The organism is Streptomyces sp. NPDC001904, from assembly GCF_040297005.1.
Lineage (GTDB): Bacteria > Actinomycetota > Actinomycetes > Streptomycetales > Streptomycetaceae > Streptomyces.
In genome coordinates this window covers 56011-171353 of sequence record NZ_JBEOYI010000008.1, presented here as the reverse complement: position 1 = coordinate 171353, position 115343 = coordinate 56011, and the positions used below count along the sequence as shown (strand labels likewise).

Below are 115343 nucleotides of genomic sequence, written 5' to 3'. Positions count from 1 at the left end.
GGCGCGGCCCAGGCGCGGGCCGTCGTAGTGGCGGTAGCCGATGTTGTGGATCTGCGTGCTCAAGGGCTCAACGCTCATCGCGTGCGCCTCCCGTCTGCTGTGCGGCGGCGGTGGCGGCCCAGGCCGCGGCGCGCTCGGTGACCGGCTCCCCGGCGGTGTCCTCGGCCGCGGGCCGGAAGACCTCCGCGATGTGGTGCCGGCGCTGCTCCATGCGGACGAGCCCGAGGCCGAGGTCGGCGACGACGTCCCGCACGATGTCGTACGTCTCGTCTCCCTGCGCGGTGATGAGCACGGTGTGGCCGGCGCCGGGCAGCTGGCCGCCGGTGGTCGTCTCGATGCCGCGCCGGGCGAACGCCTCGCGCAGCGCGGCGGTGCCGTCCGGGTGTTCGTCGCTGTCGGTGACCTCGATGGCGAGCGTCGCCGTGGACTGGGTGAAGTCGGTGGTGGAGCTGGAGCGCAGCAGCTTGCCGCCGTCGATGACCACGACGTGGTCGCAGGTGCGCTCCAGCTCGCCGAGCAGGTGCGAGGTGACGAGCACCGAGATGCCGAAGTCGCTGTGCACCCGGCGGATCAGGTCGAGCATGTCGTCGCGGCCGACCGGGTCCAGGCCGTTCGTCGGCTCGTCCAGGAAGACCAGCTGCGGGTCGTGGACGAGGGCCTGGGCCAGCTTCACGCGCTGCTTCATGCCCGTCGAGTAGCCGCCGATGGGGCGGTAGCGCTCCTCGTAGAGGCCGACGTGGCGCAGGGTGTCCGCCGTGCGCTCGCGTGCCGCGGTCGGCGGCAGGCCGGACATGCGTGCCATGTGGACGACGAACTCGGTGGCCGAGACGTCGGGCGGCAGGCAGTCGTGCTCGGGCATGTACCCGACCCGCTCACGGATCTCGGCACCCTTGGTGGCGACGTCGAGCCCGAGCACCTCGGCACGGCCCTCCGTCGCCGGAGACAGACCCAGCAGGATCTTGATCATGGTGGACTTGCCGGCTCCATTGGCACCCACGAGTCCGGTCACTCCGGGCCCGATGTCCATGGTCAGCCGGTCAAGCGCGGTCACCCGTGGGAACCGCTTGCTCAGGCTTTCGGTCGCGATCACAGTCACGTCATCGAAGGTAGTGGCGCACGCCACACAAGACGTCAGACCAGGGGGTCGACCTCGTATGAGACCTGAGTATTACGGGTCCGTAGGGGTCATCCCCGAGTAGCCCCTCGGGCCGGGGGCGTTCCCCGGTACCGGGGACGGCACTGTCCACAACCGGCAGGTCGTCCACAGATCTGCGCAGGCCCCTTGACGTCGCCGTCAGGCATTGTCACATTCATCAGTGTCAAGTTACGAGCGCGTACGGCGACGGCCCCGTCACCGGGTCCGGGCGGCCGTGACACGGACGGACGGTGGCATGACCTCAGCAGTGGTACTGCCTGAACTCTCCGCGGAGCTGCGGGGATTCAGGGAAGTGCAGACGCTCGCGTACGAGTGCGCGGAAGCGGTCGCGGCGCAGCTGAAGCCCGGGGTGACCGAGCGCGAGGCGGCGCGGATGCAGCGGGAGTGGCTGCGCGAGCGCGGGGTGCGGGACTGGTTCCATCTGCCCTTCGCCTGGTTCGGGGACCGCACGGCGTTCGCGAACTTCCGGGTACCGCTGCAGTTCTTCCCCACGAACCGCAGGCTGGAGGCGGGGATGCCGTTCATCCTCGACATGGCCCCGGTCTTCAAGGGATACACGGCGGACATCGGCTATTCGGGCTGTCTCGGCCTCAACCCCCTGCACGACAGGCTGCTCGCCGACCTGGAGGCGCATCGCGGGCTGATCCTGCGCGAGGTGCGCGAGCGGCGCCCGCTGCGCGAGATCTACGAGAGCGTCGACCGGCTGATGGTGCGCCAGGGCTATGCGAACCGGCACCGGGCCTATCCGTTCGGCGTGATCGCGCACAAGGTGGACCGGGTCAGGGAGCGGCGGCTGAATCCGACGCTCTTCGGCTTCGGCACCCAGTCGCTGAAGGGGCTCGCGAGCGACGCGCTGCACGGACACCGGGACGGCTGGTCGCCGCTGTGGTCGCCGTACCGGTTCTCGGACCACCCGCCGCAGCCCGGCCTGTGGGCGGTGGAACCCCACCTCGGGTTCCGGGGCACGGGCGCCAAGTTCGAGGAGATCCTCGTGGTCACGGACTCCGCGGACCCCGAGGAGAGCGCTTTTTGGCTGGACGACGATCTGCCGCACGTGCGGCGCTGGGCGGAGGGCATCTGATGACGGACCTGACGACGATCCACGGGGCGCGCGAGCGCGTCGTGCACACGGGCGGCGTCGAGCTGTGCGTCGTGGAGCTCGGCGACACGGCACGGCCGACCGTCGTGCTCGTGCACGGCTACCCGGACTCCAAGGAGGTCTGGTCGGAGGTCGCCGCGCGCCTCGCGGACCGCTTCCACGTGGTGCTCTACGACGTCCGGGGCCACGGGCGCTCCACCGCGCCGAAGCCGTTGCGCGGCGGGTTCACCCTGGAGAAGCTGACCGACGACTTCGTGGCGGTCATCGACGCGGTGAGCCCGGACCGGCCGGTCCACGTGGTGGGCCACGACTGGGGGTCGGTGCAGTCCTGGGAGTTCGTCACGGTGCGGCGCACCGAGGGCCGGATCGCGTCCTTCACCTCGATGTCGGGCCCGTCCCTCGACCACTTCGGACACTGGATCAAGCAGCGGATGAAGCGGCCCACGCCGCGCAAGGTGGGCCAGTTGCTCGGGCAGGGCGCCAAGTCCTGGTACGTGTACATGCTGCACACGCCGGTCCTGCCGGAGCTGGCCTGGCGCGGGCCGCTCGGCAAGCGCTGGCCGAAGATCCTGGAGCGCGTGGAGCGGATCCCGGCCGGTGACTATCCGACGGCGTCGCTGCCCTCGGACGCCGCGCACGGCGCCTGGCTCTACCGGGACAACGTCCGGGCACGGCTCGCCCACCCGCGCGAGGACGCGTACGCGCACGCGCCCGTGCAGCTCATCACGCCGCTCGGCGACGCCTTCCTGTCGCCGAAGCTGTACGACCAGCTGGAGCTGTGGGCACCGCGGCTGACGCGCCGCACCCTGCCGGCCAAGCACTGGGTTCCGCGCACCCGGCCCGACCAGCTCACCGCCTGGATCGGCGAGTTCGTCACCGCGACCGAGGAGCTGGAGGACGGGGTGCCTCCGCAGCAGAAGGCGGCCGACGGCAAGTACGCGGAGCGGTTCGGCGGTCAACTGGTGCTCGTCACCGGGGCGGGCAGCGGTATCGGGCGTGCCACCGCGTTCGCGTTCGCCGAGGCCGGCGCCCGTCTGATCGCCGTCGACCGGGATGCCGAGAGTGCCGCGCGCACCGCCGAGATGGCGCAGCTCATCGGCGCCCCCGAGGCCTGGGCGGAGGCCGTCGACGTCTCCGACGAGCAGGCGATGGAGAAGCTGGCCGAGAAGGTCGCCGCGGAGTACGGGGTGGTCGACGTCCTGGTGAACAACGCGGGGATCGGCCTGTCCGGCTCCTTCTTCGACACCACACCCGAGGACTGGAAGAAGGTCCTCGACGTGAATCTGTGGGGGGTCATCCACGGCTGTCGGCTGTTCGGCAGGCAGATGGCCGAGCGCGGACAGGGCGGCCACATCGTGAACACCGCCTCCGCGGCCGCGTTCCAGCCCTCGAAGGCGCTGCCCGCCTACTCCACCTCCAAGGCCGCGGTCCTGATGCTCAGCGAGTGCCTGCGCGCGGAGCTGGCCGGGCAGGGCATCGGCGTCTCCGCGATCTGCCCGGGCCTGGTGAACACGAACATCACGTCGACCGCCCGGTTCGTCGGTGCCGACAGCGCGGAGGAGGAGCGGCGGCAGAAGAAGTCCTCGCGCCTGTACGGTCTGCGCAACTACCCGCCGGAGAAGGTGGCCGACGCGATCCTCGCCGCCGTCGTGCGCAACAAGGCGGTCGTTCCCGTCACCCCTGAGGCACGCGGCGCCCATCTCATGTCGCGCTTCACCCCCAGGGCCCTGCGCGCCGTCGCCCGGCTGGAGCCCCCGCTGTGAGCACGGCGGCGGAGCACCCGGGGCACCACCCGATCACCCCGCGCCGCGTCTCCTTCGACTGGGAGGCGACGCCCCTGCACTGGATACCGGACGAGCCGACCGCCACCCACGTCATCAACGTGCTGCATCTGTTGCTGCCCGCGGGTGAGCGCTGGTTCGTGAAGGTCTTCAAGGAGGGCCTGCCCCTGGTCCGGGACCCCGCACTCCTCCAGGACGTAAAGGGGTTCATGGGCCAGGAGGCGACCCACAGCGTCCAGCACGCGCACGTACTGGAGCACTTGGCGGCGCAGAACCTGGAGACGGCCGACTACACCAAGTACGTCGACTTCCTCTTCGAGCGGCTGCTGGGCGAGCGGCCGCCGCTGGGGCTGCCGATACCGGCGCCGGAGTGGCTGCGCCACCGGCTGGCGGTGGTCGCGGCGATCGAGCAGTTCACGGCGGTCCTGGGCGACTGGGTGCTGCACGCCGACGCCCTCGACCGCGCGGGCAGCGACGCGATCATGCTCGACCTGCTGCGCTGGCACGGCGCGGAGGAGGTCGAGCACCGCTCGGTCGCCTTCGACATGTACCAGCACTGCGGCGGCACGGGCCTGCCGCGCTATGCCCGCCGGGTCGCCGCCATGGCCGTCACCGCGCCGGTGATGCTCTACCTGTGGGCCTGGGGGGCCGCCTATCTGATCCGTCACGACCCGCAGCTCGCCGGCCGGCTGCGCTACTCGCCGGCGGAGCACAACCGGGCGGCGCGCAAGGGCCTGCTGCCCGCCTGGCGCGACCTGGGTGCGGCCATACCCCGCTATCTGCGCCGGTCGTACCATCCCTCGCAGGAGGGTTCGCTGCGCAAGGCCGTCGAGTATCTGGCCGCCTCGCCCGCGGCCAGGGCCGCGGCCGGAGCGATCGGCCGCTCGGCGATCGCGTGAGCGGACCGGGGCCTTCCGCCGAGTGACCGGGTACGACCGAGGGACGTGGGGTGTGACGGAGCGAGCGGGGCAGTCGGCCGCCGAGTACCGGATCGAGGACCTGGCCCACCACAGCGGTGCCACGGTCCGCACGATCCGCGCCTACCAGGACCGCGGACTGCTGCCGCGCCCGGAGCGCCGCGGCCGGGCCAATGTGTACACGGACACGCATCTGGCGCGGCTGCGCCAGATCGCCGATCTCCTCGACCGGGGCTACACGCTGGCCTCCATCAAGGAGCTCCTGGAGGCGTGGGACGCGGGCCGTGGCCTGGGCGGTGTGCTCGGCCTGGTCGCCGAGGTCGACAAGCCGTGGACGGACGAGCGGGCGGGCCGCATCTCCCGGGCCGAGCTCGACGAGCGGTTCGGCGGCGACCCCGACGAGGCCGCCGTGCGGGACGCGATCGACCTCGGGGTGCTGGAGCGCGTACCGGACAAGGACGACGAGTTCCTCGTCCCGAGCCCTCAAGAGCTGGCGGTGGCGGTCGAGTTGTACGCGGCCGGCGTGCCGCTCTCCGCGATCTCGAACCATCTGCGGGAGTTGAGGGGGCAGGTCGAACATATAGCGGCGCGTTTCCTGGAGTTCACCACCGAACACGTCTTCGCGCGCTACCTCGGCCCACAGCCGCCGACCGACACCGAAGCCGCCGAGGCCGCCGCACTGGTGCGTCGGCTCCGGCCGCTCGCGCAGCAGTCCGTCGATGCCGAACTGGCCCGGGCCATGCGGTTGTTCGCGACCCGCCATCTGCACCGTCACCTGTCCGCGGGGCCGGTCGCCCCACCCGCCGAAGAGCCGCAATCCGTCGCCGTACCCGCGGAGACAATGCGGGCCGTGAGCGCGCTGGTTGGGGCGGAGAACGTGTCGGCGTTCGTCGCGGCTGCCGCTCAACGAGAGGTACAAGCAAGGACATTGGACGCATTGGCGGCAACTCACGACAAATAACGCTCTATTGATCAAAGGTGTTGTATCGCGCGCTAGTTGTCCACAGTTTTGTCAATTTCCCTGTGGATAACTGGACTTGCTTGTGGATCAAACATGCGAGCCAGAAAATCCGGAAGAGTTTTCACGGACCGTCCGGCACCCTGACGCCATGGACGAACAACGCACGGTGAAGGTGTCGAAGTACCTCTCGAAGCACCTGCGCCACCAGCCGGAGCGCCTGGGGCTCGCCCCCGACGAGGCGGGCTGGGTGGAGATCGACGACCTGCTCGCCGCCGCCGCGGCGCACCGGTTCCGGATCAGCCGCGCCGAGCTGGACCACGTCGTGACCACGAACGACAAGCAGCGCTTCACGATCGACGGCACCCGGATCCGCGCCAACCAGGGCCACACCATCGACGTCGACCTGGGACTCGCCCCGGCCGAGCCGCCCGCGTACCTGTACCACGGCACCGTCGCCCGCTTCCTCGACGCGATCCGTGCCGAGGGCCTGCGCCCCATGGACCGCCACGACGTGCACCTGTCGGCGGACCGCGAGACCGCCACCCGGGTCGGCGCCAGGCGCGGCCGCCCGATCGTGCTGCCGGTGGACGCGGGCGCGATGCACCGCGACGGCCATGTCTTCCGGCTGAGCGCCAACGGCGTCTGGCTCACCGCCGCCGTACCCCCGCGCTACCTGCGCTTCTCCTGACGCAAGGCCGCACGCCAGAACCTGCTGAGGCATCATCAACAGGTATGGACCACTCGAATGACCACGCGCATCCCCACCTGCCCTCCACGGAGACGGCCGTCACCGCCCTGCGCGAGATCGCCGGTGAGTTCAACCTGGAGATCGAGGTCACGCACGACATCGGCGCCGACCAGACCTCCCGCCGCAGCCTCGCCGGCCCGGGCGTCACCACCGACCCCGACGGCTCGCTGCCCCACGAGGCCCATGTGGAACTCGGCGGCACACCCCGTATCGACGTGCGGCTCTTCCCCGAGGACGACGCGCTGATCACGGTCGAGGGCGTGCAGTTCCACGACATCCCGCGCGACGAGGTACCGGCGTTCCTGCGCTCCTGCTACACCGGCCTCGCCCATGTCCGGGGCAAGCGCTTCCCGCCCGGCTACCGCCTCGTCGTGCCGCTCCCCGGCGACCGCACGTACAAGGAGTACCTGCCGATGATCGGGCTCACCCGGTGGCTCAGCGGGCAGGTGCGCTGAGCGGGCGCGGCACCGGCAGAACGCCCCCGCACGGACCTGCCGCCCGCACACCGCCCGAGCAGGTCCTCGTCCCTCCGCATACGCTCACGGTCATGACCGACAAGGCCCCCACCACCCAGCCTCCGCTCCGCCTGAGCACCGTGATCCTGCCCCATCGCCGCTGGCACGAGGGCGCCCGTGAGACATGGGTGCGCGCGGAGGAGCTCGGCTTCGACACCGCCTACACGTACGACCACCTGTCCTGGCGCGTGCCGTTCCGCGACGGGCCGTGGTTCGGCGCGATCCCCACCCTGACCGCCGCCGCCACGGCCACCGAGCGGCTGCGCCTGGGCACCCTCGTGACCTCCCCGAACTTCCGCCACCCGGTCACCCTCGCCAAGGAACTGATCTCCCTCGACGACATCTCCGGCGGCCGGGTCACCCTGGGCATCGGCGCGGGCGGCACCGGCTTCGACGCGACCGCACTCGCCCCCAGCACGCAGGAACCCTGGTCCCCGCGCGCGCGTGCGGACCGGTTCGCCGAGTTCGTACCGCTCCTGGACAGGCTGCTGACCGAGGACACGGTCTCGTACGACGGCGCGTTCTACTCGGCGGGCGCCGCCCAGAACATCCCGGGCTGCGTCCAGCGCCCCCGGCTGCCCTTCGCGGTGGCCGCCACCGGGCCGCGGGGCCTCAAGCTGGCCGCCCGCCACGGGCAGGCCTGGGTGACCACCGGCGACCCGAAGCTGTTCGAGACGGGCACGCCCGAGGAGTCGATTCAGGCCATTCGCGGGCAGGTCGACAAGCTCGGTGCGGCCTGCGCCGCCATCGGCCGGGACGTGGCCGAACTCGGCAAGGTGCTGCTCACCGGGTTCACCCCGGACCGGGCCCGGCCGCTGGAGTCCGTCGAGGCCTTCGTGGACTTCGCCGGACGCCACCGTGAGCTGGGCTTCACCGAGATCGTCGTGCACTGGCCGATCCCCGAAACGCCCTTCGCCACCGACCAGAAGACGTTCGAGAGGATCGCCACCGAGGCGCTCGCCCGGCTCGGCTGAAACCGGTGCCGTGACGCCGTGGGTCCGGCGGGGTCCATGGGCCGGCAGGGTACTCATCTGCGCGACCCGCCGCACGGCCGTGCGCGCATATGCGCGACGATGGGTCGGTGACCTCATCGACTCCAGGGCCCCGGATCCCGGCCCCCTCCGCGCCCCGGCTGATCGCCACGGACCTCGACGGCACGCTGCTGCGCGACGACAAGACCGTCTCCCCGCGGACGGTCGCCGCGCTCGCCGCCGCCGAGAAGGCCGGGATCGAGGTCTTCTTCGTGACCGGCCGTCCGGCCCGGTGGATGGACGTCGTCAGCGACCACGTCCACGGACACGGCCTGGCGATCTGCGGCAACGGCGCGGCCGTCGTGGACCTGCACGGCGGCCCCGGGCAGCATCGTTTCGTCAAGATCCGCGAGCTGGCCGTCCCGGACGCCCTGGCGGTCGTACGGATCCTGCGCGCGGCGGCGCCGGGCACCTCGTTCGCGGTCGAGCGGACCGGCGGCCTGCACCACGAGCCGACGTATCCGCCGCTGCACGTGGAGCCGGGGGAGAGCGTCGCGCCCGCGGAGAAGCTGCTCGGCGAGGAGGCGGCGGACCCGAACGCCGCCGACGTGACCGACCAGCCGGTGCTCAAGGTTCTCGCGTACCACCCCGAGCTCGGCCCGGACGCGTTCCTGGCGCTGGCCCGGACCGCGATCGGCGACCTGGCGGCCGTCACCCGCTCCAGCCCGAGCGCGCTGCTGGAGATCAGCGCCCGCACCGTCTCGAAGGCGAGCACGCTCGAACTGTGCTGCCGGGAGCGCGGGATCTCACCGGCGGAGGTCGTCGCGTTCGGCGACATGCCCAACGACATGGAGATGCTGGCCTGGGCGGGCACCTCCTACGCGATGGGCAACGCGCACCCCGACGTGCTCACCGCCGCCACTGGCGTCACGGGCACGAACAACGAGGACGGCGTCGCCCGCGTCATCGAGCAGCTGCTGGCCGCCCGCGCTACAGCCTGACGCCCCGCTCCGCGAACCACTTCACGGGGTCGATCCCCGACCCCAGATACGGCGTGAGCCGCACCTCGAAGTGCAGGTGCGGCCCCGTCGAGTTGCCCGTGGTCCCGGCCTGCCCGAGCCACTGGCCCACCGCGACCTTCTCGCCCTGGTCGACGGCGGCCGCCGCCAGATGCGCGTACTGCGTGTAGTAGCCGCCGGGATGGCGCACGACGACCTCGATGCCGAAGCCGCCGCCGCAGGACACACTGACCACCTTCCCGGCCCCGGCCGCCCGCACCGGCGTGCCGATGCCGACCGCGAAGTCCTGCCCGGTGTGCCGGTGCGCCCAGTGCGCGCCCGCGCTGTCGAAGCCCGCGGACAGCTGGTACGACGCCACCGGAGGCAGCCACGCGCGCGTGGTGCGAAATTTCGGCTGCCGCAGGCGTACGGCACCGCGGCACCGACCCGCCGCGGCCGACACGTCGGCCTCGCTCTGCAACTGCGCCCGGGCCGACTCCAGCTTGGCCCCGATGCTCTCCTTGAGGCGCGCGAGCCGGACGGTGCGCGCGCGGAGGGAGTGCCACGCGGCCGTCGCCGTGCGCTGCCCCGCCGCAAGCCGCCGCTCGGCACGCTGGCTCCTCTCCACGGCGTTGTTCACCGCCAGATCTGCCTGCAGCACCGCGCGTTGACCGTGCATCAGTTCCTCGGGGCGGTCGCTGAGCAGCATCTGTGCCGTGAGCGGGATGTCGCCACCGCTGCGGTACTGGGCGCGGGCGATCCGGCCGAGGTCGTCGTGGAGCGCGGCGATCTCGCGCCGCTCCCGCGCGAGCAGCCGTTCCAGCTTCCGCGCCCGCGCCTGCTGGACGGCCGCCGCCCGGCGTCCCTCCTCGTAGTGCTGCGACGCCGCTGACGCCTGCTCAAGAAGGCGTGCCACCTCGGCACTCGGCTCCGGACCCTCCCCGTCCTCGGAGAGCGCCGGCGTGCCGCCCAGGGCGACGAGCGCGCACATCAACAGCGCAGGTACGACGAACGAGCGGCTGGAACGGCGGGGTCCTGGACGCATGTTCCGGATCGTCACCCGCCGCGCCCGCGCCCTCTCGCAGGACTGGTACGGGCGGGGCACGCCGTGCCCCGTACGGCGCAGAAACGTACCGCCAACTCAGGGACCGACGCTTGAAGACGGCAGAACGCCCGGTGGTCCTAGGGCGACACACGCCCTAGGACGGCGCCTGCCACACCACCGTCGTCCCGCCCCCGTCGTCGCCGATGCCGGGCCCGTACCAACTGTCGCCGCCCAGCGACTCCGCACGCCGCTTGAGGTTCTTCAGGCCGCTGCGCCGGCCGCCCTCGGGGATGCCCACCCCGTCGTCGGCGACCGTCAGCCGCACTCCCTGCTGCCCGTCCGGCAGGACCGTGCCGGCGTCCACGACGACGTCGATGCGGTCGGCCTGCGCATGCCGGAACGCGTTCGACAGCGCCTCCCTGAGCGCCGCGATGAGGTTCTTGCCGGTGAGTTCGCCGACGACCGTGTCGACCGGGCCGAGGAAGCGGTGCGAGGGCTTGAAGCCCAGCGGCACGGCCGCCATGTTGATCTCCCGCAGCACCCGCGTGCGCAGCCCGGACGGCGCCTCGGCGGGCCCCTGCTGCAGGGCGAAGATGGCGGTGCGGATCTCCTGGATGGTGGTGTCGAGTTCGTCGACCGACTTGCCGATCCCGGCCTGCACCTCGGGCACGACGGAGCGGCGCTGCGCGGTCTCCAGCATCATCCCGGTGGCGAAGAGCCGCTGGATGACGAGGTCGTGCAGGTCGCGCGCGATCCGGTCCCGGTCCTCGAAGACGGCGAGCCGCTCCCGGTCGCGCTGCGCCTCGGCCATCATCAGCGCGAGCGCGGCCTGCGAGGCGAACTGGGTGGCGAGCGTGCGCTCCGCCTCGGTGAACGGCCGTCCCCCGCGCGCGCGAGGCGTCACGAGCGTCCCCAGGACGCGGCCCTCGCTCTGCAGCGGCAGCATCATGGCCGGGCCGAAGACGCTCGCGAACCGGGTCACGACCCGCGGGTCGCCGGCCGCGTCGTCGATGAACACGGCCTGCCCGTCGAGGAGCTCGGCGACGATCTCGCTCTCCGGCGGCACGACCACGCCGAGCATGGCGCTCGGCTGGTCGGAGGCGACGGCCACGATCTCCATGCCGCCGTCCTCGGCCGGCAGCAGGACGATCCCGGCGGCCGAGTCGGACAGCTGGCGGGCCTGTTCGGCGACCACCTGCAGCGCGTCCTCGGCGTCGCCCCCGGAGAGCAGCGCGGTGGTCACGGCCACCGATCCGTCGATCCACCGCTCGCGCTGCCGGGCCGCCTCGTACAGCCGCGCGTTGCCGATGGCGATGCCCGCCTCCGTGGCGAGCACCCGGACCATGTTCAGGTCGTCGTCGTTGAACTCGCCGCCGCCGTGCTTCTCCGTGAGGTACAGGTTTCCGAAGATCTCCCCCTGTACGCGGATGGGGACGCCCAGGAAGGTCCGCATCGGCGGATGGTGCGCGGGGAAGCCGCACGAGCGCGGGTCGTCCGAGAGGTCCGCGAGGCGCACCGGCGCGGGGTCGCGGATGAGCGCGCCGAGCAGCCCCTTGTGCCCGTCGGGCAGGTGCCCGATGCGCGCGGCGGTCTCCTGGTCGACCCCGTGGTAGACGAAGTCGGAGAGCATGTCGCCGTCCTCGGAGACGACGCCGATCGCCGCGTAGGTGGCGTCCGCCAGCTCGGCCGCCGTCTCGCAGATCCGGTCGAGGGTGGTGTGCAGTTCCAGGCCGGTCCCCACGGACCGCATCGCTTCGAGGAGCTGCGGCACGCGCGCGGTCAGCTCGGTCGACAGTCCTTGCAGACTGCGGGTGGCCAGGGCTGCCGCCTCCGCGGAGTCCGGGTCGGACGGGGAGTCGGCGACGGCGCGGGGCGCGGGGTCCGGGGGTGCTGCCATGACCTTGAGAGTAGTTAGTCCTATTTGGCGAGGAAAGTCGGGCTCATCCGGCGGGGCTCGCCGCTGGTCCCGCGCCGACCAGCAGCTCGGTCGCGCCCTCCCGTTCCCGCATCCGTCGCAGCGGCCCCTCGACGGCGGCCAGCTCGGCGTAGGAGCCGCGCTGCACGACCCGCCCGCCGTCGAGCACGAGCACCTCGTCCACGGCGTCCAGACCGGCGAGCCGGTGCGTGATCAGCACGGTCGCCCGTCCCCGGGTCGCGTCCAGCAGGTCCGCGGTGAGCGCGTCGGCGGTCTCCAGGTCCAGGTGCTCGGCGGGCTCGTCCAGCACGAGGACCGGGAAGTCGGCGAGCAGCGCGCGGGCCAGCGCGAGCCGCTGCCGCTGCCCGCCGGACAGCCGGGCCGCGTGCTCGCCCACCAGCGTGTCGAGCCCGTCCGGCAGCGCGTCCGCCCACTCCAGGAGCCGTACGCGGCCCAGCGCGGCCCGCAGCTCGTCCTCGCCGGCGTCCTTCTTGGCGAGCAGCAGGTTCTCGCGGACCGAGCTGTCGAAGAGGTGCGCGTCCTGGGCGCAGAGCCCGACCAGGCGGCGTACGGCGTCGCCGTCGAGGGCGCCGGCGTCCGTCCCGGCCAGCGTGTACGTCCCGCTCTCCGCGTCGAGGAAGCGCAGCAGCACCTGCGCGAGGGTGGTCTTGCCGGAGCCGGAGGGGCCGACCACGGCGACCCTGCGGCCCCGCTCCAGGGTCAGGCCGACCCCCGCGAGCGCGGGCCGCGCCCCCTCCTCGTAGCGCGCTCCGAGCCCCCGCACCACGAGCGGGAAGGGGTCCTGCGGCGCCGGTGCGGGCCGCTCGGGCTCGCGTACGGGTTCAGGGGCGTCCAGGACCTCGTGGACCCGCTCGGCGCTCTTGCGGACCCGCTGGCGGTACTGCACGGCGAGCGGCAGCCCGAGCACCGACTCGAACGCGGCGAGCGGGGTCAGCACCACGACGGCGAGCGCGACCCCGTCGAGCTGTCCGGCGCGCACGCCCTGGACGCCGACGAGCGCCGCGGCGGCCACGGTGAGGCCGGTGATCAGCGCGGTGAGGCCGTCGCCGAGCGCGGTCGCGGTGGCGGCGCGCGAGGCGATCCGGGTCAGCACGGAGTCGGCCGCGCGGGCCTGCGCCGTGCGGCGCGGCAGGGCACCCGCGACGGCCAGTTCCGCGGTGCCGGTGAGCAGTTCGGCGACGCGGGTCGCGAGGACGCCCCGCGCGGGAGCCAGCTTCCGTTCGGCGCGGCGGGACACGGCCCCGGACAGCAGGGGCACACCGACCCCGGCGAGCAGCAGTCCGACGGCGAGCACGGCACCTGCGGCGGGCAGCATCCAGGCGGTGAAGGCCACCGAGCCGACGCCCACCAGGGCCGCCACCGACGCGGGCAGCAGCCAGCGCAGCCAGTAGTCCTGGAGGGCGTCCACGTCGGCGACGAGGCGGGACAGCAGGTCGCCGCGCCGCTGAGTCCGCAGTCCGGCGGGCGCGAGCCGCTCCAGGCGCCGGTAGACGGCGACCCGGGTGTCGGCCAGCATCCGCAGCACGGCGTCGTGCGAGACCAGCCGCTCCGCGTACCGGAAGCAGGCCCGGCCGATGCCGAAGGCGCGCGTGGCCGTCACCGCGACCATCAGGTACAGGACCGGCGGCTGCTCGGAGGCGCGGGAGATCAGCCATCCCGAGGTGGCCATCAGGCCGACGGAGCTGCCGAGCGCGAGGGCGCCGAGCAGCAGTGCGAGGAGCAGCCGCGAGCGGCGGGGGCGGGCGGCGGCCCGCAGCCGGGTGAGGGCGTGACCGCGCGGCGCCTGCTCGTCCCGGGACGCCCGGGCCTGCTCGGGCGCCTGCCGCACGGGTTGTGCGGGCACCGCGGTGGGCGCCGGGACCGCGGGGGCCGGGTCGGTCCGCCCCGTGCCCGGTGCCTCGGTCCGGACCACCCGGTCGGCCACCGCGAGCAGCGCCGGCCGGTGCACGACGAGGAGCACGGTCCGCCCGACGGCGAGCCGGCGCACCGCCTCGACGATGCCCGCCTCGGTCTCGCCGTCCAGCGCGGCCGTCGGCTCGTCGAGCAGCACCACGGGCCGGTCGGCGAGGAACGCGCGGGCCAGCGCGAGCCGCTGCCGCTGTCCCGCCGAGAGCCCGGCGCCGTCCTCGCCGAGCACGGTCTCCACGCCCAGGGGCAGGGCTTCCACGAACTCCAGGGCGCCCGCGTCCCGCAGGGCGCCGAACACCGCCGCGTCGTCGGCGTCGGGTCGCGCGAGCCGGACGTTGTCGGCGATCGACCCGGCGTACAGCTGCGGCCGCTGCGGCACCCACGCCACGCGCGCGTGCCACGCCTCCCGCGACACGTCCGCCAGATCGGTGCCGCCCACCAGGACCCGTCCGCCCGAAGGACGGACGAAGCCGAGCAGCGCGGCCAGCAGGGTCGACTTGCCGGCCCCGCTGGGCCCCACGAGCGCGACCGTCTCCCCTTCGGCCACCTCGAAGGAGACCTCGCGGACCGCGTCCGCGTCCCGTCCCTCGTAGCGGACCGACACCCGCTCGAAGCCGATGCCACGGCCCGCCGGAACGTCCTGCGTGCCGGACGCGGGCAGCGGGGTCTCGAGGACGGCGAAGATCTCCTCCGCGGCCGCCAGTCCCTCGGCCGCCGCGTGGAACTGAGCGCCCACCTGCCGCAGCGGCAGATACGCCTCGGGCGCCAGAACCAGGATCACCAGTCCCACGTACAGGTCCATCTCGCCGTGCACGAGCCGCATGCCGATGGTGACGGCCACGAGAGCCACGGAGAGGGTCGCGAGCAGTTCCAGCGCGAACGACGACAGGAAGGCGATCCGCAGGGTGCGCATCGTCGCCCTGCGGTACTCGCCGGTGATCTTGCGGATGGAGTCGGCCTGCGCCTTGGCGCGGCCGAACACCTTCAGGGTCGGCAGGCCCGCGACCACGTCCAGGAAGTGCCCCGACAGCCGGGACAGCAGACGCCACTGACGGTCCATCCGGGACTGGGTCGCCCAGCCGATGAGCATCATGAAGATCGGGATGAGGGGCAGGGTGCCGACGATGATCGCCGCCGACACCCAGTCCTCGGTGACGACACGGACGAGCACCGCCACCGGGACCACCACCGCGAGCCCCAACTGCGGCAGATAACGCGAGAAGTAGTCGTCCAGCGCGTCCACGCCCCGCGTCGCGAGGGCCACCAGCGAACCGGTGCGCTGTCCCGCGAGCCACCCCGGGCCGAGCTTCGCGGCATGCTCCAGGAGCCGACCCCGCAGCTCCGACTTGACCGCCGCGCTCGCCCGGTGCGCGGCCAGCTCCGTCACCCAGGCCACCAGCCCGCGCCCGGCGGCGACCACCGCGAGGAGCGCCAGCGGGGTGGCGAGCCGCCCCGCGTCGAAACCGTGCTGGAACGCCCCCACCACCACCTCGGCGATGAGCATCGCCTGAGCGATGACCAGGCCCGCCCCGACGGCGCCGAGGAGGACCACCGCGATCAGGAAGACGCGGGTGGCCCGGGCGTACCGGAACAGGCGCTGGTCGATCGGTTTCACGTGAAACACACCCTCACGTAGGCGGGTCGGAGTGCGGGGGCGAGCAGGGCTTCAGTGCGCGGCGTCGGCGATGTGGTGCGTGCCGATCCGCTTGCGGAACACCCAGTAGGTCCAGCTCTGGTACAGCAGCACGATCGGCGTCGCGATCCCCGCGCACCAGGTCATGATCTTCAGGGTGTACGGGCTCGACGAGGCGTTGGAGGCCGTCAGGCTCCAGTCCGGGTTGAGCGAGGACGGCATGACGTCCGGGAACAGCGCCAGGAAGAGCATCGCGACGGCCGCCGCGATGGTGACGCCGGACAGGGCGAACGACCAGCCCTCACGCCCCGCCTTGATGGCACCGAGCGCCCCGACGAGGGTGACCACGGCCACGATCATCGCGCCGAGCGACCAGCCGTCGCCCGTGTGGACCTGGGTCCAGATCAGGAAGGCGAGCGCGAGCACCGCGGTCAGCAGGCCGACCGTGAGCGCCAGCTTCCTGGCCCGCAACCGGATGTCGCCCACCGTCTTCAGTGCGGTGAACACCGCGCCGTGGAAGGTGAACAGCGTCAGCGTGACCAGGCCGCCCAGGATCGCGTACGGGTTGAGCAGGTCCCAGAAGTTGCCGACGTACTCGAAGTCCTTGTCGATCTTCACGCCGCGCACGATGTTGCCGAAGGCCACACCCCACAGCAGCGCCGGGATCAACGAGGTCCAGAAGATGGCGTGCTCCCAGTTCGTCTGCCACTTCTCCTCCGGCCGCTTCGCCCGGTACTCGAAGGCGACGCCCCGGACGATGAGGCAGACCAGGATGATCAGCAGCGGCAGGTAGAAGCCCGAGAAGAGCGTTGCGTACCACTCGGGGAAGGCCGCGAAGGTCGCGCCGCCGGCGGTCAGCAGCCAGACCTCGTTGCCGTCCCAGACCGGACCGATCGTGTTGATCAGGACGCGCTTCTCGGTGCGGTCACGGGCCAGCAGCTTGGTGAGGATGCCGACCCCGAAGTCGAAGCCCTCCAGGAAGAAGTACCCGATCCACAGGACCGCGATGAGGACGAACCAGACGTCGTGAAGTTCCATGACAGATGCTCCCTGGGCCTCAGTACGAGAAGGCCATCGGCTTGTCGGCGTCCCGGTCTCCGCCGATCTTCGTGGGCGGGTTGAGGTCGTCGTCGGTCAGCTCGGGAGGCCCGGCCTTGATGTACTTCACGAGCAGCTTGACCTCGATCACGGCGAGCACCGCGTACAGCAGGGTGAAGACGATCATCGAGGTGAGGACCTCGCCCTGCGAGACACCGGGGGAGACCGCGTCACGGGTCTGCAGCACGCCGTAGACGACCCACGGCTGACGGCCCATCTCGGTGAAGATCCAGCCCCAGGAGTTGGCGATCAGCGGGAAGCCGAGCGTCCACAGGGCCGCGAGCCAGTAGAGCTTGGTGAACTTCGGGCTGAGCGCCTTGTTCTTGAACAGCACCAGGTTCGGCACTTCGTCCTCACCCACCCGCATGTGCTGGGGCAGCATGAACTTCTTGCGGGTGAGCCAGAGTCCGACGATCCCGAGGGCGAAGGACGCCATCCCGAAACCGATCATCCAGCGGAAGGCCCAGAAGGTGACGGGGATGATCGGGCGGTAGTCGCCGGGCCCGTACTTCTCCTGCTCGGCCTTGTTGGTGTCGTTGATGCCGGGGACGTACGAGTTGAAGTCGTCGTCGGCGAGGAAGGACAGTATCCCGGGGATCGACAGCTCGACGGAGTTGTGGCCCTTGCTGACGTCGCCGTACGCGAACACCGAGAACGGCGCGGAGTTCTGTCCGTCCCACAGGGCCTCGGCGGCGGCCATCTTCATGGGCTGCTGCTTGAACATGACCTTGCCGAGCATGTCACCGCTGACCGCGGTGAGCAGACCGGCGATGACGACGGTGACCAGACCGAGGCGCAGCGAGGTCTTCATCGTGGTGACGTGCTTCTTGCGCGCCAGGTGGAAGGCCGCGATGCCGACCATGAACGCGCCGCCCGTGAGGAACGAGGCGGTCAGCGTGTGGAAGGCCTGCGTGAGCGCGGTGTTCTGGGTGAGCACGTGCCAGAAGTCGGTCAGCTCGGCGCGGCCCTTGGCCTTGTTGAAGCGGTAGCCGACCGGGTGCTGCATCCAGGAGTTGGCCGCCAGGATGAAGTACGCGGACAGGATCGTGCCGATCGAGACCATCCAGATGCAGGCCAGGTGGATCTTCTTGGGCAGCTTGTCCCAGCCGAAGATCCACAGACCGATGAAGGTCGACTCGAAGAAGAAGGCGATCAGCGCCTCGAAGGCGAGTGGCGCCCCGAAGATGTCACCGACGAAGCGGGAGTAGTCCGACCAGTTCATGCCGAACTGGAACTCCTGCACGATGCCGGTGACGACACCCATCGCGATGTTGATCAGGAAGAGCTTGCCCCAGAACTTGGTGGCCCTGAGGTACTTCTCGTTCTCCGTCCGCACCCAGGCGGTCTGCAGCCCGGCGGTCAGCGCCGCGAGCGAGATCGTCAGGGGGACGAACAGGAAGTGGTAGACGGTCGTAATACCGAACTGCCATCGCGCCAGGGTCTCCGGCGCCAAAGCCAGGTCCACTGCGTCTCTCCTTACATCGCTGTGGTCACAGCGGCAGTTTGCCCCTTTAATCCCACAAATCCCGGGAGGAACCGGGACACGCTTGTGAACGCGTTCACATTCACAAGCATTATGTCGTACTGGTTGTCGGGATCCGAAGGGGGGTCCCCCTACTGCGAGCAACGCCACAGCCGCGCCGCCGGACCCCGGAGACGACGAACGGCCGGCCGGAGGACGCTGTCGCCCTCCGGCCGGCCGTCGAGCCGGTCCTGTCCCGCAGGCCGTCCGCTACAGCTCCTTGCGGAACGCCTTGGCCGCCTGGAGGAAGATGTCGTTGGCCTCGGTCTCGCCGATCGTGGCCCGCATCCCCTCGCCGGCGAACGGGCGGACGACCACTCCGGCCGCCTCGCACGCCGCCGCGAACTCCATGGTCTTCTCCCCCAGCCGCAGCCACACGAAGTTGGCCTGCGTCTCGGGCACCGTCCAGCCCTGCTCCCGCAGCGCGTCGACGACCCGGGTCCGCTCGGCCACCAACGAGCCGACGCGGCCGAGCAGTTCGTCCTCCATGCGCAGCGAGGCCACCGCCGCGTCCTGCGCGAGCTGGCTCACGCCGAACGGCACCGCGGTCTGCCGCAGCGCGGCCGCCACCGGCTCGTGCGCGATGGCGAAGCCCACGCGCAGGCCCGCGAGGCCGTACGCCTTCGAGAAGGTCCGCAGCACCGCCACGTTCGGCCGGTCCCGGTAGATCTCCACGCCGTCCGGCACCTCGGGGTCGCGGATGAACTCCCGGTACGCCTCGTCGAGCACCACCAGGACGTCCGAGGGGACCCGGTCGAGGAACCGTTCCAGCTCGGCACGGCGCACCACGGTGCCGGTGGGGTTGTTGGGGTTGCAGACGAAGATGAGGCGCGTGCGGTCGGTGATGGCGTCGGCCATCGCGTCGAGGTCGTGCACCTCGTCCCCGGTCAGCGGCACCCGCACCGACGTCGCACCGCTGATCTGCGTGATGATCGGGTACGCCTCGAAGGACCGCCACGCGTAGATGACCTCGTCGCCCGGACCGCTGGTCGCCTGGAGCAGCTGCTGGGCCACACCGACCGAGCCGGTGCCGGTGGCCAGGTGCGTCACCGGCACCCCGAAGCGGTCCGCCAGCTCGTTCATGAGCCCGGTGCAGGCCATGTCCGGGTAGCGGTTGAAGGCCCCGGCCGCGGCGATCGCCTGCTCCATGACCCCGGGGAGCGGCGGATACGGGTTCTCGTTGGAGGAGAGCTTGTACGCCACCGGGCCCCCGGCGGCCGCGGGCTTGCCCGGCTTGTAGGCGGGGATCCCCGCCAGCTCCGCACGCAGCTTCGGGTTGGTCTCGCTCACCGCAGTCCTCCTTGTGGCCACCGTTCCAATACTGCTCACCTTAAGAGGATTCGCCACCCGCCCCAATGGGCCCGGGCCACCTCGCCGCATGCGGCCCGTGCGGCGTACGGCGAGGGGGGAGCGCTCTGTGCCCTGGCGCGCGCCCCTGGCTCGCGCCGTGGCGCGCATCACCCGTGAAGGTGAGTTGAGACCTGTTCGCAACATCGTCGACTTGGCAGGCTCATGCGTGCCGACAAGTGACGTACTAGTGTGATGACAGCCAACTCCCCTACATTCCAAGGTCATTGACGGTTCATCACCTTGCAGAAACGTGCCTGTCAACCCCGGCATATGCGCCCCCGCCATGCAGCCGCATGAGCCCTACTATCGGCTCGCCATGACAGCAGCAGGGAAGCACCAGGTGAGCCGGGCGGAGACGACGACCCGCAGAGGCACCCGGCCGGGCAGAGCGGGCATCAGAGATGTCGCCGCCGCCGCGGGGGTCTCGATCACTACTGTCTCCGATGCACTCAACGGCAAGGGCCGGCTCCCCGACGCCACCCGACGCCACGTCCGCGAGGTCGCCGACCGGTTGGGCTACCGCCCCTCCGCGGCGGCCCGAACGCTCCGTACCGGCAAGTCGGGCCTCATCGGCCTGACCGTGACGACCTACGGGGATGAACCTTTCACCTTCACCGAATTCGCGTACTTCGCGGAGATGGCCAGAGCCGCGACCTCGGCCGCGCTCGCCCGCGGATACGCCCTCGTCATCCTGCCCGCCACCTCACGTCACGACGTGTGGTCGAACGTCGCCCTCGACGGCACCGTCGTCATCGACCCCTCCGACCACGACCCGGTCGTCAGCGAGCTGGTCCGCCAGGGCCTGCCCGTCGTCTCGGACGGACGCCCCGGGGGCACCCTGCCGGTGACCGCCTGGGTCGACAACGACCACGAGGCCGCCGTGCTCGGCATCCTCGACCACCTCGCCGAGGCCGGCGCCCGCCGCATCGGTCTGCTCACGGGCACCACCACCGACACGTACACCCACCTCTCCACCTCCGCCTATCTGCGCTGGTGCGAGCGGATCGGGCAGGAGCCGGTCTACGAGTCGTACCCCGCGCACGATCCGTGCGCGGGCGCCGTCGCCGCCGACCGCCTGCTCGCCCGGCCCGACCGCCCCGACGCGGTGTACGGCCTCTTCGACCCCAACGGCACGGACCTGCTCGCCGCGGCCCGCCGCTACGGCCTGCGCGTCCCCGAGGACCTGCTGCTCGTCTGCTGCAGCGAGTCGAACGTGTACGCCAACACCGAGCCGCCCATCACCACCCTGTCGCTCAAGCCGCGCCGCATCGGCACGGCCGTCGTCCAACTGCTCATCGACGCCATCGAGGGCCTCGAGTCCGATCAACCGGTCGAACAGGTGATACCGACGGAACTCATCGTGCGGACGTCCTCGATGCGCCGCCCGTCCCGTACCACGGTCAGCCCACCGCGCTCCCCGAAGCAGGGCTGACCGCTCCGGGCCGCCCCACGACCGCGGGGCGGCCCGGAATCCAGCAAGGAAAAGTCCGCACCAATTCGGGAGAAATGAGGGGCGAACAGCCCCCCGTCACCGATTCACCACCCCTGGTGCATCACACAGCGCGAGCCGCATTCCTATGATGGGCGCACGACACCGCGGGCCGCTGCGACCAGGCAGTCCGATCCGGTGCACAGGCGGCGCAATGGTGGAGGGGTCGATGACTCAGGGGGCCGGTCAGGGACCCGCAGCGCGCACAGAGACGCTGCGCGACTTCCGCGTTCCCGCGTACGTCCATGACGTACCGGCGAACGTGATGACGACCGAGCCCGCCCCCGGAGCGGAGAATCCCGACGCGTATCCGGAGGGCTACACGCCGACGGAGCGCGATCTGCCGGTCATCAGCAGGACCGATCCGGCCCCGGGCGAGGCCCCGCAGTCCGCGCCGGTCCCCGCCCCCGTGGCGGGCGAAGGACCCGGTCCGCTGTTCGTCGTCGGCGACGTGCACGGCTATCTCGACGAGCTGATCGCCGCCCTCCAGGAGAAGGGCCTGATCGACGCCGCCGGGAACTGGGCGGCGGGCACCGCGCGCCTGTGGTTCCTCGGCGACTTCACCGACCGCGGGCCCGACGGGATCGGCGTCATCGACCTCGTGATGCGGCTCTCGGCGGAGGCGGCCGCGGCGGGCGGCTACTGCAAGGCGCTCATGGGCAACCACGAGCTGCTGCTCCTCGGCGCGAAGCGCTTCGGTGACACACCCGTCAATTCGGGCGCCGGCACCGCCACCTTCCAGGCCGCCTGGCTCCTCAACGGCGGACAGAAGTCCGACATGGACCGCCTCCAGGACGTCCATCTGCAGTGGATGTCCCGACTCGACGCGATCGAGATCGAGGACGACCACCTGCTGATGCACTCGGACACCACGTCGTACCTCGACTACGGCGATTCCATCGAGGCCGTCAACGACACCATCCGCGAGACGCTCACGCGCAACGACGCGGACGAGTGCTGGGACCTGTTCCGCAAGTTCACCAAGCGGTTCGCGTTCCGCGACGAGGAGTCGGGCCCCGGTACCGTCCGCGAGCTGCTCGGCGCCTTCGGCGGCAGCCGCGTGGTGCACGGCCACAGCCCGATCCCGTACCTCCTGGGCGAGGTCGGTGCCGAATCCGGCTCCGACGACGCCGAGGAGAAGACGCGCCGGCCCGCCGTCGAAGGACCGCACGTGTACGCGGGCGGACTCGCCATCGCCATGGACGGCGGTGTGACCATGGCCGGAAAGCTCCTGGTCCAGCAACTGCCGATGGATATCTGAGAGTTGATCGGGAAGCCGCGGTAGGCGGAGGATTCCTCCGGCCGCAAGGCCAATTTCCGGAAACCCCCTGTCACCGCGCGCCGTGGCAGCTCTACCATCGGCTTATCCGTAGCAGGCTCCCCTCCGTTTCTGCCCGACGGCTCGTACCCATGCGGGCCACCAAGCCCTACGGAGCATCGGGGGATGCACATGAACAGCGCTCCGCATTTGCTGAACGAGGACCGCCCCGAGTTCGAGCGGATCCTCGATGAGGCGCTGCGCACCGCACCGAACCGGCCTGATCTCGCCGCAGTGGGCCAGCGGCTCAACCCCGAACAGCTGCGCACCATGGCGCTCAACGCGGCGGCGTTGATCAGTGCCGCCGCAGCGACCGAGTACCAGCACTACATATCGGTCCGTGAGGATCTGCGTACCTCCCCGCGGCCCCAACCGCTCGACGAAGGAGGCACCTCCGGCTCGACCTCGGAAACCGGTGGCGGCAATCCCCTGGGCTTCGCCGCCACCGTGAGTGAAGTCGCGGAGACGACAGGGCCCGGCATCGCCGCAGTCGCCGTCGTCCTCTTCCCGGTGCTCGCCGGGACGGCCGCCGCGATCTTTCTGCTGGTCGGCTACTTCCTGAAGATGCTCAACCCGCCACCGGACTTCGCCGGCACCCTGCTCACGGCCGGCTGGATCTTCGGCGCGCTCGCCGCGGCGGGCATCCTCGTCGCGGCGGTGTGCCTGCTGCTCGCGGCTCTGCGCAACGGGGCGACCTCGCTCCAGGCCGGAGCCCACGGCGCGGCGAACGAGGTGGTGGAGCGGGCCAGGGAAACCTGGGCCAAGGCGCTGCTGGAGCGGGGCATCCTGCCGTTCCTGCGGGAGGCTCTCGCCGAGCCGCCCGCGGGCGGCGGCGCACTCGGCGCCGGCCGGGCCGGCGCCACGAGCCGGATGCCCCAGCTCGGCTACAACAGGCCGGGATTCAGCAGCCCGGACGGCGGCGGCACCGCCACCGGACAGCGCGCGGGCTTCTCCAGTCCGGACTTCAGCAGCCCGGACTTCGGCGGCCCCGAGCACCGGCCGGACTGACCGTCCGGCCGGAGCACGGAGGCCGTGACCTCGGCTCGGGGCACTGTGCGCGACGCCCCGAGCCGTCGTCGTGCGCGCGGGCGGGGCTCAGTCGGCGATCGGCAGGGCCGCCACGGACACGCTGTCCGATGTGGCCGACTGGAAACTGTCGCTTCCGGCGAAGACGGCGCGGTAGTAGCCCGCCCCGCTCCGGTCGACATCCGCGGCGAACTCGTTGCCGTTTCCTGCCCAGAAGGCCTCGTCCGTGGCGACGGTCGTCCACTTCGTGCCGTCGGCCGAGTACTGGATGTCGACGAGGATCGTGGCCGGCGTCCAACCGTCCGGGAAGTCGATGAGCCCCTCGGTGTGCACCTTTCCGGAGTCGTCGCGCTGGGCGCTGAAGGCCGTGAACTTCGCGGCCCTGTGCACCTTCACGGTGTCGGTCGTGCCCTTCGACGCCTGGAGGAACGGGTCGTCCTCGGTGTCCAGAGCCAACTGGAAGTAGCCGCCCTGCCAGGGCGTGTAGTCCATGGTGAACGTGCCGTCCGCGGCGGTCCTGAACTGCCCCACGCTGTCCGTCTGGGAGGTGTCGGGGCCGAAGAGAACGCCACCGGCCTGTCCTGCCAGCGGCACCCATCCGTCCGCGGTCTTCTGTTCGACCTTGCCGTGCAGCGTGACGGAACGGCCGTAGTCGATGTCCGTCTCACTGACCGACGCCGTGAAGCGCGTCGGAATCTGGTCCACGCCGATCTGAACCGGCTCGGACTCCCCGTAGATCACGAAGGGGGTGCCGGCTCCCGCCCGGAAGACGGCCTGGATCGGGGCAGCGTTGTCCAGTCGCACGGACGAGCTGAAGCGGCCACGCTCGTCGGTGGTCACGGTCGCCTGCGTCCAGTAGTCGACATCGATGTCGACCTGACGTGCCGCCAGAGGCTTCACTTCGCGCGTGGGCCATCGGCCGTACAGCGTCCCGTCAACCGTCACGTCACGGTGGTCGAGATCGATCGAGCCGCGATCGGTGCTCAACGCGCCGAACTGCGCGACAACGTTGTAGGCGAGGTCTCCGGCCGACTGCTGTCGCACCTGGTCGCCGTCGGCGTCCGTCACGTCCACGTCGATGCGGTAGCTGCCGAGCTCGGGCAGCTTCAGCGGTTTCTTCGTGCGCCATACGCCGTCCTGACGCGAACCGGAGAAGAGCCGGAAGTCCTTGAACCCGACTTCGGCCACCTCGGCCTGCGTCGTGTACGAGATCAGATGAGCCGTGATCGCCTTGACGTCGGCTCCGGATCGAGTGCTGATCTGCAGGATGCCCAGGTCGTCCGAGACACTTCCCGCATAGCGCACCTCCAGCTGATCATCGGCATGCGAGGCCGTCGCTCCGCCGAGGCCGAGCGCGGCAGCCGCCCCCGCCACCGTCGCCCATCTGCCCATTCTTCTCAGAAACACCCTTGATCCCCACCCCTGTTGATCGAGTCGGACAGCCGTCCCTGGTGGGATGGCTCCGGCGGAGATCTTTATACAGGCCGACACTCCGGGGGCGCACCGGCGTTTCGGCGCCGGGAGCAGCGCGGTCCGCAGGGGCGTGAGGAGTCGGACCGGTGCGCCACGGAGCGGGCCCGTGACGGCCCGCTCCGTGATCTCCCGCCGCCCGTCTCAGTCGGCCAGGGGCAGGTACACCCGGTTCCCGCTCGCCGCGAACTCCTTCGACTTCTGCTCCATGCCCGCCTCGATCTCGGACTTCTCCGAGAGTGCCGTGCCGTGCTCGCGGCGGATGTCCTGCGAGATCTTCATGCTGCAGAACTTCGGGCCGCACATCGAGCAGAAGTGCGCGGTCTTCGCGGGCTCGGCGGGCAGGGTCTCGTCGTGGAACTCCCGTGCCGTGTCCGGGTCGAGGGCCAGGTTGAACTGGTCCTCCCAGCGGAACTCGAAACGCGCGTCGGACAGTGCGTCGTCCCACTCCTGCGCGCCCGGGTGGCCCTTGGCGAGGTCGGCCGCGTGCGCCGCGATCTTGTAGGTGATGACGCCGGTCTTCACGTCGTCCCGGTTCGGCAGGCCCAGGTGTTCCTTGGGCGTGACGTAGCAGAGCATCGCCGTGCCCCACCAGGCGATCATCGCGGCGCCGATCCCGGACGTGATGTGGTCGTACGCCGGGGCGACGTCCGTGGTCAGCGGGCCGAGCGTGTAGAACGGCGCCTCCTCGCAGATCTCCTGCTGGAGGTCGATGTTCTCCTTGATCTTGTGCATCGGTACGTGCCCGGGGCCCTCGATCATCGTCTGCACGTTGTGGCGCTTGGCGATCGTGTTCAGCTCACCGAGGGTGCGCAGCTCCGCGAACTGCGCCTCGTCGTTGGCGTCCGCGATGGAGCCGGGGCGCAGGCCGTCGCCGAGCGAGTACGTGACGTCGTACGCCGCGAGGATCTCGCACAGCTCCTCGAAGTGTTCGTAGAGGAAGCTCTCCTTGTGGTGCGCGAGGCACCAGGCGGCCATGATCGAGCCGCCGCGCGAGACGATGCCGGTCTTGCGGTTGGCGGTCAGCGGGACGTACGGGAGGCGGACCCCGGCGTGGACCGTCATGTAGTCCACGCCCTGTTCGGCCTGCTCGACGACCGTGTCCTTGTAGATCTCCCAGGTCAGTTCCTCGGCCCTGCCGTCGACCTTTTCGAGGGCCTGGTAGAGCGGCACGGTACCGATGGGGACGGGGGAGTTGCGCAGCACCCACTCGCGCGTGGTGTGGATGTTGCGGCCGGTGGAGAGGTCCATGACCGTGTCGGCGCCCCAGCGGGTCGCCCAGGTCATCTTCTCCACCTCCTCCTCGATGGACGAGGTGACCGCGGAGTTGCCGATGTTGGCGTTGACCTTCACCAGGAACCGCTTGCCGATGATCATCGGCTCGATCTCCGGGTGGTTCACATTGGCGGGCAGCACCGCGCGGCCCGCCGCGATCTCCTCACGGACGACCTCGGGCGTGACGTTCTCCCGGAGGGCCACGAACTCCATCTCCGGGGTGATCTCGCCCCGGCGTGCGTACGCGAGTTGGGTCACCGCCTGCCCGGCGCGACCGCGGCGCGGCTGGCGCGGGCGGCCGGGGAAGACCGCGTCCAGGTTGCGCAGTCCGCCGCGCGGCGAGGTGTGCTTGATGCCGTCATCCTCGGGGCGGACGGGGCGTCCCGCGTACTCCTCGGTGTCACCGCGGGCGATGATCCAGTTCTCCCGCAGCGGGGCGAGACCCCTGCGGACATCGGTGTCGACGGTCGGATCGGTGTACGGGCCGGACGTGTCGTACAGCGTGACCGACTGCCCGTTGGTGAGATGCACCTGACGGACCGGCACCTTGAGGTCGGGACGCGAGCCCGCGGGGCCCGTCACGTATCCCTTGTGCCAGCCGATGGACTTCCCGCCTTCGTCCGGGTTCTCACCCTGGTCGGAGGCAGGCGTGCGTGCGTCCTTGATGCTCATGAGAGCGACTCCCTACGCCGGCATTACCCGGTAACAGGTTCGGCGGTCGACGCAGCCGTCTTCGTCCTGCCTGTTTCACGTGAAACAGGTTCTGCGACGAAGGTCAGCGCCCTCTCAGCCCGGTGCTCCGAGCTCCCGCGTGTGCAAAGGTGCCCCCACGCTAGCGCCCCTTCGGACGCGTTGAACAGAGGGCCCCTGTCGTTCTTGCGATGATCGGTCGGTGACCACCACCCAGCAACCGCCTCCCCCGCCTCAACCGCCCCATGGACAGGGCCCGTCCGAGGGAGGGCACGATCACTCCCACGGCCACTCCCACAGCCACGGCCCGGCCGCGCCGGTCTCCAGGCACCTGCGGAAGGTCATCGCGGCGGTCCTGATCCCGTTCTCCGTCGCCGTGGTGGTGGGCCTCGCGGTGCTGTGGCCCGGTGGCGCCCCGTCCCACGAGCGGACCGGCGTCGGCTTCGACCGGCAGACGCAGCAGGCCACGGTGGCGAAGGTCGAGAAGGTCCCCTGTGCGTCCGTGAACGCCTCGGGGGACACGCCGACCGGCGACACCTCCACGGCCGAGGGCTCCGCCGCGCAGCAACAGGCCCATGGCACCTGCGAGAACGCGACGATCCGCATCGACACCGGCAAGGACAAGGGCCGCACGTTCACGGAGGTCGTCCAGCCGGACTCGCCACGGCAGTTGCACGAGGGCCAGAAGGTGATCGTGGCCTACGCGCCGGACGCCCCGGAGAATCTGCAGTACTCGGTCACCGATGTGAACCGCAAGATCCCGATGGTGCTGCTGGCCGGAATCTTCGCCCTGGCCGTGGTGCTGGTCGGCCGCATGCGGGGCGTCATGGCGCTGGTCGCGCTCGCGGTCAGCTTCGGGGTGCTGACGCTGTTCATCCTGCCCGCGATCCTCCAGGGCTCGAATCCCCTGGTGGTGGCGGTCGTCGGGGCCAGCGCCATCATGCTGATCGCGCTCTACATGTGCCACGGTCTGTCGGCCAGAACCTCCGTCGCCGTCCTGGGCACCCTGGTCTCCCTGGTGCTCATCGGCCTGCTGGGCTCGCTGTTCATCGGCTGGGCCGCGCTGACCGGCAACACGGACGACAACACCGGCCTGATCCACGGTCTGTATCCGGACATCGACATGAGCGGCCTGCTGCTGGCGGGCGTCATCATCGGCTCGCTCGGTGTGCTCGACGACGTGACGGTCACCCAGACGTCGGCGGTCTGGGAACTGCACGAGGCCAATCCGTCGATGGGCTGGCGCGGGCTGTACCGCGCGGGCATCCGGATCGGCCGCGACCACATCGCGTCGGTCGTGAACACCCTGGTCCTGGCGTACGCGGGCGCGGCGCTGCCGCTGCTGCTGCTGTTCTCGATCGCACAGAGCAGCGTGTCGGACGTGGCCAACAGCGAGCTGGTGGCCGAGGAGATCGTCCGCACGCTGGTCGGCTCGATCGGCCTGGTGGCCTCTGTGCCGGTGACGACGGCACTGGCCGCCCTGGTCGTCTCCGCCGACCGTCCGGGCCCGCAGGCCCCTGCCGGAACCGCTCCTGCACGCGGTGGCAGAGGCCGACGACGTAAGGCATGAGCGCGGAACTGCTCGGGTGCACCGCACTGCTGAGGCGTTACGTCGAGGCCGTCGAGGCCGCCGGCGGGGGGAGTCAGCCGGCGCTCTGCTCCTCGGCCAGGATCCGGTCGAGCGCCTCGTCGAGGTCGGCCTCGAAGTCGGCGAGGGCCTGCTCGTGACCGAGCGGCACCAGCTTGTCCGTGCGGTCGAGGAAGGCGATGATCGGCGCGACCCCGGCCCGGAACAGCGCCTGATCGCTGCCGACCTGAAGCCTGATGTGGACCTCGCCGGGCAACTCGGTGGTGATCCCGCCGCCCGACAGCTCCACGGGGGAGATCCGCACATCGCCGTCGCCGGTCGCGCCGTTGACCCCGTCGACGAGGAGCTCCCGTCCGAACGCCCAGGTCACGGGCGCGTCGCCGGGGAGATGGAAGGTCAGCCGCACGGCGTACGGGTCGGTGGACTCGTACCGGAGCTCCACCGGAATGCGGAAAGCGAGCTCCTCGGAGACGAGGAAGCTCATCATGACCTCTGCTTGAACTGCTTGTACCGACTCGCGCATCGCCTACCCCGTCAACTTGCCGTCGATTGGCCAGGAATGACCTTCCTGACACTGCTGGCATCTTGCTCAACGTACACGGAGGATTACAAGGAGTGAGTTTTCAGATGCTGATAGAGAAGGCGAGTGTCCCTACGAGCCTGCCGATCTCGTTCTGCAACTGACGGGTCACGGGAAGCAGCTTCTCGAACTGATGGGAAGGGAGAGAAATGGCCAATGTCGCGGCGGCGGAACCGACGGTGATCGGGAAGGCGGCGCAGGCCGATCCGAGCGCGTACTCCTGACGCTCCACGACGGGCTCCATGCGCTCCAGCGCACGGAGTTTCCGCAGGAGAGCGCGGTCGTCGCGCGGCGAGTACGGGGTGAGGGACGAGACGGGATAGCGGTCGAGATGGTCCCTGCGCGCATCCTCGTCCAGCTGGGAGAGCAGGCACTGGCCGACGGCGTGGGCATGGCCGGTCTCACGGAAGTCGGCCCATTCCTCGACGGCCGGAGCGGCCGGAGTGTCGGCGACCGCGACGACCTCGATCTCGCCGTCGCGGTACACCGCGAAGTAGACCGGCACCCCGAGCGTGTCGCGCCAGTGCTCCAGGGCGTCGATGATCATGCTGCGACGTTTCTGCTGCGCTCCGCTGCTGCTCAGCTGCTCGGCTGCGTCGCCGAGAACGAAGACGCCCTTCTCCTTGCGGAGGTATCCCTCATGGGTGAGCGTGCGCAGCAGGTGGTACGCCGTGGGCAGGGCGAGACCCGCCTCCCTCGCGAGCTGCTTGGCGGGCGCCCCCGCGTCGTGCGAGGCGACCGCCTCGAGCAGGCGCATCGCTCTCTGGACCGAGCCGATGAGCGTCGTCTGCGAGGTGGCGGGTGCGGGATCAGCCATGGCCAAGGTGTACTCCCGGTGCGCACGGGTCCCCCCGCGTATCCGGGGCTCACGGGGGCAAAGCAGTCGGATTCTGGACTTTAGCCCTTGGCCACCGCCTGGTCGGGCCCGGAACCGAAACTTCCCCCGGTCGTGCGAACCGGCTCACCGCACCGGGACGCGCCCCGCGATCACCAGTCGCTGCCGCGCGAGGACGAGGAGCCCGTCATGAACCGCCGTACGAGATAGATCAGTCCACCGACCAGCGCGGCGAAGATCAGCACCTTGAAGAGCAGCCAGACCACGAAGCCGACGACGCTGGCGATCAGCCCGCCGAACACGACCAGGGCGATGACCGGCACCGCGACCCACTTCACCCACCACGGCATGCCCGCGAATATCTCTCGCATCGCCATCGCTCCTTCTCCGTGTCCCGCGCGGGACTCCTCCGATGCCCGTCGCCGGGACGCTTCTGTCTTCCTGCCATGAATGCTGGCACGCCGGACCCGCGAACGGGGGCCCGCGAGCCCTTGTCCTCCCCTGACCCGACCCTTAGGGATCCCCCGGGTCGGCGGTCAGCCCTCCGGAGGGGAGAAGACCACGAGGACCCGCAGATCCTCGCTGATGTGGTGGAACTTGTGGGCGACGCCGGCCGGGACGTAGACCACGCTGCCCCGGCCGACCTGCGTGGTCTCCATGCCGACGGTGATCGAGGCGCGGCCGCTGACCACCAGGTAGACCTCGTCCTGCTGGTGCGGCTGCTGCGGATCGTGCTCCCCGGCGTCCAGCGCGTAGAGCCCGACCGACATGTTCCGTTCGCGCAGGAACTGCAGGTACGCACCGTCGTTGGCGGCGCGCTCCGCCTCCAGTTCGTCCAGCCGGAATGCCTTCATCGCCCTCGTCCGCCCCACTGTCCACACTCGTCGCCGGCCGTGTCACCGGTGTCGTCTGCCACGATCAGACACATGAAGAATTTCGTAGTCAAGACGATCGCCAACGCGGGCGCCCTGGCCGTGGCGGTCTGGGTGCTAGACAAGATCACGCTGACCGGGGACAGCACTCCGAAGAAGGTCGGCACGCTGATCGTCGTCGCTCTCCTCTTCGGCCTGGTCAACTTCATCGTGAAGCCGATCGTGAAGGTGCTGACCTTCCCGCTCTTCATCCTCACGCTGGGCCTGATCACGCTGATCGTGAACGCCCTGATGCTGCTTCTGACCTCGTGGCTGGCCGGGAAGCTGGACGTCAGCTTCCACGTCGACGGGCTGTGGACCGCGATCCTCGGCGGCCTGATCATCTCGATCGTCTCCTGGGCGCTGGCCGTCGTCCTGCCCGACGAGGACTGAGCCGCCGTCATGACCACCACGCCTTTCCGCATGTGTTTCGTCTGCACCGGCAACATCTGCCGCTCGCCCATGGCCGAGCACGTCGTCCGCCGTCGCATCGAGGAGGCGGGGCTCGACGGCCTCGTCGAGGTCGACAGCGCGGGCACGGACGGCTGGCACGAGGGCGACGGCGCCGACCCGCGCACCGTCCGCGTGCTGGAGGAGGGCGGCTACACCAGTGCGCACACGGCCCGGCAGTTCCACCGCGACTGGTTCGAGCGGCTCGATCTGGTGATCGCCCTCGACTCCGGCCATCTGCGGACTCTGCGCGCGCTCGCCCCGACGCCGGAGGACGCGGAGAAGGTGCGCCTGCTGCGCTCCTACGACCCCGCGGCCGACGGCCCCGACGTGCCGGACCCGTACTACGGCTCCATGGACGGTTTCGAGGAGTGTCTGAAGATGGTCGAGGCGGCCTGCGACGGGCTCGTCGAGGCCGTGCGCGAGGGTGTGGAGGGGCGGCGGACGGCATGACGGAGACGGGGCGGCCGGGACGGCCCGGGAAGAGCGGGACCGGTGAGGGAACGCGGGCGGTCAGGGCCGGTCTGCCCGAGCCGCTGAAGAACGAACCCCCCCTCCCCGGGCCGGTGTTCGCCGCACACTTCCACCTGCCCGGCGATGTGTCAGGGCCCTACACGTACGGGCGGGACGAGAATCCGACCTGGACCCACCTCGAGCGTGCCATCGGCGAGCTGGAGGCACCGGGACGGTCCGCCGTCCCGTGTCTGACCTTCGCCTCGGGCATGGCCGCGATCTCCGCCGTCCTGTTCTCGCAGCTGCGCGCGGGCGACGCGGTGGTCCTGCCGTCCGACGGCTACCAGGTCTTCCCGCTCGTCCGCGAGCAGCTCACCGCCTACGGCATCGAGGTGCGCACCGCGCCGACCGGCGGGGACGCCCAGCTCGACGTCCTGGACGGGGCGCGGCTGCTGTGGCTGGAGACGCCGTCCAACCCCGGGCTCGACGTCTGCGACATCCGCCGGCTCACCGACGCCGCTCACGCGCGCGGGGCGCTGGTGGCCGTCGACAACACCCTCGCCACCCCGCTGGGGCAGCGCCCGCTGGAGCTCGGCGCGGACTTCTCCGTGGCCAGCGCCACCAAGCAGCTCACCGGCCACGGCGACCTGCTGCTCGGTTACGTCGCCTGCGCGGACGCCGGGACGGCCGCCGCGGTGAAGCGCTGGCGCAAGATCGTCGGGGCGATTCCGGGGCCGATGGAGGCCTGGCTCGCCCACCGGTCGCTGGCCACGCTGGAGCTGCGGGTGGCACGGCAGGACGCCAACGCGCTGGCGGTGGCGCAGGCGCTGCGCGGGCGCGTCTCGGGGCTGCGCCACCCCGGGCTGCCCGACGATCCCTCCCACGCCGTCGCCGCCCGTCAGATGCGGCGGTTCGGCTGCGTCGTCTCCTTCGAACTGCCCACGCGCGCACGGGCCGAGCGCTTCCTCGACGCCCTCGCCCTGGTCGACGAGGCGACGAGCTTCGGCGGCGTCCGGTCGACCGCCGAGCGCCGCGGCCGCTGGGGCGGCGACGCCGTCGCGGACGGCTTCATCCGCTTCTCCGCGGGCGCCGAGGATACGGAGGACCTGGTGGCGGACGTGTTGCGGGCCCTGGCGGAGGCCACGGACCGACCCTGATGGGCACGGACGGGCATCTGTCCATGCCGACGGCGCAGGCCGTCTAGTACCGGGCTACGTAGAACGGACGGTCCGAGCCTCCCCCCTCGTGGCTCGGACCGTCCTCGGTTCTGCGCGCGAAGAACCGCGCAAACCAGGCTAGTTGACTCTGTGTCAGTGTCCAATCACCCTAGCGACAGAAACCTATCGACATATTTATAGTTGAGCGCGGCTCGGGTGCCGGGAGGGAAGGGGTACCGCCATGGATCTCGCCCTGCTGCGCACCTTCGTGACGGTTCACCGAGCCGGGTCGTTCACCCGGGCCGCCGCGCTGCTCGGTCTCTCCCAGCCGGCCGTGACGTCCCAGATACGCACGCTGGAGCGGCAGTTGGGCCGGCCTCTGTTCCTGCGCAGGGCGCGCGGCGTGACGCCGACGACGATCGGCGACGAGCTGGCGCACAAGGCGGCGCCGCATCTCGACGCGCTCGTGGAGATCACGGAGACCGGGCTCGACGAGGAGTCCAGCGTCCGCACCCTGCATCTCGCGGGGCCGCCGGAGTTCACCGCGGAGCGCGCGCTTCCCGCGTTGACCGCGCTGACGAGGAACGACGGGCAGAGCATCGCGCTCCGCGCCTCGTTCGGCACGGCCGAGGAGACCCTGGAGGGACTCGCCGCCGGGCATCACGATCTGGCCATCACAACGGCCCGCCCGCGCGGCACACTGCTCACGGCGACTCCGCTCTGCGACGAGGAGCACGTGCTGGTCGCTGCTCCCCGCTGGGCCGCCCGGATCGGTTCCGGCAGGCTGCACCGCGACGCGGCGCCCTCGCTGGAGCGGCTTCCGGTGGTCGAGGTGCACGAGTCGCTGCCCCTGGTCACCCGGTACTGGACCGCGGTCTTCGACTCCCGGCCCGCCGTCTCCGGGACGGTCGTCGTCGCCGATCTGCGTGCGGTGCTGTCCTGCGTGATCGCGGGGGCCGGGCTGGCCGTCCTGCCGCGCTATCTGTGCGACCCGGCGCTCGACCGGGGCGAGATCGTCGCCCTGCTGGATCCGCCGGTGCCACCGTTGCGTACGTATTTCCTGGTCGTACGCACCGGCACATTCGCCCTGCCGCACATCGCGCGGGCGCACGATTGGCTGCTGCACGCAGCCGTCGACTGGTCGTGAGGAGGGCGGTAAGCGGTGTGGAATGTTTCACGTGGAACCAACCGGGCCACATTTCTCCCATGACCGTCCGACCCGTGGTCAAGCGCACCGCACGCGCCGTTCTGCTCGACGGCGACGACCTGATCCTGATCAAACGGACCAAGCCCGGCGTGGATCCGTACTGGCTGACCCCCGGCGGCGGGGTGGAGCCCGAGGACACGACCGTCGTGGACGCCCTGCACCGAGAGGTGCACGAGGAACTCGGCGCCAAGATCATCGATGTGGTGCCCTGTTTCGTGGACACCATCGAGCACATCGGCGAGGACGGCGGCGCCACCGGCGTGAAGGTCCAGCACTTCTTCGTCTGCCGCCTGGAGTCCATGGACCTCGACCAGCGGCACGGCCCCGAGATCGACGAACCCTGCGGCGAGTACGAGATCGTGCGGGTGCCGTTCACCCGCGTCGGCATCGCCTCGGTCCATCTGGTGCCGCTCTCGCTGCGGCACTTCCTGGACGGCAACATCGAGGGCGTACGGGCGATGCACGCGCCCGATCTGGGCTGACCCTGCCGAGGCCTCGCCGACGGCGGGCGTACGGGCGTCAGGTGGCGGCCGCTACCAGGTCCTCGATCGAGTCGTGCCGGATGCGGTCGCCGGGGACACCGACGGAGCGCAGGGCGTCGACACCGCTGCGGATCATGCCGGGCGGGCCGGAGAGATAGGCGTCGTACTCGTTCCAGGGGCCGTACTCACGGACCGCGTCCGGGAGCTGGAGGTGGGCCTGGCGATCGACGATCGGGCGGACCGAGAGCCAGTGGTGGCTCTGCTGAAGGCGCAGCATCGTGTCGATGTCGTACAGGTCGTGATCGGTGCGTGCGCCGTAGAACACCTCGACCGGGCGCCGTCTGCCGTGCTCGGCGACATCCTCCACCAGTGCCTTGATGGGGGCGATGCCGGTGCCGCCGCCCAGGCAGAGCAGGCCGCTGTCGGTGTTGTGGTCGACCGTCATCGAGCCGGCGGGCGGGCCGAGTCGCAGGACGTCACCGGGACGGGCACGGTGCACCAGCGCGTTGGAGACCCAGCCGGCCGGGACCGCCTTCACATGGAACGAGAGCAGCCCGTCGGAGCGGGGCGCCGACGCGAACGAGTAGTGCCGCCAGATCCGCGGCCACCACGGTGTCTCCAGCGTCGTGTACTGGCCGGCCAGGAAAGGATAGGGCTGGTCGGGCCGCACGGTCACGACAGCGATGTCGGGGGTGCGCAGATCGTGCGAGACGACCTCCGCCAGCCACCAGGCAGGCGCCTTCAGCTCGTCCTCGGCCGCCGCGTCGATCATCACCTGGGAGATCGTCGTGTACGTACGGACCCAGGCGGCCTCCGTCTCGGCGCTCCAGGTGGTCGTCGCGTACTGGGTGAGCGCCGCGATGAGGCATTCACCGACGGCCGGGTAGTGCTCGGCGTGGGTGCCGTACTTGCGATGGCCGCGCCCCAGGTTCTTCAGGTACGGGACCAGCACGAGCTTGTTGTCGACGTGCTCGGCGGCGGTCAGCAGCGCCCTCAGGAGCCGGTCGCGCTGGGTGTCCATCGCGACGGGGAAGAGCGGGCGCAGTTCCGGGTGGCGCACGAAGAGCAGGGCGTAGAAGTACGAGGTGACCTGGTCGGCGACGGGGCCGATCTCCTCCATCGTGCGGCGCACGAGGATGGCGTCGGGGGAGGCGTTGTCGCGGAGCGAGCGCGGGGGGCGGGGCTCCGCGGAGGGACCGGCAGAGGCGGCGGGCCCTGCGGGAGCGGTGGGCCCCGCAGGAGCGACAGGCCCGGCAGGGGCAGTGGGCCCGGCAGCGGCGGCGGGGGCCGCGCGCGGCGGCTCACGGTGGCTGCGGGGCTCGGGTATCCGGCCCTCGTCCGCCTGCCGCTCGGACCCGCCGGTCTCCGGATCCGGGGTCCTGCGCGGCGTGAACCAGCCGCCCCCGCCGTCCGAACCGGAATCGGCCGACGTAGTGGTCGGAGCGTCCATGCTGTGCCTCGCCTCGAACATCTTTCGGTCGGTCTAGGAACTTCCCTGCTCCTGGGCACTCTCCCGAGCGCTTCGTGAGCGGAAGTCTTGCGGTTTCCCCCGTGTGGTTCGACTAGTCAATGCGGCCCACATTGAACACTGCATTTCGACCTGCTACGGACAAGTAAGGCAAGAATGTGACATTGTCCGCAGTCCCCTCTTCGCAGCTTGCCACCTGAGGTCATTGCACGGAGTGCAAAGCGGAAAGCGCAGGTCTTCGATCTCTCCGTGCGGTTAGGCTGCGTCGGCCTGCGTGTGCCGCGGCCCACCGTTCCCGCCCCGGCCCGTCCGGTCCGGACAGGAACCGGAGTCGACCCTACCGGCAGCCGGCGACACCACGAGCACCTCCCGTGTCGACTACCGATTTGCCGGATCTCGCGGCCAATGCAATTCCCTCAATTCCCGGTCGCGCCACACCAATTCGTACGTCTTTCGCAGATCACGCCCCGGCGTGATGTACGCGGCACTCGACAACGCGAAGCCCGTACGCGATCTTCGTTGTGACCGGGCGCCCGGCGTCTGTTTCACGTGAAACTGCGGCCCGTTCCCGACGGCCGGACCGGAGTCGAGTGCCCCCTCGACGTGGCCTAAAGCACCACGTCACTGCGGGCAAAGTGGTGGACGGCACGGGGGCAAGTCCGACAGCCTGACCTGCGTGTCGACACCATCCCTCTCCGATTTGCCCATTCGCCGCCTCACTCGTGGCGACGTCTCCGCCTGCGCCGATCTCTCGGAGGACCGCGGCTGGCCCCGCGAAGAACACAAATGGAGCCTGCTGTTGAGCGCCGGCACCGGCTACGGCATCGACGACCCCGACGGGGGACTCGTCAGCGCCTGCGTGGTGACGTCGTACGGGCCGGGTGAGCGGCCCGAACTCGGCGCGATCGGCATGGTCCTGGTCGCCGGACGCCATGCGCGGCAGGGGGTCGGCAGGCGCCTGATGAGTTACGTCGTCGAGCAGGCGGGCACGACTCCGCTGACCCTGCACGCGACCCCGTACGGACAGCCGCTCTACGAGGAACTCGGGTTCAAGGTCACCGGCAGGGCCGAGATGGTGCGCGGCCGCTTCACTCCCGGTGGAAGTGTCCCGGGCATCGCCACGCGTCCGGCCACCGCCGAGGATCTCTCGGCCATCCTGCGCCTGGACGCCGAGGTCTTCGGCTCCGACCGTACGCATGTCCTCACGCGGCTGCCCGCCTTCTCGGACCAGCTGCGCGTGGCGGAGGAGGACGGCCGGCTCATCGGCTACGCGGCGCTCTGGCCCAACATGGACACCCATGTCGTCGGCCCGCTGATCGCCCGTGACACCGAGACCGCGAAGGCCCTCGTCACCTCGCTCGCGGCGGGCACGGACCGGCCGCTGCGCACCGACATCGACGTGCGCCACGACGAGCTGCTCGCGTGGTTGAAGGAGCGCGGCCTCGAAGGCGTCGCGTTCAACGCGGTGATGAACCACGGCGCACCGGACCTGCCCGGCGACTGGACCCGTAGGTTCGCCCCGCTGACGGTCGCGGCGGGCTGACGCCGACAAGGAGAGCCCCCGGGCGGCCGCTGTGCGGCGGCCCGGGGGCTCTCTTTGCTGCGGGAGGAGGTCAGGCGAGCGTGCCGACTGCCTCCGTGGCGAACCCGTGGTCCTGCTCGGGAGCGCCGCCGCCGACACCGACGGCGCCGATGAGACGACCGTCGCGGTGGACCGGCACACCGCCGGCGATGAACAGCAGCGGCTGGTCGAGAGCGGTGGGCAGGGTGTGGAACGGTCCGTCCGGCTTGACCAGGTCGACGAGGTCGGCGGTGGGGGCGTTCAGCTGCAGTGCGGTGTACGCCTTGCGGGTGCTGGTCTCGCCCGAGATGAGGACGGCACGGTCGTCGCGGCGGAACGCGAGGAGGTGGCCGCCCGCGTCGAGGACGGTGACGCTGACGGTGACTCCGGCCGCCTCGGCGGCCCGACGGGCGGCGGAGACGAGCGTCTCGGCGTCGTCGATGGTCAGCGGGGCGACAGCGGTGGGGGTGCTCATGAGGTGGTGCTCCTTGCGGGGTGGTGCTGATGGTGACGGGTACGGAGGAAGACGGTCCGGACGCGAGCCCTGGGCCCCAGGGGTCCGCGGCGTCAGATGTGGACCGGTTCGGCGTGCTGCTGTTCGGCGGCCGCGACGGCCGGGACCGGCGCGGGGGTGCGCCGCTCCAGGAAGGCCGACAGGACCGCGAGGACGAGGGCGCTCGCCGCGAGGACGGCACCGACCCAGTTGGGGGCGGTGTAGCCGAGCCCTGCGGAGATCACCAGACCGCCGAGCCAGGCGGAGAGGGCGTTGCCGGCGTTGAAGGCGCCGATGTTGACGGCCGAGGCCAGCGTCGGGGCGCCGGAGGCGTGGTCGAGGACCCGCTTCTGCAGCGGCGGCACCGTCGCGAAGCCGAGCGCGCCGATCAGGGCGATGGTGATCGCGGCCAGGACCTTGTGGTGCGCGGTGACCGTGAACAGGCCGAGGACGAGGGCGAGGGCGCCCAGCGAGACGTAGAGCATCGGCATCAGCGCGCGGTCGGCGAACCTGCCGCCGACGAGGTTGCCGCCGACCATGCCGAGCCCGAAGAGGACGAGCAGCCAGGTCACGGAGGACTCCGCGAATCCGGCGACGTGGGTCATCATCGGCGTGACGTAGGTGATGGCCGCGAAGACACCGCCGAAGCCGAGCACGGTCATCGCCATGGCGAGCAGGACCTGCACGTTCTTGAAGGCGGCCACCTCGTGGCGCAGCCGCACGCCTTCCGGCTTGGGCAGGTCGGGCACGAGCTTGGCGATACCGGCGAGGCCGAGGACGCCGAGCGCGGCGACGACCGCGAACGTGACGCGCCAGCCGACGGACTGCCCGATGAGGGTGCCGAGCGGGACGCCGACGACGTTGGCCACGGTCAGGCCCGTGAACATCATGGCGATCGCTCCGGCCTTCTTGGCCGGGGCCACCAGTTCGGCGGCGACGACCGAGCCGATGCCGAAGAACGCGCCGTGGGCGAGCGAGGCGACCACACGGCCGATCAGCATGACGGCGAAGACGGGCGCCACGGCCGAGAGCAGATTGCCGACGATGAAGAAGCCCATCAGCACCATCAGCATCCGCTTGCGCGGGACACGGGTGCCCAGGACGGTCATCAGCGGGGCGCCGAGCATCACGCCCAGGGCGTAGCCGGTCACCAGGAAGCCTGCCGTGGGGATGGAGACGCCGAAGTCACCCGCGACCTGTGGGAGGAGTCCCATGATCACGAATTCCGTGGTTCCGATCCCGAAGGCCCCGATCGCGAGGGCCAGAAGCGCGAGAGGCATGGGGTTCACCTTCCCAGATTGTTGCGGGTGCGCTTAACGAGACATCACAATAATTGCAGACGCTGGTTAATTGCAAACGCGGGCAATCACGATCCATCGACTACCCTGGTACGCATCCACTCCGGGACGGAGGATCCACGAGCCATGACCGCCACAGACCCCGCACTCACCGCCCTCTCCCAGGGCTGGTGCGCCCTCTCCCTGCTCCACGGAAGGATCGAGGCGCACATCGAGCGCGCCCTGCAGGCCGGACACGGCCTGAGCGTGCGCGAGTACTCACTGCTCGACGTCCTGAGCCGCCAGCACGACGGCGAGGGCGGGCATCTGCAGATGAAGCAGGTCGCCGACGCGGTCGTCCTCAGCCAGAGCGCGACGACCCGACTGGTCACCCGCCTCGAGGACCGCGGTCTGCTCCAGCGCTACCTGTGCCCCACCGACCGGCGCGGGATCTACACCAACGTCTCCGAGACCGGTCTGGCGCTCCTGGAAGAGGCTCGCCCGACCAACCAGGCCGCCCTGCGCGAGGCCCTCGACACCGCGGCCGAGGACCCGGAGCTCGCCCCGCTGGTCAGGGCGGTCGAGGAACTGCGGGTCCCGGCGTAGCCCTAGGCTGCGCGCATGGGAGATCTTGAGATACGAGCGGCCGCGGCCGAGGACGTACCGGCGATCGTCGCGATGCTGGCGGACGATCCGCTCGGCGCACAGCGGGAGACGCCGGACGACCTCGCGCCGTACCTCGCCGCGCACGCGCGTCTGGCAGCCGACCCGAACCAGCACCTGGTCGTGGCCGTCCGCGAGGGCCGGATCGTCGGCACCCTGCAGCTCACGGTCATCCCGGGGCTCTCCCGCAGGGGCACCGTCCGCTCGATCATCGAGGCGGTGCGCATCCGTGCCGACGAGCGGGGCGGCGGGCTCGGCACCCAGCTCATCACCTGGGCCGTCGACGAATCCCGGCGCCAGGGCTGCCAGTTGGTGCAGCTGACCTCCGACGCCACCCGCACCGACGCCCACCGCTTCTACGAGCGGCTCGGCTTCACGGCGTCCCACGTGGGGTTCAAGCTGCAGCTGTGAACGAGGCTGCCTCGGTGGGGGTCCGTTTCACGTGAAACGGACCCCCACCGACGGTCCTCAGACCGGGAGCCCGCGCCAGCCCTCGGGGTCCACTCCACCGGGCACCGGCGCGTCCACGTCGTACGGCTGCCGCGTGAAGACGAACGACCCCAGGTCCAGGTGGCTCACCGACCCGTCGGCACGCCGCACGGCCCGCAACAGCTCCCCCGTGTAATAGCCGTCGAGACCGGTCCAGGTGCCGTCGCCGTTGGCCCGGAACCGGGATCGTCGTCCCCCGCCGGCCACCGGCCCCAGAACGACAGCGCCGTCCGCGGCCAGCCGCAGCGCCACGACCTGCGTGCCCCAGTACCAGGGCCCCGTCAGCTCCAGCACCGCCGGATCGGCCTCCGGCAGCGGACGCCACGGCTCGGGGATGCGCGGCTCGGCGTCGGCGACGATGCCCAGCAGGTCGGCGGCCACGGTCCCCGAGGCCACCCCGGACGTGCAGTTGGCCAGGACGACGCCCGCGAGCCCTTCCTCCTCGCTCAGCCACAGGCCCGCCACGAAACCGGGCAGCGACCCGGTGTGCCCGGCCAGGATCCGTCCGTCCCTGCGCACCACCTGCATACCGAGCCCGTACGCCGTCTCCCAGTCGCCGGGCAGGGTCGGCGCGGCCGGTGTGCGCATCTCCCGCACGGATTCCGCGCTCAGCACCCGGTCGTCGCCCGTGGTCAGGAAGCCCGCGAACACCGCCAGGTCCCTTGCCGTGGACCAGAGTTGACCGGCCGGTGCCATCAGCCCGAGATCCTCGCTCGGCTCCGGCAGCAGGACATCGGCGTAGGGGTGCACGGCCCAACCACCGGCATGCGGCATCTGCGGCCGGACGCCGGTCCGGGTCAGCCCGAGCGGTTCGAGGATTTCATCGCGCAAGGCCTCCTCCCAGGTCACGCCGCGCACCGCCTCCACCAGGGAACCCAGCAGCGTGTAGCCGGGGTTGGAGTAGTGATGGCGACGCCCGACGGGATGCCGGAAGGGCCGTTCGCCGAGAACATCGGCGAGGGTCGGCCGCAGCGCGGCGGACGACCGCTCCCACCACTCGCCCGGCGTCTCGGCCGCCAACCCACCCGTGTGCGCGAGGAGTTCGGCGACGGAGACGTCCCCGGCACCGGTCCCGGGCAGATGCTTCTCCAGCGGGTCGCTCAGATCGAGCAGCCCCTCGTCACGCAGCCGCAGCACGAGCACAGCGGTGAACGTCTTCGTGATCGACCCGATCCGGTACTGCACATGCTCATCGGGACCGTGGCCGTCCACCGAGGTACGACCCCCGGCCCACACCACCTCGCCGTCCCGCGCCACCGCGGCAACGAGCGAGGGCGCACGACCCTCGCTCTGGGCGACGGCGATGCGGTGCAGGAGACCACGGCGCGTACTGGGCAACAGCTCTTCTGAGGGTGACGTCATACGCCCAGTCCACCGTGGGGGTCCGCCCACGTCGAGCCGATTTCACCAGCGGCTGATCACCGGCCGGCTCGGCATCACGTCTGCGCCATGTCCACGAAGCGCGAGTAGTGGCCCTGGAAGGCGACGGTGATCGTGGCCGTCGGGCCGTTACGGTGCTTGCCGACGATGATGTCGGCCTCGCCCGCGCGCGGGGACTCCTTCTCGTAGGCGTCCTCGCGGTGCAGCAGGATGACCATGTCGGCGTCCTGCTCGATGGAGCCGGATTCACGCAGGTCGGAGACCATCGGCTTCTTGTCGGTGCGCTGTTCGGGACCACGGTTCAGCTGCGAGAGCGCGATCACCGGCACCTCCAGCTCCTTGGCCAGCAGCTTCAGGTTTCGGGACATGTCCGAGACCTCCTGCTGACGGCTCTCGGAACGCTTGGAACCACCGGCCTGCATCAGCTGCAGATAGTCGATGATCACGAGCCGGATGTCGTTGCGCTGCTTCAGACGGCGGCACTTGGCGCGGATCTCCATCATCGACAGGTTCGGGGAGTCGTCGATGTAGAGCGGCGCGGCCGAGACCTCGGGCATCCGGCGGGCGAGCCGCGTCCAGTCCTCGTCGGTCATCGTGCCGGAGCGCATGTGGTGCAGCGCCACGCGTGCCTCGGCCGACAGCAGACGCATCGCGATCTCGTTGCGTCCCATTTCGAGGGAGAAGATGACGCTGGGCAGATTGTTCTTGATGGACGCCGCCCGAGCGAAGTCCAGCGCGAGCGTGGACTTGCCCATGGCGGGGCGGGCCGCGATGACGATCATCTGGCCCGGGTGCAGACCGTTGGTGAGCGAGTCGAAGTCGGTGAAGCCGGTCGGCACACCGGTCATCTCGCCACTGCGCGAGCCGATCGCCTCGATCTCGTCGAGGGCGCCCTCCATGATGTCGCCGAGCGGGAGGTAGTCCTCACTGGTGCGCTGCTCGGTGACGGCGTAGATCTCCGCCTGGGCCTTGTTGACGATCTCGTCGACGTCGTCGTCGGCCGCGTATCCCATCTGCGTGATCCGCGTGCCCGCCTCGACGAGCCGGCGCAGAACGGCCCGCTCGTGCACGATCTCCGCGTAGTACTCGGCGTTCGCCGCCGTCGGGACCGTCTGGACGAGGGTGTGCAGATACGATGCGCCGCCGACCTTGTTGATCTCGCCGCGCTTGGTCAGCTCGGCGGCGATGGTGATCGGGTCGGCCGGCTCGCCCTTGGCGTAGACGTCGAGGATCGCCTGAAAGATCGTTTCGTGGGCGGGCTTGTAGAAGTCGGCGCCCTTCAGGACCTCGACGACATCCGCGATCGCGTCCTTGGAGAGCAGCATGCCGCCGAGCACGGACTGCTCGGCGTCGAGATCCTGCGGCGGTACGCGCTCGAACGTGGCGGGCCCGTCGTCCCAGCCGCTGTCCTCCCGGCCCCGCTCGTGCTGGTCGCCCTGCCGACCGCCGTTGCGCCGCGGCCGGGAAGGGGGCAGGCGATCACTGGGCCCGCTGTCGGCCCAGGGGTCGTCCAACGGCTCGGAGATACTCACCGGGCCACCTCCTCCCGTCCGCCGAGCGGACCTCGCCGTGCCCTTCATTCCTACGGCACGACACTGACAAATAAAGAGGCCCAACTCCGGTTCTGACGCGTCGGATATGTGCAGGTTTCCGAGGTCGCCGGACACAGTGGGCGCCGCTCCACCGTAGGCGCGTATGCACCGTCAGCCAATCTGGTTATCCACAGGCTCTGTGGAAGACGACGCTCTCCCTGTGGAGAACTGGGGAAAACCTGTGCACGACCCGGTGGACAGGCCTGTGAACAAGCCCTCAGACAATCCCGCGCACCCCACTTGACCTGCCGATATCCCGTCCACCGGCTGTGCAGGAGAAAAACTTTCCCAGTCGGCCCAAGATCCACGCGAGAGACGTTCCACAGCGTCCGCGAACGAGCTTGAGGTAAGGGTCTCAATGCCATTGCATCTCTTACCTGTGGAAGATTAGATTGGTGCCCATGACACAGGCTCCCGAGACGCCCAAGGCTTCCAGACGCAGCCACGACCGAGAGATCGTGGCTCTGGCCGTTCCCGCCTTCGGCGCACTCGTCGCGGAGCCTCTTTTTCTCATGGCCGACAGCGCCATCGTCGGCCATCTCGGCACTTCCCAACTGGCCGGGCTCGCCGTCGCCTCGGCGCTGCTGACGACCGCGGTCAGCGTCTTCGTCTTCCTCGCCTACGCCACCACCGCGGCCGTGGCCCGCCGGGTCGGCGCGGGCGACACCCGGGCCGCGATCCAGCAGGGCATGGACGGCATCTGGCTCGCGCTGCTCCTGGGCGCCGCCGTCGTCGCGGTCGTCCTGCCCACCGCACCTGGCCTGGTCAGCCTGTTCGGCGCATCGGACACGGCCGCACCGTACGCGACCACCTATCTGCGCATCTCCACCCTCGGCATCCCCGCGATGCTCGTGGTCCTGGCCGCGACGGGTGTCCTGCGCGGCCTCCAGAACACCAAGACTCCGCTGTACGTGGCCGTGGCCGGCTTCGTCGCCAACGGCGTGCTCAACGTCGCACTGGTCTACGGCGCCGGACTCGGCATCGCGGGCTCCGCCTGGGGCACCGTCATCGCCCAGTTCGGCATGGCCGCGATCTACCTGATCGTGGTCGTCCGCGGAGCCCGCCGCCACGGCGCCTCGCTTCGTCCGGACCTGGCGGGCATCCGCGCCTGTGCCCAGGCAGGAACCCCGCTGCTCGTCCGCACTCTCGCACTCCGCGCGGTCCTGATGATCGCCACGGCGGTCGCGGCCCGACTCGGTGACGCCGATGTCGCCGCCCACCAGATCATCCTGTCCCTCTGGAGCCTGCTGGCCTTCGCCCTCGACGCCATCGCCATCGCAGGTCAGGCCATCATCGGCCGCTATCTCGGGGCGGACGACGCCGACGGGGCCCGTGATGTCTGCCGCCGCATGGTGCAGTGGGGCATCGCGGCCGGAGTCGTCCTCGGCATCCTGGTCGTCGTCACACGCCCGCTCTTCGTCCCGCTGTTCACGAGCGACAGCGTCGTTCAGGACGCCGCCCTGCCCGCTCTCATCGTGGTCGCGCTGTCCCAGCCGATCTGCGGCATCGTCTTCGTCCTCGACGGAGTCCTGATGGGCGCCGGCGACGGCCCGTACCTGGCCTGGGCCATGCTGGTCACCCTGGCGGTCTTCACCCCGGTCGCGCTCCTGGTCCCGGTCCTGGGCGGTGGGCTCACAGCGGTCTGGGGAGCCATGACCCTGATGATGGCGGTCCGCATGGCGACGCTCTGGGTTCGCTACCGCTCGGGTCGCTGGGTCGTCACCGGCGCGACGCGCTGACCGACCGCGGCACGCCGTTTCACGTGAAACGGCGACACCGGACGCGCCGACGCCACCCTCCTCCGCACCACGACATGCATGTGGGGCCGCACCCAGAAGGGTGCGGCCCCACATCTCGCCTCAGCGCTGCTCAGGGCAGTGCTCAGGCAGCGACGACCTCGACGTTGACCTTGACGGACACCTCGGGGTGCAGACGCACGGTCGCCTCGTGGGCGCCCAGCGTCTTGATCGGCGAGCCCAGCTCGACGCGGCGCTTGTCGACCTTCGGGCCACCCGCGGTCTCGATCGCCGAAGCGACGTCAGCCTGGGTGACGGAGCCGAAGAGACGACCGGCGTCGCCGGAGCGGACGGCCAGACGGACCTTGACGGCCTCGAGCTTGGCCTTGACCTCGTTGGCCTGCTCGATCGTCGCGATCTCGTGGATCTTGCGGGCGCGGCGGATCTGCGCCACGTCCTGCTCGCCACCCTTGGTCCAGCGGATCGCGAAACCACGCGGGACCAGGTAGTTGCGGGCGTACCCGTCCTTGACGTCGACGACGTCGCCGGCGGTGCCGAGGCCAGAGACCTCGTGGGTCAGGATGATCTTCATTATTCGGTCACCCTTCCCTTATCGCGCGGTGGACGTGTAGGGCAGCAGCGCCATCTCACGGCTGTTCTTGACGGCCGTGGCGACGTCACGCTGGTGCTGCGTGCAGTTGCCGGTCACACGGCGGGCACGGATCTTGCCGCGGTCGGAAATGAACTTCCGCAGCATGTTCGTGTCCTTGTAGTCCACGTACGTGACCTTGTCCTTGCAGAAAGCGCAGACCTTCTTCTTAGGCTTGCGCACAGGCGGCTTCGCCATGGTGTTTCTCCTGTGTGATCAAGAAGTGTGGGTGCGAGCCCGGCCCCGAGGGGCGCGTCCCTAGAAGGGGGGCTCGTCCGAGTAGCCGCCGCCGGAGCCGCCGGAGCTTCCGCCCCAGCCGCCACCGCCGCCGCCCTGCTGGCCGCCGCCGGAGGGCGAACCGGTCGCCCAGGGGTCGTCGGCGGGAGCACCGCCGCCACCCTGCTGCTGACCGCCGCCGGAGCTTCCGCCCCAGCCGCCTCCGCCGCCGCCCTGCTGGCCGCCGCCACCGCCGCCGCCGTAGCCGCCCTGGCCACCGCGACCGCCACCGCCACCGCCACTGGTCTTGGTGACCTTGGCCGTGGCGCTGCGCAGGCTGGCGCCGACCTCGTCGACGTCCAGCTCGTAGACCGTGCGCTTGACGCCCTCACGGTCCTCGTAGGACCGCTGCTTCAGCCGGCCCTGCACGATGACGCGCATGCCTCGCTGAAGCGACTCCGCGACGTTCTCCGCCGCCTGACGCCAGACCGAGCAGGTCAGGAACAGGCTCTCGCCGTCCTTCCACTCATTGGTCTGCCGGTCGAAGGTGCGGGGAGTGGACGCGACACGGAACTTCGCGACCGCCGCACCGGAGGGGGTGAAGCGCAGCTCGGGGTCGTCGACAAGATTGCCGACGACCGTGATGACGGTCTCGCCTGCCATGGGGTACCTCTCGGCGGGTTTGCTGCGGACTGCTTGCTGCTACTCGAATCCCGAGTGGCTGAACCGGGAGGTTCAGTGGGTCTCGGGGCGGAGGACCTTGGTCCGGAGGACCGACTCGTTCAGGTTCATCTGGCGGTCGAGCTCCTTGACGACCGCAGGCTCGGCCTGCAGGTCGATGACCGAGTAGATGCCCTCGGGCTTCTTCTTGATCTCGTACGAGAGACGACGACGGCCCCAGGTGTCGACCTTCTCGACCTTTCCGTTGCCCTCACGGACGACGGAGAGGAAGTTCTCGATCAGGGGGGCGACAGCGCGCTCCTCCAGATCGGGGTCGAGGATGACCATCACCTCGTAGTGACGCATGTGGAACCCACCTCCTTTGGACTCAGCGGCCACGGTCGTTCCGTGGCAGGAGGGTTGTTTATGCGTGAGCAACCGTATCGGCCACCACTGACAATCGGCCCTCCGAAGGAGAACCGCGCAGTTCAGCGGGTATCAGTCCCTTGTCGGGACGTGGGCAGACACTGATGCAGACGGTACAGACTACCCGCACCCCGGCTTCCGGTTGAAATCCGACAGCGATCGACCGCAGTCTGTACACATCGGGTGTGTACGGCGCTACGATGCGCCGCCTTCCGCAGGAGGTGCCCTATGGCACAAGCAATGCGACCCAACAGCACGAGCGCCGGCTCCCTCTTCGCCAGCGACGGCAAGGCCCATCCCCTCCCCGACACCCTGCTCTACGTGACCGCGGTGCTCGGCATCCTCGCCCTCATCACGTCGATCTGGAGCAACCTCCATCTCCTCAGCTCATGGGCCGGGCTCGTCGGAATCTTCACCGGGGCCTACGGCCAGTACGTCTCGGAGACGACCCGGGAGCGGTTCGGCCTGATCCTGGGCCTGGGGGCCTCGGCCGTCGGCTTCTTCATCGGTATGGCTCACGGAGGGCTGTTCGGCGGGGTCATCGGCTGAGCCGGGCCGTCCGCGGAGACTTACTCCGACACAGCCATTCGGGGCGCTCACGGGGCACAGTAGGCTTCGGCGCGAGAGCCGGAGCCCCTGTATCCATGGGGACACACCAGCCCGAGGAGCGCCCCGAATGAGCCTGACCCTGAGGACCATCAGCCGAGAGCAGCATCTGGCCTACATCCAGAGCCTGCCGTCGGCGAGCCACATGCAGGTCCCGGCATGGGCCGACGTGAAGGCTGAATGGCGCTCGGAGAGCCTGGGCTGGTTCGACGAGAAGACCAGCGAGATGGTCGGTGCGGGTCTCGTCCTGTACCGCCAGCTGCCCAAGATCAAGCGCTACCTCGCGTACCTGCCCGAGGGCCCGGTCATCAACTGGTACGCCCCGAACCTCGAGGAGTGGCTGCGCCCGATGCTGGCGCACCTCAAGCAGCAGGGCGCCTTCTCCGTGAAGATGGGCCCGCCGGTGATCATCCGGCGCTGGGAGGCCCCCTCCATCAAGAAGGGCATCCAGGACCCCGATGTGAAGCGCCTGCGCGACATCGAGGCCGACTTCATCGAGCCCCGCGCCTTCGAGGTGGCCGACAAGCTGCGCCGCATGGGCTGGCAGCAGGGCGAGGACGGCGGCGCCGGCTTCGGCGACGTGCAGCCGCGCTACGTCTACCAGGTGCCGCTCGCCAATCGCTCCCTGGAAGAGGTCCACAAGAACTTCAACCAGCTGTGGCGCCGCAACATCAAGAAGGCCGAGAAGGCCGGTGTCGAGGTCGTCCAGGGCGGCTACCAGGACCTCGCCGAGTGGCAGCGCCTGTACGAGATCACGGCCGAGCGCGACCACTTCCGGCCGCGCCCGCTGTCGTACTTCCAGCGCATGTGGACGGCCCTCAACTCCGAGGACCCCAACCGCATGCGGCTGTACTTCGCCCGGCACAACGGGGTGAACCTGTCGGCCGCGACGATGCTCGTCGTCGGCGGGCACGTCTGGTACTCCTACGGCGCCTCCGACAACATCGGCCGCGAGGTCCGGCCCTCGAACGCGATGCAGTGGCGGATGCTGCGCGACTCCTACGCGCTCGGTGCCACCGTCTACGACCTGCGCGGCATCTCCGACTCGCTCGACGAGACCGACCACCTCTTCGGCCTGATCCAGTTCAAGGTCGGCACGGGCGGCCAGGCCGCCGAGTACCTCGGCGAGTGGGACTTCCCGCTCAACAAGCTGCTCCACAAGGCGCTCGACATCTACATGTCGCGGCGCTGACCGGGGCCGGAGACGGCCCCACAGGATCCGGTACGGCACTTCGCGCTCTGTTTGCCCGGCGGACCCGGCACAATTCATGTAGCTCCAAAGTTTCTTCATACCTCTGCTACACCGCAGCCACGAGAAAGGTTCCGGGACCGGCCATGGCGCTCACGCTCTACGTCGACACCGCGCGCTGGCGGGCACACCACAAGCACGTGCTCGAGCAGTTTCCGGGGCTGGTCCCCGTCTGCAAGGGCAACGGCTACGGCTTCGGCCACGAACGACTGGCGGAGGAGGCCACGCGCCTTGGCTCCGACATCCTCGCCGTGGGGACCACCTACGAAGCCGCCCGGATAAAGGACTGGTTCAGCGGTGACCTGTTGGTCCTGACCCCGTTCCGGCGCGGCGAAGAACCGGTTCCGCTGCCCGATCGCGTCATCCGCTCCGTCTCCTCCGTCGACGGTGTGCACGGTCTGGTCGGCGCCCGCGTCGTCATCGAGGTCATGTCCTCGATGAAGCGGCACGGTGTGACCGAGCAGGATCTGCCGCAGCTCGCCCACGCCATCCAGGACGTACGCCTGGAGGGCTTCGCCATCCACCTGCCGCTGGACCGCACCGACGGCTCGGACGCCGTCGAGGAGGTCATCGGCTGGATGGACCGGCTGCGCGCGGCCCGGCTGCCGCTGCACACCATGTTCGTCAGCCACCTCAAGGCCGACGAGCTGGCGCGGCTGCAGCAGCAGTTCCCGCAGACCCGCTTCCGCGCGCGCATCGGTACGCGGCTGTGGCTGGGCGACCACGACGCCACCGAGTACCGCGGCGCGGTGCTGGACGTCACGCGCGTCTCCAAGGGCGACCGGTTCGGCTATCGCCAGCAGAAGGCGGCCTCCGACGGCTGGCTGGTGGTCGTCGCGGGCGGAACGTCGCACGGGGTGGGTCTTGAGGCCCCGAAGGCGCTGCACGGCGTCATGCCGCGCGCCAAGGGCGTCGCCCGGGCCGGCCTGGCCACGGTGAACCGGAACCTGGCGCCGTTCGTCTGGTCGGGCAAGCAGCGCTGGTTCGCCGAGCCGCCGCACATGCAGGTCTCGATCCTGTTCGTGCCGTCCGACGCGGCCGAGCCGAAGGTCGGCGAGGAACTGGTGGCCCACCTGCGGCACACCACCACGCAGTTCGACCGGATCGTCGACCGCTGAGGCGGATCGGCACACGACAGCACCAGGCGGGCCGGGCACTCACGAAGTGCCCGGCCCGCCTTGCGTCCGTCGCTCGGTCAGCGTGAACCGTCGGGGCTCTTGCCCCAGTCCACCGACGCGGGCGGCTGCTCAAGGTCGTGGGCGGCGTGCCGCGGGGGATGGGCCGCGTAACCGAGGACGAAGACGTCCTCCGCTCCGTCCAGCACCCCGCCCGAGGGGTCGTCGTCCCCGGACCGCCGCACCACGTCCCGCTCGGGCAGCCAGATGTCCCGCACGATGACGGCGCACAGGTACAGCGTGCCCAGCAGGTGCACGGCGATCGCCAGTTGGTAGCCCTCGGTGGGCAGACCCTGGTGCTTGTCGCCGCTGGTCGTGTAGGCGAGGTACAGCCAGATCCCGAGGAAGTACGCGACCTCGCAGGCCTGCCAGATCAGGAAGTCCCGCCACTTGGGCCGGGCCAGGGCCGCGAGCGGGATCAGCCACAGTACGTACTGCGGCGAGTAGACCTTGTTGGTGAGGATGAAGGCGGCGACCACCAGGAAGGCGAGCTGCGCGAAGCGCGGCCGGCGCGGGGCGGTGAGCGTCAGGGCCGCGACGCCGAGACAGGCCGCCACCATCAGGCCCGTGGCCAGCGTGTTGACCACGTCCGTGTCGAGCGGCGTGTCCATGTGCTGGGAGAGGATCAGCCAGAAGGAGCCGAAGTCGACGCCGCGTTCCTGGCTGAACGTGTAGAACTTCGACCATCCCTCGGGCGCGAGGAGCATCACCGGCAGATTCACGACCAGCCACGAGACGACCGCGCCGAGCGTCGCGATCCCGAAGTCCCGCCATTTGCCCGCCCGCCAGCACAGCACGAGCAGCGGGCCGAGCAGCAGGAAGGGATAGAGCTTGGCGGCGGTGGCGAGCCCGAGCAGGATGCCGAAGGCGAGGGCGCGGCCGCGCGCCCACATCAGCATCGCGGCCGCTGTGAGGGCCACTGCGAAGAGATCCCAGTTGATGGTGGCGGTCAGCGCGAACGCGGGTGCCAGAGCGACCAGGAGGCCGTCCCAGGGGCGCCGGCGGTGGGTCCTGGCGACGCAGACGGCGATGACCGCCGCGCAGATCATCAGCATCCCGGCGTTGACCATCCAGTACACCTGCTCCTGGTGCTGGATGGAGCCGCTGCCGGGCGTCAGCCAGGAGGCGACCTCCATGAACACACCGGTGAGGACCGGGTATTCGAGGTAGTCCATGTCGCCGGGCAGCTTGTCGAAGTACGGCACGAGGCCGTCGGCGAAGCCGCGCCCCTGGTAGAGGTGCGGGATGTCCGAGTAGCACGCGTGCGTGTACTGGGAGCTGGCGCCGTAGAACCAGGCGCCGTCGTAGCAGGGGAACTTCTGCACCATGCCGAGCGCGAACATGCCGAGCATGACGAGCGCGATGACACGGACGGGGGTCCACCAGGAGCCGCCGAGCAGCGCTCGGCGCCCGACGGGTCCGCCGATGAACTCGCTGCCGGCCGCGGCGACCTCGTCCTCTCTGGTCGGCCGTACAGGCTCCGGCTGCTGCGGGGTCACACGCGTGGTCTCTGCACTGGGCATGCCGCACATCCTGCCGTACGCGGCTGAGAACGGGGCGAGGGCCGCCGCACCCGATCGGTGCGACGGCCCTCGCCTGCCGTGGAACACGCAGCGTTTCACGTGAAACACGGTGGGTGATGACGGTGCGGGCTAGCCGTTTCCTCCGAAGAGGCCGCCGTTCTGGTTGCCTCTCGGGTCTCCCGAACTCTCGGTGGCCGAGGGCGACGACGATGCCCCGCCGTCCGCGCCACCATCGGCGCCGCCGGTCATCCCGCCGTCGTTGTTGCAGTTCCAGTCCCACTTGTTGCACGTCTCGCTGGGGGACGGCGACGGGTCGGACGAGGACTCGCTCGGCGACGGAGAAGCCGGCGCGGAGGACGTCGGAGGCGCGGTGATCGACGGCGTCGGAGTCGGGCTGGCGGTCTCGCCGACGATATGGCCGATGGGCTGCGGCGTCGGGAAGGGCTCGTACTTCTGGCCCTGCATGGCCTGGGCCATGTAGTCGTGCCAGATCTCCGCCGGGAACGACGCACCGTGGATCTTTTCCTGACCGCCCGTCCCGTACATCTCGAGGAACTTGCGGTCCTTGGACTTTTCGTTGTCGTCCATCCGGTACATGGTGACCGCGGTGGACAGCTGCTTGGTGTAGCCCACGAACCAGGCGGACTTGTTGCCGTCGGTGGTACCCGTCTTGCCGGCCACGTCGCGGCCCGGCAACTGCGCGGCGGTACCCGTGCCCTTGTCGACGACCGTCTTGAGGACGTCGGTGACGTTGTCCGCGACGTTCGCGTCGAAGGCCGCCTTGGTGTTCTTCTCGTGCCGGTAGATCCGGTCGCCCTCGTGGTAGACCTCGGTCACCGAGTACGGATCGTTCTGCTGCCCGCTGGACGCGAACGTGCCGTAGGCGCCGGCCATACGGATCGCGCTCGGGTCCGAGGTGCCGAGGGAGAACGACGGGTAGTTGGCGCTGGCGAAGCTGTTCTCCAGCAGGCCCGCGCTCAGCGCGGACTGCTTCACCTTGGACAGGCCGACATCCATGCCCAGCTGCACATAGGCGGAGTTCACGGACTCCCGCATCGCCTCACGCAGGTCGATCTGGTAGGTCGGAGGGTTCAAGGAGTCACCGCCGTCGTTGGTCTGCAGCCACTCCTTGCCCTCCTTGTCCGTCCAGACCGATCCGTCGTAGTTCTGGATCTTCAGCTTGTTCTTGCCGCTGTAGAGGCTCTTCGGCGAGACGATGGTGCGGGCGCTGTCGGGCTGGCTCTCCCCCTGGTCGGGGTCCAGCACGCCGTACTTGAAGGCGGCCGCCAGGACGAAGGGCTTGAAGGTCGAGCCGACCTGGGCACCCGTCACGTCGGCGTTGTTGGTGAAGTGCTTCGTGGCGTCGGCACCGCCGTAGATGGCCTTGATCGCGCCGTCCTCGGGATCCACCGAGGCACCGCCGAACTGGACGTACTTGTCCTTCTCCCGCTGATCCGGCTTGATGCTCTCCTTGCGGACCTTCTTCACCGCGGCCTCGAGCTGGCCCACCTTCTTCCTGTCGAAGGTGGTGTGGATCTCGTAGCCGCCTCGCTGGAGGTCGTCGGCGGTGACCCTGCCATTGCTGTTGTTGATGACGTACGCCTTGGCGAGGTCGACGAGGTAGCCGACCTGGCCGCTCAGCTGGGCGTTGGAACGAGGGCTCTTGAGCTCGGGGAAGCCCTTGTCCATGAACGCGGAGCGGCTGGCCGCGGACAGCCTTCCGTCCTTCACCTCTTCGCCGAGGATCCAGCCCCAGCGCGCCTTGGCCCGTGCCCGGTTCTTCTCGGGAGTCGCGTTGATCGGGTCGATCTCGGGGGAACCTGCGGGGTCGTAGTAGGTCGCGCCCTTGAGCACGGACGCGAGGAACGCCGTCTGGCTCGCATTCAGCTCGGAGGCGTTCTCGTCGAAGTACGCGCGCGCCGCCGCCTGGATCCCGTAGGCACCGCGCCCGTAGTACGCCGTGTTGAGATAGCCGGCCATGACCGTCTTCTTGCCGACCGTCCGGCCGACCTTGATGGAGACGAACAGCTCCTTGAGCTTTCGGGAGACCGTCTGCGACTGGTCGTTCAGCATCGCGTTCTTGACGTACTGCTGGGTGATCGTCGAGCCACCCTGCGTCTGGCCACCCTTGGCCATGTTGACCACGGCACGGGCGATACCCATCGGGTCGACGCCCTTGTCCGTCTCGAAGGTCTTGTTCTCCGCCGACATGACGGCGTAGCGCATGGACTTCGGGATGTCCTCGTACTTGATGATCTGCCGGTTGGTCTCACCACCGGTCGCGACCATCTGCTTCCCGTCGGCCCAGTAGTAGACGTTGTTCTGCGCCACGGCCGTCTTGGCGATGTCCGGGGGCTCGACCAGCGCGTAAGCGATGCCGGCGGCCGCCATCAGGCTTCCGAGGAAACCCACGCCGACACCCGTCACGAGGCGCCAGGACGGCATCCAGCGGCGCCAGCCGTCCTTGTTGGCACGGGGGTAGTCGATGATCCTCTTCTTCTCCGGACGCCCGGAGCCGCGGCCCCTGCCACGCCCAGGACCGGTCGGCCCGCCGGGGCCACCGCCGCCACGACGGCCGCCACCACCGGCCCCGCCGTGACCGCCGCCCTCGGGGGCTCTGCGCCTTCCTCCGCCACTGCGCTGGGCCGCACGCCGCGCTTCGGCGCGGCCGCCCCAGGGACGCTCCTCGGTCCCGCCCTCGGACGAACCCGATGGACTCGGGGCGTCGTAGGAACCGGACGGTGAACCGGTGGAGCCGCGCGGGGCCGCGCGGCGGCCCGACTGTGCTCCGGACGCTCCGCGACGGGCCGCGGCACGCCCGCCACCCTGCGGCGGCGGCGATTTGCGACGGTGCTCGCTCATCGAACGATTACTCCTCGGGCAGGCGCGTCTGGCGCGCCTGGACGACGGCTGGTTTCCGGTCCCCCCGACGTACGGATGCGCCTCTCCCGGCACTCACCCGTACTGCACCCAGGACGACGACGCCCTCAGGCGTCACTCGGTTCCCGGTGGTCTGCATGGCGGACAGACTACGCACCGTCAAAACCCACCTAGGGCCGAAGTTCACCCCAAATCAGGCAAGTTACTTCGTGCGAATCGGTGATGTGACGCCGTTCACCGTGATCCCTCTTGTCGGAGTCGCAGGGTCGTTCTATCGTCGAGATGTATCGAGCCGATACATCAGCACGACATAAAGAGTCGATACATGGGCCCGCGACAGTGAGGAGGCGACGATGAGCCGACGTTCCGGCATCCTCGAATTCGCCGTACTCGGACTGCTCCGCGAGTCCCCGATGCACGGCTATGAGCTGCGCAAACGACTCAATACGTCGCTGGGGGTCTTCCGTGCCTTCAGTTACGGGACGCTGTATCCCTGCCTCAAGACGCTGGTCGCCAACGGCTGGTTGATCGAGGAATCGGGACCCGGTCCCGCCGACGCCCCTGCCGCACCACTCGCAGGGCGTCGCGCCAAGATCGTCTATCGGTTGACGGCGGAAGGTAAGGAGCACTTCGAGGACCTGCTCGCGCAGACCGGCCCCGATGCATACGAGGACGAGACCTTCGCCGCGCGATTCGCCTTCTTCGGGCAGACGTCGCGCGATGTGCGGATGAGAGTCCTCGAGGGCCGTCGCAGTCGGCTGGAGGAGCGCCTCGAAAAGATGCGCCTCTCCTTCGCCCGCACGCGGGAGCGCCTGGACGACTACACGCTTGAGCTGCAGCGGCACGGCATGGAGTCCGTGGAGCGCGAAGTGCGCTGGCTGAACGAGCTCATCGAGAGCGAGCGCGCGGGACGCGACCAGCGACGGTCGGGCCCGGAGAGCGCAGCTCAGCAGGACACATCTGGAGAGACGGGCGGCCTGCCCCGGCACAGGGACAGCACCCGGCCGGATCCGTCCGATGACACCGCCATGTGAAGTCCGCTCAGGACTTCACCAGTACACACAGGGAGCAACCGGAATGGGTTCGGTTCGCGTAGCCATCGTCGGCGTGGGCAACTGCGCCGCCTCGCTGGTGCAGGGCGTCGAGTTCTACAAGGACGCTGACCCGGAGACCAAGGTCCCCGGCCTCATGCACGTCCAGTTCGGCGACTACCACGTCGGTGACGTCGAGTTCGTCGCCGCGTTCGACGTCGACGCGAAGAAGGTCGGCCTTGACCTCTCCGACGCCATCGGCGCCTCCGAGAACAACACCATCAAGATCTGCGACGTCCCGAACTCGGGCGTCCAGGTCCAGCGTGGCCACACGCTCGACGGTCTGGGCAAGTACTACCGCGAGACGATCGAGGAGTCCGCCGAGGCCCCGGTCGACGTCGTCCAGATCCTCAAGGACAAGCAGGTCGACGTTCTCGTCTGCTACCTGCCCGTCGGTTCCGAGGACGCGGCGAAGTTCTACGCCCAGTGCGCCATCGACGCCAAGGTCGCCTTCGTCAACGCTCTCCCGGTCTTCATCGCCGGCACCAAGGAGTGGGCGGACAAGTTCACCGAGGCGGGCGTCCCGATCGTCGGCGACGACATCAAGTCGCAGGTCGGCGCCACCATCACGCACCGTGTGATGGCGAAGCTGTTCGAGGACCGCGGTGTCCGTCTTGAGCGCACCATGCAGCTCAACGTCGGCGGCAACATGGACTTCAAGAACATGCTGGAGCGCGACCGCCTCGAGTCGAAGAAGATCTCGAAGACGCAGGCCGTCACCTCGCAGATCCGCGACCGTGAGCTGGGCGAGAAGAACGTCCACATCGGCCCGTCCGACTACGTCGCGTGGCTCGACGACCGCAAGTGGGCGTACGTCCGCCTCGAGGGCCGCGCCTTCGGTGAGGTCCCGCTGAACCTGGAGTACAAGCTCGAGGTCTGGGACTCCCCGAACTCCGCGGGTGTCATCATCGACGCCCTGCGCGCCGCGAAGATCGCCAAGGACCGCGGCATCGGCGGCCCGATCCTCTCCGCGTCCTCGTACTTCATGAAGTCCCCGCCGGTGCAGTACTTCGACGACGAGGCCTACAGCAACGTCGAGAAGTTCATCAAGGGCGAGGTCGAGCGCTGAGCGCCGACTTCTCCTGACGGCCGACCCGGATGTTTCACGTGAAACCGTGAAGCATTCGCCGCCCGAGGCTGGTGAGGCCCCTGGATCGCACTCGCGTGCGCCGGGGGCCTTCCTCGTATGTGAGGCTGTGCCCCATGGCTGTCGTCCGTGACCTGCGTGTCCTGCTGTGTCTGCGCGACTTCCGGGGCCTGCTCACCCTGCGGCTGCTGTCCCAGGGGGCCGACGGTGTCTACCAGGTCGCCCTCGCCACGTACGTGGTCTTCTCCCCGGAAAAGCAGACCTCCCCCGCGGCGATCGCCTCCGCCATGGCCGTCCTGTTGCTGCCCTACTCACTCGTGGGGCCGTTCGCGGGCGTCCTGCTGGACCGCTGGCGCCGTCGACAGGTCTTCCTCTACGGCAACCTCCTCCGCGTCGTGCTCGCCTCCGCGACGGCCGCCCTCATGCTGAGCCATGCGCCCGACTGGCTCTTCTACGCCTCCGCGCTCTGTGTCACCGCGGTCAACCGCTTCGTTCTGTCGGGCCTTTCGGCAGCCCTCCCGCGCGTGGTCGACGCCGACCGTCTTGTCGTCGCCAACGCGCTCTCACCGACAGCGGGGACGCTCGCCGCGACCGTGGGCGGTGGCCTGGCCTTCGTAGTGCGCATCGTTGCCTCGGACTCGGATGCGGCAGTCGTGCTGCTCGGCGCCCTCCTCTACCTCTGTGCGGCCCTCGCCTCGCTGCGCATGGACGTCCAACTGCTGGGACCGGATCCCGAACTGGTGCGGCCACGGCTCGCCTCCGCGCTGTCGGGCGCGGCGCAGGACCTCGTCTCCGGCGTACGGCATCTCGCCTCCCGCCCGGCCGCCGCGCGCGCTCTGGCCGCGATGACGGCGATGCGGTTCTGCTACGGCGCCCTGCTCGTCATGGTGCTGATGCTGTGCCGGTACGCGTGGTCGTCCACGGATGCGCAGGGTCTGGCCCTGCTCGGTATGGCGGTGGGGATCTCGGGGGCCGGGTTCTTCGTCGCCGCCGTCATCACTCCGGCGGCCGCGGGACGCTTCGGGCCGGCGGGCTGGATGGCGATCTGCGCCGGTGTCGCCGCCGTCCTGGAACTCGCCCTGGGGCTGCCCTTCGAGCCGGGCCCGACCATGGTCGTCGCCTTCGTCCTGGGACTGTCCACCCAGGGCGCCAAGATCGCCACCGACACCGTCGTGCAGTCGTCCGTCGACGACGGCTACCGGGGCCGGATCTTCTCCGTCTACGACGTCCTGTTCAATGCGTCGTTCGTCGGCGCCGCCGGAGTGGCGGCACTGATGCTGCCGCCCGACGGGCGCTCGGTTCCGTTGGTGATTCTGGTGGCGTCGGTCTACGCCTGCGTCGCGCTGACGATGCGCCGTCACCGTCACCGTTGTTTCACGTGAAACAGCGGCGTCACCTCAACGGGCTGGGGTTCTGTTTCACGTGAAACAGAACCCCAGCCGTGATCGATGAAGAGCGCGTCAGTGCTGGGCCTGATCCGCCCACCACTCCTTGAGCGCCGCGACCGCCGCCTCGTGCTCCATCGGCCCGTTCTCGAGACGCAGCTCGAGCAGGAACTTGTAGGCCTGCCCGATCACCGGCCCCGGGGACACTCCCAGGGTCTCCATGATCTGGTTGCCGTCGAGGTCCGGACGGATCGAGTCCAGCTCCTCCTGCTCCTGGAGCCGTTCGATCCGCTCCTCCAGGCCGTCGTAGGCCCGCGAGAGCGTGTTCGCCTTGCGCTTGTTGCGGGTCGTGCAGTCGGAGCGGGTCAGCTTGTGCAGCCGCCCCAGGAGCGGTCCGGCGTCGCGCACGTAGCGGCGCACGGCCGAGTCAGTCCACTCACCGGTGCCGTAGCCGTGGAAGCGCAGGTGCAGCTCGACGAGGCGCGAGACGTCCTTCACCAGCTCGTTGGAGTACTTGAGCGCGGTCATGCGCTTCTTCGTCATCTTGGCGCCGACCACCTCGTGGTGGTGGAAGGAGACCCGGCCGTCCTTCTCGAAGCGGCGCGTGCGGGGCTTGCCGATGTCGTGCAGCAGGGCGGCGAGACGCAGCGTCAGATCCGGGCCGTCGGTCTCCAGCGCCATCGCCTGCTCCAGGACGATCAGCGTGTGGTCGTAGACGTCCTTGTGCCGGTGGTGCTCGTCGCGCTCCAGACGCAGGGCGGGCAGCTCGGGCAGGACGCGCTCGGCCAGGCCGGTGTCCACGAGCAGGGTGAGGCCCTTGCGCGGGTGCGCCGAGAGGATCAGCTTGTTCAGCTCGTCCCGGACGCGCTCGGCGGAGACGATCTCGATCCGGTCGGCCATCGCCGTCATCGCGGCGACGACCTCGGGAGCCACCTCGAAGTCGAGCTGCGCGGCGAAGCGGGCGGCCCGCATCATCCGCAGCGGGTCGTCGGAGAAGGAGTCCTCGGGGGTGCCCGGCGTGCGCAGGACGCGCTCGGCCAGGTCCTCGAGGCCGCCGTGCGGGTCGATGAAGTCCTTCTCCGGGAGCGCGACGGCCATCGCGTTCACGGTGAAGTCCCGGCGGACGAGGTCCTCCTCGATCGAGTCGCCGTACGACACCTCGGGCTTGCGGGAGGTGCGGTCGTACGCCTCGGAGCGGTACGTCGTGACCTCGACCTGGAAGCTCTGGTCCACACCGTCGACCCGGGCGTCCTTCTGGCAGCCGACGGTGCCGAAGGCGATCCCGACCTCCCAGACCGCGTCGGCCCACGGCCGGACGATCTTGAGCACGTCCTCGGGGCGGGCGTCGGTGGTGAAGTCCAGGTCGTTGCCGAGCCGGCCGAGCAGTGCGTCCCGGACCGAACCGCCGACCAGGGCGAGAGAGAACCCGGCCTCCTGGAATCTGCGCGCGAGGTCGTCTGCGACAGGCGAGACGCGCAGCAATTCGCTGACCGCGCGGTGCTGCACCTGGCTCAGGGCACTGGGATTGTCTTCATTGGCGTTCGGCACAACAGGAAAGGGTACGTGGCACTCACCGCCCGGGCCGAACCGTTTGCCGGGGCCGCGGCGTCCTCGTGAATGCGGCCCCCTACCCTGGCTGCACGATCTTGCGGGGCGGACCCAGGCACTCAGGCACAGCCCTGCTCGTTACGATGCGTGGACACATCTGCGACCACTGACGACGACGAGGGACGGACGAGCGCGTGGCCGAGGCGGCAGACTACCCAGGGATGAGTCCCTCACCTGCCCGCCGACTGCTGCGGCGCACGGGAGCTCTGCTCGCCACGGCGCCGCTGCTCGCGGCGCCCGCACTGCTGGCCGGCGGCCAGCCCGCGGAGGCCGACACCCCTGCCGTCGCGAGCGCGGCGGCGACGGGCACGAGCACGGTCGACGTGGCGGTGAACGAGCTGTCTCCGAGCGCACCGGTCGGCGGCGACACCCTGACCATCAAGGGCAAGGTCACCAACAAGGGCAGGCAGCCGGTCACCGGCGCGCACATCGGCCTGCGGGTCGGCACGCCCTACGGGGGGCGCTCGGCCGTGGACGAGGCGGCGAGGAACGGGACGGGCGGCGCTCCGGACGGCAACGAGGTCCCGAGCAAGTACGCGGAGAAGTTCGCCAGGCTGGAGCCCGGTGTCACCCAGGACTTCACGCTGTCCGTGCCCGTGAAGGCGCTGAACCTGAGCGCCGACGGGGTCTACCAGATCAGCGCCGCGCTGATGGGTCAGACCGCGGCCGCCCCGTACCAGCAGACGCTCGGCATCCAGCGGACGTTCCTGCCGTGGCAGCCCGACGCCGCGGGCTCCAGGACGAAGACGACGGTCCTGTGGCCGCTGATCTCCAAGACCGGCCTCACCGCCGAGACGGGGACGAACGAGACGCAGACCGCCGTCTTCGGCAACGACGACCTCGCCCAGGAGATCGCTCCCGGCGGCCGCCTCCAGCAGATGCTGGCGCTCGGCAGCTCGCTGGACGTCACCTGGGTGATCGACCCCGATCTGCTCGCCTCGGTCGACGCCATGACGGAGGCGTACAAGGTCAAGGGAGCAAACGGGAGGCTCACCTCGGGCAGGCACCAGGCCGTCGCCAAGGAGTGGCTGAAGGACCTCCAGGCAGCGGTGCAGGACCAGAAGGTGGTCACGCTGCCGTTCGCCGACCCCGACCTGGCCTCGCTGGCCCACAACGGCACGAAGGTCACCGGCTCGCTGAGCCACCTGAAGGACGCCACGGACGCCGCTGTGAAGGCCGTGGACACGATCCTCCACGTGACGCCGGACGCGTCCTACGCGTGGCCCACCGAGGGCGCCGTCGACCGGGACATCGTCAAGGTCGCCACCTCTGCCGGGGCCAACAAGATCATCGCGCGCAGCGACAGTTTCGGTGAGTCGGAGAACCTCTCGTACACGCCGTCCGCGGCCCGGCCCATCGGCGGCGGCACCAGCGCGGTGGTCGCCGACGCGCGCCTGTCGACGGCGTTCCAGGGCGACCTGACGAGCGCCGAGCGCTCCACGCTCGCCGTGCAGGAGTTCCTCGCCCAGAGCCTGCTGCTGAACCGGCAGACGGACCGTCAGCGCACCGCCCTCGTCGCCCCGCAGCGCACGCCCACGGCCAGCCAGGCCCAGGCGATGGCCAAGGCCGTGGCGGCGCTCCAGGGCGGCACCTGGGCGCAGTCCCAGAGCCTGTCCGCGACCGCCTCCGCGAAGCCGGACCCGGGCGCGACGACCCGCGTACCGTCCGCCCGCGCGTACCCCTCGAAGCTGCGCAAGCAGGAGCTGCCGGAATCGGCCTTCGAGCAGATCCAGGCCACGCAGCGCGAACTGGAGAACTTCAAGGTCGTCCTGACCGACGAGTCCCGGGTGGTGACACCGTTCGGGCGGGCCGTGGACCGCGAGATGTCCACGTCCTGGCGCGGCAGGACCGCGGCGTCGGACGGCTTCCGCACCGGCGTCTCGGAGTACCTGTCCGGCCTCACCGACCAGGTGTCGCTGATCGACAAGTCCGAGGTGAAGCTCTCCGGGCGCAGCGCGACCATCCCGGTCTCGGTGCAGAACAACCTGTGGCAGGACGTCGACCACCTCAAGCTGCGGCTCACGTCCGATAACGGCACCCGCCTGAAGATCGGTGACGGCGCCTTCCAGGACCAGGAGGTGACGATCACCAGTGGCCACAGCCAGTCCGTGAAGTTCACCACCACGGCCAAGGCCACCGGCCCGGTCTGGGTCTACGCCCAGCTCTTCACCGAGGACAACCAGCCGTACGGCAAGCAGATCGCCTTCCAGGTCGACGTCACCGAGGTCACGCCGACCGTGATGCTCGTCATCGCCGGCGGTGTCCTGCTGCTGGTCCTGGCCGGGTTCCGCATGTACACCCAGCGCAAGCGCGCCGCGGCCGAGAAGTCCGGCGAGCCGGACGAGCCGGGTACGGGCGACACGGACGGCACGGACGACACGAAGGACGGCCCGCAGGACGACGCGGAACCGGCCGCGCCGTCGGAGTCCGAGGACGAGGCGGCATCCCCCGCACGGGCCGACGTCCCGCAGCAGCCGAGTGACCCGATGGCTGACACCGCTTCCGAAAGCACGGCCCCGTCGGGCACGGGTGAGAGAGTGGACCGTTGAGCGATGTCGTGGCCGGTGGGCCGGGGACGATGAGGTGGGGTAACCATGAACGCGCCGTACGACGGTGAGCGTGGCCAGGGCTCGGGCGGCTCTGCCTCGGGCGACGGCCGACCGTACGCCGACTCTCACGGTGCCGGCGGGCAGGTGCCGCCGCCCCAGCCGGCCCCTGACGCGTACCCGCAGGACGCGTACCTCCAGGACGCCTACGACCAGGATCCGTACCGCGGTCAGGACCTGACCGCGCAGGACCCGGTCGGCGAGGCGCTGTACGACCGTGCCGCGCACCCGCCGCCGCCCCCGGGCACGTACCAGGCGCAACAGCCGCTCTACGCGCCGCCCGCGAACCAGTACCAGCCGGACCCGCGCGTGTGGGCACAGACGCCGCCGCCGGAGCCGGAGGGCCCCACGCAGTACCTGCCGTACGGCGACGACGCGCGGACGACGCAGTTCGTGGGCGTCGACGACCTGGTGACGCAGGCGAGCGAGGAGCGGCACGAGCCGGACGCGTTCGCGCACCTCTTCCGCGACCAGCAGCCCGGCTACAGCGGTGGCCGCCCGCCGGCGCCCCAGCCTGTCGACGACCCGACCCAGGTCCTCGGCCAGGCCGTGCCGCCCGCGCCGCCGGCCGCCGCGCCCGTGCCCGCGGCCCCCAAGAAGGGCGGCCGCGCCTCCAGCCTCATGAAGTCGAGCGCGGTGATGGCGGCGGGCACGCTCGTCTCCCGCCTCACCGGCTTCGTCCGCACCATGGTGATCACCGCGGCGCTCGGCGCCGGACTGCTCGGTGACACGTGGACCGTCGCGTACACGCTGCCGACGATGATCTACATCCTGACCGTCGGCGGCGGCCTCAACTCGGTGTTCGTGCCGCAGCTGGTGCGCGCCATGAAGGACGACGACGACGGTGGCGAGGCCTTCGCCAACCGTCTGCTGACTTTGGTGATGGTCGCACTCGCCGCCATCACCGCGATCGTGGTCTTCGCGGCACCGGTGCTGATCCACCTGATGTCGAGCACGGTGGCCAACGACGCGGCCGCGGACAGCGTGGGCATCGCCTTCGCCCGCTACTGCCTGCCCACGATCTTCTTCATGGGCGTGCACGTGGTCATGGGACAGATCCTCAACGCCCGCGGGAAGTTCGGCGCGATGATGTGGACCCCGGTCCTCAACAACATCGTCATGATCTTCACGTTCGGCATGTTCCTCTGGGTCTACGGTCCCTGGTCCCAGACGAAGATGACGGTGGACGGCATCCCCGACGAGGCGGTCCGCCTCCTGGGCATCGGCACCCTGCTGGGCCTGGCCGTGCAGGCGCTGGCGATGATCCCGTACCTGCGCGAGACCGGCTTCCGCTTCCGGCTCCGGTTCGACTGGAGGGGCCACGGCCTCGGCAAGGCCGTCAAGCTCGCCAAGTGGACCGTGCTGTTCGTCCTCGCCAACCAGGCGGGCGTCCTCGTCGTCACCCAGCTCGCCACCGCGGCCGGCGAGGCGTCCCCGGTGAAGGGCACCGGCATCCTGGGCTACTCCAACGCCCAGCTGATCTGGGGCATGCCGCAGGCGATCATCACGGTCTCGGTCATGGCCGCGATGCTCCCGCGCATCTCGCGCTCCGCCCACGACGGCGACTCGGGCGCGGTCCGCGACGACATCTCCTCCGGCCTGCGCACCTCGGCCGTGGCGATCGTCCCCGTCGCGTTCATGTTCGTGGCGCTCGGCATCCCGATGTGCACCCTGCTCTTCGGCTCCAGCGGCATCGAGGCCGCCCAGTCCATCGGCTTCATCCTCATGGCGTTCGGCCTCGGACTGATCCCGTACTCCGTGCAGTACGTCGTCCTGCGCGGGTTCTACGCGTTCGAGGACACCCGCACGCCCTTCTACAACACGGTGATCGTCGCCGCGGTCAACGCCGCCGCCTCGGCCCTGTGCTACGTGATCCTGCCCGCCCGCTGGGCCGTCGTCGGCATGGCCCTCTCGTACGGTCTCGCCTACGCGATCGGCGTCGGTGTCGCGTGGCGGCGCCTGCGCAAGCGGCTCGGCGGCGACCTGGACGGTGCGAACGTCGTTCGTACGTACGCCCGACTCTGCCTGGCGTCCGTACCCGCTACGGTCATCGGCGGCGGAATCGGGTACGCGGTCACCAAGGCCCTCGGGCAGGGCGTGCTCGGCTCGATCGCGGCGCTGCTCGTGGGCTCCGTGGCGCTGCTCGGCGTCTTCTATGTAGCGGCCCGCAAGATGCGGATCGAAGAACTGAATTCACTGGTCGGAATGGTCCGTGGCCGTCTTGGTCGCTGACTCGGCCCGAAGTGCGCACAACCATCGGCGGCCACTGCGTGTCGTGCATAGCGCCGGACTGTGGGCACAATTGGCTTTGGCGTCGCAGTGAGTGCAACGGATGGGGAGGCAGGAACGACGGTGGCGGAACGGAGCACGGCTGCCGTCGACGTGGCCGACAACGGCGGGGACGAACCGCTGACCGCCAAGGCGGACAAGGCGGAGCGAGCCACGGCCGACGGTGTGGTCGACAGCGGTAAGCGGGACAGCACGGCGTCCGGGACGCCGGCGGACACCGCGGAGACGGGCACGCACGTGAGCCCCGGTAAGACATCACCTCCCGAGCTGCACAGCGGGCACAAGCTCGCGAGGCGCTATCGGCTCGAAGAGTGCGTCACACGTCTGGACGGTTTCAGCAGCTGGCGCGCGGTCGACGAGAAGCTGCGCCGCGCCGTCGGCGTGCACCTGCTGCCCGCCGACCACCCGCGGGCGCGCTCGGTTCTCGCGGCGGCCCGTTCATCGGCGCTGCTCGGCGATCCCCGCTTCGTCCAGGTCCTGGACGCGGTCGAGGAGAACGATCTCGTCTACGTCGTCCACGAGTGGCTGCCCGACGCCACCGAGCTGACCGCGCTGCTCGCGGTGGGTTCGCTCGAGGCGCACGACGCGTACGACATGGTCACGCAGGTCTCGCACGCCATGGCCGCCGCGCACCGCGAGGGTCTCGCGCACCTGCGGCTCACGCCGAGCGCCGTGCTGCGCACGTCCACGGGCCAGTGGCGCATCCGCGGCCTCGCGGTGAACGCCGCGCTGCGCGGGATCTCCTCCGACACTCCGCAGCGCACCGACGCCGAGGCGATCGGCGCGCTCCTGTACGCCGCGCTGACGCAGCGGTGGCCTTACGAGAACGACGCCTACGGCCTGGCCGGGCTGCCCAAGGACGTCGGGCTCATCGCGCCGGACCAGGTGCGGGCCGGCGTCCACCGCGGCCTCGCCGAGCTCGCCATGCGCGCCCTCGCCAACGACGGGGCCACCGCGTCCCGCCAGGAGCCCCCGTGCACCACGCCGGAGGAACTGGTGAAGGCGATCGGCGAGATGCCGAGGATCCGCCCGCCGGAGCCCGCGTTCACCGCGCCCCCGGAGTACCAGCGGACCACCTACCAGCAGGGCTCCTACGGCCGTCCTGCCGTGCCCGGCGCCACCCAGATCATCCCCACGCCGCCGCCCCCGCTGCAGAGCCGCACCGGCAAGGCCCTCAAGTGGGCCGTCTCCGCGCTGCTGATCGCCGCACTGGGGCTCGGCAGCTGGCAGCTCGCCGACGCCCTCATGGACCACGGGAACTCCAGCGGGACGGAGGACACCCACACCACGGACGACGGCGGCAAGAACGACAAGAAGATCACCAAGCCGATCGGCATCGCCGGCGCCAAGGAGTTCGTCGCCGCGGGCGACCCCCAGTCCCCGCTGGACGTCGACAAGACCTACGACAACGACAGCTCGTCGTACTGGCGCACCCACGCCTTCGTCGACGGACCCAAGATCGTCATAAAGCCGGGTGTGGGCATTGTGTACGACCTCGGTTCCGCCCAGGACGTGTCGGCCGCGTCGATAAAGTTCCGGTACGGAGGCGACCACACCACGGTCTCGCTGTACGCAGCGGATTCGCTCAGCCCCAGCCCGTCCGCCGTGGACGGCATGAAGCGGATCGGCGCCAGGACGGACACCACGAGTACGTCGGTGAGCATCAAGGCCGACAAGCCGGTCAAGACGCGGTACGTGCTCGTGTGGCTGACCGCGCTGCCCCACGCGGGCCAGGACGGGTACAGCGGCGCCGGCTACAAGCAGGGCATCACAAACGTGAAGTTCACCGGCTGACGCGACCGGGGCTCCGCGGAGCCCACACGGGGAGGGGGTTCGGCAGTGGACGACGCCTACGGCGGAGCGAGCGATCAGGACCTCCTCGCCCGGCACGTCGCGGGGGACCAGGACGCCTTCGGCGAGATAGTGCGCCGTCACCGGGACCGCTTGTGGGCGGTGGCCCTGCGGACGCTGGGGGACCGCGAGGAGGCCGCCGACGCGGTGCAGGACGCGCTCGTCTCCGCGTACCGCGCCGCGCACACCTTCCGCGGGCAGTCCGCCGTCACGACCTGGCTGCACCGCATCACCGTCAACGCGTGCCTGGACCGGGCGCGTAAGGCGGCCTCCCGCAGAACCGCACCGACGGACGACACCGAGCGCCTCGAGCAGCTTCTGGAGCCCCACGAGTCCGCGGACGCCCCCGCGGAGCGCAACGATCTGCACCGCGAGCTCCTGGACGCCCTGGAGTCCCTTCCGGCCGATCAGCGGGCGGTACTCGTTCTCGTCGACATGCAGGGCTATCCGGTGGCCGAGGCCGCCAGAATCCTCGATGTCCCCACCGGAACGGTGAAGAGCCGCTGTGCCCGCGGCCGGGCCCGGCTGCTCCCTCTGCTGGCACACCTGCGCACGGAGTCCGGCGAGGAGAACGCAGCCGGCGGTGGCGACGGTGGCAAGAACCCGTCCCCCGGAAGGAACCGTCCGCAGGGGACATCCGTCCCACCCGCAGCGGGACCTCGGGACGAGGCCGGACCACATGACTCGACTGCGGTGAAGGGCGGAGGTGGGCGAGCGTGACATCCACGACCGACACGGCAGAGCACCCCGAGGTCACCGAGATCTCCGACCTTGCCGAGGGACTGCTGCCTCCGTCCCGCAGCTCCGACGTCCGCCGACACCTCGACGGCTGTGTCCTGTGCGCCGACGTCTACGCCTCGCTGGAAGAGATCCGCGGGATGCTCGGCACACTTCCCGACGCACCCCGGATGCCCGAGGAGGTCGCCGCCCGCATCGACGCCGCCCTCGCCGCGGAAGCTCTCCTGGACGTCGTCGCGTACGAGGACGGAGAGAGCGCCGAGGACCGTGAGCGTGAAACGACGCCTGTTTCACGTGAAACATCGACCGAGCGTTCCGGTCCCGCCCCGCGCCCCGCGGACCGTCCCTCGGGACACGCCCCTTCCGGGACCGGCCCGGGCCGCAGGCCGCGCGTCACCCGGCGCCGCACCGGCGCTGCCATCGGAGCCGTCCTCACAGCCGCCGCGATCGGGACGGGCGTACTGCTCGTGCAGGGTGGAGGCGGCACCTCGACCGTGGGCAAGACGCCACCCAGCGCCAGCCGGAGCGCGTCGAGCTTCGCCAAGGCCAACCTGGAGTCGAAGGTCTCCGAGCTGCTGCACGAGGGCGACACGACATCGCTGGGAACCGAGGGCACCACGCCCGAGACTCCCAAGTCGCCACCGAAGAACCCCGAGATCCCGAAGGCCGCCATGGCTCCACCGGCCTGCGTCCAGCGCGGTACGCATCGCAATGAGGACCCCCTCGGGTTCAAGCAGGGCACGTACGAGGGGAAGGCCGTCTATCTCCTCGTCCTGCCCGACAGGAGCGATCCGGCCGCCCGCGTCACGGCGTTCATCGTCGACGCGTCCTGCGCGGCGAAGAACTCCTCCGCAGCGGGCGAGCTGCTGTACACCCACTCCTACAAGCGCGGCTGAACAGCATCCGAAGGCGGTCCGGGCGTGCGCCCGGACACGTCGGGAATGCATGCCCCGTAGGATCCGTTGGGTGGGGTGAGAGTCCTGAGAAGAGGCTCCCCCGGCAGTACGCAGCAGTCCCGTAGAGACGAGGAATCAAGCCGTGAGTGACGTCCGTAACGTGATCATCATCGGCTCTGGGCCCGCCGGCTACACGGCGGCGCTCTACACCGCGCGCGCGTCGCTGAAGCCGCTGGTGTTCGAGGGCGCCGTCACCGCCGGTGGCGCCCTGATGAACACCACCGAGGTGGAGAACTTCCCGGGCTTCCAGGACGGCATCATGGGCCCCGAGCTCATGGACAACATGCGCGGCCAGGCCGAGCGCTTCGGCGCCGAGCTCGTCCCCGACGATGTCGTGGCCGTCGACCTCACCGGCGAGATCAAGACCGTGACCGACACCTCGGGCACCGTGCACCGTGCGAAGGCCGTCATCGTCACCACCGGCTCCCAGCACCGCAAGCTGGGCCTGCCGAACGAGGACGCGCTGTCCGGCCGTGGCGTCTCCTGGTGCGCGACCTGTGACGGGTTCTTCTTCAAGGACCAGGACATCGCCGTGATCGGCGGTGGCGACACCGCGATGGAGGAGGCCACCTTCCTCTCGCGCTTCGCCAAGTCCGTGACGATCGTGCACCGCCGTGACACCCTGCGCGCCTCCAAGGCCATGCAGGAGCGCGCCTTCGCCGACCCGAAGATCAAGTTCGTGTGGGACAGCGAGGTCGCGGAGATCAAGGGCGACCCGAAGCTCGCCGGTCTGACGCTGCGCAACCTGAAGACGGGCGAGACGTCCGAGCTGCCGGTGACGGGTCTGTTCATCGCGATCGGCCACGACCCGCGCACGGAGCTCTTCAAGGGCCAGCTCGAGCTGGACGACGAGGGCTACCTGAAGGTCCAGGCGCCGTCGACGCGCACGAACCTGACCGGTGTCTTCGGCGCCGGTGACGTCGTGGACCACACCTACCGTCAGGCGATCACGGCGGCCGGCACCGGCTGCTCCGCCGCCCTCGACGCCGAGCGCTTCCTGGCCGCCCTCGCCGACGGCGAGGCCGCCGAGCCGGAGAAGACCCCGACCGCCACCGTCTGACCCCCGACCTCCCCTCTCGCACCCCCCATAGAAAAGAGGAGCCCGCTGTGGCCGGCAACCTGAAGAACGTGACGGACGCCTCCTTCGACGAGGACGTCCTCAAGAGCGACAAGCCCGTCCTGGTCGACTTCTGGGCCGCTTGGTGCGGTCCGTGCCGCCAGATCGCCCCGTCGCTCGAGGCGATCGCGGCCGAGTACGGCGACAAGATCGAGATCGTCAAGCTGAACATCGACGAGAACCCGGGCACGGCCGCCAAGTACGGCGTCATGTCCATCCCGACCCTGAACGTCTACCAGGGTGGCGAGGTCGCCAAGACCATCGTCGGCGCCAAGCCGAAGGCCGCCATCGTGCGCGACCTCGAAGACTTCATCGCCGAGTAATGCTCCGGCGACGCCGTTTCACCGACGGCGGGCGTTGTTTCACGTGAAACATGAACGGGCCGACCCGAAAGGGTCGGCCCGTTCGGCGTTCCGGTTCCTCACAGCGGACGGAGCGCAGGCTCCTTTTGTACCGCTCCGAGAAGCCGGTCCAGCGCCATCTCCACGTCCTCTTTCCACGACAGGGTGGTGCGCAGTTCAAGCCTCAGCCGCGGGTACGAGGGGTGAGGGCGGACGGTCTTGAAGCCGACGGCCAGGAGATGGTCGGCGGGCAGCAGACAGGACGGTTCCTTCCACTGTGCGTCGCCGAAGGCCTCGATCGCCTTGAAGCCTCTGCGCAGAAGATCCTTCGCGACGGTCTGCACGATGACCCGCCCGAGGCCCTGGCCCTGGTGGTTCGGGGTGATCCAGGCCGTCATCAACTGGACGGCGTCAGGGGAGACGGGGCTCGTCGGAAACGAGAGGGACCGCGGGACGTAGGCAGGCGGCGCGTAGAGCACGAAGCCGACCGGGACGTCATCGACGTAGACGACGCGACCGCATGAGCCCCACTCCAGAAGGACCGCCGAGATCCACGCTTCCTTCTCGGGCTCCGCGGTCCCCGCCTTCACCGCGGCTTGGCCACTGACCGGGTCCAGCTCCCAGAAAACACATGACCGGCACCGCTTGGGAAGGTCCGGGAGGTTGTCCAGCGTGAGCGGTACGAGCCGACGCCCCATGAAGGCAGTTCCTCGCTTTCTCCGCCGGCCGCAGCGCGGGCGGCTGTCAGAGCGCTTCGTTCCCTGAGCAGACTGCCGACGAACCCGCCGACGGCCCCCAGTCCGAGACCTGCGGTCATCAGGCCGGTACGACTCACCGATCGCATGACCCCGCCCCCTTGAGGCACTGCCGGGTGGATGCGCTCTTCCCGATCGCATCGTAACCACGATGCGATTCCCTCGATACCGTAAGAAAGCAAAGAGCGGGCCGTGTTCCGGTACACACCGGACACAGCCCGCTCTCCTGCTCAGCACAGGACGTCAGTCCTGGTCGTCGCCTTCGGGCTCCTCGGAGAGCCCGCTCTGAAGAACCGGTCCCTCGCCGGGAGCCAGCGAGCCGAGGATGCGCTCCAGGTCGTCCATCGAGGCGAACTCGACGACGATCTTGCCCTTCTTCTGGCCCAGGTCGACCTTCACCCGCGTCTCGAAGCGGTCCGAGAGCCGCGTCGCGAGATTGCTCAGCGCCGGGGAGACCCGCGCGCCGGCCCTCGGGCCCTTGGCCCGGGTCGTGCTCGTGGGCCGTGATCCCATGAGGGTCACGATCTCCTCGACGGCCCGCACGGAAAGCCCCTCGGCGACGATGCGGTGAGCGAGGCGGTCCTGCTCCTCCGAGTCCTCGACGGAGAGCAGTGCCCGGGCGTGCCCGGCGGACAGCACACCGGCCGCCACCCGCCGCTGCACGGCCGGCGAGAGCTTCAGCAGACGCAGGGTGTTGGAGACCTGCGGGCGGGAGCGACCGATACGGTCCGCCAGCTGGTCGTGCGTGCAGTTGAAGTCCTTGAGCAGCTGGTCGTAGGCGGCCGCCTCTTCCAGCGGGTTCAGCTGCGCCCGGTGCAGGTTCTCCAGGAGCGCGTCGAGGAGAAGCTTCTCGTCGTCCGTGGCCCGCACGATGGCGGGGATGCGGTCGAGCCCCGCCTCACGCGTGGCCCTCCAGCGCCGCTCGCCCATGATGAGCTCGTAGCGCGCCGGCCCCACCTGTCGTACGACGACGGGCTGCAGCAGGCCGACTTCCTTGATGGACGTGACGAGCTCGGCGAGGGCGTCCTCGTCGAACACATCACGCGGCTGACGCGGGTTGGGCGTGATCGCATCGAGCGGCAGCTCGGCGAAGTGCGCACCCGCGGGCTGATCGAGGTTGTCCGCCGCGCCGTTCACCGGCGCCTCGGTTTCCCGTGAAACATCGCTCTGCGACAGCGATGCCACCTTCGCCGCCGCCACTCCGCGCTCGGCCGTCAGAACCGGCACCGAGGCGGGTGAGGGAGAAGCTCCCCCTCGCGAAGCTGCGGGAATCGTCTTCTCAGGGGTGGGGGCAGCCGGAATCAGCGCGCCGAGACCACGGCCCAGTCCCCTCCGTCGGTCGCTCACTGAATCCCCTCCGCGGTGATCTGCTGGTCAAGTTGAGTACCCGTGTGGGCATTCTGGGCGTCGTAGTGGATGCCGACGCCGCGCAGCGCCATCTCCCGCGCTGCCTCGAGGTAGGAGAGCGCACCGCTCGACCCTGGATCGTAGGTCAGAACGGTCTGTCCGTAGCTCGGCGCCTCCGAGATGCGGACGGAGCGAGGGATGCTCGTCCGCAGCACTTCCTTGCCGAAGTGGGTACGGACCTCTTCGGCGACCTGGGAAGCCAGCCGGGTGCGTCCGTCGTACATCGTGAGCAGGATCGTCGAGACGTGCAGCGCGGGGTTGAGGTGCCCGCGGACCAGATCCACGTTCCGCAGAAGCTGGCCGAGGCCCTCCAGCGCGTAGTACTCGCACTGGATCGGGATCAGCACTTCCGCGCCGGCGACCAGCGCGTTGACCGTCAGCAGGCCGAGCGACGGCGGGCAGTCGATGAGGATGTAGTCCAGCGGCTGCTCGTACGCCTGGATCGCTCGCTGCAGTCGGCTCTCACGGGCCACCAGGGAGACCAGCTCGATCTCCGCACCCGCGAGGTCGATGGTGGCCGGAGCGCAGAAGAGCCCTTCCACGTCCGCGACCGGCTGGACCACGTCGGAGAGCGGCCTGCTGTCGACCAGCACGTCATAGATGGAGGGCACTTCGGCGTGGTGGTCGATCCCCAGTGCCGTCGAGGCGTTGCCCTGCGGGTCCAGGTCGATCACCAGGACGCGCGCGCCGTGCAGCGCGAGTGACGCGGCAAGGTTGACCGTCGTCGTGGTCTTGCCGACCCCGCCCTTCTGGTTGGCCACCACCATGACGCGGGTCTGCTCCGGACGCGGCAGGCCCTCGCCCGCGCGACCGAGAGCTTCCACTGCCAGTTGGGCAGCGCGACCGATGGGTGTGTCGTCCATCGGGGGCGGTGTTTCACGTGAAACATCCTCCCCCGCCGACTCGGTGCGGGGACCGGGGACCGGATCGGTCATCGGTCCCGCGATGTTGGCGTCGGACCGCAAGGATTCACTCTCCTCGACTTCAGGCTCGCAATGAACAGAGCCTCCCATGCCTTCGGGGTCGAGAACCAGCGAGGCCCGGTCTTCTGTGGATGAATCCCCTTCTGTGGACAACTCCGCGCCCGTCACAGGGGACGATTCAAGGGTTCCGAGGGGTTTGCGGTCGCGGGGAGCGGCCGCTGCGCGGCCGCGACTGATGATGCCATGCAGCAGTGAGCGACGTTTCACGTGAAACACGATGCACCGCGGCCCAGCACGCACCCGTGCGACACCCCGAGATGCGTACGTTTGACAGCTTTTGTGGAGTACCGCTGGTTCTCACCTTGAATCAGCGGTACTCATCACAGCGGGGTCAGAGGCTCAACGCCTGCGCCGGGCACGCCCCGTGCGGGCCGCCTTGGCCCGCTTGGCGGCGAAGCGCACACCGCCCGGGCTCTCCCCGACCTCCACCCGCACCACGGTCGAGAGCGGATCCACCACGCCCTCACCGACCTGCAGCACCGACGTCGCGACGGCGCCGAGCTTGCTCAGAGCAGCACCGGCGCCCTTGACCTCTTCCTCGGCCGTGTCGCCCTTGAGCGCGAGCATCTCTCCGTACGGCCGCAGGAGCGGAACACCCCACGCCGCGAGCCGGTCGAGCGGTGCCACGGCGCGGGCCGTGACGACGTGGACGGGCGGCAGCTTGCCGAGGACTTCCTCGGCACGGCCGCGCACCACCGTCACATGGTCGAGCCCGAGCAGCTCGACGACCTCGGTGAGGAAGTTCGTACGCCGCAGCAACGGCTCAAGAAGCGTGATCTTGAGGTCCGGACGGACCAGGGCCAGCGGGATGCCCGGCAGCCCGGCGCCCGAGCCCACGTCGCACACGGTGACGCCTTCGGGCACGACCTCGGAGAGCACCGCGCAGTTCAGAATGTGCCGCTCCCACAGGCGCGGCACTTCGCGAGGGCCGATGAGGCCACGCTGCACTCCCGCGTCAGCAAGAAGCTCCGCGTACCGGACCGCGTCCGGGAAGCGCTCGCCGAATACCTCCCGAGCAAGCTCAGGAGCCGGGGGGAGTTCTGCTGCCTCCGTCACGGGGACCGTCCTTCCGTACCTCACCGCTCCACCGCGTGGGTGGCTGATGAACAGGCTGACAAAGATCGGCCCCGCCTGCGAACAGACGGGGCCGGAGAGCGACGTGCCGCTCAGGCAGGAAGCACGACGACGAAGCGCTGCGGCTCCTCGCCCTCGGACTCGCTGCGCAGTCCGGCGGCCTTGACCGCGTCGTGCACGACCTTGCGCTCGAACGGCGTCATCGGCTGCATCTTGACCGGCTCGCCGGAGTTCTTCACATCGGCCGCGGCCTTGGCGCCCTGCTCGGTGAGCTCGGCACGCTTCTTGGCCCGGTACCCGGCGATGTCCAGCATCAGCCGGCTGCGGTCGCCGGTCTCCCGGTGCACCGCGAGGCGGGTCAGTTCCTGAAGCGCCTCGAGGACCTCACCGTCACGGCCGACCAGCTTCTGCAGGTCGCGGCTGCTCGCATCGCTGACGATGGACACCGCGGCACGGTCGGCCTCGACGTCCATGTCGATGTCACCGTCGAGGTCGGCGATGTCCAGCAGACCCTCGAGGTAGTCCGCAGCGATCTCGCCCTCCTGCTCGAGGCGGGTCAGGGTGTCGCCACCCTCAGGAGCGGAGGTGGTGCCTTCCGTCACGGGAGGACTCCTTCTTGAGTCAAGGCTTGCGCCAACGTCTTACGTCGAGGTCTTACTTCTTGGACGGGGACTTGGGCCGCTGCGGCCCGCCCTTGCGCTGCCCGGACTTGGCCTTGCTGCGCGCCTGGTTGCCACCACCGGCCGGCTTGGCCTTGGCGCCACCCTGGCCGGTCTGCGGCTGGGCGCCGGACTCGGAGTCGGTCGCGTCCTTCTTCTCCAGCGACGGCTTGTCCGAAGCCTGTGCGGTGCCGTCGGACTTGGCCGTGGTGGGGCCCGACTGGCGCTGCGACTTGGACTGGCGCTTGGGCTGCTGGCGCTTGGGACCACCCGACGCCGGCGTGCCGTCCTCGTCCAGGACCGCGGTCGCGGCCGTGCTCGCCACCACGGTGCCGTCGGCCTGCGCGGCGAGGCTGGCCTTGCTCAGACCGTTGATGAACTTGCGCTCGTACTCATTGCGGTCCCGGCCCTTGGCGACGATCGCCTTGACGATGTTCCGCTCACGCTTGGTGCGGGTCGCGGAGTGGTCGACCACGTGCTTCGTCAGACCCTCGAGCATCTTGGCCTGGGCCTTGCTGCCGGGGGTGGGGTTCCGGCTGATCACGTACATCTGCTGGCCCATGGTCCACACGTTGGTGGTCAGCCAGTAGACGAGGACACCGACGGGGAAGTTGATGCCCATGAACAGGAAGATGACGGGGAAGACGTACATCAGCATCTTCTGCTGCTGCATGAACGGCGTCTTGACCGTGAGGTCGACGTTCTTCGTCATCAGCTGGCGCTGCGTGTAGAACTGCGACGCCGACATCATGATGATCATGACCGCCGTGACGACGCGGACGTCCATCAGCGTGGCGCCCATCTTGGACACCTCTTCGGCCGTGTCCATGAACTTCGCGGCCAGCGGAGCACCGAAGATGTGGGCCTTCTGCGCGCTGTCGAGCAGCGACTGGTCGATGACGCCGATCTTCTTGTTCTCGGCGATGCCGGCCAGCGTGTGGTAGAGCGCGAAGAAGAACGGCGACTGCACGAGGATGGGAAGGCACGAGGAGAGCGGGTTGGTGCCCGTCTCCTTGTACAGCTTCATCATCTCTTCGGACTGACGCTGCTTGTCGTTCTTGTAGCGCTCCTGGATCGCCTTCATCTGCGGCTGGAGCAGCTGCATGTTCCGCGTCGACTTGATCTGCTTCACGAAGAGCGGGATCAGGCAGATGCGGATCAGCACCACCAGGGACACGATGGAGAGACCCCAGGCCCATCCAGTGTCAGGGCCGAAGATCGCCCCGAAGACCTTGTGGAACTGGACGATGACCCAGGACACCGGGGTCGTGAGAAACGCGAAGACACCAGAAATCGCGTTGACGATATCGGAAATCATGTCCCTGATCAGGCTCCTTGGGCATGGGGCGGGGTCGCTGCGGACGGGCTGTCCTGGGCAGTGGCGCTGTCGTCCTGAACGACGGGGGCCGCTTTCTTGTCCCCGCGCAAGGCGTCGCGGAGCATCTCGTGCCAGCGCGGCCGCTTACGCGGCGGAACGTAATCGACACCACCGTGGGACCACGGATTGCACCGGAGGATCCGCCAGGCGGTGAGGGCTGTTCCCTTGATCGCGCCGTGCCGGTCGATGGCCGTGAAGCCGTAGTGGGAGCACGACGGGTAGTACTTGCACACGGGACCGAGCAGCGGACTGATGGTCCACTGGTAGATCTTGATCAGCGCAAGCAGTGGGTACTTCATCGCGCGCCCCCTCCCAGCAGCCGCTGCAGGGCGGCATCCAGGTCTCGGGCCAGCTGTGCGTGGGAGGCGTCACCCGCACCGGGCAACGCACGTACGACTACCAGGCTACCTGGGGGCAACTGAGCCACCCGGTCGCGCATGAGGTGTCGAAGCCTGCGCTTCACCGTGTTCCGTACGACGGCACCGCCCACGGCCTTGCTCACGACGAAACCCGCACGTGACGGGGGAACGCTCTCCCCAGGCACGTGCGGGTCCGTTGAACCGCTGCGTAGGTGGACGACGAGAAGCGGGCGTCCAGCCCGACGGCCTCGTCGTACCGCGGTCGCGAATTCTTCGCGCCGCCTCAGCCGATGCTCGGTAGGCAGCACGTCATGACCTGTTTACGAGATCAGGCGGACAGGCTTGCGCGACCCTTGCCACGGCGGTTGGCGAGGATCGCACGACCGGCGCGGGTCCGCATGCGAAGGCGGAAACCGTGGGTCTTGGCGCGACGACGGTTGTTCGGCTGGAAGGTGCGCTTGCTCACTCGGGGGCTCCTGAAAAACGTGGGTTGGCGGGACATCGCCTGGCTGTCACCGTGCGCCCACGAGTAGCTCGCAATACGCCCGAGTGCACCGCTAGACGGACCACAGAGAAGCTGAAGAAACTCGTGGACCGTGACCTTGCCCATCGGAGGCAGGCGGCAGCAGCCATCGACAACTCGACCTGGTTACGGTACGCGCGGCTACGCCATCCGGTCAAACCAGCGTCACGCGGGAGACACTGTCCACAGGCTGGGGACAACAACTTGAACCGCAGCGGTCGCGCTGACTACCGTGGCTGAACTCCGATTCGTTCCCTTCTCACCACCCCACCCGGTTTCCTTCCCGATCCGGCTCCGGCCTCCCCACCCAACCCGTCCCAGGAATCACACGTTCGTGGGACCAGCGAGAGAGCGTGCCCTGTGGCTGACGTACCTGCCGATCTTGCCGCAGTGTGGCCACGAGTTCTGGAGCAACTCCTCGGGGAAGGCCGCGGGCAGGGCGTCGAGACGAAGGACGAGCACTGGATCAAGCGCTGCCAGCCCTTGGCCCTCGTCGCCGACACGGCCCTGCTGGCAGTGCCCAACGAATTCGCGAAGGGCGTACTCGAGGGCCGGCTCGCGCCGGTCGTCAGCGAGACCCTCAGCCGCGAGTGCGGTCGCCCCATCCGGATCGCGATCACGGTCGACGACTCCGTGGGCGAGCCGCCCTCGCCTCCGGCCCCGCCGGTCCAGCAGCAGCGCTACGAGGAGTACGAGAGCTACGAGGGCACGGAGCAGCCCGCCGCGTCCGGCCAGGGACACGAGCCGTACGAGAGCCGTGATGCGCGGGACGCCCGCGACACGTACGACAGCCGTGACACCTACGACGGCTACGACCCGTACGAGCGCCGGGGCAGGGACGACCGCGGCCAGGGCGCCGGGCGCAACGACCAGCGCGACCAGCAGCCGCAGGCCCCGCGCGAGCGCGAGGACCAGCTGCCGACCGCCCGCCCCGCCTACCCGGACTACCAGCGCCCCCAGCCCGGCGCCTGGCCCCGGCCGCAGCAGGACGACTACGGGTGGCAGCAGCAGCGCCTCGGCTTCCCCGAGCGCGACCCGTACGCGACGCCTCCGCAGCAGCCCCAGCACGACTACCGGCAGCAGGAGCGCCCGCCCTACGAGCCGCAGGGGTACGAGCCCGAGCGCGGCCGCTACGACCAGCAGCCGGAGCGCTCGCCGTACGAGCAGAAGCCGGTGGAACGCCCCTCCTACGAAGAGCGCTCCCCTTATGAGGAGCGCGGCGGCTACGACGCGGCGCCGCGCGAGAGCCGGCCGCGGCGGGACGGCGGGGAGCCCACGATGGGCGGCCGCCCCGGGCACGACGGCGGTCCGGGCCGCGGCGTGCCGTCGGGTGCCCCGGGTCCGCTGGCGGCGCAGCCGGCGCCCGCGACGGGCCCCGGCGAGCCGACCGCGCGCCTGAACCCCAAGTACCTCTTCGACACGTTCGTCATCGGAGCGTCGAACCGCTTCGCGCACGCGGCCGCGGTCGCCGTCGCCGAGGCACCGGCCAAGGCGTACAACCCGCTCTTCATCTACGGGGAGTCGGGTCTCGGCAAGACGCACCTGCTGCACGCGATCGGTCACTACGCGCGCAGCCTCTACCCGGGCACGCGCGTGCGGTACGTGAGCTCCGAGGAGTTCACCAACGAGTTCATCAACTCGATCCGCGACGGCAAGGGCGACTCCTTCCGCAAGCGGTACCGCGAGATGGACATCCTGCTCGTCGACGACATCCAGTTCCTCGCGGACAAGGAGTCGACGCAGGAGGAGTTCTTCCACACCTTCAACACCCTCCACAACGCGAACAAGCAGATCGTGCTCTCCAGCGACCGGCCGCCCAAGCAGCTGGTGACCCTGGAGGACCGGCTGCGGAACCGTTTCGAGTGGGGCCTGATCACGGACGTCCAGCCGCCCGAGCTGGAGACCCGTATCGCGATCCTCCGCAAGAAGGCGGTGCAGGAGCAGCTCAACGCGCCGCCGGAGGTCCTGGAGTTCATCGCGTCCCGCATCTCGCGGAACATCCGCGAGCTGGAAGGGGCGTTGATCCGCGTCACGGCGTTCGCCTCGCTCAACCGGCAGCCGGTGGACCTCGGCCTCACGGAGATCGTCCTGAAGGACCTGATCCCCGGCGGCGAGGACGCCTCCCCGGAGATCACCGCGCCGGCCATCATGGCGGCGACCGCGGACTACTTCGGGCTCACGGTGGAGGACCTCTGCGGATCCTCGCGCAGCCGCGTGCTCGTGACGGCCCGCCAGATCGCGATGTACCTCTGCCGGGAGCTGACCGACCTGTCCCTGCCCAAGATCGGCGCGCAGTTCGGCGGCCGTGACCACACGACCGTGATGCACGCCGACCGCAAGATCCGCGCGCTGATGGCCGAGCGGCGCTCCATCTACAACCAGGTCACCGAGCTGACCAACCGCATCAAGAACGGCTGAGCGCGGGCCGCTCACGGCTCTCGTACGTCCCTGAAGGGCGCTCCGGAACGGCTTCCGGGGCGCCCTTTCGCGTGCCTGCGGCGTGGCTCTGTGGATGCGACGCGGTCGCCGGAACGGGGTCGGTGTTCGATTCCGCGGCGAGTTACGGGCGTTCTCCACAGATGTGCCGGATTTCTTCGGTCCACACCCTGGGGACCGGAAAGTTGTCCAGACGGTGTCCACAGCGCAAGGGCGTGACAGTCCATCAGGCCAGGTCAGAGGGTTGTGGATTGGTGGACAAAAGATCTCCACACCCTGTGGACAGATTTTTCGTCCACAGGGTGTGCACGTCGTTGTCCACCGTCGACCCACAGGATGCCAGCTGTTGTGCACAGTGATCCGGAGCTTCTCCACACGGCTGTCCACTGTTCGGCAACGCGACGCGCCTCCTCACCGTCGCGAGTGAAAGGCGTCACACCAAGGGGGTCGGTTGGGCTGTGGGGAACGCGGGTAAAGCTGGGGACGGCGCTGGGGAGAAGTCGCCTCAGCCTGTGCATCGGGTGTGCAGAACTTTCGCCCGTCCACAGAAGTGCCCGGTTGTCCACGGCCTCGGCCCACAGGCGCAGTGGACAAAAAACCGCCTCTGACCTGCGAAAAAGAGGTTTTCCACGGTTTCCACAGCCCCTACTACTACTCCCAACTAGAGAGAGCTGGGAATTCGTTTCGAAGACGGGGCTGTGCACAACTCGCTCTCGGCACCTCGACCGCGCCTCGGCACGACTTGACCGAGGGAGGCACCAGCTGTCAGTGCGGTGCGTCAGACTGGTCCCCGGTGTTCTCCCCAGCTGTGGGCCGAGCGACACCAACGTCAGCCGACGAAGACCGAAGACCGATGCAGGGCGAGAGCAGCCAGCAACAGCAGGAGGCGGCTTAAGTGAAGATCCGGGTGGAACGCGACGTACTCGCGGAGGCGGTGGCCTGGGCGGCGCGCAGCCTTCCGGCACGACCGCCTGCGCCCGTCCTCGCGGGCCTTCTGCTGAAGGCCGAGGAGGGCGCGCTCAGCCTGTCGAGCTTCGACTACGAGGTCTCGGCACGCGTCTCCGTGGACGCGGAGATCGACGAAGAGGGCACGGTGCTCGTCTCCGGCCGCCTCCTCGCCGACATCTGCCGCGCCCTGCCCAACCGTCCGGTGGAGATCTCCACAGACGGTGTACGGGCGACCGTGGTCTGCGGCTCCTCGCGATTCACACTCCACACGCTGCCTGTGGAGGAGTACCCGGCGCTGCCGCAGATGCCGACCGCGACGGGCACCGTCCCGGGCGACGTCTTCGCCTCCGCCGCCCAGCAGGTTGCCATCGCCGCCGGCCGCGACGACACGCTGCCCGTCCTCACCGGTGTGCGCATCGAGATCGAGGGCGACACGGTGACGCTGGCGTCCACCGACCGCTACCGCTTCGCCGTCCGTGAGTTCCAGTGGAAGCCGGAGGACTCCGAGGCGTCCGCCGTCGCCCTGGTGCCCGCCAAGACGCTCCTGGACACCGCCAAGGCGCTCACGAGCGGCGACACGGTCACCCTGGCGCTGTCCGGCTCGGGTGCGGGCGAGGGCCTCATCGGTTTCGAGGGCGCGGGCCGTCGCACGACCACCCGCCTCCTGGAGGGCGACCTCCCGAAGTACCGCACGCTGTTCCCGACGGAGTTCAACTCGGTCGCCGTCATCGAGACCGCCCCCTTCGTGGAGGCCGTCAAGCGCGTGGCCCTGGTCGCCGAGCGCAACACTCCGGTGCGGCTCAGCTTCGAGCAGGGTGTGCTCATCCTGGAGGCCGGCTCCAGCGACGACGCACAGGCTGTGGAAAGGGTCGACGCCCAGCTGGACGGCGACGACATCTCCATCGCCTTCAACCCGACGTTCCTGCTGGACGGCCTGAGCGCGATCGACTCCCCGGTCGCCCAGCTGTCGTTCACGACGTCCACCAAGCCCGCGCTGCTCTCCGGCAAGCTGGCCGTGGACGCCGAGGCGGACGACGCGTACAAGTACCTGATCATGCCGGTGCGGCTGTCGGGCTGAGGCCACCGAGGGGCGGGCCGCTGCCGGGTTCACCGGAGCGGCTATGCCCACAGGTGGGCGGGAGCGTCCGGGTTTAGGCTCGGACGCGGGTACGAGACGGCACGCACGCGTGCGTGCCCGTACCGCTCCACCCCCCTCACGCCCCGTCGCAACGTAAGGAACCACTGATGGAGCTCGGTCTCGTCGGCCTCGGCAAGATGGGCGGCAACATGCGCGAGCGCATCCGCCGCGCAGGCCACACCGTCATCGGCTACGACCGCAATCCGGACCTCGCGGACGTCCACAGCCTCGAAGAACTCGTGGGCCGTCTCAAGGGCCCGCGCGTGGTGTGGGTGATGGTCCCCGCCGGTGCGGCGACCCAGTCCACCGTCGACGAGCTGGCCGAGCTGCTGGAGCCGGGCGACGTCGTCGTCGACGGCGGCAATTCGCGCTGGACGGACGACGAGAAGCACGCGGTCGAGCTCGGCATCAAGAACATCGGCTTCGTCGACTGCGGTGTCTCCGGCGGTGTGTGGGGCCTGGAGAACGGCTACGCGCTGATGTACGGCGGCTCCGCCGAGGACGTGGCCAAGGTCCAGCCGATCTTCGACGCCCTCAAGCCCGAGGGTGACTTCGGCTCCGTGCACGCGGGCAAGGTCGGCGCGGGCCACTTCGCGAAGATGGTCCACAACGGCATCGAGTACGCCATGATGCAGGCCTATGCCGAGGGCTGGGAGCTGCTTGAGGCCGTGGACTCGGTGACCGACGTCCGCGAGGTCTTCCGCTCCTGGCAGGAGGGCACGGTCATCCGTTCCTGGCTGCTCGACCTGGCGGTCAACGCCCTGGACGAGGACGAGCACCTGGACAAGCTGCGCGGTTTCGCGCAGGACTCCGGCGAGGGCCGCTGGACGGTCGAGGCCGCCATCGACAACGCCGTGCCGCTGCCCGCGATCACCGCGTCGCTCTTCGCCCGCTTCGCCTCGCGGCAGGACGATTCGCCGCAGATGAAGATGATCGCGGCCCTGCGCAACCAGTTCGGCGGGCACGCCGTCGAGAAGAAGTAGCAGTTCAGAAGCCATCCACAGCGGTGGACAACCGCTGTGAGAAACGTTGGGGGAGGTCGGCCCACGACCATGCACGTCACGCATCTGTCACTGGCCGACTTCCGCTCGTACGCCCGGGCCGAGGTCGCTCTCGACCCGGGCGTCACCGCGTTCGTGGGCCCCAACGGCCAGGGCAAGACGAATCTCGTCGAGGCCGTCGGCTATCTGGCCTCCCTGGGCAGCCACCGCGTCTCCTCCGACGCGCCTCTGGTGCGCATGGGAGCCGAGCGTGCCGTCATCAGGGCCCAGGTGCGCCAGGGCGAGCGCCAGCAGCTGGTCGAGCTCGAACTCAATCCCGGCAAGGCCAACCGCGCCCGTATCAACAGGTCCTCGCAGGTCAGGCCGCGTGACGTGCTGGGCATCGTCCGCACGGTGCTGTTCGCCCCCGAGGATCTCGCGCTCATCAAGGGCGACCCCGGAGAGCGCCGCCGCTTCCTCGACGAGCTGATCACCGCCCGCTCGCCGCGCATGGCCGGGGTCCGCTCCGACTACGACCGCGTGCTCAAGCAGCGCAACACGCTCCTGAAGTCCGCGGCCCTCGCCCGCCGCCACGGCGGCCGCACCATGGACCTGTCCACGCTCGACGTGTGGGACCAGCACCTCGCGCGCGTGGGCGCGGAGCTTCTCGCCCAGCGGCTCGACCTGATCGCGACGCTGCAGCCGCTCGCCGACAAGGCGTACGAGCAGCTGGCCCCCGGCGGCGGACCGGTGGCCCTGGAGTACAAGCCGTCCTCGCCCGACATCGTCGGCCACGCGCGCGAGGAGCTGTACGAGCAGCTGCTCGCCGCTCTGGAAGGTGCGCGCAAGCAGGAGATCGAGCGGGGCGTCACGCTCGTAGGACCGCACCGGGACGAACTGCTGCTCAAGCTGGGCCAGCTCCCCGCCAAGGGGTACGCGAGCCACGGCGAGTCCTGGTCGTACGCGTTGGCGCTGCGCCTGGCCTCGTACGACCTGCTCCGCGCCGAGGGGAACGAGCCGGTGCTCGTCCTCGACGACGTCTTCGCCGAGCTGGACGCCCGCCGCCGCGAGCGCCTGGCGGAGCTCGTCGCGCCCGGCGAGCAGGTCCTGGTGACGGCCGCGGTCGACGATGACGTACCCGGCGTACTGACCGGCACCCGTTACGCGGTCTCCGAGGGCACCGTGGAGCGGCTGTGAGCGGCGACGAGCCGAAGCAGCAGCCCGAAGGCGGGCCCGAGCCGTCCGGCGTCGACCTCGCGCGCGTGGCGCTGCGCGCGGCGAAGGAGGCGGCACGCGCGCGTGGTGCCTCGGCGCAGCAGAAGAAGCAGGCACGGCGCGGGGGCGGACTGCGCTCCGGTGCGCGCGCCGACGGGCGGGACCCGATGGGGCTCGGCGCCGCCATCAACCGGCTGATCACCGAGCGTGGCTGGGAAGCGCCGGCCGCCGTCGGCGGAGTGATGGGCCGCTGGCCGCAGATCGTGGGTGAGGATCTCGCCAAACACTGCGTGCCGCAGAAGTACGACGAGGACGAGCGCGTCCTGGTGGTGCAGTGCGACTCGACGGCCTGGGCGACACAGGTCCGCATGCTGGCTCCGCAGCTGGTCAGACGCCTGAACGAGGACCTCGGGCACGGCACCGTGCGCCGCATCGACATCAAGAATCCCGGCGGCGGACCCCGCCGCTACGGCCCCCTGCGCGCCCCCGGAAGCACCGGTCACGACTCCACCTACGGGTGAGAGCGCGGTCACGGTAGCTGCTGGTTGACACCTCGAAGCGCTGAGTGCCGCTGTGAGCCTCTTGGAGCCCCTTTCCACATAGGGGGAGTCGGCCGAGACCGGTTGAGGGCGGCACGTGCGGACTCAGGTACCGGCAAACCCCCATCACTGTCGGCGCTACCGGTACACTGGAGAGCAATCCCGCCCCACTTGTGGGACGCACTGAGCAACGCTGACTAGGGCCTACCGAACCAACACGCCGCAGCCGCTCCGGCCACCAACCGGGAGCTTGGCTTGTGCTGTGCCAGAAAGGGCGCTTCGTGGCCGATTCCGGCAACCCCAACGAGAACATCCCGTCCACCGACGCCGAGGCGCACGTAGGGGCCACAGAAGCCTCCTACGACGCCAGCGCGATCACCGTCCTCGAAGGGCTGGACGCGGTCCGCAAGCGACCCGGCATGTACATCGGCTCGACCGGTGAGCGTGGCCTGCACCACATGGTGCAGGAGGTTGTGGACAACTCCGTCGACGAGGCGCTTGCCGGCCACGCGGACACGATCGACGTGACGATCCTGCCCGACGGCGGCGTCCGCGTCATCGACAACGGCCGCGGCATCCCCGTCGGCATCATCCCCTCCGAGGGGAAGCCGGCCGTCGAGGTCGTGCTGACCGTCCTGCACGCGGGCGGCAAGTTCGGCGGCGGCGGTTACGCCGTCTCCGGCGGTCTGCACGGCGTCGGCGTCTCCGTGGTGAACGCGCTGTCCACGAAGGTCTCCGTCGAGATCAGGACCGACGGCCACCGCTGGACGCAGGACTACAAGGCGGGTGTGCCGACCGCGCCCTTGGCGAAGCACGAGGCCACCGAGGAGACCGGCACCTCGGTCACCTTCTGGGCCGACGGCGACATCTTCGAGACCACCGACTACTCCTTCGAGACGCTGTCGCGGCGCTTCCAGGAGATGGCCTTCCTCAACAAGGGCCTGACGATCAAGCTCACGGACGAGCGCGAGTCGGCCAAGGCCACCGCCGGTGCGGACGCCTCGGAGGCGGGCGACGACACGGCGTTCGAGCCGCGCACGGTGACGTACCACTACGAGGGCGGCATCGTCGACTTCGTGAAGTACCTCAACTCCCGCAAGGGCGAGGTCGTCCACGACTCGGTGATCGACCTGGAGGCCGAGGACAAGGAGCGGCTCCTGTCCGTCGAGGTCGCCATGCAGTGGAACAGCAGTTACAGCGAGGGCGTCTACTCCTTCGCCAACACGATCCACACGCACGAGGGTGGCACCCACGAGGAGGGCTTCCGCGCCGCGCTGACCGGTCTCATCAACCGGTACGCGCGCGACAAGAAGCTGCTGCGCGAGAAGGACGACAACCTCACGGGTGACGACATCCGCGAGGGTCTGACCGCGATCATCTCGGTGAAGCTGGGCGAGCCGCAGTTCGAGGGCCAGACCAAGACCAAGCTGGGCAACACGGAGGCGAAGACCTTCGTGCAGAAGGTCGTGCACGAGCACCTCACGGACTGGCTGGACCGGAACCCGGTCGAGGCGTCGGACATCATCCGCAAGTCCATCCAGGCGGCCACCGCGCGCGTGGCGGCCCGCAAGGCGCGCGACCTGACGCGCCGCAAGGGCCTGCTGGAGTCCGCGTCCCTGCCGGGCAAGCTCTCCGACTGCCAGTCGAACGACCCCACCAAGTGCGAGATCTTCATCGTCGAGGGTGACTCCGCCGGCGGTTCGGCCAAGTCCGGCCGTAATCCGCAGTACCAGGCGATCCTCCCGATCCGAGGCAAGATCCTCAACGTCGAGAAGGCGCGGATCGACAAGATCCTGCAGAACCAGGAGATCCAGGCACTGATCTCCGCCTTCGGCACCGGAGTCCACGAGGACTTCGACATCGAGAAGCTCCGCTATCACAAGATCATTCTGATGGCGGACGCCGACGTCGACGGCCAGCACATCAACACCCTGCTGCTGACGTTCCTGTTCCGCTTCATGCGGCCGCTGGTCGAGGCGGGCCACGTCTTCCTGTCGCGGCCCCCGCTCTACAAGATCAAGTGGGGCCGGGACGACTTCGAGTACGCGTACTCGGACCGCGAGCGCGACGCTCTCCTGGAGCTGGGCCGCCAGGCCGGCAAGCGCACCCGGGACGACTCGGTCCAGCGCTTCAAGGGTCTCGGTGAGATGAACGCCGAGGAGCTGCGCATCACGACCATGGACCAGGAGCACCGCGTCCTCGGCCAGGTCACGCTCGACGACGCCGCCCAGGCCGACGACCTGTTCTCGGTCCTCATGGGTGAGGACGTCGAGGCTCGCCGTTCGTTCATCCAGCGCAACGCCAAGGACGTCCGCTTCCTCGACATCTGAGTCGGTCTCAGCTGACCGCCGCAGAAAGGATCTTCACCAGCAATGGCCGACGAGAACACCCCCACGCCGCCTGCCGACAACGAGGACGGCAGCGCCGTCGCGATGCGCATCGAGCCCGTCGGGCTCGAGACGGAGATGCAGCGCTCCTACCTCGACTACGCGATGTCCGTCATCGTGTCCCGCGCGCTGCCCGACGTACGGGACGGCCTCAAGCCCGTCCACCGCCGCGTCCTGTACGCCATGTACGACGGCGGCTACCGGCCCGAGAAGGGCTTCTACAAGTGTGCCCGCGTCGTCGGTGACGTCATGGGTAACTACCACCCGCACGGCGACTCCTCGATCTACGACGCCCTGGTGCGCCTCGCCCAGCCGTGGTCGATGCGCATGCCGCTGGTGGACTCCAACGGAAACTTCGGCTCCCCGGGCAACGACCCGGCGGCCGCCATGCGCTACACCGAGTGCAAGATGGCGCCGCTGTCCATGGAGATGGTCCGGGACATCGACGAGGACACCGTCGACTTCACGGACAACTACGACGGCCGCTCCCAGGAGCCGACCGTCCTGCCGTCCCGCTTCCCGAACCTGCTGATCAACGGCTCGGCCGGTATCGCGGTCGGCATGGCCACCAACATCCCGCCGCACAACCTGCGCGAGGTCGCGGCCGGCGCCCAGTGGTACCTGGAGAACCCGGAGGCCTCGCACGAGGAGCTCCTGGACGCTCTCGTCGAGCGCATCAAGGGCCCCGACTTCCCGACGGGCGCCCTCGTGGTGGGCCGCAAGGGCATCGAGGAGGCGTACCGCACCGGCCGCGGCTCCATCACGATGCGCGCGGTCGTCGAGGTCGAGGAGATCCAGAACCGCCAGTGCCTGGTGGTCACCGAGCTGCCCTACCAGGTCAACCCGGACAACCTCGCCCAGAAGATCGCCGACCTCGTCAAGGACGGCAAGATCGGCGGCATCGCCGACGTCCGCGACGAGACGTCGTCCCGTACGGGCCAGCGCCTCGTCATCGTCCTCAAGCGCGACGCGGTCGCCAAGGTCGTCCTCAACAACCTGTACAAGCACACCGACCTGCAGACGAACTTCGGCGCCAACATGCTGGCGCTCGTCGACGGCGTGCCGCGCACCCTCTCCCTGGACGCGTTCATCCGCCACTGGGTGACGCACCAGATCGAGGTCATCGTCCGCCGGACGAAGTTCCGGCTGCGCAAGGCCGAGGAGCGCGCGCACATCCTGCGCGGCCTCCTGAAGGCCCTGGACGCCATCGACGAGGTCATCGCCCTCATCCGGCGCAGCGACACCGTGGAGATCGCGCGAGAGGGCCTCATGGGCCTCCTCCAGATCGACGAGATCCAGGCCAACGCCATCCTCGAGATGCAGCTGCGCCGGCTCGCCGCCCTGGAGCGCCAGAAGATCGTCGCCGAGCACGACGAACTCCAGGCGAAGATCAACGAGTACAACGCGATCCTGGCCTCGCCCGAGCGGCAGCGCCAGATCATCAGCGAGGAGCTGCAGGCGATCGTCGACAAGTTCGGCGACGACCGGCGCTCCAAGCTGGTCCCCTTCGAGGGCGACATGTCCATCGAGGACCTCATCGCCGAAGAGGACATCGTCGTCACGATCTCGCGCGGCGGTTACGTCAAGCGGACCAAGACGGACGACTACCGCTCGCAGAAGCGCGGCGGCAAGGGCGTGCGGGGCACGAAGCTCAAGGAAGACGACATCGTCGACCACTTCTTCGTGTCCACGACGCACCACTGGCTGCTCTTCTTCACCAACAAGGGACGCGTCTACCGCGCGAAGGCGTACGAGCTTCCGGACGCCGGCCGCGACGCGCGCGGACAGCACGTGGCGAACCTGCTGGCCTTCCAGCCGGACGAGGCGATCGCCGAGATCCTCGCGATCCGCGACTACGACGCCGCGCCCTACCTGGTGCTCGCCACCAAGGCCGGCCTGGTGAAGAAGACGCCCCTGAAGGACTACGACTCGCCTCGTTCCGGCGGTGTCATCGCGATCAACCTCCGCGAGGCGGCGGACGGTTCGGACGACGAGCTGATCGGCGCCGAGCTGGTCTCCGCCGAGGACGACCTGCTGCTCATCAGCAAGAAGGCGCAGTCCATCCGGTTCACCGCGACGGACGACGCACTGCGCCCGATGGGCCGCGCCACCTCCGGTGTGAAGGGCATGAGTTTCCGCGAGGGCGACGAACTGCTCTCGATGAATGTCGTCCGGCCGGGTACGTTCGTGTTCACCGCCACCGACGGTGGGTACGCAAAGCGGACCAACGTCGACGAGTACCGCGTCCAGGGTCGCGGTGGCCTCGGCATCAAGGCCGCCAAGATCGTGGAGGACCGTGGTTCGCTGGTCGGCGCGCTGGTGGTCGAGGAGACCGACGAGATCCTCGCCATCACGCTGTCCGGCGGTGTGATTCGTACGCGAGTCAACGAGGTCAGGGAGACGGGCCGTGACACCATGGGCGTCCAACTGATCAACCTGGGCAAGCGCGATGCCGTCGTCGGCATCGCTCGTAATGCCGAGGCCGGCCGCGAGGCCGAGGAAGTCGACGGAGCTGTCGAGCTGGTGGACGGCGCCGAGACCGACGAATCGGCCCAGGGCGAGACGGCTGTCGGAACGGACGAGGGCGAGCAGTCCTCGGCCGAGTAGCGCGAGGAGAGAGTCATCGTGAGCGGAGCCACGGGCGCAGGCTCTACCGGGACATCCACCGGTACGGAATCGGAGAGCGGCCGTGGCTCCGCTCGCGACGTCAAGGACTCGAGCGGCTCGGCGAACGCGCACGAGTCTCATGGATCCCAGGGGGGAACTGTGACGGACACCCGAGGTCCGCAGACCCAGCAGTACGCCGCCGGTGGCGGTGGGGCACTGCCCGGCGAGCGGCAGCAGTCGCAGCAGCCGTCCGGGCCGTACCACCCGCCCCAGGCGTATCAGAACGCACCGGCGGGCGGATCGGTGCGCAGGCCGCGGACCGGGGCGCGCACCACTCCGCGCACCCGCAAGGCCCGCCTGCGCGTGGCCAAGGCCGACCCGTGGTCGGTGATGAAGGTCAGCTTCCTGCTGTCCATCGCGCTCGGCATCTGCACCATCATCGCGGCCGCCGTGCTGTGGATGGTCATGGACGCCATGGGCGTCTTCTCCACGGTCGGCGGCACGATCTCCGAGGCCACGGGCTCGAACGAGAGCAACGGCTTCGACCTCCAGTCGTTCCTGTCGCTCCCGCGCGTGCTGATGTTCACGACGGTCATCGCCGTCATCGACGTCGTCCTGGCGACGGCTCTCGCCACGCTCGGCGCGTTCATCTACAACCTCTCCGCGGGCTTCGTCGGCGGCATCGAGCTCACGCTCGCCGAGGACGAGTGAGCACCGTGGAGGTCTGAAGACCTGCTGGTGGGCGGGCCAGGACTATCGATTTTGGGACTGGCCCTCCAGTGCGCTAATCTTCAGGAGTCAGCGCGCGGGACACACACCGCAGAGCGCGGCGGGGCTATAGCTCAGTTGGTTAGAGCGCATCCCTGATAAGGATGAGGCCACAGGTTCAAATCCTGTTAGCCCCACAAGCACAAAGACCCCCAGTCGGAATCGGCTGGGGGTCTTTGGCGTCCGTGCATCTTCAGGAAGGCGAGCAGGGGCCCGCGGGTGTGCCCAGCAAGGCGGACCGTCATGGTCTTCCGGTCTTCAGGGGGCCGGCCATCGAGAGCGGGTCGCCGCGGAGCGCCGATCCCGCCACACCGCTTCAGGACATGCCTGAAGGGCCCTCTCAGCCGGATGTGCTGGCTGGGGCCTGGTGGGTGGTCGTGCCGTTCTGGGATTGTCCGGGGCCACGCAGGGATGGGCCGGCCGGTGGTTCTCGGCGGGAGCGTGGGCGTGCCGCTGTGCGCGGTGCCGCGACGTCGTCCCGTGTGCGTACTGCTCTTTGTGACTGTCGTGCGTACTGCGTGCTGCCGGTGACTACCTGTTGCGCGTCCTACGTTCTGCCAGCAACTACCTGCTGTGCGTCCTGTGTGCCGCCGGTACTACCTGTTGCGTGTACGGCCTGCCACAGGTGTTCCGTGCTTCTTGCACGGGCCGCTTGCTGCTGTGCTTACCGCGTACTGCAAATGTTCTGTGCTGCTTGTGGTGCGCTGTTCTTCGAGCCTGCTGTTCCTGCCGCAGCGGGTGCCGCGCGTGCGCGTCTGCCGTCGCTGCTCACTGATGGAGCGTGCCGTGCCGTACGGGCTACAGCTGCCCCGCGAGTGCTTCGTTCGCCAGATCCGTGTCGCTCTCGGACTGCTCGGAGTCGGCCGGCGGCTGGTGGCGGCAGCTGGGGGAGGAACCGTGGGCCTCGGCGCGGATGCGCTGCTTCATCGTCGGTGGCAGGGACCTCTTGAAGGCCCAGAAGGGATACGACGCCGTGGCGGCGGGGGCGTCGGCCTCGACGGTCCGGTGCGCCTCCTCCGTCTGCTGGACGGGAGCGGCCGCGGCGGCCGGGGAGACGAGACCGAGCGCCGAGAAGAGCGCGATGAAGGCAGAGATGACGATGGTCCACAGCGTCATGACCTTGTTCTTGGTCATGGCCCCTCACTTTCAGGTTGGGCGATTTGCGTACTTTCCTCATGATGTGTACGCAGGGCCTCGACGGTGGGACCGACCCTCGTGGCGCGTCGATCTTCAGATGAACACCACTCGGATGGCCGCAAGCAGGGGCAAGGGCGGCCATGAGTACTGAAAAGCAGCGAATCTCACAGTCCGGGAATGAGACAGCCGCGGGGACCTGGAGCCCGATGCTCCGATTCGACTGCTGTGGCGCGGGCGGGAGTTGAGGCGGATCCAGGTCACCGATCGGTATCGGTCGGTGTGTATAGTCGGGCGCCAGAGGTCCCCTACGTCAAGGAAAGACGAGGTCGCGCGGTGAAGAAGCTTCTCCTGGTCGCACTGGCCGCCATCGGCGGGCTCCTCGTGTACCGCCAGATCCAGGCGGATCGCGCCGAGCAGGATCTGTGGACGGAGGCGACCGACTCCGTGCCCACGGGTTCGTGAGTATCGACAACAGAGTCGTCATGAAGCCCCGGCCGCACTAGCGGCCGGGGCTTCATGCTGTCCGGGTGCGGGGTCCCGTGATCCGTGCTCGGCCTCCGGCGCCGCGTTCGCGTCTGCGACGACGTCCCGTACATCGGCAAAGTGAGTGGCGGGATTTACGGCGCCCGGGGGACAGTGCGCGCCCCGGGGCGGCAGGATGGCGCTCCATGAGGGGAGTCATGAGGCTGCTGGTGAAGGGGCGGCGCGGCCGGGCCTGGGTGACGGTCGTCGCCGGGGTGGGGCTGTGCGGGGTTGCGGCGTCGGCCGGGGCGGTCGGCACCGGGGCGAGCGACCCGTACGTCTTCGCCGAGGGCGCGCAGAGCGTACGAGGAACGCAGAGCGGTACGGACGCACCACGGCTCACGACCGGTGAGACGTACCGGAGTTCGCTCGGCGCGGGGGCGAGCGCGACCGCTCACTACCGCGTGGAGCTGGACGGCGCTGCCAACGCCTACGTCTCCGTGGTGGCGGTCCCCCCGCTCGGCTCGGGGGTGAAGGCGGCGGCATCGGACGGTGTCACCGTGACCCTCCAGGACCGCAGCGGGAACGAGTGCGACTCCCAGCGCGCGACCTTCCGCTCCGGTGCGTATCCGCGGCCCGTCGCGGCCGTCGTCGAACGGCTCGTGCGGACCGGCGGCCTGCGGTGCCAGTCGGCCGGAATGTACGACGTGGCCGTTGAGCGGGTGGCGGAGTCCGGCTCGACGGGCGGAACCTGGGGTCTCGAGGTGAAGGTGGGCATCGAGCCGGGCCTGGTCACCCCGGCGACCACCGAGGGCCCGCGGACCTCTGCGCCGGCGTCGGTGCGGCCCCCGTCGGGGACCGGCACACAGCGCAGCGGCGGCACCGGCTTCAACGATGCGCGGGCCCTGTCGGACGGGGTCTGGAAGGACCGGGTCGGCCCCGGACAGAGCCATTTCTTCCGCGTCCCCGTGGACTGGGGGCAGCAACTGTCCGTCGATGCCGAGCTGAGTGCCTCGGCGGAGCGCTCCGCGGGCGGGGACAGCGTGAACGACGCGTTCGACGTGCAGCTCTACAACCCGGCGCGGGCCCCCGTCGCGGCGAAGGACGCCGTGTACGCGGGCGATCCGGCCTTGGTGGCATTCGATCCGTTGCCGCCTGTGGCCTACGAGAACCGTTATCTGTCGCGCGACGACCAGGCGGCGATGCGGTTCGCCGGCTGGTACTACCTGAGGGTCACCGTGAATCCGGCGGTGGCCCGGAAGCCGGGGGACAAGGCGCCGGCGGTGACGCTGCGGGTGACCGTCGCCGGGGATGCGGTCCGGCCGCCCGACTACGTAAGGGAACCGGGAGACTTCCAGGTCACCGACGCGGACCTGAAAGCCGCGGAGAACGGTGCGGGCGGGGCCGTGTGGGAGGACCTGGAGGTCGCGCAGGGCGGCGCCGCGGGCGGGTCCGGCGACGAGGGCCGTGGGAGCGGCGCATCGGGCGGTTCCTCCGGCTCAGGGTCCGCTGATTCCGGCTCGTCCCCCGGGGCGGGGTCGGCTTCCTCCTCTTCTACGTCGCCGGGGAGCGCGGTGATGACGGTGATCGGTGTCGCCGGCATCGGGACGGGCACGGCTCTGCTGCTGTGGCTCGCGGTGTGGCGGGTGGCCGCGGTGCGGCGGGTGCGAGTGCGGGACTGAGGGGAGTGGCCGAGACCGGCGCGGGCCGGTCTCAGGCTCTCAGGCCTGTGTCAGCGCCCAGATCCCCACGCCGAAGCAGATCAGCGCGATGAGCACGACCGGGATCGTCACCCGTGGGGGTGGCCCGGGACGGCGCCGGGGAACTTCCTTGCCCTCCGATGCGTACAGAGAGTGACGATCCTGATCGGGCGGGGTCACGGTCGTCACTGTGTGTACGGGACCAGGGGAGAGGGAGAGGCCGTGGGGGGATGTGACGGCGGTGGCCGGGGACTTCGTCATAGGGGCGGGTTCCGGGCGCTCGGGTTCGGGGACCGGCGAGGGCGGCGGCGTGACGGGCTGGGCCGGTGGCATCGGAGGCACCGGGAGTGGCGGCGGAGGCTGTTCCTCGGGGGCGGCCGGCGGCGGGAGATGGAAGCTGCCCGTCTCCGACATGGAGGGGAGAGGAGCCTCGGGAGCCGGTGGTTCGGATGCCTGGGGATTCCGGGGGGAGGTGGACGAGTCCTGCACGTCCCGCGAGGTGTGGGGGTTCTGCGGGTTCTGGAGGCTCTGAGGGGCCTCGGGGAGCTGGGGACGCCCGGACCCCGGGGCGAAGGTGGGCGTGGGTATCGGCGTAGGCATGGGGGTGGGCGAGAAGGCTCCGGGCGTCGGCCCAGGGGCCACCGGCGGAACCGGTGGCGGTGGCGGTGGCGTGAGTGGCCTCTCGGGCGCGAGCGCGGGCGAGGGTGCAGGAGTGGGCGGGGACAGGGGCCGTTCGGGCACCACGGTCGACTGGGTGTGCGACGGAGCGGGCGCGGGCGCGGGCGAGGGAGCCGTGGGGGCGTGCAGGGGACGGGCCCTGCGACCGCGGGTGGCCGGCCCTTCGGGGCTGAACCCCGGCGGGAGCGGCCCGAGTTGGTCGAAGACCTCGATCAGCTCGTCGTCGGGTCCCGGCTCCGGGAGAAGCTCGGCGGCGGCGAGCAGCGCCTTGCGGGCTCCGGTCGCCGTACGGAACCGCGCTTCGGGATCCGGCTGCAGCAGCCCGGCGAGGACGCCCCACAGGGGCCCGGGTATGCCCTGCGGAGGCCCGGGAGTGCCGTGCTCGGCGAAGTGTTCGATCAGGGCCTTGCTGTCCGGCTTGGCGCCTTCGAGGAGATAGAGCGCGACCAGACCGGCGGCGAACAGGTCGGCGGGAAAGTCCGGCTCTGCCCCCAGCGCCTGCTCGGGAGCGATGTAGCCGGGCGTGCCCACCACATAGTTGGCCTCCGTCAGCCGCGGCTCGCCCTTGCGCATCGCGATGCCGAAGTCCGACAGGCGCAGATGCGGCAGGCCGGTGCCGGTGGCCTCCAGCAGGATGTTGGCCGGCTTGATGTCGCGGTGCACCACGCCTTCTCCGTGCACCGCGGCGAGCCCGGCCAGCAGCTGGTCGAGCAGGAGACAGACGAACTGTGGAGGCAGCGGCCCGTAGTCGCCGATCAGATGGGCCAGCGAGCCGCCCGAGACCAGATCCATGGTGAACAGGACCTTGTCGTCGTCCGCGGCCCAGCTCGCCGGGGCGAGCACGTGCGGATGATCGATGCGCAGGGCCTGCTCGCGCACGAAGCGCAGCAGCGTGTGGGCGTCGCTCTGCTGCAGGACCTTGGCCGCCACATAGCGGTGGCGCCGGTGGTCCCAGGCGCGCCACACGGCGCCCACTCCCCCGCGGCCGATGGGGTCGGCCAGTTCGTACCGGCCGGCGAAGACCTCACCCATGGTCGTGCATCGCTCCCCTCCCGGGCCCACGCTGCGCAGGGCTCCATCGGACGTCGCGCGAGATCCCGCGGCGCGGCCCGCGACCACCGTCGTCGGCGGTCACGGCACCGGTTGCCGTGCGGTGACCTCGGCGGGTCAGCTCTGGTGCGCCTGGTAGTGGGCGACCGCGTCCGAGGTGCGTCCAGCGCCGTACACCCGGAGGAACTCTGCCAGTTCCGGGTGGGTCGCCGCGAGGGAGTCGGCGGCGTCGATGATGTCGCCGGCGGCGGAGACGGAGCGCAGCAGCGACTGGATCTCACGCACCACGCGCTTGACCGTCGGAGCGCCCGAACCGGAGGAGGACTGGCCGGTGTTGGTGAGGACCGAGCCGCCCTGCGACTTCTTGATCTCGTCCATGCGCTCGGTGGCCTCGGCCGCGCTGATGCTGCCGTCGGCGACCTGACCGGACAGTTCCTGCAGCTGCTGCACGCGCTGCACCACCGCAGGGTTGCCGATCTTCGCGCGCTGACCGCTCATCAGCTGGGACAGCATGGGCGCGGACAGACCGAGCACTCCCGCCAGACGGGCCTGGTTGAGGCCGAGGTCCTCGATCAGCCGACGGAAGAGCGCCCCCAGCGGCTCCCCGTACCAGCTGCGCTGGAGCTCCCGGGCTCTTGCGGTAGCTTCCTGCTGTGCGGCGTCCATTGCGTCTCCCCATCGCTTCCCCAAGTACGGTGCTTCGCTGCCGCGAAGCACGTGGGGCATCTTACGGAGAGTGGTCGTCCGCCGGGACCCCCAATCCTTTTGCGGGATCCCGGGGGTGAACCGGTACTCTGGTCTGCGGTGCTCGCCCGGAGCGTGATTCATCCGGTGCGACGCGTCGTTTTCGGGGCCTTAGCTCAGTTGGTAGAGCGCTGTCTTTGCATGGCAGATGTCAGGGGTTCGACTCCCCTAGGCTCCACAGCGAAGAACCCCCTTGACCGTGTCTTCACAGGTCAAGGGGGTTCTGTCGTGATGCGCCGGTGTCAGTGCCTGTCCTCCGGGCCCGTCTCGGCCTCGGCCTGCTTGGCCTGGACCTCGGGGTCGAGGATGTCCTGACCGCCGCCGTCGACCGAGGTCAGCGGGGCGGCGTCGGGCACCTCGGTGGCGGCCGGCGGCTCGACGAGCCAGTCCGGGTTGGCCTGCTTGTCCCACCACTTCCACGCGGCGAACGCCCCACCGGCCACGATGCCCAGTACGGCCAGGCCCTTGGCGAGGCGTCCGGCGCGGGCCCGGCGCTCCTGCTTGCGAGCCAGCTTCCTGATCTGCTCAGGAGAGACCTGCCCGCGCAGCGCGGCCAGCGCCGCGGAACTGCGGGCCGCCGCCTCGTCGCGGACCGGACCGGCCGCGGCCACGGCGTGCTCCAGGCGCGGCTTGGAATACTCGGCGGCCTGCCGGGCAGCCGTGCGGGTGCGGGCCGCTGCCTCGTGCGCGGCGTGATCGACCTTCGGCGGCACATGCGTGCGGGCCTGCTCAAGGCGCGGCGCGAGATGCGCGTCGTACTGGACGCGAGCTTGCTGCGCGGCCTGCGAGACCTTGGGAGCGAGCACGACTCGGGCGTCGTGCGCGTACTGCGCGGCCTTGTCCTTGGCCGTCCCCGCGTAGGGCGCCACCACTTCCGCGGCGTGCAGCACGCTGTCCTTCGCCGAGCCGGTCGCGGCGCGCACGCTGTCGATGCGGGTCACGTGATCCTCCTCCTCGGTGGCGTACAGGTATTTCACCTTTCCACCCTTTTGCTGATCATGCCTGCTGGAAGTGACTTACGGCGGTAAGGCTTGATAAGGATCGGTACCGATCAGTAGGGATCAGTACGAAGCGGAAAGAACGGTAAGAACGGTAAGGGCGGGTAAGAGCGGTAAATAGGGCTTGGCGACGACAATGCCACGGATCGTGGCAGGGCGCCCCTGCTCTGTATCGAGTAGACCGGAATCCGGTGGCTGAAACCCCCGTACTTGTGCCGTGCGAGGATCGGGCGAGCACAGGAGACGACGGAAGGCGGATCGTGGCCGAGCAGCTGTATGCCACCCTCAGGACGAATCAGGGCGACATCGAGGTCAGGCTTCTGCCGAACCACGCGCCCAAGACGGTGAAGAACTTCGTGGAGCTCGCCCGCGGCGAGCGGGAGTGGACCAACCCGGAGTCCGGCGAGAAGTCCACGGCCCCGCTGTACGACGGCACGGTCTTCCACCGTGTGATCAGCGGCTTCATGATCCAGGGCGGCGACCCGCTGGGGAACGGCACGGGCGGCCCGGGCTATCAGTTCGACGACGAGTTCCACCCCGACCTGGCGTTCACCAAGCCGTACCTGCTGGCGATGGCCAACGCCGGCCCGGGGACGAACGGCTCGCAGTTCTTCATCACCGTCTCGCCGACCGCCTGGCTGACCCGCAAGCACACCATCTTCGGCGAGGTCGTCGACGAGGCCAGCCAGAAGATCGTGGACGCCATCGCCAAGGCGCCCACCAACCCGCGCACCGACCGCCCGGTCCACGACGTCGTCATCGAGTCGGTGAGCATCGAGACGCGCTAGCCCGGAGAGCCGCCGGCCCGGACACCCGTGTCGCCGCAGGGAACCAATGCGCCCCGCTCGTCCGTAAGGATGGGCGGGGCGGTGCGTTGTCGCGCGGCGCCTCATCACCGCTCTCACCTAGGGGACGACCGACATGGAACAGGCGCCCGGCAGCCCGCAGGACCCGCAGGACGCGCAGGGCCTGCCCGGCTGCTACCGGCATCCGGACCGCCCGTCCGGCATCCGCTGCACCCGCTGTGAGCGGCCCATCTGCCCGGACTGCATGGTCAGCGCCTCGGTCGGGTTCCAGTGCCCGGAGTGTGTGCGCGGCGGCTCGGGCACCGGGCACGCCCCCACCGCCAATCAGCCGCGCACCCTCGCGGGCGGCACGATCGCCGCGGACCCGCGGCTGGTCACGAAGGTGCTGATCGGCCTCTGTGTGCTCGCGTTCGTGGGGCAGCAGACGCTGGACCTCTTCGACAGCCGCTTCGAGATGATCGGCCGGGCCATGGTGCCGGGCTTCTACACTCCGCAGGGCGTCGCCGAGGGCCAGTGGTACCGGCTGGTGACCTCGATGTTCATGCACACCGGTATCGCGCACATCGTCCTGAACATGCTCACGCTCTGGTGGATCGGCGGGCCGCTGGAGGCGGCGCTCGGCCGGGCGCGCTATCTCGCCCTGTACCTCGTCTCGGGCCTGGCCGGCAGCGCCCTGTGCTATCTGCTGGCCGCACCGAACCAGGCATCGGTCGGCGCTTCCGGTGCTATCTACGGCCTCTTCGGCGCGACCGTCGTCCTGACGCGGCGCCTCAACTACGACCTGCGCCCGGTCATCGCGCTGGTCGTCATCAACCTGGTCATCACGTTCACGTGGGGCGCTATCGCCTGGCAGGCCCACATCGGCGGTCTCGTGGCCGGTCTGGCCGTCGGGTACGCGATGGTGCACGCCCCGCGTGAGCACCGTTCGCTCATCCAGTACGGGACCTGTGCGGTGGTCGTGCTCGCGGTGATCGTCACCGTCATCGCCAGAACGGCTCAGCTCACCTGAGCACAGTTATCCACCGTTGTTGGTGCCAGTTGTCCACAGTGGATCGGGCATCGTCCACCACCGGCCCCAAAAGACCTCGCCCCTCGCCTCTGACCTGGGTTTTTCCCGGGAGAGGCAAGGGGCGAACGTGTGCTCGACGACTGCTTGATTAGTCACACCAGCGTCAACAGTCTGAGGGTTATCCACAGATCGTAGAGTTATCCCCACTGTGGACAAGTGTTGTGGATAACTCAGTGGATAGCTTGGGGCAGAGCTGGCGCTCAGGCCGGAGGGTGCGCTATTTCCACTGGGTGGAGACGCCGAACCCGGCGGCGATGAAGCCGAAGCCGACCACGATGTTCCAGTTGCCGAAGGCCTCGATGGGCAGCTGGGTGTCCGACACGTAGAAGACGACGATCCAGGCCAGCCCGATCAGGAACAGGGCGAGCATCACGGGTGCCACCCAACCGCGGTTGGTCAGCTTGATGTTGGCTGCCTGCTTCGACGCCGGCGGCGGCGTGTAGTCGGCCTTCTTGCGGATACGTGACTTCGGCACGAGGGTCTCTCCTGTCGATGCGCTGCGTGGCCGCGCAGGGAACGTGGGCTGGCTCCGGGCAGCGTACAAGCGGAACTTCAAAGGACTATGAGCGCTCCCCCGGCCGTCCGTTAGCGTAGTGCTTCCACGGCGTTGAAGGAGATAAGGGTACGTTGAGCAATTCTGCCGACCCCCGAAACCGCCCTGACCAGGGTGGTGCCCGCGGCCGTTTCCGGCCCGTGCGGGTGCTCACCGTGGGAGTTTTCGCCCTTGCCGGGCTGATCTTCTTCACCAGTTTCAATACGGCCAAGGGCACCAATATCCGCACGGATGCCTCCCTCCTGAAGCTCTCCGACCTCATTCAGGAGCGCAGCCACAAGAACCAGGAACTGGAAGAGGCCAACAGCGGCACCCGCGGGGACGTCGAGCGGCTCGCCCAGCGCGACGACGGCTCGACCAAGGCGGAGGACGAGAAGCTGGACCGCCTGCAGAAGGCGTCCGGCACCAAGAAGCTCACCGGCGAGGCGATCTCCGTCACACTCGACGACGCCCCGCCCGACGCCACCGTCCGGCTCCCCGGCTACCCCGACCCGCAGCCCGACGACCTCGTCATCCACCAGCAGGACCTCCAGGCCGTGGTGAACGCCCTGTGGCACGGCGGCGCCAAGGGCATCAAGGTCATGGACCAGCGCCTGATCGGGACGTCCGCGGTGCGCTGCGTCGGCAACACCCTGATCCTGCAGGGCCGCGTCTACTCGCCCCCGTACAAGATCACGGCAGTCGGTGACCCGGAGAAGCTGAAGGCCGCCGTCGCCGCCTCGCCCGAGATCCAGACGTACATGCTCTACGTCAACGCCTACGGGCTCGGCTGGAAAGTCGAGGACGACGGGGCGGTGACTCTTCCCGGCTACTCGGGCACAGTGGATCTCCACTACGCGAAGCCCGTGGAATAGCCGTGGAGTAGCTGCCCCTGGGGGACCAGTGTCGGTGCGAGTCGTCGTCCGGACGTTCAGCGAGTTGTGCATCACGGTGGGCGCCGTGATCGTGCTGTTCGTCATGTACGTGCTGTTCTGGACCGGTGTGAAGGCCGACAGTGCGATGGACCGTCAGATCGACGACCTCCAGAAGCAGTGGGCGAAGAGACCGGTGGCCGGTGCCGCGCCATCGGACGGGCCGACCGCGACCTCGCCGCCGAAGCCGGCCGCGTACAAGGACGGCAGGCCGTTCGCCGTGATGTACATCCCGCGGCTCGGTTTCACGTGGAACAAGCCGGTCCTGGAGGACACCGACGTCGGCACCCTGAAGAAGGGGCTCGCCCACTACTCCGGGACCGCGCAGCTCGGGCAGAAGGGGAACTTCGCGGTGGCCGGTCACCGGCGTACGTACGGCGACCCGTTCAAGGACTTCCCGAAGCTGCGGCCCGGCGACGACGTGGTGCTCACGGACGGGACGACCTGGTTCACGTACGTCATCGACACCAAGCCGTACAAGACGCTGCCCAGCGATGTCGCCGTCATCGACCCGGTGCCGGTCAAGTCCGGCTACAAGGAACCGGGCCGCTATCTGACGCTCACGACCTGCGAGCCCGAGTGGGGGCACAGCCACCGGCTGATCGTGTGGGGGCACCTCGATTCCACTCAGCCTGTAGAGGCCGGGAAACCGAAAGCCTTGCGCCGTTAGTCTGGTGCCGTAGCGGACGGTGTGGAGGGAGCGACCGGCATGTACGGCTGGATCTGGCGGCATCTGCCGGGGAACGCTTGGGTGAGGGCACTGATTTCGGTCGTGCTGGTTCTGGCAGTCGTCTATGTGCTGTTCCAGTACGTCTTTCCGTGGGCCGAGCCGCTGCTGCCCTTCAACGACGTAACGGTGGACGGCCAGTGAGCACTCGAACGACCCGGGACGAGACGCGCGACGCGAACCGCAGGACGCGCATCCTCGTCGTCGACAACTACGACAGCTTCGTCTTCAACCTCGTCCAGTACCTGTACCAGCTGGGTGCCGAGTGCGAGGTGCTGCGCAACGACGAAGTGACGACCGCGCACGCCCAGGACGGCTTCGACGGCGTCCTGCTGTCGCCCGGCCCCGGCGCTCCCGAACAGGCCGGTGTCTGCATCGAGATGGTGCGCCACTGCGCCGCCACCGGGGTGCCCGTCTTCGGCGTCTGCCTCGGCATGCAGTCGATGCAGGTGGCGTACGGGGGCGTGGTGGACCGGGCGCCGGAGCTGCTGCACGGCAAGACGTCCCTGGTGCGGCACGAGGGCAAGGGCGTCTTCGCCGGGCTGCCCGACCCCTTCACCGCGACCCGCTACCACTCGCTGGCCGCCGAACCGGGCACGGTCCCGGCCGAGCTGGAGGTCACCGCCCGCACCGACGACGGCATCATCATGGGGCTGCGCCACCGTGAACTGCTCGTCGAGGGCGTCCAGTTCCATCCGGAGTCCGTCCTCACCGAGCACGGGCACCTGATGCTGGCGAACTGGCTCGCGGAGTGCGGGGACACCGGCGCGGTCGCCCGATCGGCCGGGCTGGCCCCGGTCGTGGGCAGGGCCTCGGCGTGACCACGGTGCGCCCCGAGCGCGAGGGGGGAGGGGAGGCAGGGGAGCTGGCGGACGCCGTACGGCGCCTCGACGACCCCCTCAGCGACCCGTTGCCGGGGCAGCATCCCTCACCGTGGTTCAGGACGGCGCAGGAAGAGCCTCAGGCCGAGCCTCAGCGGCCCGAGCCGGAGCCCGAGTGGTACGACCCCGACGGATACGCGACGGACTGGTACGGCGGCGCTCAGGGGCCGTCTGAGGCCGCCCCCGCCTCTTCCTCAGCACCGGCGCCCGGCCGCCCCGCACCGGCGCCCGCTCCGGCGCCCGCCCCCGAGCCCGCCTTCATCCCCGTACGGGACGACGAGACGGTCGCGCTGCGCACCGCCGACACCCGCCTGGCTCTCGAGCCGGAGCCGCCCGTCGCCACCGGCGGCCGCGCCGAGCGCAGGAAGGCCGCCAAGCGCGGCGGCAGGCGGCATGCGGGAGCGGCCCCGGCCGAGGAGGAGACGGCGGCCGACGCCAGGCCGCTGAGCCGTGTCGAGGCCCGCCGCGCGGCGAAGGCCGCCAAGCCGGGCGCCGGGGTGATAGCCAGCCGCGCGATCGGCGAAGTCTTCATCACCCTCGGGGTGCTGATGCTGCTGTTCGTCACCTACCAGCTCTGGTGGTCGAACATACGGGCCCACAATCTGGCGGGCAGCGCCCGCGACCACCTCGAGGACGACTGGGCGAACGGCAAGGGCAAGCCGGGTACGTTCGAGCCGGGTCAGGGCTTCGCGATCCTCTACATACCCAAGCTGGACGTCGTCGTGCCGATCGCCGAGGGCATCAGCAAGACGAAGGTCCTCGACAAGGGCATGGTCGGGCACTACGACAAGGACAGCATCCCCACCGCGATGCCGGACGCGAAGACCGGCAACTTCTCGCTCGCCGGGCACCGCAACACCCATGGCGAGCCGTTCCGCTACATCAACCGCCTGGAGCCGGGCGATCCGATCGTGGTCGAGACGCAGGACAAGTACTACGTGTACAAAATGTCGAGCCGGCTGAACCAGACCCCGCCGTCGAACACCTCGGTGATCGATCCGATCCCGACGGGTTCCGGATTCACCAAGCCGGGTCGTTACATCACTCTGACGACGTGCACGCCGGAATTCACCAGTACGTATCGAATGATCGTCTGGGGCAAGATGGTCGAGGAGCGCCCCCGCAGCAAGGGCAAGCCGGACGCGCTCGTCGAATAGCGAGTCGTGCAGGACGCAGTCGAGCAGGGCGCAGTCGACCACCGGTAGTACGGGCACAGGGACGGGGCAACAAGCAGTGGCAGCGACGACCACCGACCACGACGAGGACGCGGCCGAGCCGAAGGCCCCCTCGCCCTCGCCCCGCCGCGGACGGATCGCGACGGCCGTCAGCGTCTTCGGCGAACTTCTCATCACGGCGGGTCTGATCCTCGGTCTGTTCGTCGCCTATTCACTGTGGTGGACGAACGTCGTCGCCGATCGTGCCGCCCACAAACAGGGCGACAAGGTCCGCGAGCACTGGGGGGCCGGCGGGCCCGGCGCCCTGGACACCAAGGACGGCATCGGCTTCCTGCACGTCCCGGCGATGAAGAACGGCGAGGTGCTGGTCAAGAAGGGCACCTCGACGAAGGTCCTCAACGACGGTGTCGCCGGCTACTACACGGACCCGGTGAAGGCGGACCTGCCGACCACCGACAAGGACGGCAACTTCTCGCTGGCCGCGCACCGCGACGGGCACGGCGCCAAGTTCCACAACATCGACAAGATCAAGAAGGGCGACCCGATCGTCTTCGAGACGAAGGACGACTGGTACGTCTACAAGGTCTACGACATCCTCCCGGAGACCTCGAAGTTCAACGTCGACGTGATCGACCGGGTCCCCGAGGAGTCGGGCGTCGAGAAGCCCGGGAAGTACATCACCCTGACGACCTGCACCCCCGTCTACACGTCGGAGTACCGCTACGTGGTCTGGGGCGAGCTCGACCGGGTGGAGAAGGTGGACAGCGACCGGACACCGCCCAAGGAACTCGGGTAGCGGCTCAGGCAGTACCTGACGGACATGCGAAAGGCCCCGCCCCTCCCGGAGGAGGAGCGGGGCCTTTCGCGTACGCCGGACGGGTCAGCCGTTGTTGCCGCCGAGGAAGCCGCCGTTGCCGTTCCCGCCGTTGTTGCCGCCGTTCCCGCCGATCGTGGTCAGGGTGACCGTGGCGCTGGCCGGGTCGACCTGGCTGCCGGGGGCCGGGTCCGCGTTGGCGACCACGGCGTTGTCGTCGCCGCTGCTGCCGTCCGCGAGCTGGATGTTCTTGAAGCCCGCGTCCTGCAGCATCTTCTTGGCGTCCTTGAGCGAACGCCCGCGGACCTCGGGCACCGCGGTCTGGGCCGGTGCCTTCGCGACGGTCAGGCTGACCGTCGAGTTGGGGTCGGCCTGGGAGCCTGCGGTGAGGCTCTGCTTGAAGACCTTGCCGGCTTCGACCGAGGCGTTCTCCTCCTCGGTGCAGGACGCCTTCAGGTCGGCCTCCTGCAGCTTGGCCGTGGCCTCGTCGCAGGTGAGGTTGGTGCCGGAGGACACGTCGGGGACCTGGGTCTGCGCCTTCTCCCTGGACACCGTGATGGTGACCGTGGAGCCGGACTGCTTCTCGGTACCCGGGTCGGGGTTCTGGTTCAGGACGTTGCCGGGCTCCTGCGTGGACTCCTCGGACTTCACCTTGACCTCGAAGCCCTTGTCCTCCAGGAGACTGCGGGCTTCGTCCTCGCTCTTGCTGATCACGTTCGGGACGGCGACCTTCGGCGCCCCCGTCGACATCCGGAGGGTGATCGTGTCGCCCTTGGCGACCGAGCCGTCCTTGGGGTCCTGCTCGCAGACGGTGTTCACGGGCTCGTCCTTGCACGCCATGCTGGAGCCCTTTGCGACCTTCAGGTCGACGTTGTCCGCCTTCTTCTGGGCGGACTTGAAGGTCTCGCCCACCAGGTTCGGCACCGGCACCTTGGCGTCGCTGCCGCCGCTGCCGCTGGAGATCCACTTGCCGATCAGGATCGCGCCGATCAGCACCAGGACGCCCGCGACCACCAGCAGGATCGTCGACGTGCGGTTCTTGCCCTGCTGCTGGCGGCGGCGGTCGGGGCGGTCGTCGTAGCCGTAGCCGCCGTCGTCCGGGTTGACCGGGGGCAGCATCGACGTCGGCGCCGCGCCGTTCTGCTGGCCCAGCATCATCGTCTGCTGGTCGTTCGGGCCGCCGCCGTAGCCGACCGCGCCCATGGCGGCGGTCGCGGCGACGGGCTGCCCGTCGAGGCAGGCCTCGATGTCGGCGCGCATCTCGTCGGCCGACTGGTAGCGGTAGTCGGGGTCCTTCGTCAGCGCCTTGAGGACGATGGCGTCCATCTCGGGCGTGATCTCGGAGTCGAAGACCGACGGGGGCTGCGCCTCTTCACGTACGTGCTGATAGGCCACCGCGACCGGGGAGTCCCCGACGAACGGCGGACGGACCGTCAGCAGCTCGTACAGCAGGCAGCCGGTGGAGTAGAGGTCGGAGCGGGCGTCGACCTGCTCGCCCTTGGCCTGCTCGGGCGAGAGGTACTGCGCCGTGCCGATGACCGCGGCGGTCTGCGTCATCGTCATGCCGGAGTCGCCCATGGCGCGGGCGATGCCGAAGTCCATGACCTTCACCTGACCGTTGCGGGTCAGCATGACGTTGGCCGGCTTGATGTCGCGGTGGACGATGCCCGCCCGGTGCGAGTACTCCAGGGCCTGGAGAATGCCGACGGTCATCTCCATGGCGCGCTCCGGCAGGAGCTTGCGGCCGGAGTGCAGCAGCTCGCGGAGCGTGGAGCCGTCGACGTACTCCATCACGATGTACGGGATGGAGACCTGGTCGACGTAGTCCTCACCCGTGTCGTAGACCGCCACGATCGCGGGATGGTTGAGCGAGGCGGCCGACTGGGCCTCCCGGCGGAACCGGGCCTGGAACGACGGGTCACGCGCGAGGTCCACCCGCAGCGTCTTCACCGCCACGGTGCGGCCGAGCCGGGTGTCGTGCGCGAGGTAGACCTCCGCCATGCCACCACGGCCGAGCACCTGGCCCAGCTCGTACCGGCCGCCGAGGCGACGCGGCTCTTCCATGGTTACCTACCAGCCCTCTCCGTCGGTCCCGACCGTCCCGTGCGGGGTCGGGCGGTGTGCTGTCCGGGCATACCGTACCCGGCTTGCCCAGCGTGACCTGGCCGCCACCGGGACCCGTGACAGGACCGGTATCGCCACGTGCGTCAATGTGAAGAACGGGTGACCGGGTTCACAGGACCCGGTGAACGCCCACCCTCACTTGCTGTTGATGACCGCTTCCATCACGCTTTTCGCGATCGGGGCGGCCAGACCGCCACCGGAGATGTCCTGGCGGCTGGCGTCGCTGTCCTCGACGACCACGGCCACCGCGACCGGCGTTCCGGAGCTGGTCTTGGCGTAGCTGACGAACCAGGCGTACGGCTTCTCGCTGTTGTCGACACCGTGCTGGGCGGTACCGGTCTTGCCGCCGACGATGGCGCCCGGGATCTTGGCGTTGGAGCCCGTGCCGCCCGGGTCGTTGACGACGGTCTCCATCATCGACTGGAGCTTCTGCGCGTTGTCCTCGGAGAGCGGCTGGCTCAGCTCCTCCGGCTCGGTCTTCTCGATGGTGTCGAGGTTCGAGGCCTTGAGCTCGTCGATCATGTACGGCTTCATCAGCTTGCCGTCGTTGGCGACCGCGGAGGCGACCATGGCCATCTGCAGCGGGGTGGCCGCGGTGTTGTACTGGCCGATGGACGACAGGGCGGTCTGCGACGGGTTCATGTCGTCGTCGAAGTTCGACGCGTTCGAGCGGACCGGGACGAACTGCTCCTTGTTGAAGCCGAACTTCTCGGCCTCGTCGACCATCTTCTCGTTGCCGAGGTCGGAGCCGATCTTGCCGAAGACGGTGTTGCAGGAGACCTTCAGGGCGACCCGCAGCGTCGCGTTCTCACACGGGATGTTGCCTTCGTTCTTCAGCGGCGTCGTGGTGCCCGGCATGGTCCACGGGAGCGGCGTCTGCGTCTTCTTGTCCGGGTCGTAGTCGCCGCTCTCCAGCGCCGCGGCGGCCGTGACCAGCTTGAACGTCGAACCCGGCGGGTACGTCTCGCGCAGCGCGCGGTTCAGGAGCGGCTTGTCCTTGTCCTTGTCGAGCTTGGAGAAGGTCGCGCCGTCGTCGTTGCTGTTCCCGGCGAACGACGAGGGGTCGTACGAGGGCGTGGAGGCGAGCGCGAGGATCTTGCCGGTGGACGGCTCGATGGCGGCGACGGCGCCCTTGCCCCGGTTCTTCAGGCCGTCGTAGGCGGCCTTCTGCGCCCTGGCGTTGAGGGTGGTGACGACGTTGCCACCCTCCTTCTTCTTGCCCGTGATCATGTCGAGCGTGTTGCGGAAGAAGAGCCGGTCGTCGTTGCCGGTGAGGATGCCGTCCTCGATCGACTCGATCTGGGTGGCGCCGACGACCTGCGAGGCGTACCCGGTGACGGGCGACCACATGGGCCCGTCCTTCCAGGTCCGCTTGTACTTCAGGTCGGTGCCGCTGGTCTCCTTGGAGCCGGTGATCGACTTGCCGTCGACGATGATGTCGCCGCGCGGCGTCGAGTAACGGGCGATGGCGACGCGGCGGTTGTCGTCGTCGGAGGCGAGGCTGTCGGCCTTGACGTACTGGAGCCAGTTGTCACGGATCAGCAGGGTCAGGACCAGGAGTCCGCAGAAGATCGCGATGCGGCGCAGGGGCTTGTTCACGGTCGGACCACCTGGGTCATCTCGGCGTCGGGACTGGGCGTCGGGCTGGGCGCGGGCCGGCGCGCGGTGTCGCTGATCCGGATCAGGATGCCGATCAGTGCCCAGTTCGCGATCACGGAGGAACCGCCGTACGCGAGGAACGGCATCGTCATACCGGTCAGCGGGATGAGTCCCATGACACCGCCGGCGACGACGAAGACCTGGAGCGCGAACGCGCCGGACAGACCGACGGCGAGCAGCTTGCCGAAGGGGTCGCGGGCGGCGAGTGCGGTGCGCACACCGCGCTCGACGATCAGTGCGTAGATCAGCAGCAGCGCCATCAGGCCGGCCAGGCCCAGCTCCTCGCCGAAGGTGGCGAGGATGAAGTCGGAGTTCGCGGCGAACCGGATCAGCTCGGAGTGGCCCTGGCCGAGGCCGGTGCCCAGCGTGCCACCGGAACCGAACGCCCACAGCGCCTGCATGGCCTGCTCGGAGTGGCCCCCGACGCCCTGCCGGCTGAGCAGGTACTCCTTCATCGGGTCGAGCCAGGCGTCGACGCGCTGCTGGATGTGCGGCTCGAAGCTGGCCACACCGACGGCGCCGACCGCGGACATCAGCAGACCGAAGACGATCCAGCTGGTCCGCTCGGTGGCGACGTACAGCATGATCACGAACATGCCGAAGAACAGCAGCGAGGTACCGAGGTCGGTCTCGAAGACCAGGATGAGGATCGAGATCGCCCAGACCACGATGATCGGGCCGAGGTCGCGGCCGCGCGGCAGGTAGAGCCCCATGAAGCGGCGCGAGGCCAGCGCCAGCGCGTCCCGCTTCACCATGAGGTAACCGGCGAAGAAGATCGCCAGAGCGATCTTCGCGAACTCACCGGGCTGGATGGAGAAGCCGCCGATGTGGATCCAGATCTTGGCGCCGTAGATGTTCACGCCGAGGCCCGGGACCAGCGGCAGCAGCAGCAGGACGATCGCGCCGAGCATCGAGATGTAGGTGTAGCGCTGCAGGACGCGGTGGTCCTTCAGGAAGATCAGCACCGCGATGAAGAACGCGATGCCGATCGCCGTGTACATCAGCTGCTTCGGCGCGGCACTGCCCGCCTGCCCGATCGACTGGAGCAGCTTCGACTGGTCGAGCCGCCAGATGACGACGAGACCCAGGCCGTTGAGGAGCGTGGCCAGCGGCAGCAGCAGCGGGTCCGCGTACGCCGCGAATTTCCGTACGACGATGTGGGCGACGCCGGCGAGCAGGCCGAGGCCGAGCCCGTAGCCGAGCAGCCCGGCCGGCAGTGAGCCGTCGAGCGCGAGGCCCACATTGGCGTACGCGAAGACCGGGATGACCACCGCGAACGCCAGCAGGGCCAGCTCGGTGTTGCGCCGGCTGGGTGCGCCGATCGCGCCGATGGTCGACGTATGGGTCGTGGAACTACTACTGAGAGAACTGCTCATGGCGTGCTGAGGCCCCCAACGGCTTCTACTGCTGTGCGCACGCCTTGGCCAGCTGCTGCTCTTCGTCGGAGAGAGTGGGGCCAGGAGTGGGCGTGGGAGAGGACTTGGACTTGCCGGACGGCGACGAGGACGGATTCGGCGTGGGGGTGGCGGTGGCCACGCGGTACGAGGCCTTGGACGCGGTCCCACCGGTGGTGGTTCCGCCTGCTTCGCCCTCGCCGGTCTTCGCGTTCTTCTCGTTCTCGGCCTTCTGCCGCTCGGCCTGCTTCTCGCATGCCGTGGCCTGTGCGGAGAGTTCGTCGATCTTGTCCTGGGCGGCTGCCAGGTCGCCTTCGGTGATCGTCTCCTCGACCTGCTTCTGCTGGTAGGGCGGCAGGTACTTGAGCGCGATCTCCGGGTGATCCTTCTCCACCTTCGACAGGTTCACCCAGGCGAGGTCCTGGTTGATGCCGCGGTAGAGCGCCACGTGGTCGTCGTTCGAGCCGACGAAGTACTGGGTCTGCGTCCAGCGGTAACCGCCGTAGAGACCACCGCCGATGACGCCGAGGGCGAGCACGATGTACAGCGATCTCTTGATCCACCTGCGGCCGCGGCGCGGCTTCACGAAGTCCTCGTCGGAGTACGCGCCGAAGTCCCCCTCGGGCGCGTAACCGGTGCTGTCGCCGCTGCCGGGCGGGCCGAACTCGCCGCCACCGCCCTGGCCCGGCACCGGCCGGCCCGAGCCGCGGCCGAGCGCCGCCGCGCGGCCCGCCGGGGTCTCCATGGCGCCGCCGTCGTGCAGCTGGTGCTGGTTCTCCGCGACGGCGCCCACGATGACCGGGGCGTCGGAGATGTGTCCGGCGAGGGTGTCCCCGCCGTCGATGTCGAGGACATCGGCGACGATCACGGTGATGTTGTCCGGGCCGCCGCCGCGCAGGGCCAGCTGGATCAGGTCCTGGACCGTCTCCTGCGGGCCCTGGTAGCTGGCGAGGGTCTCCTCCATCGTCTGGTGGGAGACGACGCCGGACAGGCCGTCGGAGCAGATCAGGTACCGGTCGCCGGCCCGCACCTCGCGGATGGAGAGGTCCGGTTCGACGTGGTCGCCGCTGCCCAGCGCCCGCATGAGGAGGGACCTCTGCGGGTGCGTGGTGGCCTCTTCCTCGGTGATGCGGCCCTCGTCGACGAGGCGCTGCACCCAGGTGTGGTCCTGCGTGATCTGTGTGAGCACGCCGTCGCGCAGCAGGTACGCGCGCGAGTCGCCGACGTGGACGAGGCCGAGCCGCTGGCCGGTCCACAGCAGGGCGGTCAGGGTCGTCCCCATGCCCTCCAGCTGCGGGTCCTCCTCGACCATCATGCGCAGCTGGTCGTTGGCCCGCTGCACGGCGGTGCCGAGCGAGGTCAGGATGTCGGAGCCGGGCACGTCGTCGTCGAGCGCGACGATGGTGGAGATCACCTCGGAGGAGGCGACCTCACCGGCGGCCTGGCCGCCCATGCCGTCGGCGATCGCGAGGAGCCGCGGACCGGCGTAACCGGAGTCCTCGTTGCCCTCGCGGATCATGCCCTTGTGTGATCCGGCGGCGAAGCGCAGTGACAGACTCATGCGCACCTGCCCCGTCGATTCCGACTCCGGGTACATCCGCACGGTGCCCACCCTCCGGTCGGGAGCGTGCCGGTGTCCCGGTCCGGGACAACCGCGTCGGCTCGCTCGCTCCGCTCGCGCCTAATCATGATGTAGCACTACTTCCGCAGCTCGATGACGGTCTTGCCGATGCGGATCGGTGCACCCAGGGGGATCGGCGTGGGGGTCGTCAGGCGGTTCCGGTCGAGGTACGTGCCGTTCGTGGACCCGAGGTCCTCGACGATCCACTGGCCGTCCCGGTCCGGGTAGATCCGGGCGTGCCTGCTGGACGCGTAGTCGTCGTCCAGCACGATCGTGCTGTCGTGCGCGCGGCCGAGCGTGATGGTCTGCCCCTGGAGGGCGACCGTGGTGCCCGTGAGGCTCCCCTCGGAGACCACCAGTTTGCTCGGGGCTCCGCGCCGCTGGCGGCCCCCCGCCTGCTGTTGGCGCTGCTGTTGCTGCGGCGGCGTGGCCGCCTGGCGTGCGGTCTGCTGCTGGCGTCCGCTGTCACGGCGCGAGCCGCGCGCGGTGACGCGCGTGCCGAACAGATCGCTGCGGATGACCTGTACGGCCACGATCACGAACAGCCACAGAACGGCCAGGAAACCCAACCGCATGACCGTCAGGGTCAGCTCTGACATTGCCCCCGCTTCACCCTTCGGCTTGCCGGTAAACGATGGTGGTTTGGCCCACGACGATCCGCGAGCCGTCGCGGAGCGTAGCGCGGGTCGTGTGCTGGCCGTCCACCACGATCCCGTTCGTGGACCCGAGGTCCTGGATCGTGGAGGGGGTGCCGGTGCGGATCTCGCAGTGCCGGCGCGAGACGCCGGGGTCGTCGACCCGCACGTCGGCCTCCGTGGAGCGGCCGAGCACGAGGGTGGGGCGGGAGATCTGGTGGCGGGTGCCGTTGATCTCGATCCAGTGCCGGACGCGGGTGCCCGGCAGCGGGCCCGCCGCGGCGGCGGGCCGGTGTGCGGCCGGGGCCTGTGCGGGCCGCCCGGGGGGCGGCGCCGACGGCATCGGCGGGGCGGCCGCGGGCGGGTAGCCGTAGCCACCGGGCGTCTGCGGCCGGCCGGCCGCGGGGCGCTCGGGTCGCTCGGCCCGCTCGGGCTGCGCCTGGCTGGTGGAGGAGGCGAGGGTGCGGCTGCGCACCCGGTACAGACCCGTGTCCAGGTCGTCCGCCTTCTCCAGGTGCACCTTGATGGGACCCATGAAGGTGTACCGCTGCTGCTTCGCGTAGTCGCGCACCATGCCGGACAGCTCGTCGCCGAGCTGTCCCGAGTACGGGCTCAGGCGCTCGTAGTCCGGTGCGCTGAGCTCCACGATGAAGTCATTGGGGACGACGGTCCGCTCGCGGTTCCAGATCGTCGCGTTGTTGTCGCACTCGCGCTGCAGCGCTCCCGCGATCTCGACGGGCTGCACCTCGGACTTGAAGACCTTCGCGAAGGTGCCGTTGACCAGACCTTCGAGACGCTGCTCGAACTTCTTCAGGACTCCCATGGGGCACCTCCTTCTTCGTAGCTGTCCTGCTTGCCGTGGCTGTCGCGCTCTCGTGCTTCGTCGTACTGCTTACTGATCGTATCCACGCGTCGGGAAATCGGCTGGTTCCCCCTGTCCGCCCGGTCGACGAGTGTCGACGCTCACAGACTGCTCCGGGGCCCCTGCTGCGGACCCTCCTGAGAGGGATCGTAGAGGTGGCCTCCGGACAGTGTCCCGTACGCGGCTGTGGAGCGGTCGGGGTCCGGCAAGGCCGCGACCGGACTGTGGCCGGCGCACGGCACATCGGTGCCGCCGCCCCATGGTGGGGGGTGACGGCGACCTGCGTCGGGTGCCCGTCGGATGCCCGCGGAATCGGATGTGAATCCACCCCTGGCAGCGTGCTAATCTTCTGCATGTCGGAAGGCGCCGGGCCCACAAGGGCAAGGAGCCGGAGGACACACCCAATGCGCGGGTGGCGGAATAGGCAGACGCGCTGGATTCAGGTTCCAGTGCCCGAAAGGGCGTGGGGGTTCAACTCCCCCCTCGCGCACAGCGAAAAGCCCCGCAGATCTTCGGATCTGCGGGGCTTTTGCGTTGCCGCACGCAGGGGCGTGCGGCCGTCCACGGGGGCATGCGGGGGCGTACGCGCGCGTGAGGCGCCACGGGTCGACGGACCCGTGGCGCCTCTGTGGGTTATGTCACCTTCAGGCGGCGACGCGGGTGGCCGTGGCCTTGCCCTTCTCCTGCGCGTCCTGGAGGGCCTTCTCGCGGGAGGCCTCGAAGAGGGGGACGAGCTCGGACATGGCCGGGTTCGTCGGCGCCATGGTCAGCTCCGGGACGATGAAGTCGAGGTCGAGCTGCAGGGTGTCGCGCAGGGTGGCGGCCAGGAAGTTCTGGACGTACTCCATGCCCTCGCGCGGGGTGCCCGGCGCGTAGGAGCCGCCGCGGCTGGCGACGACGGTGACCGGGGTGCCCTTGGCGGCCGGGGCGTCGACGCCCGCGGTGCGGCCGAACAGGATCACGTTGTCCAGCCACGCCTTCAGCGTCGACGGGATCGAGTAGTTGTACATCGGGGCGCCGATCAGGATCGCGTCCGCGTTCTCCAGCTCCTCGATGAGCTGCACGCGCGCGGCGAAGGCGGCGGCCTGCTCGGGCGTGTGGGCGTCCGCGGCCGTGAAGCCGGCGAGGTGGGCGTCGGCGGTGATGTGCGGCACCGGGTCCGCCGCCAGGTCGCGGTAGACGACCGTGCCCTCGGGGTGCTGCTCCAGCCAGGCGTTGCGGAAGGCCTCCGTCACGGGGCGCGAGGACGAGGCGGGACCGGAGAAGACCGAGGAGTCGAGGTGCAGCAGGGTGGCCATGGGGGGTGTCTCCCGAAGTATCGGCTATAGATGAGTACGTAGCTAGTAATAGCACAGGTACTTACTTTTTTTCATCACCGTACGAGAAACCAGTACCCTGGACCCATGGCGGGCAGCGAGCAGGACAGGAAGCGGGCGGACGCGTGCGGCGCGGAGGCTCCCGCGGTGCACACCCCTGAGGCGTGCTCGACGGTCGACATCGGCATGACCAGGGTCTTCGGGCTGCTCGGCAAGCGCTGGACGGGGCTGATCGTGGCCGCGCTGATCCAGCGGCCCGTCCACTTCGCCGATCTGCGCCGAGCCATCCCCGGCATCAGCGAACGCATGCTCTCCGACCGGCTCACGGAGCTGAGCACCGTCGGGCTCGTCCTGCGCCAGGTCGACGAGGGGCCGCCGCTGCGGGTCTCCTACCGGCTCACCGAGGCGGGGGCGGCGCTGAAGCCGTCGCTGGACGAGCTGGGGGACTGGGCCGCGAAGTACCTGGGGGCCGAGGGCGGGACGTGCCCGGAGGAGTTCCGGAAGTAGACCGGCGAGACCGGCGAGACCGGCGAGACCGGCGAGACCGGGGAGACCGGGGAGACCGGCGGCCGGGCGGCGAAGTTGTGCACAGGCCGTGGGTTTTCCACAGGGTCCGGCGGAGCTTCGCGGGCGGCGGTACGGTCGTGGCCGGTTCGAGCAGCGGTGTGGTGTGCACGTGTCCCGCAGGGGACGGGGGGAGGCGATCGGCATGGGCGGAATCGGCGATGTGGTGGCGCTGCCGAGGCAGGGCGACGGGGGCGTCCGTGGCCCGCGGGTGCCGCGGGTGGACGGGTTCGCGGAGGTCCTCGCGGAGACGGCGCACAGGGAGTCCCCGAAGGCGGCCGGCAAGGCCCTGCGCGGGGACGTCCCGAGGTCGGCGCACGCCTCCTTCGAGCCGGACGCGGGGCGGCCCGACGCGGTGACCGCCGTCGAGGAGTCCAACCGCGGCCGGATCGCGGAGCTGACCCCGATCCGGGTCGGGCGGATGGCCGCGACCCCCTTCGCCTTCCTGCGCGGCTCCGCCGGACTGATGGCGTACGACCTGGCGCGCACCCCGCTGACCGGCATCGGCGCCCAGATCTGCGGTGACGCCCACGCCGGCAACTTCGGTCTGTACGGCGACGCCCGCGGCGGCCTCGTCATCGACCTGAACGACTTCGACGAGACGGTGCACGGCCCTTGGGAGTGGGACGTGAAGCGGCTCGCGACCTCGCTGGTGCTCGCCGGCCGGGAGGCCGGGGCCGACGAGGACACGTGCAGGAAGGCGGCGCACGACGCGACGGGTGCCTACCGGCGCACCATGCGGCTGCTCGCGAAACTGCCCGCGCTGGACGCGTGGAACGCGATAGCGGACGAGGAGCTCGTCTCGCACACCGACGCCCACGATCTGCTCGGCACGCTGGAGCGGGTCTCGGAGAAGGCGCGGAACAACACCAGCGGCCGGTTCGCCGCCAGGTCCACGATCGCGGTGGAGGGCGGCGGGCGGCGGTTCGTGGACGCGCCGCCGGTGCTGCGGCGGACGTCCGACCAGGACGCTGCCGCCGTCGCCGGCTCGCTGGGGGCCTATCTGGCGACCCTGACCGAGGACCGGCTGCCGCTGCTCGGGCGGTACGCGATCCACGACGTGGCGTTCCGGGTCGTCGGCACCGGGAGCGTGGGGACCAGGTCGTACGTGGTGCTGCTCCTCGACCACCGCGGTGAGCCGCTGGTGCTCCAGGTGAAGGAGGCGCGGCCGTCGGTCCTGCTGCCGCATCTGCCGGCGGTCGGCTTCACGCCGGGACCGGTCGCGCACGAGGGGCGGCGGGTGGTCCTCGGGCAGAAGCGGATGCAGGTGGTCAGCGACTTCCTGCTGGGCTGGACCTCGGTCGGTGAACGGCCCTTCCAGGTGCGGCAGTTCCGCAACCGCAAGGGCAGCGTCGACCCGGCCGCGCTCGCCGCCGACCAGCTGGACGACTACGGGCGGATGACCGGCGCCCTGCTCGCCCGCGCCCATGCCCACAGCGCGGATCCCCGGCTGATCGCCGGGTACTGCGGGAAGAACGAGGAGCTGGACGAGGCCGTCGCGTCGTTCGCGGTGGCCTACGCGGACCGCACCGAGGCGGACCACGGGGAGCTGGTGCGGGCCGTCCGGGAGGGGCGGGTGGCCGCGGAGGCGGGGGTCTGACGGCACGGGGCCGAGGGCGGGGCACC

Annotated in this window: 101 protein-coding genes and 3 tRNA genes (1 of these 104 running past the window's edge); 57 read left to right on the top strand and 47 right to left on the bottom strand. The window is 69.7% G+C overall.

What is annotated here, in order from left to right; translation table 11 throughout:
* Positions 1-78 carry the start of an ABC transporter permease gene (locus tag ABT127_RS15795; RefSeq protein ID WP_351449478.1) on the bottom strand. Its footprint begins 810 nt before the window's first position, so the window shows 78 of its 888 coding nt (coding positions 1-78); its start codon is at positions 76-78; the stop codon falls past the left edge of the window.
* Positions 68-1090, bottom strand: coding sequence for an ABC transporter ATP-binding protein (locus tag ABT127_RS15790; RefSeq protein ID WP_351449881.1), 1023 nt, complete (start codon positions 1088-1090; stop codon positions 68-70). Before ABT127_RS15790 ends, ABT127_RS15795 begins: the two co-directional genes overlap by 11 nt.
* 301 nt (positions 1091-1391) lie before the next feature.
* On the opposite strand from ABT127_RS15790, the gene ABT127_RS15785 reads away from it, so the two are divergent.
* From ABT127_RS15785 to ABT127_RS15750, 8 genes are all read left to right on the top strand, one after another.
* On the top strand, positions 1392-2237 hold the full coding sequence (locus ABT127_RS15785) for a M24 family metallopeptidase (RefSeq protein ID WP_351449476.1): 846 nt from the start codon (positions 1392-1394) through the stop codon (positions 2235-2237).
* A complete protein-coding gene (locus ABT127_RS15780) occupies positions 2237-4018 on the top strand; it encodes an SDR family oxidoreductase (RefSeq protein ID WP_351449473.1) in 1782 nt (593 codons plus the stop codon). The genes ABT127_RS15785 and ABT127_RS15780 overlap by 1 nt, the downstream gene beginning before the upstream one ends.
* Positions 4015-4935, top strand: a complete 921-nt coding sequence (locus ABT127_RS15775; RefSeq protein ID WP_351449471.1) for a metal-dependent hydrolase — start codon at positions 4015-4017, stop codon at positions 4933-4935. The genes ABT127_RS15780 and ABT127_RS15775 overlap by 4 nt, the downstream gene beginning before the upstream one ends.
* Positions 4936-4987: 52 nt before the next feature.
* A complete protein-coding gene (locus ABT127_RS15770) occupies positions 4988-5914 on the top strand; it encodes a MerR family transcriptional regulator (protein WP_351449469.1) in 927 nt (308 codons plus the stop codon).
* Positions 5915-6062: 148 nt separating this feature from the next.
* Positions 6063-6602: an RNA 2'-phosphotransferase gene (locus ABT127_RS15765; RefSeq protein WP_351449466.1), complete on the top strand. Its 540-nt coding sequence runs from the start codon at positions 6063-6065 to the stop codon at positions 6600-6602.
* Positions 6603-6646: 44 nt separating this feature from the next.
* A complete protein-coding gene (locus tag ABT127_RS15760) occupies positions 6647-7117 on the top strand; it encodes a hypothetical protein (protein WP_351449464.1) in 471 nt (156 codons plus the stop codon).
* 92 nt (positions 7118-7209) lie between these two features.
* Positions 7210-8151 (top strand): LLM class flavin-dependent oxidoreductase, encoded by a 942-nt coding sequence (locus ABT127_RS15755; protein WP_351449462.1) that lies wholly within the window; start codon positions 7210-7212, stop codon positions 8149-8151.
* 89 nt (positions 8152-8240) lie between these two features.
* Positions 8241-9149: an HAD hydrolase family protein gene (locus tag ABT127_RS15750; protein ID WP_351449459.1), complete on the top strand. Its 909-nt coding sequence runs from the start codon at positions 8241-8243 to the stop codon at positions 9147-9149.
* On the opposite strand, the gene ABT127_RS15745 is transcribed toward ABT127_RS15750, so the two are convergent.
* The 6 genes from ABT127_RS15745 to hisC all read right to left on the bottom strand — a co-directional run bounded on the left by ABT127_RS15745 (position 9139) and on the right by hisC (position 19578).
* Entirely contained in the window at positions 9139-10191 is a 1053-nt protein-coding gene (locus ABT127_RS15745; protein ID WP_351449456.1) for a M23 family metallopeptidase, read from the bottom strand. The genes ABT127_RS15750 and ABT127_RS15745 overlap by 11 nt on opposite strands.
* Positions 10192-10345: 154 nt before the next feature.
* Positions 10346-12088 (bottom strand): sensor histidine kinase, encoded by a 1743-nt coding sequence (locus ABT127_RS15740; protein ID WP_351449453.1) that lies wholly within the window; start codon positions 12086-12088, stop codon positions 10346-10348.
* A gap of 43 nt (positions 12089-12131) precedes the next feature.
* Positions 12132-15650, bottom strand: a complete 3519-nt coding sequence (gene cydD, locus ABT127_RS15735) for a thiol reductant ABC exporter subunit CydD (protein WP_351449450.1) — start codon at positions 15648-15650, stop codon at positions 12132-12134.
* Between the two features lie 51 nt (positions 15651-15701).
* Positions 15702-16706, bottom strand: a complete 1005-nt coding sequence (cydB, locus tag ABT127_RS15730) for a cytochrome d ubiquinol oxidase subunit II (RefSeq protein ID WP_351449447.1) — start codon at positions 16704-16706, stop codon at positions 15702-15704.
* A gap of 19 nt (positions 16707-16725) precedes the next feature.
* Complete coding sequence (locus ABT127_RS15725; protein WP_351449444.1) at positions 16726-18231, bottom strand: cytochrome ubiquinol oxidase subunit I; 1506 nt, start codon at positions 18229-18231, stop codon at positions 16726-16728.
* Positions 18232-18498: 267 nt separating this feature from the next.
* A complete protein-coding gene (hisC, locus tag ABT127_RS15720) occupies positions 18499-19578 on the bottom strand; it encodes a histidinol-phosphate transaminase (RefSeq protein ID WP_351449441.1) in 1080 nt (359 codons plus the stop codon).
* A 376-nt stretch (positions 19579-19954) separates the two neighbouring features.
* Between hisC and ABT127_RS15715 the strand changes: the two genes are divergently transcribed.
* From ABT127_RS15715 to ABT127_RS15705, 3 genes are all read left to right on the top strand, one after another.
* Positions 19955-21070 carry a LacI family DNA-binding transcriptional regulator gene (locus tag ABT127_RS15715; protein WP_111663094.1) on the top strand — a complete coding sequence of 372 codons (1116 nt, stop codon included), beginning with the start codon at positions 19955-19957 and terminating at the stop codon, positions 21068-21070.
* Positions 21071-21296: 226 nt separating this feature from the next.
* Positions 21297-22388 carry a metallophosphoesterase gene (locus ABT127_RS15710; protein WP_351449438.1) on the top strand — a complete coding sequence of 364 codons (1092 nt, stop codon included), beginning with the start codon at positions 21297-21299 and terminating at the stop codon, positions 22386-22388.
* A 183-nt stretch (positions 22389-22571) separates the two neighbouring features.
* Positions 22572-23453, top strand: coding sequence for a hypothetical protein (locus ABT127_RS15705; protein ID WP_351449435.1), 882 nt, complete (start codon positions 22572-22574; stop codon positions 23451-23453).
* Positions 23454-23540: 87 nt separating this feature from the next.
* Here ABT127_RS15705 and ABT127_RS15700 read toward each other — a convergent pair whose 3' ends face one another.
* Positions 23541-24863 (bottom strand): hypothetical protein, encoded by a 1323-nt coding sequence (locus ABT127_RS15700; protein WP_351449432.1) that lies wholly within the window; start codon positions 24861-24863, stop codon positions 23541-23543.
* Between the two features lie 222 nt (positions 24864-25085).
* Positions 25086-26888 (bottom strand): phosphomethylpyrimidine synthase ThiC, encoded by a 1803-nt coding sequence (thiC, locus tag ABT127_RS15695; protein ID WP_351449429.1) that lies wholly within the window; start codon positions 26886-26888, stop codon positions 25086-25088.
* Between the two features lie 220 nt (positions 26889-27108).
* Between thiC and ABT127_RS15690 the strand changes: the two genes are divergently transcribed.
* Positions 27109-28476, top strand: coding sequence for a YibE/F family protein (locus ABT127_RS15690; protein ID WP_351449427.1), 1368 nt, complete (start codon positions 27109-27111; stop codon positions 28474-28476).
* 73 nt (positions 28477-28549) lie between these two features.
* On the opposite strand, the gene ABT127_RS15685 is transcribed toward ABT127_RS15690, so the two are convergent.
* The 4 genes from ABT127_RS15685 to ABT127_RS15670 form a co-directional block, all read right to left on the bottom strand.
* Entirely contained in the window at positions 28550-29017 is a 468-nt protein-coding gene (locus ABT127_RS15685; RefSeq protein WP_111663089.1) for an SsgA family sporulation/cell division regulator, read from the bottom strand.
* 100 nt (positions 29018-29117) lie between these two features.
* Positions 29118-29891 (bottom strand): IclR family transcriptional regulator, encoded by a 774-nt coding sequence (locus ABT127_RS15680; protein ID WP_351449424.1) that lies wholly within the window; start codon positions 29889-29891, stop codon positions 29118-29120.
* Positions 29892-30061: 170 nt separating this feature from the next.
* On the bottom strand, positions 30062-30280 hold the full coding sequence (locus ABT127_RS15675; protein WP_111663224.1) for a DUF5326 family protein: 219 nt from the start codon (positions 30278-30280) through the stop codon (positions 30062-30064).
* A 165-nt stretch (positions 30281-30445) separates the two neighbouring features.
* Positions 30446-30763, bottom strand: coding sequence for a cupin domain-containing protein (locus ABT127_RS15670; protein WP_111663088.1), 318 nt, complete (start codon positions 30761-30763; stop codon positions 30446-30448).
* 72 nt (positions 30764-30835) lie between these two features.
* On the opposite strand from ABT127_RS15670, the gene ABT127_RS15665 reads away from it, so the two are divergent.
* The 5 genes from ABT127_RS15665 to ABT127_RS15645 all read left to right on the top strand — a co-directional run bounded on the left by ABT127_RS15665 (position 30836) and on the right by ABT127_RS15645 (position 34569).
* Positions 30836-31213 carry a phage holin family protein gene (locus ABT127_RS15665; RefSeq protein WP_351449421.1) on the top strand — a complete coding sequence of 126 codons (378 nt, stop codon included), beginning with the start codon at positions 30836-30838 and terminating at the stop codon, positions 31211-31213.
* A gap of 9 nt (positions 31214-31222) precedes the next feature.
* On the top strand, positions 31223-31723 hold the full coding sequence (locus tag ABT127_RS15660; RefSeq protein WP_351449418.1) for a low molecular weight protein-tyrosine-phosphatase: 501 nt from the start codon (positions 31223-31225) through the stop codon (positions 31721-31723).
* Positions 31720-32880, top strand: coding sequence for a cystathionine gamma-lyase (locus ABT127_RS15655; protein WP_351449416.1), 1161 nt, complete (start codon positions 31720-31722; stop codon positions 32878-32880). Before ABT127_RS15660 ends, ABT127_RS15655 begins: the two co-directional genes overlap by 4 nt.
* Positions 32881-33121: 241 nt before the next feature.
* Positions 33122-34027, top strand: coding sequence for a LysR family transcriptional regulator (locus ABT127_RS15650; protein WP_351449413.1), 906 nt, complete (start codon positions 33122-33124; stop codon positions 34025-34027).
* A gap of 59 nt (positions 34028-34086) precedes the next feature.
* A complete protein-coding gene (locus ABT127_RS15645) occupies positions 34087-34569 on the top strand; it encodes an NUDIX domain-containing protein (RefSeq protein WP_351449410.1) in 483 nt (160 codons plus the stop codon).
* A 37-nt stretch (positions 34570-34606) separates the two neighbouring features.
* On the opposite strand, the gene ABT127_RS15640 is transcribed toward ABT127_RS15645, so the two are convergent.
* Entirely contained in the window at positions 34607-36019 is a 1413-nt protein-coding gene (locus ABT127_RS15640) for a globin domain-containing protein (RefSeq protein ID WP_351449408.1), read from the bottom strand.
* 694 nt (positions 36020-36713) lie between these two features.
* Here ABT127_RS15640 and ABT127_RS15635 point away from each other — a divergent pair.
* Complete coding sequence (locus tag ABT127_RS15635) at positions 36714-37580, top strand: GNAT family N-acetyltransferase (RefSeq protein ID WP_351449405.1); 867 nt, start codon at positions 36714-36716, stop codon at positions 37578-37580.
* Positions 37581-37650: 70 nt separating this feature from the next.
* Here ABT127_RS15635 and ABT127_RS15630 read toward each other — a convergent pair whose 3' ends face one another.
* Together ABT127_RS15630 and ABT127_RS15625 are read right to left on the bottom strand one after the other, a co-directional pair.
* A complete protein-coding gene (locus ABT127_RS15630; RefSeq protein WP_351449402.1) occupies positions 37651-38073 on the bottom strand; it encodes a GlcG/HbpS family heme-binding protein in 423 nt (140 codons plus the stop codon).
* A 92-nt stretch (positions 38074-38165) separates the two neighbouring features.
* Positions 38166-39371 (bottom strand): MFS transporter, encoded by a 1206-nt coding sequence (locus ABT127_RS15625; protein WP_351449399.1) that lies wholly within the window; start codon positions 39369-39371, stop codon positions 38166-38168.
* A gap of 144 nt (positions 39372-39515) precedes the next feature.
* On the opposite strand from ABT127_RS15625, the gene ABT127_RS15620 reads away from it, so the two are divergent.
* Positions 39516-39974, top strand: coding sequence for a MarR family winged helix-turn-helix transcriptional regulator (locus ABT127_RS15620; RefSeq protein WP_351449397.1), 459 nt, complete (start codon positions 39516-39518; stop codon positions 39972-39974).
* 15 nt (positions 39975-39989) lie between these two features.
* Positions 39990-40442, top strand: a complete 453-nt coding sequence (locus ABT127_RS15615) for a GNAT family N-acetyltransferase (protein ID WP_351449394.1) — start codon at positions 39990-39992, stop codon at positions 40440-40442.
* A gap of 57 nt (positions 40443-40499) precedes the next feature.
* On the opposite strand, the gene ABT127_RS15610 is transcribed toward ABT127_RS15615, so the two are convergent.
* Positions 40500-41882 (bottom strand): serine hydrolase domain-containing protein, encoded by a 1383-nt coding sequence (locus ABT127_RS15610; protein ID WP_351449391.1) that lies wholly within the window; start codon positions 41880-41882, stop codon positions 40500-40502.
* Between the two features lie 74 nt (positions 41883-41956).
* Complete coding sequence (dnaB, locus tag ABT127_RS15605; protein ID WP_111663075.1) at positions 41957-43432, bottom strand: replicative DNA helicase; 1476 nt, start codon at positions 43430-43432, stop codon at positions 41957-41959.
* Positions 43433-43893: 461 nt separating this feature from the next.
* Between dnaB and ABT127_RS15600 the strand changes: the two genes are divergently transcribed.
* Positions 43894-45231 (top strand): MATE family efflux transporter, encoded by a 1338-nt coding sequence (locus ABT127_RS15600; RefSeq protein WP_351449387.1) that lies wholly within the window; start codon positions 43894-43896, stop codon positions 45229-45231.
* Between the two features lie 142 nt (positions 45232-45373).
* Here the strand turns inward: ABT127_RS15600 and rplI are convergent, their stop codons facing one another.
* From rplI to rpsF, 4 genes are all read right to left on the bottom strand, one after another.
* Positions 45374-45820 (bottom strand): 50S ribosomal protein L9, encoded by a 447-nt coding sequence (rplI, locus tag ABT127_RS15595; RefSeq protein ID WP_351449385.1) that lies wholly within the window; start codon positions 45818-45820, stop codon positions 45374-45376.
* Between the two features lie 18 nt (positions 45821-45838).
* A complete protein-coding gene (rpsR, locus tag ABT127_RS15590; RefSeq protein ID WP_003949403.1) occupies positions 45839-46075 on the bottom strand; it encodes a 30S ribosomal protein S18 in 237 nt (78 codons plus the stop codon).
* A 60-nt stretch (positions 46076-46135) separates the two neighbouring features.
* Positions 46136-46756 carry a single-stranded DNA-binding protein gene (locus tag ABT127_RS15585; RefSeq protein WP_351449382.1) on the bottom strand — a complete coding sequence of 207 codons (621 nt, stop codon included), beginning with the start codon at positions 46754-46756 and terminating at the stop codon, positions 46136-46138.
* A 72-nt stretch (positions 46757-46828) separates the two neighbouring features.
* Complete coding sequence (gene rpsF, locus ABT127_RS15580) at positions 46829-47119, bottom strand: 30S ribosomal protein S6 (RefSeq protein ID WP_005482942.1); 291 nt, start codon at positions 47117-47119, stop codon at positions 46829-46831.
* Between the two features lie 288 nt (positions 47120-47407).
* Here rpsF and ABT127_RS15575 point away from each other — a divergent pair, with 288 nt between their 5' ends.
* From ABT127_RS15575 to ABT127_RS15565, 3 genes are all read left to right on the top strand, one after another.
* On the top strand, positions 47408-47728 hold the full coding sequence (locus tag ABT127_RS15575; RefSeq protein WP_351449380.1) for a hypothetical protein: 321 nt from the start codon (positions 47408-47410) through the stop codon (positions 47726-47728).
* Positions 47729-47855: 127 nt separating this feature from the next.
* Entirely contained in the window at positions 47856-48977 is a 1122-nt protein-coding gene (gene femX / locus ABT127_RS15570; RefSeq protein ID WP_351449377.1) for a peptidoglycan bridge formation glycyltransferase FemX, read from the top strand.
* 143 nt (positions 48978-49120) lie between these two features.
* A complete protein-coding gene (locus ABT127_RS15565) occupies positions 49121-50152 on the top strand; it encodes an alanine racemase (RefSeq protein WP_351449375.1) in 1032 nt (343 codons plus the stop codon).
* A 77-nt stretch (positions 50153-50229) separates the two neighbouring features.
* On the opposite strand, the gene ABT127_RS15560 is transcribed toward ABT127_RS15565, so the two are convergent.
* Both ABT127_RS15560 and ABT127_RS15555 read right to left on the bottom strand, forming a co-directional pair.
* The gene (locus ABT127_RS15560; protein WP_351449372.1) at positions 50230-51732 is read right to left on the bottom strand and encodes a glycosyltransferase family 87 protein; all 1503 of its coding nucleotides are present in this window, start codon (positions 51730-51732) and stop codon (positions 50230-50232) included.
* 129 nt (positions 51733-51861) lie between these two features.
* A complete protein-coding gene (locus ABT127_RS15555; RefSeq protein WP_351449369.1) occupies positions 51862-54594 on the bottom strand; it encodes a transglycosylase domain-containing protein in 2733 nt (910 codons plus the stop codon).
* A gap of 371 nt (positions 54595-54965) precedes the next feature.
* Between ABT127_RS15555 and ABT127_RS15550 the strand changes: the two genes are divergently transcribed.
* From ABT127_RS15550 to ABT127_RS15540, 3 genes are all read left to right on the top strand, one after another.
* The gene (locus ABT127_RS15550) at positions 54966-55646 is read left to right on the top strand and encodes a PadR family transcriptional regulator (protein ID WP_351449366.1); all 681 of its coding nucleotides are present in this window, start codon (positions 54966-54968) and stop codon (positions 55644-55646) included.
* Between the two features lie 43 nt (positions 55647-55689).
* A complete protein-coding gene (locus ABT127_RS15545) occupies positions 55690-56772 on the top strand; it encodes an inositol-3-phosphate synthase (RefSeq protein ID WP_111663065.1) in 1083 nt (360 codons plus the stop codon).
* Between the two features lie 134 nt (positions 56773-56906).
* Positions 56907-58172 carry an MFS transporter gene (locus ABT127_RS15540; protein WP_351449362.1) on the top strand — a complete coding sequence of 422 codons (1266 nt, stop codon included), beginning with the start codon at positions 56907-56909 and terminating at the stop codon, positions 58170-58172.
* Positions 58173-58250: 78 nt separating this feature from the next.
* On the opposite strand, the gene ABT127_RS15535 is transcribed toward ABT127_RS15540, so the two are convergent.
* Positions 58251-59723 (bottom strand): CCA tRNA nucleotidyltransferase, encoded by a 1473-nt coding sequence (locus ABT127_RS15535; RefSeq protein ID WP_351449359.1) that lies wholly within the window; start codon positions 59721-59723, stop codon positions 58251-58253.
* A gap of 221 nt (positions 59724-59944) precedes the next feature.
* On the opposite strand from ABT127_RS15535, the gene ABT127_RS15530 reads away from it, so the two are divergent.
* From ABT127_RS15530 to trxA, 7 genes are all read left to right on the top strand, one after another.
* Positions 59945-62332, top strand: coding sequence for a DUF6049 family protein (locus tag ABT127_RS15530; protein WP_351449356.1), 2388 nt, complete (start codon positions 59945-59947; stop codon positions 62330-62332).
* 45 nt (positions 62333-62377) lie between these two features.
* Entirely contained in the window at positions 62378-64621 is a 2244-nt protein-coding gene (gene murJ, locus ABT127_RS15525; RefSeq protein ID WP_351449353.1) for a murein biosynthesis integral membrane protein MurJ, read from the top strand.
* Between the two features lie 120 nt (positions 64622-64741).
* Positions 64742-66472 carry a protein kinase family protein gene (locus ABT127_RS15520; protein WP_351449350.1) on the top strand — a complete coding sequence of 577 codons (1731 nt, stop codon included), beginning with the start codon at positions 64742-64744 and terminating at the stop codon, positions 66470-66472.
* A gap of 45 nt (positions 66473-66517) precedes the next feature.
* A complete protein-coding gene (gene sigM, locus ABT127_RS15515) occupies positions 66518-67249 on the top strand; it encodes an RNA polymerase sigma factor SigM (RefSeq protein ID WP_351449347.1) in 732 nt (243 codons plus the stop codon).
* Positions 67246-68163, top strand: a complete 918-nt coding sequence (locus tag ABT127_RS15510) for an RsmA family anti-sigma factor (protein WP_351449344.1) — start codon at positions 67246-67248, stop codon at positions 68161-68163. Before sigM ends, ABT127_RS15510 begins: the two co-directional genes overlap by 4 nt.
* Before the next feature lie 142 nt (positions 68164-68305).
* Positions 68306-69283 (top strand): thioredoxin-disulfide reductase, encoded by a 978-nt coding sequence (trxB, locus tag ABT127_RS15505; RefSeq protein WP_351449342.1) that lies wholly within the window; start codon positions 68306-68308, stop codon positions 69281-69283.
* Between the two features lie 47 nt (positions 69284-69330).
* Positions 69331-69663 carry a thioredoxin gene (gene trxA / locus ABT127_RS15500; protein WP_111663056.1) on the top strand — a complete coding sequence of 111 codons (333 nt, stop codon included), beginning with the start codon at positions 69331-69333 and terminating at the stop codon, positions 69661-69663.
* Positions 69664-69761: 98 nt separating this feature from the next.
* On the opposite strand, the gene ABT127_RS15495 is transcribed toward trxA, so the two are convergent.
* From ABT127_RS15495 to rpmH, 9 genes are all read right to left on the bottom strand, one after another.
* Complete coding sequence (locus ABT127_RS15495) at positions 69762-70379, bottom strand: GNAT family N-acetyltransferase (protein ID WP_351449339.1); 618 nt, start codon at positions 70377-70379, stop codon at positions 69762-69764.
* 300 nt (positions 70380-70679) lie between these two features.
* The gene (locus tag ABT127_RS15490) at positions 70680-71783 is read right to left on the bottom strand and encodes a ParB/RepB/Spo0J family partition protein (RefSeq protein ID WP_351449336.1); all 1104 of its coding nucleotides are present in this window, start codon (positions 71781-71783) and stop codon (positions 70680-70682) included.
* On the bottom strand, positions 71780-72856 hold the full coding sequence (locus tag ABT127_RS15485) for a ParA family protein (protein ID WP_351449878.1): 1077 nt from the start codon (positions 72854-72856) through the stop codon (positions 71780-71782). Before ABT127_RS15485 ends, ABT127_RS15490 begins: the two co-directional genes overlap by 4 nt.
* 309 nt (positions 72857-73165) lie before the next feature.
* Entirely contained in the window at positions 73166-73882 is a 717-nt protein-coding gene (gene rsmG, locus ABT127_RS15480) for a 16S rRNA (guanine(527)-N(7))-methyltransferase RsmG (protein WP_351449333.1), read from the bottom strand.
* 110 nt (positions 73883-73992) lie between these two features.
* On the bottom strand, positions 73993-74502 hold the full coding sequence (locus tag ABT127_RS15475) for a Jag family protein (protein WP_351449330.1): 510 nt from the start codon (positions 74500-74502) through the stop codon (positions 73993-73995).
* 52 nt (positions 74503-74554) lie between these two features.
* Positions 74555-75877, bottom strand: coding sequence for a membrane protein insertase YidC (gene yidC, locus ABT127_RS15470; RefSeq protein ID WP_351449327.1), 1323 nt, complete (start codon positions 75875-75877; stop codon positions 74555-74557).
* Between the two features lie 8 nt (positions 75878-75885).
* Positions 75886-76236, bottom strand: a complete 351-nt coding sequence (gene yidD, locus ABT127_RS15465) for a membrane protein insertion efficiency factor YidD (RefSeq protein WP_351449324.1) — start codon at positions 76234-76236, stop codon at positions 75886-75888.
* Positions 76233-76604 (bottom strand): ribonuclease P protein component, encoded by a 372-nt coding sequence (gene rnpA, locus ABT127_RS15460; protein ID WP_111663048.1) that lies wholly within the window; start codon positions 76602-76604, stop codon positions 76233-76235. The genes yidD and rnpA overlap by 4 nt, the downstream gene beginning before the upstream one ends.
* 20 nt (positions 76605-76624) lie before the next feature.
* A complete protein-coding gene (gene rpmH, locus ABT127_RS15455; RefSeq protein ID WP_006381191.1) occupies positions 76625-76762 on the bottom strand; it encodes a 50S ribosomal protein L34 in 138 nt (45 codons plus the stop codon).
* Between the two features lie 417 nt (positions 76763-77179).
* On the opposite strand from rpmH, the gene dnaA reads away from it, so the two are divergent.
* From dnaA to ABT127_RS15410, 9 genes are all read left to right on the top strand, one after another.
* Positions 77180-79237: a chromosomal replication initiator protein DnaA gene (gene dnaA, locus ABT127_RS15450; protein ID WP_351449321.1), complete on the top strand. Its 2058-nt coding sequence runs from the start codon at positions 77180-77182 to the stop codon at positions 79235-79237.
* A gap of 913 nt (positions 79238-80150) precedes the next feature.
* Positions 80151-81281 carry a DNA polymerase III subunit beta gene (gene dnaN / locus ABT127_RS15445; protein ID WP_351449319.1) on the top strand — a complete coding sequence of 377 codons (1131 nt, stop codon included), beginning with the start codon at positions 80151-80153 and terminating at the stop codon, positions 81279-81281.
* 167 nt (positions 81282-81448) lie between these two features.
* Positions 81449-82324 carry a phosphogluconate dehydrogenase (NAD(+)-dependent, decarboxylating) gene (gnd, locus tag ABT127_RS15440; protein WP_351449316.1) on the top strand — a complete coding sequence of 292 codons (876 nt, stop codon included), beginning with the start codon at positions 81449-81451 and terminating at the stop codon, positions 82322-82324.
* Between the two features lie 69 nt (positions 82325-82393).
* The gene (recF, locus tag ABT127_RS15435; protein WP_351449314.1) at positions 82394-83518 is read left to right on the top strand and encodes a DNA replication/repair protein RecF; all 1125 of its coding nucleotides are present in this window, start codon (positions 82394-82396) and stop codon (positions 83516-83518) included.
* Complete coding sequence (locus ABT127_RS15430) at positions 83515-84057, top strand: DciA family protein (protein ID WP_351449311.1); 543 nt, start codon at positions 83515-83517, stop codon at positions 84055-84057. The genes recF and ABT127_RS15430 overlap by 4 nt, the downstream gene beginning before the upstream one ends.
* Before the next feature lie 275 nt (positions 84058-84332).
* Positions 84333-86405, top strand: coding sequence for a DNA topoisomerase (ATP-hydrolyzing) subunit B (gene gyrB, locus ABT127_RS15425; protein ID WP_351449309.1), 2073 nt, complete (start codon positions 84333-84335; stop codon positions 86403-86405).
* 42 nt (positions 86406-86447) lie between these two features.
* Positions 86448-89069 (top strand): DNA gyrase subunit A, encoded by a 2622-nt coding sequence (gene gyrA / locus ABT127_RS15420; protein WP_351449306.1) that lies wholly within the window; start codon positions 86448-86450, stop codon positions 89067-89069.
* Between the two features lie 18 nt (positions 89070-89087).
* Positions 89088-89780, top strand: coding sequence for a DUF3566 domain-containing protein (locus ABT127_RS15415; protein WP_351449303.1), 693 nt, complete (start codon positions 89088-89090; stop codon positions 89778-89780).
* A 120-nt stretch (positions 89781-89900) separates the two neighbouring features.
* Positions 89901-89974: transfer RNA gene (locus ABT127_RS15410), tRNA-Ile, on the top strand.
* Positions 89975-90635: 661 nt separating this feature from the next.
* Here ABT127_RS15410 and ABT127_RS15405 read toward each other — a convergent pair.
* Positions 90636-90971 (bottom strand): DUF6344 domain-containing protein, encoded by a 336-nt coding sequence (locus tag ABT127_RS15405; RefSeq protein ID WP_351449300.1) that lies wholly within the window; start codon positions 90969-90971, stop codon positions 90636-90638.
* A gap of 336 nt (positions 90972-91307) precedes the next feature.
* Between ABT127_RS15405 and ABT127_RS15400 the strand changes: the two genes are divergently transcribed.
* Together ABT127_RS15400 and ABT127_RS15395 are read left to right on the top strand one after the other, a co-directional pair.
* Positions 91308-91436, top strand: coding sequence for a DLW-39 family protein (locus ABT127_RS15400; RefSeq protein ID WP_003999697.1), 129 nt, complete (start codon positions 91308-91310; stop codon positions 91434-91436).
* A gap of 218 nt (positions 91437-91654) precedes the next feature.
* Positions 91655-93118, top strand: coding sequence for a hypothetical protein (locus tag ABT127_RS15395; protein WP_351449297.1), 1464 nt, complete (start codon positions 91655-91657; stop codon positions 93116-93118).
* A gap of 39 nt (positions 93119-93157) precedes the next feature.
* Here ABT127_RS15395 and ABT127_RS15390 read toward each other — a convergent pair whose 3' ends face one another.
* Entirely contained in the window at positions 93158-94846 is a 1689-nt protein-coding gene (locus tag ABT127_RS15390) for a serine/threonine-protein kinase (protein ID WP_351449294.1), read from the bottom strand.
* Between the two features lie 135 nt (positions 94847-94981).
* Complete coding sequence (locus ABT127_RS15385; RefSeq protein WP_351449291.1) at positions 94982-95530, bottom strand: helix-turn-helix domain-containing protein; 549 nt, start codon at positions 95528-95530, stop codon at positions 94982-94984.
* 183 nt (positions 95531-95713) lie between these two features.
* Here ABT127_RS15385 and ABT127_RS15380 point away from each other — a divergent pair.
* A tRNA-Ala gene (locus tag ABT127_RS15380) sits at positions 95714-95786 on the top strand.
* Between the two features lie 64 nt (positions 95787-95850).
* Here ABT127_RS15380 and ABT127_RS15375 read toward each other — a convergent pair.
* Positions 95851-96549: a DUF5324 family protein gene (locus ABT127_RS15375; protein ID WP_351449876.1), complete on the bottom strand. Its 699-nt coding sequence runs from the start codon at positions 96547-96549 to the stop codon at positions 95851-95853.
* A gap of 317 nt (positions 96550-96866) precedes the next feature.
* Here ABT127_RS15375 and ABT127_RS15370 point away from each other — a divergent pair, with 317 nt between their 5' ends.
* Both ABT127_RS15370 and ABT127_RS15365 read left to right on the top strand, forming a co-directional pair.
* The gene (locus ABT127_RS15370; RefSeq protein WP_351449288.1) at positions 96867-97394 is read left to right on the top strand and encodes a peptidylprolyl isomerase; all 528 of its coding nucleotides are present in this window, start codon (positions 96867-96869) and stop codon (positions 97392-97394) included.
* A 133-nt stretch (positions 97395-97527) separates the two neighbouring features.
* Positions 97528-98421 (top strand): rhomboid family intramembrane serine protease, encoded by an 894-nt coding sequence (locus ABT127_RS15365; RefSeq protein WP_351449285.1) that lies wholly within the window; start codon positions 97528-97530, stop codon positions 98419-98421.
* Between the two features lie 277 nt (positions 98422-98698).
* Here the strand turns inward: ABT127_RS15365 and crgA are convergent, their stop codons facing one another.
* A complete protein-coding gene (crgA, locus tag ABT127_RS15360) occupies positions 98699-98956 on the bottom strand; it encodes a cell division protein CrgA (RefSeq protein WP_111663030.1) in 258 nt (85 codons plus the stop codon).
* A 152-nt stretch (positions 98957-99108) separates the two neighbouring features.
* On the opposite strand from crgA, the gene ABT127_RS15355 reads away from it, so the two are divergent.
* The 6 genes from ABT127_RS15355 (at position 99109) to ABT127_RS15330 (ending at position 103524) form a co-directional block, all read left to right on the top strand.
* Entirely contained in the window at positions 99109-99888 is a 780-nt protein-coding gene (locus tag ABT127_RS15355) for a DUF881 domain-containing protein (RefSeq protein ID WP_351449282.1), read from the top strand.
* A gap of 34 nt (positions 99889-99922) precedes the next feature.
* Positions 99923-100615 (top strand): class E sortase, encoded by a 693-nt coding sequence (locus ABT127_RS15350; protein ID WP_351449279.1) that lies wholly within the window; start codon positions 99923-99925, stop codon positions 100613-100615.
* Between the two features lie 39 nt (positions 100616-100654).
* The gene (locus ABT127_RS15345; RefSeq protein ID WP_030685828.1) at positions 100655-100816 is read left to right on the top strand and encodes a hypothetical protein; all 162 of its coding nucleotides are present in this window, start codon (positions 100655-100657) and stop codon (positions 100814-100816) included.
* Positions 100813-101493: an aminodeoxychorismate/anthranilate synthase component II gene (locus ABT127_RS15340; protein ID WP_351449276.1), complete on the top strand. Its 681-nt coding sequence runs from the start codon at positions 100813-100815 to the stop codon at positions 101491-101493. Before ABT127_RS15345 ends, ABT127_RS15340 begins: the two co-directional genes overlap by 4 nt.
* Complete coding sequence (locus ABT127_RS15335) at positions 101490-102710, top strand: class E sortase (protein ID WP_502971708.1); 1221 nt, start codon at positions 101490-101492, stop codon at positions 102708-102710. Before ABT127_RS15340 ends, ABT127_RS15335 begins: the two co-directional genes overlap by 4 nt.
* A gap of 76 nt (positions 102711-102786) precedes the next feature.
* Entirely contained in the window at positions 102787-103524 is a 738-nt protein-coding gene (locus ABT127_RS15330; RefSeq protein WP_351449274.1) for a class E sortase, read from the top strand.
* An 84-nt stretch (positions 103525-103608) separates the two neighbouring features.
* On the opposite strand, the gene pknB is transcribed toward ABT127_RS15330, so the two are convergent.
* The 6 genes from pknB to ABT127_RS15300 all read right to left on the bottom strand — a co-directional run bounded on the left by pknB (position 103609) and on the right by ABT127_RS15300 (position 111798).
* A complete protein-coding gene (gene pknB / locus ABT127_RS15325; protein WP_351449271.1) occupies positions 103609-105606 on the bottom strand; it encodes a Stk1 family PASTA domain-containing Ser/Thr kinase in 1998 nt (665 codons plus the stop codon).
* 195 nt (positions 105607-105801) lie between these two features.
* Entirely contained in the window at positions 105802-107265 is a 1464-nt protein-coding gene (locus tag ABT127_RS15320) for a peptidoglycan D,D-transpeptidase FtsI family protein (protein ID WP_351449268.1), read from the bottom strand.
* Positions 107262-108701, bottom strand: a complete 1440-nt coding sequence (locus tag ABT127_RS15315; protein ID WP_351449266.1) for an FtsW/RodA/SpoVE family cell cycle protein — start codon at positions 108699-108701, stop codon at positions 107262-107264. Before ABT127_RS15315 ends, ABT127_RS15320 begins: the two co-directional genes overlap by 4 nt.
* Before the next feature lie 25 nt (positions 108702-108726).
* Positions 108727-110280, bottom strand: a complete 1554-nt coding sequence (locus ABT127_RS15310; protein ID WP_351449264.1) for a Stp1/IreP family PP2C-type Ser/Thr phosphatase — start codon at positions 110278-110280, stop codon at positions 108727-108729.
* A 137-nt stretch (positions 110281-110417) separates the two neighbouring features.
* Positions 110418-110939 (bottom strand): FHA domain-containing protein FhaB/FipA, encoded by a 522-nt coding sequence (locus ABT127_RS15305; RefSeq protein WP_351449262.1) that lies wholly within the window; start codon positions 110937-110939, stop codon positions 110418-110420.
* A 10-nt stretch (positions 110940-110949) separates the two neighbouring features.
* The gene (locus ABT127_RS15300; protein ID WP_351449259.1) at positions 110950-111798 is read right to left on the bottom strand and encodes an FHA domain-containing protein; all 849 of its coding nucleotides are present in this window, start codon (positions 111796-111798) and stop codon (positions 110950-110952) included.
* Positions 111799-112243: 445 nt separating this feature from the next.
* On the opposite strand from ABT127_RS15300, the gene ABT127_RS15295 reads away from it, so the two are divergent.
* A tRNA-Leu gene (locus ABT127_RS15295) sits at positions 112244-112327 on the top strand.
* Positions 112328-112481: 154 nt separating this feature from the next.
* Here ABT127_RS15295 and ABT127_RS15290 read toward each other — a convergent pair.
* Positions 112482-113135 carry an FMN-dependent NADH-azoreductase gene (locus tag ABT127_RS15290; RefSeq protein WP_351449256.1) on the bottom strand — a complete coding sequence of 218 codons (654 nt, stop codon included), beginning with the start codon at positions 113133-113135 and terminating at the stop codon, positions 112482-112484.
* Between the two features lie 204 nt (positions 113136-113339).
* Between ABT127_RS15290 and ABT127_RS15285 the strand changes: the two genes are divergently transcribed.
* Together ABT127_RS15285 and ABT127_RS15280 are read left to right on the top strand one after the other, a co-directional pair.
* On the top strand, positions 113340-113660 hold the full coding sequence (locus ABT127_RS15285) for a winged helix-turn-helix transcriptional regulator (RefSeq protein ID WP_351449871.1): 321 nt from the start codon (positions 113340-113342) through the stop codon (positions 113658-113660).
* A 202-nt stretch (positions 113661-113862) separates the two neighbouring features.
* Positions 113863-115317 carry a DUF2252 domain-containing protein gene (locus ABT127_RS15280; RefSeq protein ID WP_351449254.1) on the top strand — a complete coding sequence of 485 codons (1455 nt, stop codon included), beginning with the start codon at positions 113863-113865 and terminating at the stop codon, positions 115315-115317.
* Positions 115318-115343 lie beyond the last annotated feature (26 nt).

What these genes read in the sequence shown, in the direction of transcription:
- ABT127_RS15545 (WP_111663065.1), top strand. Translation starts at nt 55,690, where the DNA reads ATGGGTTCGGTTCGCGTAGCCATCGTCGGCGTGGGCAACTGCGCCGCC.
- rplI (WP_351449385.1), bottom strand. Translation starts at nt 45,820, where the DNA reads ATGAAGATCATCCTGACCCACGAGGTCTCTGGCCTCGGCACCGCCGGC.
- ABT127_RS15630 (WP_351449402.1), bottom strand. Translation starts at nt 38,073, where the DNA reads ATGAGCACCCCCACCGCTGTCGCCCCGCTGACCATCGACGACGCCGAG.
- ABT127_RS15285 (WP_351449871.1), top strand. Translation starts at nt 113,340, where the DNA reads ATGACCAGGGTCTTCGGGCTGCTCGGCAAGCGCTGGACGGGGCTGATC.
- ABT127_RS15750 (WP_351449459.1), top strand. Translation starts at nt 8,241, where the DNA reads ATGCGCGACGATGGGTCGGTGACCTCATCGACTCCAGGGCCCCGGATC.
- ABT127_RS15565 (WP_351449375.1), top strand. Translation starts at nt 49,121, where the DNA reads ATGGCGCTCACGCTCTACGTCGACACCGCGCGCTGGCGGGCACACCAC.
- ABT127_RS15315 (WP_351449266.1), bottom strand. Translation starts at nt 108,701, where the DNA reads ATGAGCAGTTCTCTCAGTAGTAGTTCCACGACCCATACGTCGACCATC.
- ABT127_RS15705 (WP_351449435.1), top strand. Translation starts at nt 22,572, where the DNA reads ATGCACATGAACAGCGCTCCGCATTTGCTGAACGAGGACCGCCCCGAG.
- femX (WP_351449377.1), top strand. Translation starts at nt 47,856, where the DNA reads ATGAGCCTGACCCTGAGGACCATCAGCCGAGAGCAGCATCTGGCCTAC.
- yidD (WP_351449324.1), bottom strand. Translation starts at nt 76,236, where the DNA reads ATGAAGTACCCACTGCTTGCGCTGATCAAGATCTACCAGTGGACCATC.
- ABT127_RS15310 (WP_351449264.1), bottom strand. Translation starts at nt 110,280, where the DNA reads ATGAGTCTGTCACTGCGCTTCGCCGCCGGATCACACAAGGGCATGATC.
- ABT127_RS15715 (WP_111663094.1), top strand. Translation starts at nt 19,955, where the DNA reads ATGACAGCAGCAGGGAAGCACCAGGTGAGCCGGGCGGAGACGACGACC.
- recF (WP_351449314.1), top strand. Translation starts at nt 82,394, where the DNA reads ATGCACGTCACGCATCTGTCACTGGCCGACTTCCGCTCGTACGCCCGG.
- ABT127_RS15625 (WP_351449399.1), bottom strand. Translation starts at nt 39,371, where the DNA reads ATGCCTCTCGCGCTTCTGGCCCTCGCGATCGGGGCCTTCGGGATCGGA.
- ABT127_RS15745 (WP_351449456.1), bottom strand. Translation starts at nt 10,191, where the DNA reads ATGCGTCCAGGACCCCGCCGTTCCAGCCGCTCGTTCGTCGTACCTGCG.
- ABT127_RS15665 (WP_351449421.1), top strand. Translation starts at nt 30,836, where the DNA reads ATGAAGAATTTCGTAGTCAAGACGATCGCCAACGCGGGCGCCCTGGCC.
- ABT127_RS15305 (WP_351449262.1), bottom strand. Translation starts at nt 110,939, where the DNA reads ATGTCAGAGCTGACCCTGACGGTCATGCGGTTGGGTTTCCTGGCCGTT.
- ABT127_RS15365 (WP_351449285.1), top strand. Translation starts at nt 97,528, where the DNA reads ATGGAACAGGCGCCCGGCAGCCCGCAGGACCCGCAGGACGCGCAGGGC.
- ABT127_RS15675 (WP_111663224.1), bottom strand. Translation starts at nt 30,280, where the DNA reads ATGCGAGAGATATTCGCGGGCATGCCGTGGTGGGTGAAGTGGGTCGCG.
- ABT127_RS15575 (WP_351449380.1), top strand. Translation starts at nt 47,408, where the DNA reads ATGGCACAAGCAATGCGACCCAACAGCACGAGCGCCGGCTCCCTCTTC.
- ABT127_RS15395 (WP_351449297.1), top strand. Translation starts at nt 91,655, where the DNA reads ATGAGGCTGCTGGTGAAGGGGCGGCGCGGCCGGGCCTGGGTGACGGTC.
- ABT127_RS15560 (WP_351449372.1), bottom strand. Translation starts at nt 51,732, where the DNA reads ATGCCCAGTGCAGAGACCACGCGTGTGACCCCGCAGCAGCCGGAGCCT.
- ABT127_RS15655 (WP_351449416.1), top strand. Translation starts at nt 31,720, where the DNA reads ATGACGGAGACGGGGCGGCCGGGACGGCCCGGGAAGAGCGGGACCGGT.
- ABT127_RS15530 (WP_351449356.1), top strand. Translation starts at nt 59,945, where the DNA reads ATGAGTCCCTCACCTGCCCGCCGACTGCTGCGGCGCACGGGAGCTCTG.
- ABT127_RS15780 (WP_351449473.1), top strand. Translation starts at nt 2,237, where the DNA reads ATGACGGACCTGACGACGATCCACGGGGCGCGCGAGCGCGTCGTGCAC.
- murJ (WP_351449353.1), top strand. Translation starts at nt 62,378, where the DNA reads ATGAACGCGCCGTACGACGGTGAGCGTGGCCAGGGCTCGGGCGGCTCT.
- ABT127_RS15785 (WP_351449476.1), top strand. Translation starts at nt 1,392, where the DNA reads ATGACCTCAGCAGTGGTACTGCCTGAACTCTCCGCGGAGCTGCGGGGA.
- ABT127_RS15390 (WP_351449294.1), bottom strand. Translation starts at nt 94,846, where the DNA reads ATGGGTGAGGTCTTCGCCGGCCGGTACGAACTGGCCGACCCCATCGGC.
- ABT127_RS15760 (WP_351449464.1), top strand. Translation starts at nt 6,647, where the DNA reads ATGGACCACTCGAATGACCACGCGCATCCCCACCTGCCCTCCACGGAG.
- ABT127_RS15300 (WP_351449259.1), bottom strand. Translation starts at nt 111,798, where the DNA reads ATGGGAGTCCTGAAGAAGTTCGAGCAGCGTCTCGAAGGTCTGGTCAAC.
- ABT127_RS15550 (WP_351449366.1), top strand. Translation starts at nt 54,966, where the DNA reads ATGAGCCGACGTTCCGGCATCCTCGAATTCGCCGTACTCGGACTGCTC.
- ABT127_RS15650 (WP_351449413.1), top strand. Translation starts at nt 33,122, where the DNA reads ATGGATCTCGCCCTGCTGCGCACCTTCGTGACGGTTCACCGAGCCGGG.
- ABT127_RS15670 (WP_111663088.1), bottom strand. Translation starts at nt 30,763, where the DNA reads ATGAAGGCATTCCGGCTGGACGAACTGGAGGCGGAGCGCGCCGCCAAC.
- ABT127_RS15660 (WP_351449418.1), top strand. Translation starts at nt 31,223, where the DNA reads ATGACCACCACGCCTTTCCGCATGTGTTTCGTCTGCACCGGCAACATC.
- ABT127_RS15755 (WP_351449462.1), top strand. Translation starts at nt 7,210, where the DNA reads ATGACCGACAAGGCCCCCACCACCCAGCCTCCGCTCCGCCTGAGCACC.
- ABT127_RS15620 (WP_351449397.1), top strand. Translation starts at nt 39,516, where the DNA reads ATGACCGCCACAGACCCCGCACTCACCGCCCTCTCCCAGGGCTGGTGC.
- ABT127_RS15555 (WP_351449369.1), bottom strand. Translation starts at nt 54,594, where the DNA reads ATGAGCGAGCACCGTCGCAAATCGCCGCCGCCGCAGGGTGGCGGGCGT.
- ABT127_RS15685 (WP_111663089.1), bottom strand. Translation starts at nt 29,017, where the DNA reads ATGCGCGAGTCGGTACAAGCAGTTCAAGCAGAGGTCATGATGAGCTTC.
- ABT127_RS15600 (WP_351449387.1), top strand. Translation starts at nt 43,894, where the DNA reads ATGACACAGGCTCCCGAGACGCCCAAGGCTTCCAGACGCAGCCACGAC.
- ABT127_RS15710 (WP_351449438.1), top strand. Translation starts at nt 21,297, where the DNA reads ATGACTCAGGGGGCCGGTCAGGGACCCGCAGCGCGCACAGAGACGCTG.
- ABT127_RS15405 (WP_351449300.1), bottom strand. Translation starts at nt 90,971, where the DNA reads ATGACCAAGAACAAGGTCATGACGCTGTGGACCATCGTCATCTCTGCC.
- ABT127_RS15540 (WP_351449362.1), top strand. Translation starts at nt 56,907, where the DNA reads ATGGCTGTCGTCCGTGACCTGCGTGTCCTGCTGTGTCTGCGCGACTTC.
- yidC (WP_351449327.1), bottom strand. Translation starts at nt 75,877, where the DNA reads ATGATTTCCGATATCGTCAACGCGATTTCTGGTGTCTTCGCGTTTCTC.
- ABT127_RS15640 (WP_351449408.1), bottom strand. Translation starts at nt 36,019, where the DNA reads ATGGACGCTCCGACCACTACGTCGGCCGATTCCGGTTCGGACGGCGGG.
- ABT127_RS15610 (WP_351449391.1), bottom strand. Translation starts at nt 41,882, where the DNA reads ATGACGTCACCCTCAGAAGAGCTGTTGCCCAGTACGCGCCGTGGTCTC.
- ABT127_RS15485 (WP_351449878.1), bottom strand. Translation starts at nt 72,856, where the DNA reads ATGGGAGGCTCTGTTCATTGCGAGCCTGAAGTCGAGGAGAGTGAATCC.
- ABT127_RS15585 (WP_351449382.1), bottom strand. Translation starts at nt 46,756, where the DNA reads ATGGCAGGCGAGACCGTCATCACGGTCGTCGGCAATCTTGTCGACGAC.
- gnd (WP_351449316.1), top strand. Translation starts at nt 81,449, where the DNA reads ATGGAGCTCGGTCTCGTCGGCCTCGGCAAGATGGGCGGCAACATGCGC.
- ABT127_RS15385 (WP_351449291.1), bottom strand. Translation starts at nt 95,530, where the DNA reads ATGGACGCCGCACAGCAGGAAGCTACCGCAAGAGCCCGGGAGCTCCAG.
- ABT127_RS15700 (WP_351449432.1), bottom strand. Translation starts at nt 24,863, where the DNA reads ATGGGCAGATGGGCGACGGTGGCGGGGGCGGCTGCCGCGCTCGGCCTC.
- rpsF (WP_005482942.1), bottom strand. Translation starts at nt 47,119, where the DNA reads ATGCGTCACTACGAGGTGATGGTCATCCTCGACCCCGATCTGGAGGAG.
- rpsR (WP_003949403.1), bottom strand. Translation starts at nt 46,075, where the DNA reads ATGGCGAAGCCGCCTGTGCGCAAGCCTAAGAAGAAGGTCTGCGCTTTC.
- ABT127_RS15615 (WP_351449394.1), top strand. Translation starts at nt 39,990, where the DNA reads ATGGGAGATCTTGAGATACGAGCGGCCGCGGCCGAGGACGTACCGGCG.
- gyrA (WP_351449306.1), top strand. Translation starts at nt 86,448, where the DNA reads ATGGCCGACGAGAACACCCCCACGCCGCCTGCCGACAACGAGGACGGC.
- ABT127_RS15280 (WP_351449254.1), top strand. Translation starts at nt 113,863, where the DNA reads ATGGGCGGAATCGGCGATGTGGTGGCGCTGCCGAGGCAGGGCGACGGG.
- ABT127_RS15740 (WP_351449453.1), bottom strand. Translation starts at nt 12,088, where the DNA reads ATGGCAGCACCCCCGGACCCCGCGCCCCGCGCCGTCGCCGACTCCCCG.
- ABT127_RS15345 (WP_030685828.1), top strand. Translation starts at nt 100,655, where the DNA reads ATGTACGGCTGGATCTGGCGGCATCTGCCGGGGAACGCTTGGGTGAGG.
- cydB (WP_351449447.1), bottom strand. Translation starts at nt 16,706, where the DNA reads ATGGAACTTCACGACGTCTGGTTCGTCCTCATCGCGGTCCTGTGGATC.
- ABT127_RS15495 (WP_351449339.1), bottom strand. Translation starts at nt 70,379, where the DNA reads ATGGGGCGTCGGCTCGTACCGCTCACGCTGGACAACCTCCCGGACCTT.
- pknB (WP_351449271.1), bottom strand. Translation starts at nt 105,606, where the DNA reads ATGGAAGAGCCGCGTCGCCTCGGCGGCCGGTACGAGCTGGGCCAGGTG.
- ABT127_RS15645 (WP_351449410.1), top strand. Translation starts at nt 34,087, where the DNA reads ATGACCGTCCGACCCGTGGTCAAGCGCACCGCACGCGCCGTTCTGCTC.
- ABT127_RS15765 (WP_351449466.1), top strand. Translation starts at nt 6,063, where the DNA reads ATGGACGAACAACGCACGGTGAAGGTGTCGAAGTACCTCTCGAAGCAC.
- thiC (WP_351449429.1), bottom strand. Translation starts at nt 26,888, where the DNA reads ATGAGCATCAAGGACGCACGCACGCCTGCCTCCGACCAGGGTGAGAAC.
- ABT127_RS15680 (WP_351449424.1), bottom strand. Translation starts at nt 29,891, where the DNA reads ATGGCTGATCCCGCACCCGCCACCTCGCAGACGACGCTCATCGGCTCG.
- ABT127_RS15290 (WP_351449256.1), bottom strand. Translation starts at nt 113,135, where the DNA reads ATGGCCACCCTGCTGCACCTCGACTCCTCGGTCTTCTCCGGTCCCGCC.